Genomic DNA, 112,234 nt, shown 5'->3' on the forward strand with positions numbered 1-112,234 from the left:
ACCGGCACGCGGCCCACGCCGGCCACTGGGACGACCACTGACCCGCCGTCCCGGCCGGAAGGCACCCTCCGACAGCTCCCCGTCGCCCTGCGCGGGGAGCTGTCGGCCTATCGTGGCTCCGATCACTTTGGGCTCACCCCCTGGACGACATACCGACCGGTCGGCATCATTGGTCGGGACTCGTTCACCTGCCCGTAGGAGCCCCGATGAGCCCCGACCACCCGCCCGGACTCGATCTCGACCGGCTGCGCGCCCTGCTGGAGCGCGAGCGCCCCGGCCTGGTGCACGGCCCGCTGACCGGCCGGCTGATCGAGGGTGGACGGTCGAACCTCACCTACGCCGTCTCGGACGGCACCGCCCGCTGGGTGGTACGGCGGCCTCCGCTCGGCCATGTCCTCGCCACCGCGCACGACATGAAGCGCGAGCACCGGGTGATCAGCGCGCTGCACCCGACGAACGTCCCCGTGCCGGAGCCGGTGCTGCTGTGCGAGGACGAGGACGTACTCGGGGCGTCCTTCTACGTCATGGAGTTCGTCGAGGGCACCCCGTACCGCACCGCGGGCCAACTGGCCCCGCTGGGTGCCGAACGCACGCGGCAGGCGGTGCTCGGGCTGGTGGACACGCTCGTCGACCTGCACGCGGTGGACCCCGCCGAGGTGGGCCTCGCGGACTTCGGCCGCCCGGAGGGCTATCTCGACCGCCAACTGCGCCGCTGGGGCAAGCAGTTGGACGCCTCCCGCAACCGTGACCTGGCCGGCATCGACGAGTTGCACGCCACCCTCGGCCGGCAACTGCCCGGCTCCCCCGCGCCGACGGTGATCCACGGCGACTACCGCCTGGACAACGTCCTGATCGGCAGCGACGACCGGATCAAGGCGATCCTCGACTGGGAGATGTCCACCCTCGGCGATCCGCTCACCGACCTGGGCCTGCTGGTGATGTACAGCCTGCCGCTGGACATGCCCGACTCCCCCGTCTCCACCACCGCCGAGGCCCCGGGGCACCCGGATCCGGCCGAGCTGATCGAGCGGTACGCCGCGCGCTCGGGGCGCGATGTCTCCGCGGTCTCCTGGTACACGGCGTTCGCCTGGTTCAAGCTCGCCGTGATCCTGGAGGGCATCCACTACCGCTACACCCTGGGCCAGACGGTCGGACGCGGCTTCGACCGCATCGGCGACCTGGTCCCGGTCTTCATCGAGCACGGTCTGACCACCCTTCAGGAAGGCTGACGGCACATGGACTTCGCGTTCGACGCACGCACCGAGGAGCTGCGCGGCAAGCTGCTCGCCTTCATGGACGAGTACGTGTATCCGGCCGAGGCGGTGGCGGAGGAGCAGCGCGCCGCGCTGGCCTCGCCCTGGGACACCCCGGCCGTGGTCGAGGATTTGAAGGCCGAGGCGCGCCGGCAGGGCCTGTGGAACCTCTTCCTCCCGGACACCGAGTACGGCGCCGGACTGACCAACCTGCAGTACGCCCCGCTCGCCGAGATCACCGGCCGTTCCCCGCACTTGGCGCCGACCGCGCTGAACTGCGCGGCGCCGGACACCGGCAACATGGAGGTGCTGTACCAGTTCGGCGACGAGCAGCAGAAGAAGCAGTGGCTGGAGCCGCTGCTGGCGGGTGAGATCCGCTCGGCGTTCGCGATGACCGAGCCCGAGGTGGCCTCCTCCGACGCCACCAACATCACCACCCACATCGAGCGGGACGGAGACGAGTACGTCATCACCGGCCGCAAGTGGTACATCTCCGGGGCGATGAACCCGGACTGCAAGATCTTCATCGTGATGGGCAAGACGGACCCGGACGGCGAGGACCCCCGCCGCCAGCAGTCGATGGTCCTCGTCCCGCGCGACACCCCGGGCGTGACCGTCCGGCGCGCCATGCAGGTCTTCGGCTACGAGGACCACTCGCACGGCGGCCACGCCGAGGTGGACTTCGACCACGCGCGGGTGCCGGTGGCCAACCTCATCGGCCAGGAGGGCGGCGGCTTCGCCATCGCGCAGGCCCGCCTCGGGCCCGGCCGTATCCACCACTGCATGCGGCTGATCGGCATGGCCGAGCGGGCGATCGAGCTGATGTGCCGCAGGGCGGTGGACCGTACGGCGTTCGGCAAGGCGCTGGCCCAGCAGGGCGTGGTGCACAACTGGATCGCGGACGCGCGGGTCACCGTGGAGCAGCTGCGCCTGCTGGTCCTGAAGACGGCCTGGATGATGGACACCGTCGGCAACCGGGGCGCCCACACCGAGATCCAGGCCATCAAGATCGCCACCCCGCGCGCGGTCGTCGACATCATCGACCGCGCGATCCAGCTGTACGGCGCGGGCGGGGTGAGCCAGGACTTCCCGCTGGCCGAGCTGTACGCGAGCGCCCGCACGCTGATGATCGCGGACGGGCCGGACGAGGTGCACCAGCGGTCGCTGGCGCGCCGGGAGCTGAAGAAGTACCGGTGAGGACCCTTACGGCCTGAGTGCCCTCAGGAGCAGGTCGGCCAGATGGTCGGCCAGCTCCTGGGGGCTCATCGGCCCGTCGGGGCGGTACCACGTCGACAGGTGGTGGACGGAGCCGAAGTGGTAGTCCACCACCAGGTCGGCCGGGGTCGCGGTGGAGAAGACCCCGGCCTGCTGGCCCTCCTCGACGAGCGCGCGGAAGCGCTCGTGGTAGCGCCGCCGCTCGGCGCGCACCTGCTTGTTCTTCTCGGGGCTCAGATGGTGCATCGAGCGGAAGAAGATCGACGCGTCGTCGAGGTTGTCGATCGTGGTGACGACGACGTCGGCCGCCGCGGCCCGCAGCCGCTTCTCCACCGGCTCGTCGGCGCCCGCGAGGGCGTCCAGACGCTCCTGCTGGACGCGCAGCACGCGCGCGTACACCTCGTGCAGCAGGTCGTCCTTGGAGCCGAAGTAGTGGTACAGCGCCCCCTTGGTGACGCCTGCCGCCTCCACGATCTCCTGCACCGAGGTCCGGTCGTAGCCCTGCTCGGCGAAGAGCCGGGTGGCGGCGGCCAGCAGCCGCTGCGGGACGGGGGTGCCGTCCGCGTCCGTCGTCCTGGGCACTGTGCCGCCACCTGCCTTTCGAGTTCTCACTGGCTGTCGTGCGCGCGGGAGCGCAGCTCCCGCCGGAGGATCTTCCCACTCGCCGTCTTCGGCAGGTCGGGCAGGATCTCCACCTGGCGCGGGTATTTGTAGGCGGCCAGTCTCTCCTTGCAGTACACCGCCAGTTCATCCGGGTCCGGCTCGGCGCCCGGCCGCAGGCTGATGTACGCCTTCACGGTCTCCCCGCGGTACCCGTCGGGCACCCCGACCACGGCCGCCTCGCGTACCGCCGGATGGGTGTACAGCACGTCCTCGACCTCGCGCGGCCACACCTTGAACCCGGACGCGTTGATCATGTCCTTCTTGCGGTCGACGACGTACAACCAGCCCTCGCGGTCCATGAACCCGATGTCACCGGTGCGCAGCTCACCGCCCGGGAAGGTCTCCGCGGTGGCCTCGGGCCGCCGCCAGTACCCGGGGACCACCTGCGGCCCGCTGACCACGATCTCGCCCTGCTCCCCGATGGGCACCTCGGCGCCCTCGTCGTCGACGATCCGCACGAGCGTGTCGGGGCCGGGCACGCCCACCGCGAGCGTCCCGGAGGCCGGGTCGACCGGCGCCTCCCGGGCGGGCGGCACGGCGGCGCAGGGCGCGGTGCACTCGGTGAGGCCGTAGCCGTTGCGGATGTACGGCCCGAAGCCGGCCCGGAACTTCTCCACCAGCGCGGGCGGCAGCGGCGCGCCGCCCGAGGAGATGATCCGGAAGGATGCGAAGTGCTCCCGGGTCACGGCCGGGTGGGCGGCCAGCGCCATGAAGGCGGTCGACGGGCCGACGGTGTAGTGCGGGTGGTGCTCGGCGAACGCGTCCAGCACGACACCGGCCTCGAAGCGGTACGCCAGCACCAGGGTGCCCGCGCTGTTGAGGCAGGCGCCGAACTGGCAGACCATGCCGGTGATGTGGAACAGCGGGGCCAGCGCGAAGTACACCGGCGCCTCGGGCAGCGGCAGCCCGGTCCGCTGCCGCTCGGCGTTGTGCATGATGTTGCCGTGCGTGTTGGTGGCGCCCTTGGGGGCGCCGCTGGTGCCGGAGGTGTAGCTGATCAGGGCGAGGTCGGAGGGCAGCGGATCGCGCCCCTCGGGAGCGGGGTGCCCGGCGCGGGCGACGGCCGTCAGGTCGTCGGCGTCGGCGGCCTGCGGCAGCCGCTCGAAGTTCAGCACCCGCTCGTCGCCCCGGGTCTGGAAGTCCAGCTCGCAGCCCGTGAGCACGATCCGCACCGGCGAGTCGGCGGCGGTCTCGCGCAGATACGTCTGCCAGGCGCGGTCCGAGCAGATCAGCGCGGCCACCTCGCCGTCCCGCAGGACGTGTGCCATCTCCCCCGACTTGTACATGGGGTTGACCGGCACGACGGTCGCGCCCGCCTTCCAGGCGCCGAGCACGGCGAGCACGAAGAGCGGGGAGTTCTGCAGCAGGACGGCCACCCGCTCGCCGCGCTCCAGCCCGCGCGCGGCCAGGTGCCCGGCGACGGAGTCGCTCAGCGCGTCGGCCTCGCGGTAGGAGAGCCGGCCGTCGAAGTAGGCGAGGAAGTCGCGGTCCGGATGCTCGGCGGTGGCCCGGCGCAGGGCGTGCACCAGGGAGTCGTCGGGGTCGATCGGGGCGCGCTGGGCGTCGTCGAGGAGGGCGAGCCAGGGCTTGTCGGCGTAGGAGGCGCTCATCGCGTGGCCTCCCACTTGCGCTGGATGTGGTTCATGGTGCCGAGCCAGCGCTCGGGGTCCGCGGCCCGCCCCTGGTAGTACCCGGCGACCTCGGGGTGCGGGAGGATCAGGAACCGGTCCTCGGCCATGCCCTTGAAGAGCGCGTCGGCCACGTCGTCCGGCTCGATGGCGGTCGGCTGGAGGACCAGGTCGCCCGCGCTGCCGCTGGCGGTGAGCATGTCGGTGCGCACTCCTTGCGGGCAGATGGCGTGCACCTTGATCCCGCGGTGCCGGTAGGTCAGCTCCAGCCACTCGGCGAAGGCGTACGCGCCGTGCTTGGTGACGCTGTAGGGCGCGGCCCCGATCATGGTGAGCAGGCCGGCGGCGGACACGGTGGAGACGAACCGCCCGCTTCCCCGCTCCAGCCAGCCCGGGAGGAGTTCCTGGGCGGCCCGGACATGAGCCATGACGTTCACGTCCCAGGCGAGCGCCCAGACGTCCTCGTCGGCGGCCTCGGACCCGCCGGAGCCGACGCCGGCGTTGGCGCAGTACACGTCGACGACCCCGTCCAGGGCGTCCCGGGCCGCCCCGATCACCGCGGAGGCGTCACCGGGTACGGCGATGCCGCCGATCTCCTGCGCGACGGCTTCGGCCTTGCCGGCGTCCAGGTCGTTCACGACGACCCGGGCCCCGGCCCCCGCGAACCGCCGGGCGAGAGCGGCCCCGATGCCTCCGCCCGCTCCCGTGACAACGACTCCGGCATCCTGCAAGGCTTCCACCATCGGTCTCCTTCGACTGCGGCTCGGTCGGCACGGACAGACTAACCAGTCGGTATGTAACAAAGGAAGGGTGCGGCTGCGTCCGGGCAGGGGGCGCGGGGCGGGACGGATTTGCGGCTCCGCCGCAGCTTACGAACAGCCGCGCCAACCCCTACGGTGCCGTCCATGCGCTTCACGAGACGAACTCTCCTAGCCGCAACCCCGGCCCTGGCGGCCACCGCCACCACCACGACCACCGCGGCCGCCGCAGAGACCGGCGGCCGCAGGCTGCACACCGGCTTCGAACGCCTGGTGGCCGACGGATACGCCGTCCTGGACGGCCAACGCGTCGGCATCGTCACCAACCCGACCGGCATCACCCGGGAGGCCCGCCACATCGTCGACGTCATGCACGCCGACGAAAGGGTGAACCTGAGCGCCGTCTTCGGGCCCGAGCACGGCTTCCGCGGCACCGCCCAGGCAGGCGGCTCGGAAGGCCGCTACGACGACCCGGCCACCGGCCTGCCCGTCTACGACACGTACCTCAAGAGCGGCCGGCCCCTCGCCGACATCTTCACCGCGTCCGGCGTCGACACGGTCGTCTTCGACATCCAGGACGTGGGCGCCCGCTTCTACACGTACATCTGGACGCTCTACGACTGCATGGAGGCGGCGCAGCTGGCGGGCAAGCGCTTCGTCGTGCTGGACCGCCCCAATCCGGTCACCGGCCGCTCCGCACAGGGCCCGGTCCTGCACAAGGAGTTCGCCACCTTCATCGGCCGGCAGCCGATCGCGCAGGCGCACGGCATGACGGTCGCCGAGCTGGCCCTGCTGTTCAACGCCGAGTTCCTCGCCACCCCGGTCCCCCTGGAGACCGTGCCGATGACGGGCTGGCGGCGCTCGGAGTTCTTCGACGCCGCGCGACTGCCCTGGGTCCCCCCGAGCCCGAACATGCCGACGCCCGACACCGCCCTCGTCTACTCGGGCACCTGTCTCTTCGAGGGCACGAACCTCTCGGAGGGCCGGGGCACCACCCGCCCCTTCGAACTCCTCGGCGCGGAGGGCATCGACCGCCGCTGGGCCGCCGCGGCCAACGAACTCGGGCTGCCCGGCGTGCACTTCAGGGAGGCGTACTTCACGCCGACCTTCTCCAAGTTCCAGGGCAAGACCGTCGGCGGGGTGCAGGTCCACGTCCACGACCGGGCCGCCTACGACCCCGTCCGCACCGGGATCGGTCTCCTGGTGACCGCCAGGCGGACCTTCCCGGGCTTCGCCTGGCGCCCCGACAACTGGATCGACAGGCTCACCGGCTCCACCCAGGTCCGCACCGCGATCGACGCGGGCGCGAGCACCGACGAGGTGGTGGCGGGCTGGCAGGAGGAACTGGCCGCGTTCCGGAGGATGCGAAAGGAATACCTCCTCTACCGGTGACCCGTGCCGTATGGCCAACTCCGCCCCGTGGCGGGACGATACGCCCACATCGCACCGCCACGGGGGACGGAGGAGTCCGTCATGGCACGACCGGCAGTGAGCGTATCCCCCTACTGGGAACTGGTCTTCGACGCGGACGGGGATCCGGACGCCCGCGCCCGGGACCGGCTGCTCGCCGGAGCCGCCCGGCACGGGGTGCGGGATCTGCTGGTCTTCGCGCACGGCTGGAACAACGACCGCCCGGGGGCGACGCGGCTCTACGACCGCTTCTTCGCACCGGTCCCCAGCCTCGCGCCGGGTGCCCGCGTCGGCTACGTGGGCGTGGTGTGGCCGGCGATGCGGTTCGCGGACGAGCCGATCCCCGACTTCCCGCGCGCCGTGGCGGCCGAACTCGCTCCGCGCCCGGCCCTCGACAAGGACACCCGGCACGCGCTGCTGGAGACGTTCCCCGGGCGGGCGACCGTGATCGACCGGCTCGCCCGGCTGCTGGAGCGGCGGTCGCGCGAGGAGGCCGAACTGGAGGAGTTCGGGCGGCTGGTGCGGCTGCTGGTCGACCTGGTCCCGCCGGGCCCGCAGACGCTGTTCGCGGCGGACACGCTGGCGCAGGGCGCGCCGCAGGACGCGCCGGTGATGTTCGACGGGACCGCGGCCGGGCGGTGCGAGGAGTTCGCGCGGGCGCTCGCGTGGCTGGAGTCGCCGGACGCCGCCCCGGACGCCTCCTTCACCTTGCCCGGCCCCTGGGAGGGGGCGCATGAACTGCTGCGGCAGGCCACGTACTTCGCGATGAAGCGGCGGGCGGGCACGGTGGGCGAGCGGGGCCTGGGCAGGGTGATCGGACAGCTCGCCGCGCGGTCGCCCGGGGTGCGGGTGCATCTGGTCGGGCACAGCTTCGGCGGGCGGCTGGTGTCGTTCGCGCTGCGCGGGCTGCCCCAGGGGGTGCGGACGGTGAAGTCCGTGACGCTGCTCCAAGGGGCCTTCTCGCACTACGCCTTCTCGGCCAGGCTGCCGCACGACGCGCGCGGGGGCGGAGTGCTCCAGGGGCAGCACCACCGTATCGACGGGCCTCTGGTGTGCTGCTTCTCCCGGCACGACGACGCCCTGGGCACGATGTATCCGCTGGCCTCGCGCATGGCGGGCCACGACCGGGAGTTCCACGGATTCGACGTCGGCCGGGCGCTGGGCGCCAAGTGGGGCGCGCTGGGCTTCGACGGGGTGCAGGCGGTGCCCGGCACCCGGCATCTCAAGCTCGCCGAGGCGCTGCGCGGGCCGTTGCCCACGGCGGGGTGCGTGAACGTCGACGCCGCCGCGGTGGTCCGGCGCGGGGGTCCGCCGGCCGGGGCGCACAGCGACATCGTGCACCCGGAGCTGGCCCGGCTGGTGCTGGCGGCGGGCCGCGTGCGCTGATCCGCCGCCCGGGAAAGCGGCGGAAAAGGACCGGTGGCGGCAAAAGACCGGAATGAGTATGCATACGGATGCCGTCTCCTGGAACCCGTGCAATCCGCCGGGAGTTCTCAGTGTGTCGAGTGCGGTGCGGGGGAAGCACGCGGACCGGCTGTTGGGGACCATCGCACAACGGATGGAGCCGAATCGCGTGTCGATACGTCTATTCGTCAACGTCGCACGAAGTCCGTGCGGCGCGACGCCGAAGTGACCGAAGTACAGGTGCACGTGTGACGGAGGTGCAGGGCGATGGCCGGTTTCCGGAGTCTGGCGAGACAGGTACGAGACCCGCGCTGTGATCTGGCGCTACGCCGCTATTCGCTGCGCAAGTGCCTTGAACGGTTCGCCCCTTACGGGCACAGGGCGACCTGGGACCACTTGTGCTCGCGGGCCGGGTTCGGTCCGGAGGACCGGTCCCCCGATCCGGCGCGGCTCGTGGCCGCGTTGGAGGAGTTGGAGGAGGCGCGTTCGGTCTGGCTCGCCTACGAGGTCGAATTCGCCCACCGGCGCAAGAAGGAGAAGCACGACGGACTGCGCAGGCCGGGGAGTGTCGACGACTGGCACCGGCTGACCTGGGGCGGTTTCGGAGTGGCGTGGTGCGACGACCCGCGGGTGCACCCCCGTGAGCCGCTGGCCGAGGTGCTGCGCCGGCTGATCTCCGCCTTGGAGCGCGACCCGGGGGAAGAGTGCCCGGTGTGCGGCGGGGAGCGGCTGACCTGGAAGTACGACCTGGCCCATGAACCCTCCTCGGGCCCGGTCTGCGCGAGCTGCGGGATCGTGGTCCCGCGTCCCGTGCTGACGCCGGAGGCCCTGGCGGCCGCCCGGCGCGAACGTCGGCTGCTGATGACGGCCTAGTACGACGGGGGTGCGACGGGGATGCCGCACCCCCACCCGAGGGATGATTCCGGCATGGTGCAGGTCTGTCTGAACGGAGCCCGGTCGGCGGCCGACGGCGCGTCGGTGCCGCTGTCACCGGAGGCGATGGCCGAGTCCGCGGCCGAGGCCGTGGCCGCCGGTGCCACGGATGTGCATGTCCATCCCAAGACGCCCTGCGGCCGGGACAGCCTGTCCCCGCGCATCGTGGCGGCGACGCTGGAGGCGATCAGGGCGCGGGTGCCGGTGCCCGTCGGGGTGACGACGGGTGCGTGGGCGGAGCCGGATCCCGCGGTACGGGTGTCCCGGGTCCGGTCCTGGACGGTGCTGCCGGATCACGCCTCGGTCAACTGGCACGAGCCGGGGGCGGAGGAGGTCGCGTCGGCCCTGATCGACCGGGGGGTCGGGGTGGAGGCCGGTGTCTGGTCGGGGACCGACGGGGCCGCCCGGTTCGCTCGTTCGCCGCTCGGGCCGAAGGTGCTGCGGGTGCTGGCGGAGGTGACGGACACCTCCCCGGAGACGGCCGAGGCCAGTGCGCGGAGTCTGCTGGCGGAGCTGGGGTCCGCTTTCGGCCGACCGGTGCTGCTGCACGGTGAGGACGGCGGTGCGTGGCCGGTCCTGCGACTCGCGGCGCGGCTGGGGCTGTCGACCCGGGTGGGCCTGGAGGACACGCTGCTGCTCCCGTCCGGCGAACGGGCCTCATCCAACGCCCAGTTGGTCACCCAGAGCCTGATCGAGTACCCCCCGGGACGTTAACAGGTCCTAATTGAGTGGCTCCACACCTTTCCCCTCCGGACAGTTGGAGGCGATGAGACCCAACTGACCGCAAGAACCCGGGAGTCACCGATGTCGACGCTGCGCGTCACCGCCGAAGTGCTGACCGTCCATGAGCATCCGAACGCCGACGCCCTCGAACTGGCCCAGGTGGGCCTGTACCGGGCGGTGGTGGCGAAGGGCGCCTATCGCAGCGGCGAGGCGGCCGTGTACATCCCCGAGCAGTCGGTGCTGCCGGCCGCGCTGATCGAGGAACTGGGGCTGACGGGGCGGCTGGCGGGCGGCACCGCGGACCGGGTGAAGGCGGTTCGGCTGCGCGGGGAGCTGTCGCAGGGGATCGTGTGCCGGCCCTCGGCGCTGGCGGACGTGGACCTGGTGCGGGCGGCGGCGGACGGTACCGACTTCGCGGAACGGCTGGGGATCACCAAGTGGGTGCCGCCGATACCGCCGTCGATGTCCGGGGACGTGGAGTCGGCGCCGGAGCTGCTGCCGTGGGTGGACATCGAGAACATCCAGCGGTACCCGGAGATCTTCGCCACGGGTGAGCCGGTGGTGCTGACGGAGAAGCTGCACGGGTCGGCGTGCCTGGTGACGTATGTGGCGGAGGAGTCCCGGGTGTACGTGTCCTCCAAGGGCTTCGGTGCCAAGTCGCTGGCGCTGAAGGAGGATCCGCGCAATCTGTACTGGCGGGCCGTGCACGGGCACCGGGTCGCCGAGGCGGCGGCCCGGGTCGCGGAGCGGCTGGGGGCGCGGCGGGTCGGGATCTTCGGTGAGGTGTACGGGGCGGGGGTCCAGGACCTGACGTACGGGGCCGACGGCCGGCGGGAGTCCCTGGGGTACGCCGTGTTCGACGTGTCGGCGGAGATCGACGGTTCGGTGCGGTGGCTGGACGCCGCGGAACTGGTCGGTGACGCGCTGCCGTTGGTACCCCGGCTGCACGAGGGGCCGTACGACAGCGCGCGGGTGCTGGAAATCGCGAGCGGCCGGGAGACCGTGTCCGGGCGTGAGCTGCATCTGCGGGAGGGCGTGGTGATACGGCCCGCCGTGGAGCGGTACAGCCCGGTGACCGGCGGCCGGGCCATCGCGAAGGCGGTCAGCCCGGCGTACCTGACCCGGAAGGGCGGCACGGAGTACGAGTGACCCGCGACGCCGGGGTGATCCGTACGAGAGGGCCTAGTCCTTCTTGGCCCCGGCCCGGCGTTCCGCCAGGAGTCGGGAACCGGTGAGGCGTTCGCCGATGGCGTCGTCCGGGTTGGACAGGACGCAGGTGTCCAGCGAGAGGCAGCCGCAGCCGATGCAGTCGGTCAGGTGGTCGCGCAGGCGGTTCAGGCGGGTGATGCGTTCGTCGAGTTCGGCGCGCCAGGACTCCGAGAGGCGGGCCCAGTCCTCGTGGGTCGGGGTGCGTCCCTCGGGGAGTTCGGCGAGCGCGTCGCGGATGGTGGCCAGCGGGATGCCCACCCGCTGGGCGGCCCTGATGAAGGCGACCCGGCGCAGCGTGTCCCGGCCGTAGCGGCGTTGGTTGCCCGTTGTGCGGCGGCTGGTGATCAGGCCCTTGGCCTCGTAGAAGTGCAGGGCGGAGACGGCGGCGCCGCTGCGCGCGGCGAGCTGGCCGACCGTGAGCTCGTGGATCTTCTCGGGAATCTGGGGCACCCCTCGGAGCCTACCCACCCCGGCGGACGGCAGGTCCGTTGACAGGGAGCCCGCACCCGAGCATGCTAAGCAGTCGCTTAGACTTTTGGGAGGCCAGGGACATGGCAGAACCGAGGAGCTTCACCTCCGTCGACGACCTGAAGGCGGCGGTCGGCGAGCAGTTGGGGTACACCGACTGGCTGGAGGTCGACCAGAAGCGGATCGACCTGTTCGCCGAGGCGACCGGTGACCACCAGTGGATCCACGTCGACCCCGAGAAGGCCGCCGCCGGCCCGTTCGGGACGACCATCGCCCACGGATACCTCACCCTGTCGCTGCTGCCCCTGTTCGGTCCGCAGCTGCTGAAGGTCGAGGGCGTGCAGATGGGCGTCAACTACGGCACCAACAAGGTCCGTTTCCCGGCCCCCGTCCCGGTCGGTTCCCGGCTGCGCGCCACCGCGAGGATCGCCGGGGTCGACGACGTCACCGGCGGTGTCCAGGTGACCGTCGCCTTCACCGTGGAGCGCGAGGGCGGCGACAAGCCGGTCTGCGTCGCCGAGTCCGTCGCGCGCTACTACCTGTAGGCGCCGGGGCCTACTTCGCGCCCACCATCCGCAGTACGAGGTCGGCGTACAGCTCGCCGACCTCGTCGGGGGTCCGGGACCCCTGCACGTTGAACCAGCGCGCCACGTCGATGCTCAGCGACAGGATGGCGAGGGTGGTGCCCTTGACGTCCGGCACGTCGAACTCCCCGGACGCCACCCCGTCCTCGATGATGCCCCGCACCTCGGCGTCGACCTGCCGGCGCAGCGCGAGGATCTCGGCGCGGGCCTCGGGGCCGAGCGAGTCCAGCTCGTACTGCACCACCCGGGCGGTCGTCCTGCCGCCGGCATGCCAGCGGACGAAGGAGCTCACCGCGTTCGCGAGCCGCTCGGTCGCGCTGCCCTCGCCCGCCGCCGCCGTGCGCAGGATCTCCAGCGCCTTCTCGTGCCCGATCCGGCTGATCCGGTGCAGCAGCTCTTCCTTGGTCTTGTAGTGGATGTAGAGCGCCGCCGGGCTCATCCCGGCCCGGCCCGCGATGTCCCGGGTCGTCGTGGCGTGGTAGCCACGCTCGGCGAAGGCCTCCACCGCGGCGATCAGCAGTCGCCGGGCCGCGTCGGGCGTGACCTCGCCCCACGCCGACCCCTCGCCGCCGGCCGTCTCCTCCGCCGTACTCATCGCTCGCTCGCCCCTCTCGATGACAGAGGGACCACCATACCGCCGACGGTGAGCGGGCGCTTAGAGCAGCCGTTCAGAGCTTTTCGAACGGGCTGTAGGAATGAGCCGTCGACGCGTCCTGCCGGTCGCGGATGACCTTGGCGAGGGTGAAGGCGGAGGTCACCAGGTAGAGGACGGCTATGCCGAGGAAGGCGCGGACCCAGGGGTCGGCCTCCAGCTGGTAGATGCCGATGGCGGTGGCCGCCATGGCGACGGCGAACGAGGCGACGGACTGGCCGTAGAAGGCGGCCGTGTTCTGCTTGACCGGTGTGTCACTCATGGGGACAAGCTTCGGCGGACGTGGGCCGCGCCACATCCGCCGAAGTACTCAGCCGACGTACTCAGTCATCGCCCTCAGCCGTCGTCCTCAGAAGGCGGAGACACCCGTCAGCGCGCGGCCGATGACCAGCTTCTGGATCTGGCTGGTGCCCTCGTAGAGGGTCATCACCCGGGCGTCGCGCAGCAGCTTGCCCGCCGGGTACTCGTCGATGTAGCCGTAGCCGCCGAAGACCTGGAGGGCGTTGTTGGCGGCGCGGACCGCGGCCTCCGAGGCGAAGAGCTTGGCCTTGGAGGACTCGGTGGCGAAGGGCTGCCCCCGGTCGATGAGGTCGGCGACCCGCCAGGTCAGCAGGCGGGCGGCGTCGACGTCCACGGCGATGTCGCTGATCAGCTCCTGGACGAGCTGGTGATGGGCGATCGTCTTGCCGAACTGCTCCCGCTCCCCCGCGTACCGCACCGCCACGTCCAGCGCGGCCTGGGCCAGGCCCACGCACCCGGCGGCCACCGACATCCGCCCCTTGGCCAGCGCCGACATGGCGACCGAGAAGCCCTTGCCCTCCTCGCCGAGCCGGGCGGAGACGGGCACCCGCACGCCCTCCAGGACGAGTTCGGCGGTGGCCTGGCCGCGCAGGCCGAGCTTGCCGTGGATGGTGCGGCGGGACAGTCCGGGGGTGTCCGTCGGCACCAGGAAGGCGGAGACGCCCTTGTGGCCGGGGGCGTCGGTGGAGCGGGCGAAGAGCAGGACGACGTCGGCCCAGGTGCCGTTGGTGATGAACATCTTGGTGCCGTTGATGACGTAGTCACCGCCGTCCCGGACCGCCCGGGTGGTGAGATTGCCGGCGTCGGAGCCGGTGCCCGGTTCGGTGAGGCCGAAGCAGCCGACCTGCTCGCCGGAGGTCAGGCCCGGCAGCCACTGCCGCTTCTGCTCCTCGCTCCCCCAGGCGGCGATCGTCTTGGCGACCAGCCCGAGGGAGACCGAGACGATGCCGCGCACCGAGGAGTCGCCCCGCCCCAGCTCCTCGGTGACCAGGCAGTACGCGAGATGGTCGCCGCCGGAGCCGCCGTACTCCTCGTCGACGGTCAGGCCCAGGAAGCCGACCTCGCCGAGCTTCTTGACGATGCCCCGGTCGACCTCCTCGGCCCGGTCCCAGGCGACGACGTGCGGGGCGATCTCGCGGGCCACGAAGTCCCGGGCGAGCTGCCGTACGGCGGTCTGCTCCTCGCTGAGCTCCAGGTTCATACCGAGTCACCCCAATGGAAAGCCGTACATTTAAATTAGCACTGCTAGTTTCTGTGCAGCCCTACTATGTGCGCCATGGCCCGACCGCGCAAGCCCCTGCTGAGCACCGACCGGATCGTCGAGACGGCGCGGGTGCTCGTGGACACCGAGGGCCTCGCGGCCGTCTCCACCCGGCGGCTCGCCGCGGAGCTTGGCGTGAGCGGGCCGTCCCTGTACAACCACTTCCGCACGAAGGACCAGATCCTGGAGGCGGTCGCGGACTCGGTGAGCGCGCAGGTCGATCTGTCGATGTTCGAAGACGGGCGGGACTGGCGGACCGCGCTGCACGACTGGGCGGTCTCCTACCGGGCGGCCCTGCGGGACCATCCGAACATCGTGCCCGTCCTGGCCCGCGGGCCCGGGCGGCGGCCGGCCGCGCTGCGGCTCGCGGACGCGGTGTACGGGGCGATGGTGGCGGCGGGGTGGCCGCCGGCACAGGCCACGTCGATCGGGGCGCTGATGCGGTACTTCATCATGGGGTCCGCGCTGGGGTCGTTCGCCGGCGGATTCGTCGACGACGTCAGTGCGTACGACCCCGCGGACTATCCGCATCTGGGGCAGGCGCATCTTCTTGCCGAGCGGCAGGAGAAGATCGACGAGCGGGCGTTCGAGACGGGGTTGGCTGCGCTGCTGGAAGGGCTGGAGCGGCAGTACGAAGGGGTTGTCCGGTCGTCTTGATCTGCGGGGCGGTGGGGGCTGGTCGCGCCCACGCGGCGGAGCCGCATGTCGACACAGCCCCGCGCCCCTTGAGGAGTTCCAGTGCCCCCGGTTCGGTCGTGACCGAAGTGTTCGGGCCCCATCCTGGTTGTCATGACCGACCGTGATCCCCGCGCGCCTCATCTGGCTCGGCTGGCCTCTCTCATCGCCGATGAGACCCGGGCCGTCTGTCTGCTCGCGCTGCTCGACGGGCGGGCCTGGACCGCCGGGGAGCTGGCCCGGCATGCGGGGGTGGCCGCGTCCACGCTCAGTGAGCATCTGGGCAAGCTCGTCGCCGGTGGGCTGCTCGTCGAGGAGCGGCAAGGGCGGCACCGGTATGTGCGTCTCGCCGATGCCCGGGCCGCGCAGCTGGTGGAGGACCTGGCCGCGCAGGTGGCGCCCCAGGCGGTCGTACGGCCGCGGACCCTGCGGCAGTCCGGTGCCGGGTCGGCGATGGCTCGCGGGCGGACCTGTTACGACCATCTGGCCGGGCGGCTCGGGATCGCGGTCACCGACGCGTTCACCGCGCGCGGGCTGCTGCGGCAGGACACCGGGTTCGCGCTCACGGACGCGGGGGTGGCGTGGTTCGACTCCGCCGGGATCCGGCTGGACCGGGCGAGCCGACGGCCGCTGGCGCGGGCCTGCCTCGACTGGACCGAGCGGCGTCCGCATCTGGCGGGGGTCGCGGGCGCGGCGGTGTGCCGGCATGCGCTGGAGGCGGGGTGGTGCGTGCGGATCGGGTCCGAGCGGGCGGTGAAGGTGACGGCGGCCGGGGAGCGGGCGCTGGCCGAACTGCTGGGGATGGACGCGACGATGTTGCGCTGAGCGCCCCGGCAGGGCACCGCACCCCCCGTCCGAAATCCGCGAGCCCTCGGAGAACGGCCCGCCTAGCCTCTGGAGCATGATGAACGCCGCCCACCGCCGTACCGACCTGCTCGCCGCCGGTGCCGCCACCGTCACCGTCGTCCTGTGGGCCTCGGCCTTCGTCTCGATCCGCAGCGCGGGTGCCGCGTATTCGCCGGGCGCGCTGGCGCTGGGGCGGCTGCTGGCGGGGGTGCTGGTGCTCGGCGCGATCTGCCTCGTCCGGCGCGCGGGATGGCCGCCCCGGCCGGCGTGGCGGGGGATCGGGATATCCGGGCTGCTGTGGTTCGGCTTCTACATGGTGGCCCTGAACTGGGGCGAGCAGCAGGTGGACGCCGGTACGGCGGCGCTGGTGGTGAACATCGGGCCGATCCTCATCGCGCTGCTCGGGGCCCGGCTGCTCGGGGACGTCATGCCGCCGCGGCTGCTGGCCGGGATGGCGGTGTCCTTCGCGGGGGCGGTGACCGTGGGGCTGTCGATGTCAGGCGGGGGCGGCTCGTCGCTGCTCGGTGTGGTGCTGTGCCTGCTGGCGGCGGTGGGGTACGCCGGGGGCGTCGTCGCGCAGAAGCCGGCCCTGACGCATGCGAGCCCCTTGCAGGTGACGACGTTCGGATGCCTGGTGGGCGCGGTGCTGTGCCTGCCGTTCGCCGGTCAGCTGGTCACGGAAGCGGCCGAGGCGCCGGTGTCGGCCACGCTCAACATGGTCTACCTGGGCGTCTTTCCGACCGCGCTCGCCTTCACGACGTGGGCGTACGCCCTGGCGCGGACGACCGCCGGCCGGATGGGGGCGACGACGTACGCGGTGCCCGCGCTGGTCGTGCTGATGTCGTGGCTGGCGCTGGGCGAGGTGCCGGGGGCGCTGACGCTGGTGGGCGGGGCGCTGTGCCTGCTGGGGGTGGCGGTGTCGCGGTCGCGGCCGTCTTCGGGCGCGGAGGACGCCGGGAGCACGGAGGACGCCGGGAGCGCCGAGGGTGTCGTCCCCGGGCTCCCGGTCGGTTCTGAACCGGCCTCGTCGCCCGCCGCCGGACGGGCCGGGACCGACTGAACCGGCGCCCCCCAGGCCCTCAGAACATGACCAGCGCCCGGCCGCCCTTGCCCGCCAGCATGTTGTCGAACGCCGCCGGGATGCCCTCCAGGCCGATCCGTTCGGTCACCAGCATTCCGAGGTCCAGGCGACCCTCGCGGACGAGTTCGGCCAGCACCGGGACGTCCCGCGCAGGGTCCGCGTTGCCGTAGACGCAGCCGGAGAGGGTGCGGCCCCAGTGGAAGATCTCCAGGGCGTTGAAGGTGACCACCTGGTCCTTGCCGCCGATGCCGACCACGGTCGTACGGCCGCCGCGCCGGGTGGAGTCCCAGGCGGTGCGGATGGTGGACGCGCGGCCCACGCACTCGATCGCCACGTCCACCCCCTGCTTGCCGGTCAGGCCCCGGATCTCGCGGGCGGTGTTCTCCGAGGCGATCACGAACTCGGTGGCCCCGGCCGCCCGGGCCAGTTCCTCCTTGGCCGCGGAGACGTCCACCGCCACGATCCGCGAGGCGCCGGCGACCCGGGCCGACTGGAGCGCGGCGAGGCCCACTCCGCCGACGCCGTACACGGCCACCGTCTCCCCCTCGCGCACCTGCGCGGCGTGGTGGACGGCGCCGTAGCCGGTGAGCACCGCGCAGCCCAGCAGGGCCGCCTCGGTGAGCGGGACGCCGTCGGGGGCGGGCAGGACGCAGGACTCCGCGACGACCGTCTCCTCGGCGAACGCGGCGACGTTCAGGCCCGGGTGGAGGTCGGTGCCGTCGGAGGCACGGTGGGCGTAGACAGCGGCGGCGCCGCTCAGGGCGTTGGCGCACAGCCAGACCTCGCCCAGGCCGCAGGCGTGGCAACTGCCGCAGGCGGGCGCCCAGTTGAGGACGACCGAGTCGCCCGGCGCCACCCGGGTGACGCCCTCGCCGACCGCGACCACCGTGCCCGCGCCCTCGTGACCGAGGACGGCGGGAACGGGCAGGCGCATCGTGCCGTTGGACAGGGAGAGGTCGGAGTGGCAGACGCCCGCGGCGGTGAGCCGGACGCGGACCTGGCCGGGGCCCGGGTCCGGCAGGTCGATCTCGGCGATCTCCAGCGGAGCGCCCACGGCGGGCAGGACAGCGGCGCGAACCATGGCGGTGAACTCCTCTAGAACTGGAGGGACTTGGTCTGCAGGTACTCGGCGAGACCGTGCGTGCCGAGTTCCCGGCCGACGCCCGACTGCTTGTAACCGCCGAAGGGGGCGAGGGGGTTGAAGCGGCCGCCGTTGATGTCGACCTGGCCGGTCTCCATCCGGCGGGCGAAGGCCACCGCCTCCGTCTCGTCGCCCCACACCGCGCCCGCGAGGCCGTAGACGGTGCCGTTGGCGATACGCAGGGCGTCGTCCTCGTCCTCGTAGCGCAGGATGGACAGGACCGGCCCGAAGATCTCCTCCTGCGCGATCGTCATCTCGGGGGTGACGTCGGCGAAGACCGTCGGGCTGACGAAGTAGCCCTGCTCGCGCGGGGATTCGGTGCCGCCCGCGACGACCCGGGCGCCCTCGGCGACTCCCTGGTCGATGTAGCCGCACACCCGCTCGCGCTGCCGCGCGTTCACCACCGGGCCGATGCGCTCGCCGTACTTCGCGGCGGCGGCGGAGGCGAGGGCGACCGCCTCGTCGTACTGGGAGGTGTGCACGAGCATGCGGGTCCAGGCGCTGCACGTCTGGCCGGAGTTGGACATGACGTTGGCGACGCCGACGTTGACCGCCTTGGCGAGGTCGGCGCTCGGCAGGATGACGTTGGCGGACTTGCCGCCGAGTTCGAGGGCCACCTTCTTGACCGCGGCGCCGGCCGTCGCGGCGATCTGCCGGCCGACGGCGGTGGAGCCGGTGAAGGAGACCAGGTCGACGCCCGGGTGCTCGACGAGGGCCTGGCCCGCGACCCCGCCGAGACCGGTGACCAGGTTGAAGACGCCCGCCGGCACCCCGGCCTCGTGCACCGCCTCGGCGAAGAGCTGGGCGGTCAGCGGGGTGTCCTCGGCCGGCTTCAGGACGACCGTGCAGCCCGCGGCGAGCGCGGGGGCGACCTTGGCGACGATCTGGTGGAGCGGGTAGTTCCAGGGGGTGATCGCGCCGACCACGCCGATCGGCTCGTGCAGGACGGTGGAGTTGCCGACCTTCTCCTCGAAGGCGTACGTCGCCGCGAGGTCGGCGTACGAGCCCGCGACCGCGATCGGTACGGAGGCGTGGACCGCCTGGGAGAAGGCGAGCGGCGAGCCGAGCTCCGCGGTGACCGTCTCGGCGATCTCGTCCTTGCGGGCGGTGAGGACGTCCCGCAGCGCGGCGAGGCGCTCCGCGCGTTCGGCGGGCGGGGTGGCGGCCCAGCCCGTGAGTGCGCTGCGCGCGGCGCGTACGGCGGCGTCCACGTCCTCCGCGGTTCCCGCGGGGACGAGGCCGATGACCTGCTCGTCGGCCGGGTTCACGACGTCGATCGTGTCCCGGCCGGGGGCGGGGTGCCAGGCTCCGTCGATGTAGAAGCCGTCGTGTGCCTTCATCGGGTTCCTTCCGGGCGTTGTGCGGCTGCGGGTGCGTGGGGGCCGGTCGCGCAGTTCCCCGCGCCCCTTACCGGCGTCAGCGAACCGCCCCTAAACTAGCGCCGATAGTTTTACGGCACCAGGGCTGCCGCCGTGGCACGGCTCACCCTGCCCCGAAGGAGCTCAGAAGTCGACCCGTGCCCGGTCGTCCACCCTGGCCACCGACTCCTGCCCGAACTCCTTCTCGTAGGCCCGGCGGATCTCCTCGATCTTGCGGTCACTGGTCCGCGCCGCCTCGACCGGATACAGCAGGATCAGCTCGTACGACCGCTCCTTCTCGATCGTGCCGCTCGCGTCCCGCCACTGGCCGCGGCCGGTCTGGACGGTGAGGCCGTCCGGGAAGTCGGGGGTGACCTCCTCGTCGACGAAGTTCATGAACTGTTCGTCGGTGACGGCCGGGCCGCCGCCCGGGCGCTCGGTGCCGAACAGGAGCCTGCTCTCCACGTAGGGCTCGCCCCGCTGCGGGACGGCGGTGGTCTCGCCGTCGTCGAGGGTGGCGTACGCGGTGGGGGCGGCCAAGGCGAGCAGGAGGCCGGCGGTCACCAGGACGGCGCGGCCGCGGGTCACGGCGGTCTTCGGGGTGGGCTTCGCGGCGGGCTGCGGGGTGGGTGTCATGGGGAGTTTCATGCCCCATCCCTTACGGCCGCTACTCCTCCAGGTCCGGCAGCCGCGCCGGTGCCGGGCAGATCCGTTCGCCGTGCTGGTCGAAGACGAACAGGTGGGCGATGTCGACCAGCAGCGGCACCTGCATGCCGTGCCGGAGGTCGATGTCGGGGGTGGTGCGGACGATCAGGTCGCCGGGCAGCCGGCCCTCGGGCGGGACGGGCTCGGACGGGCGTTCGGGGCGGGTGTCACGCGGGTCCTCCAGCACCACCACCGGCCCGGCCCGCAGCGCGCCCGCCCGCTCCCGGAGCCGGTTCAGCACCGTGCCGCCGTCCCGCCTGCGCCGCCGTACGCGTCCCAGCGGTCGCGGGGCCTCCAGCTCGGGCACGACGGCCGGGCGGGACCCGGTGTTGAAGTGCACGAGCACCTCGTGTCCCTGGAACTCGACATGCTCCACCAGCCCGGTGATCAGCACCTCCCCCGGCCGGGCCTCCGCCGGCTTGGCGATCCGTACGGACTCCGAGCGCAGGCCCACGATGACCTCGCGGCCCTGCTGGACCCGGAGCAACTGGTGGTCCTGGGAGAGGGGTTCGGGCAACCGCAGAAACTGCTTGCCGAGGCTGATGGTCATCGCCCCGTCGAGCGGGGCGCGGACGACTCCGCGCAGCAGGTTGATGCGCGGGATGCCGATGAAGGCGGCCACGAAGACATTGCGGGGCAGGGCGTAGACCTCGCGCGGGGTGCCGATCTGCTGGAGCACCCCGCCGCGCAGGACGGCGACCCGGTCGCCGAGCGACATGGCCTCGCCCTGGTCATGGGTGACGTAGACCGTGGTGACGCCCAGCTCACGGGTGAGCTTGGTGATCTCGGCGCGCAGATGGTTGCGGAGCTTGGCGTCCAGATTGGACAAGGGCTCGTCCATCAGGAAGGCGGAGGGGTGGCGGGCGATGGCGCGGCCCATGGCGACGCGCTGGCGTTCGCCGCCCGAGAGCTGGGCGGGCAGCCGGTCGAGCAGGTCCTCGATGCCGAGCATGCGGGCGGTGGCGTCCACCCGGGGGCGGGGGTCCTCGCCGGGGGTCTCGATGCGCAGCGGGAAGCCGATGTTGTCGCGGCTGGTCATGCTGGGGTAGAGGGCGAAGTTCTGGAAGACCATCGCCATGTCCCGGCCGGACGGGGGCAGGTCGTTGGCCCATTCGCCGTCGAGCCGCAGCTCGCCCTCGTCGATCTCCTCGAGTCCGGCGATCATTCGTAGCACCGTCGACTTGCCGCAGCCGGAGGGGCCGAGCAGGACGAGGAACTCGCCGGGCTCGATGTCCAACGTGAGCCGGTCCACCACGCGGACGCCCTTGGTGTAACTCTTGCTCACGTCGTGCAGAGAGATGGCGCGTGTCATGAGGGGTGCCCCCGGGGGCTACGTGCGGCCCTGGTACTCCGCGGCTTGACACCCCGTGCGGGTCGTACGGGGCCTGTGGGTCACGGAAGTTAACGGAATGTAGGCGGCCGGGGGAAGAGAATGGGCGGGATCGGACGTGGCCGTCCAGCAAGTGAGAAAGCGGACGGCCGAATTCAGCGCCGGGCGGGGGCGGCCGGGGCCTCGCGGACCTTCACCAGGTGGGCGAAGACGACCACGTTGCCCGAATAGCCGGTCTTGCGGTCGTAGTTCCCGCCGCAGGTGATCAGCCGCAGCTCGGGGCGGCTGCGGGCGCCGTACACCTCGCTGCTGGGGAAGCGGTCCTTCTCGTACGACTTGATCGCGTCGACGGCGTAGACGGCGGTCCGTCCGTCGGCGCGCCGGATCTCGACCGTGCGTCCGCGGCGCAGTTCGGTGAGGCCGGAGAAGACGGCGGGGCCGGTGTCGGTGTCGAGGTGCCCCACGGCGACGGCGGTGCCCTGCTCGCCGGGCGACGGCCCGTCGGCGTACCAGCCGACCAGGTTGGGGTCGTCGTCGGGGGGTGCGGGCAGCCGGTGCTGACGGTCCAGGCGCAGGTCCATGACCGGGGCGTCGATGTCGAGGTAGCCGATGGACAGGCGGGTCGCCCGGGAGCGCGGGAGCGGCCGGACCGCGGGCCGGGGGCGGGGGGCGGCCTTCGCCTTGGGCCCCGGCGAGGCCGGCGCGGCCGAGCGACGCGGATCGACCGACGGCCGGGACGCCCCACTCCGCGGGACGCTCCCCGCCGGGGGGCGGGCCGTGTTGCGGGGGGTGGTCCCTGCTGGGGGGCGGCTTGTGTCACGCGGGTTGGCCCCTGCCGGGGGGCGGGCTGCATCACGTGGGTTGGCTCCTGACGGGAGGCGGCCCGTGTCACGCGGGTTCGCTCCTGATGGATGCGGCGCCGTCCCGCGCGGGTCGCTTCCCGCGGGGTGCCGGGAGGCCGCGCCACGCGGATCGGCCCCTCCCGGGTGTGGGGCGGTCCCACGCGGGTCGCTTCCCGCGGGGTGCCGAGGGGTGGTCCCACGCGGGTCGGCTCCTGCCGGGGGGCGGGCCGCCCCACGCGGGTCGGCCCCCTCCGGCTGCCCGGCGCCTGCCCCGCCCCCGTGGGTCCCCTCCGGGCGCCGCGCCACCCCGTTGGGGTCGGTCCCCAGCGGGTGCTGCAAGGGCGCCCCCTGCTGACCGGCCCCCTGGGGTCGCTGCTGCGGTGCACCCCGCGCGTCGGTCCGATCCCCGGCGCCCGGCCGCGCACCGGAGCCCGCTGCCGCACCGGCACCCGCCTGCGCACCAGAGCCCGGTACCGCACCGGCACCCGCCCGCGCCCCGAGACCCGACGACGAACCAGAGCCCGACTGCGTACCAGAATCCGGGTGCGCACCAGAGCCCGACCACGAGCCGGACCCCGACGACGAACCGGAGACCGCCGACGAACCGGATACCAGCGCCGCGCCGGAGCCCGGCAAGGAACCCGGCCGGGCGGCCTCGGCCGCGCCGCCCGCCACCGTCCCGCCGGGCCCCTCGCCCTGGCCCCACCAGGCGACGCCCGCCACCAGCGAGACGGCCAACGCGACCGTTCTCGTCAGGCGGTAGGCGCGCGTCCGGAACCAGGGCCTGCGCCCGCGCCCGCGTCCCGGCGGACGCGGCGCGGTGGCCCGCGGCCCGGCGCCCGCGAGGGGCGCGGGGCCGCGCCGGGGTGCCGCTCCGCGGTGGGATGCGGCCGACCGCGACGGCCGCGCCGCACCCGACCGCCCACCGGTCCCGGCACCCCCGGCCCCGGTACCCCCGCCCCCGGCTCTCCCAGCCCCGGTACCGGCACCCCCAGCCCCGAATCTCCCTTCCCCAGCCCCGGCTCTCCCGGCCCCGGTACCGCCACTCCTGGCCCCGGCACCCCTGGCCCCGGTACCGGCATTCCTACCCCCGGCCCGGCCTCCGGCTCTCCCAGCGGAGCGCTTACGCTCCATGCGGGCGGCGACGGAGTCGGAACCACACCACCCCGCTCACCGCGGCCAGGCCCACGGCGGCGGCGCCGGCGACCGGGGCGAAGGCGTCGTCGCGCGCCATGCCGCCGCCACCGGCCGGCGGACCGCCGTTCGGCACGGGGGGCGCCGTAGGCTTGGACACGGGGCAGTTGACGTTGAACAGCTTCTCCTTGCCCACACCGTGACCGAGGTTGGTCTTCCAGGTGAGCTTGTACTGCCCGTTGGGCAGAGCGAGCGGGATGGTCTGCGCGCTGCGGGTCTGCCCGACGGTGACCGTGTTATCGGGGTACGACGCGTTGGGCAGCTGGCCGCCGCCCGTAATCGGAGGCTGGGTTTTGACGGTCCAGGTGACCACCTCGCCGGGGGCGAAGTTCAACGCGGCGAGGTAGAAGTCGCAGACCTGGGGTTCGTCGCGCTGGTCGTCGAGGGGGGTGCCCACCTTGTGGATCTTGATGTCCCCGATGTCCGGCTGGGCAAGGGCGGCGGGGGCTCCTACGGCCGTCCCGGCGAGGGTCAGGGCCGCGAGGGCGGCGGCGCGCGCTCCGGCGCGGCGTGGCAGAGACGTGGTGGGCATGCGCAGTCCTCCGAGTCAGATGATTGTCGTACAAGTCACGCTGCACCTGACTCTTTGTCACATCTCGCGCATCAAGGGACGAAGCCGCGCCCTACGACCCGTCAGTCATCCCTCTTACGGCTCACAGCCGCCCGGGACCGGCGGGGCGAGGCGCCCTCCCCGCGCTCGCCCTCCCCGCGCTCACCCTTCCCGTCCCCCCGCGACCGCGCGGCAACCCCCGCCGACGCCAGCAGCAGCGCGCCCAGCATCACGAACGGCGCCGCCACTCCGGCGACGCCCGCGACCAGGCCCGCCGTGGCGGGCGCGGCGACCTGGCCGAGGCGGTTGCCGGTGAGCCGCAGGGCGAGGGCGGTGGAGCGGGCGCCGTCGGGGGCGGCCTGGACGACCGTCGTCATGGAGAGCGGCTGGCCGACACCGAGGCAGAACCCGAGCGCGGTGAGGATCAGGGCCAGCGCCCACACCGGCACCGGCAGCGCGACACCCGCGCACAGGACGGCCGCCAGCAGACAGGTGACCGTCAGCAGGGCGGCGCGGCCGAGCAGCCGGAGCAGCGGCGTCAGCACCAGCCGGCAGGCGATGGTGGCCGCGGCGCGCAGGCTCAGCAGCAGCCCGATCACCGAGGGGGCGATGCCCCGGTGTTCGCCGACCACCGGCAGGTAGGCGGTGAGGACGTCGGTCGCGGACAGCACCGACAGGCTGATCAGGATGCCGGCGGGCACGCCCCGGCTGCGCAGGATGCGGTGGACGGGAACCCGGTCGCCTTGCCGCGTACGGGACTTGGGCGTCGTACGGCGCTCCTCGATGCGCCACAGGGAGGTGAGCGCGACCGCCGCCCCCGCGCCCGCGACGAGCAGCGCGAGCGCGCTGGTGCCCGCCATGTCCCGGCCGCCGATCAGCGCACCCGCCGCGATCGGGCCGACGAGCTGGCCGAGGGAGGCGCCGATGGTGAAGTGCCCGAAGTTGCGGTCCTGTTCGTGCGGGGCGGACTGGCGGGCGACCAGGGACTGGGCGCCGATCACGAAGGAGAGGTGCCCGAGGCCCATCACCCCGCTCCACAGGGCCATCGTCCCCAGCGAGTCGGCCAGTCCGCTCAGCGCGCAGCCGCCCGCGATCAGGACCACGCCGGCCGGCAGCAGGGGCGCGCAGCGGCCGTGGTCGGTACGGCGGCCGAGGGGGACGGCGGCGAACAGCGGGAGCAGCGCGTACACCCCGGCGATGACGCCGACGGCCCGCTCGTCGGCGCCCAGCGCCAGGGCCCGGTAGGAGACGGCGGGCCGGGCCATCGACACCGCCCCTTGCGCGAAGCTGAAGGCGATGACGAGGCGGAGCAGCCAGCCGCGGTTCCCACCGGGCGCCATGATTGAAGTCTCCTTGGCCGTAGGTCAGATGATGCCGAAGAGGATGCCCGCGCCGAGGATGACGAGGCAGGTGGCCGCGGCCCACTTGACCACGAACCTCGTGTGGTCGCCGAACTCGACCTTGGCCATGCCGACCAGGACGTACACGGCCGGGACGAGCGGGCTCGACATGTGCAGCGGCTGGCCGACCAGCGAGGCGCGGGCCATCTCCAGCGGCGAGACGCCGTGCGCGGCACCGGCCTCGGCGAGGACGGGCAGGACGCCGAAGTAGAAGCCGTCGTTCGACATGAAGTAGGTCAGCGGGAGGCTCAGCAGGCCGGTCACCAGGGCCATGTGCGGGCCCATGCCCTCGGGGATGACGTCCACCATCCAGGTGGCCATGCTGTCGACCATGCCGGTGCCCTGGAGGACGCCGGTGAAGACGGCGGCGGCGAAGACCATGCCGGAGACGTTGAGGACGTTGTCGGCGTGGGCGGCGAGCCGGGCCCGCTGGTCGGGGATGCGGGGGAAGTTGACGGTGAGGGCCAGCGCGGCGCCGAGCAGGAACAGTACCGGGATGGGCAGCCACTCCAGGATCATGGCGGTCAGGAGCACGACCGTGAGCAGCGCGTTGAACCAGTAGAGCCTCGGGCGCAGGGTGGCCCGGTTCGGGTCGAGGCCCTGGAAGCCGTCGTCCTCGGCGTCCGCGCCGGTGCCGGGGCCGGGGGCGCCGGTGGGCAGCGTGCCCTGGCCGGAGCCCGCGCCGACCAGCACGATCTCGGTCTCCTTCTCCTCGACCAGCACCTCGTCCAGCGTGAGCACTCCGAGCCGCTTGCGCTCGCGCAGACCGAGCACGTACGAGAGGACGAACACGAAGAGCAGGCCGACCAGGAGCGCCGGGATCATGGGCACGAAGATGTCGCTGGCGTCCAGCTTCAGCGCGGTGGCGGCGCGGGCGGTGGGGCCGCCCCAGGGCAGGGTGTTCATCACGCCGTTGGCCATGGCGGCGACACCGGTCAGCACCACCAGGCTCATCTTCAGGCGCTTGTACAGCGGGTACATCGCCGAGACCGTGATCATGAAGGTGGTCGAGCCGTCGCCGTCGAGGGAGACGATCGCCGCGAGGACGGCCGTACCGACGACGATCCGCATCGGGTCGGCCTTCGCGAACTTCAGGATCCCGCGCACGATCGGGTCGAAGAGGCCGACGTCGATCATCAGCCCGAAGTAGACGATCGCGAACATGAGCATCGCCGCGGTGGGGGCGAGGCTGGTGACGCCGTCGATGACGTAGTCACCGAGGTGGGCGCCCTTCCCGACGAAGACGCAGAACAGTGCCGGGATCAGCACGAGCGCCGCGATCGGCGACATCTTCTTCATCATGATCAGGACCAGGAAGGTCGCGATCATGGCGAAGCCGAGGATGGTCAGCATGAAATGGATACCTAACGTTCGCCCTTGAACATCCCACCAGGGCCGGCGGTGCGACGACGTTAGGTCTCTGCAAACCGCGTTAACAAGACGTTGACGTGCGAGCAATAAGCGCAAAACTCCAGGTCAGGGCTTTGCTCAGGTCACCGGGGTGAGCTGGACGGGGAATCCGTTGAGGACGGCGTTGCCCGACAGCGGGTCGAGCAGGCTGCCGTCGAGGAGCTGGTTGACGTTGGCTCCGGGCTCCTTGCGCGCGTGGCTCAGCCGGGTCCCGGGCCGGTCGTGCCCCCAGCCGTGCGGCAGGCTGACCACGCCGGGACGCACAGCCTCGGTGACCTCGGCGGGCGCGGTGACCTCTCCCCCGGTCCCCTTCAGCCGTACGTCCGCCCCGTCCCGCACGCCGAGCCGTTCGGCGTCGTCGGGATGGATGTGCAGGGTGCAGCGGTTGCTGCCGCCGGTGAGGGCGGGCACGTTGTGCATCCAGCTGTTGTTGGAGCGCAGATGGCGGCGGCCGACGAGGACGAGGCCGTCGTCGGGGCGGCGCCGCAGGGCCTGCCTGAGCCGGGGCAGGTCGTCGGCGATCGGCCGGGGCAGCAGCTCGACCTTCCCGCTCCTGGTCTTCAGCGGCTGCGGCAGCCGGGGCCGGAGCGGGCCGAGGTCGATGCCGTGCGGATGCGCCAGCAGCTTGTCGAGGCTCATCCCGTCGGGCCGGGCGCCGAAGCCGTCGCCGTAGGGGCCGAGGCGGAGCATCATGTCGAGCCGCCGCTCGGGTCCCGAGTCACCGCTGAGCTGGGTTTGCAGCTCGCGCGGATCGCGGCCGTGGACCGGCGAGTGCGGCTCCTTGACCGCCTTGCCGAGCGTCTGGTCGAGGACCAGCTGGTCGACGGCGGCCGGGTCGGCGCCGTGCATCCCGCTCGCGGCGAGGACCAGCCGGGCCATGATCTCCGTCTCGGCCATGCGGCCGGGCTCCAGCGGGACGGCGGCCCGGGTGTAGCGGACCTGGTTGCGCACGGCGAGGGTGTTGAACGCGAAGTCATGGTGCGGGCTCTGGGAGGGCGGGGGCGGCGGCAGCACGACCGTGGCGTGGCGCGAGGTCTCGTTGAGGTACGGGTCGACGCTGACCATGAAGTCCAGGGAGTCCAGCGCCTTGTCGAGCCGGTCGCCGTCGGGGGTGGAGAGCACCGGGTTCGCGGCGATGGCGACGAGCGCCCGGACGGGCTCGCCCTGCTCGGTCGGGGTGTCGATCTCCTCGGCGAGGGCGGAGATCGGCAACTCCCCCTTGGCCTCCGGGTACTGGCTCACCCGGGAGTGCCAGCGGGCGAGCTGGAAGCCGTGGCCGGGGCCGGCGGGGCGGGGCGTGCGGTCGGTGGCCGCCTGCGGGAAGAGGGCGCCGCCGGGACGGTCGAGGTTGCCGGTGAGGATGTTGAGGACGTCCACGAGCCAGCTGGCCAGCGTGCCGTGGGCGACCGTACAGCTGCCGATGCGGCCGTAGACGGCGGCGGTCGGCGCGGCGGCGAGTTCGCGGGCGAGCGTGCGGATCGTGTCGGCGTCGACGTCACAGGCGTCCGCGACGGCGTCGGGAGTGAAGTCCCTTACCGCCTCCTGGAGTTCGCCAACCCCCTCAAGATGGGGAGTCAACTCCCCCGTACGCACGAGCCCTTCCTCGAACAGCACGGACGCCATGGCGGCGAGGAGCAGCGCGTCGGTGCCGGGGCGGACGGCGATGTGCCGGTCGGCGAGCCTGGCCGTACGGGTGCGGCGCGGGTCGATGACGGTGAGGGTGCCGCCGCGGGCCTTGAGGGCCTTGAGCCGGCCGGGGAAGTCGGGGGCGGTGCACAGACTCCCGTTGGACTCCAGGGGGTTGGCGCCGATGAGGAGGAGATGGTCGGTGCGGTCGAGGTCGGGCACGGGGATGGCGTTGGCGTCGCCGAAGAGCAGGCCGCTCGACACGTGCTTGGGCATCTGGTCGACGGTGGACGCGGTGAACAGGCTGTGGGTGCCGAGGGCGCCGATCAGGAGGGGCGGGTAGAGGCCGCCGGCCATGGTGTGGACGTTGGGGTTGCCGAGGACGATCCCGACGGAGTGCGGCCCGTACCGCTCCACGACGGACCGGATCCCCGCGGCTACGGCGTCGAAGGCCTCCTCCCAGGTGGCCTCGCGCAGGACGCCGTCCTTGCGCACGAGGGGCCCGGTGAGGCGGTCCGGGTCCCCGTCGACGGCCCCGAAGGAGGCCCCCTTCGGGCAGATGAACCCCTGGCTGAACACATCGTCCCGGTCCCCCCGGGCCCCGGTGACCCGGCTTCCCTCGACGGTGAGCGTCAGGCCACAGGTGGCCTCGCACAGCGGACAGATGCGCAGAGCGGTGCGGGACACGGGTCCTCCTGGGGCGGCGACGGCGGCGCGCGGACGTGAGAGCGAGCATACCGACCGGTAGGGATGCTGGGGAGGGGCTGGTGGAGGTCAGTCGAGCAGACCCCGCCCGGGGAAGCCCCGGCAGCGGCACGCCCCCCGATCAGTCCAGAACCCTCGCCAGATACGCCCGCAGCAGCTCCCTCGCCTCGCCGATGATCCGTTCGTCCCCCTCGGGGGCGACCCGGAAGGCGAGGTGGACCAGGGTGTCGGCCGTTTCCACGGCGACCAGGAAGACGCGGCGCAGGTCCTCGTCGGGGGTGCGGTCGAGGTAGTCGGACAGCAGGTCGGTGAGGCGGTCGGCGACTCGGTGGTTGGGTTCCGCGCGGCGGGCGCCGACCGGTATCTGGTTGCCGAAGTCGACCAGGGCGAAGCCGGGGGCGGTGCGTTTCATCAGCAGGTACTCGTCGAGTACGACGTCCATGGCCGTCCGCCAGTCGCGGACGCCGACGCCCGCCAGGCGCTCGGTGACGCGGTCGGCGTAGCGGTCGAGGTTGCGCTGGGCGAGGGCGTCGGCCATCTGGCGCTTGTTGCCGAAGAAGCGGTAGACCGAGCCGATGGGGACGCCGGCGCGCTGGGCGACCGCGCGGGTGCTCAGGCCGTCGTAGCCGACCTCGTCGAGGAGTCCGGCGCAGGCGTCGAGGATTCTGGTGAGCCGTTCGGCACTGCGTCGCTGGACGGGCGCGCGGCGGAGCGAGGTCGCGTGGGGCACGGGCTTCATGATGCCTTTCCGGCTCGGTCCGGTGAACCTTGCCCTCCTGTACGGACCCCGGTGGCCCCTGCACTCAGTCCCGGCTCCGCTCCGGAGGCCGTGATGTCGGCCGTGCTCTCGATCGGCTCCCCGTCCACCGCCCACACCGTGCCGTCGTCCGCGTAGAGCCGGGCGGTGACGTGGTGCGTGCCGCGCGGGACGAGGTGGGCCGGGAGGCGGTACTCGGGGGTGCGCACCTTGGCGATCAGGCGGCCGTCGAGATAGAGGTGCGCCAGGCCCTGTCCGGCGACCGGCACCTCCTTGGTGCCGGCGGGCGAGAAGCGGAAGTCGCGGACGGTCAGCCGCACGTCCCAGCTCTCGTCGGCGTTGGGCTGCACCTCGACGCCGACCTCGGGCGCCTGGTCCCCGTCCACCTCGCGGTAGAGCCGGCCCTCCTCGTCGGCGTCGTCGAGCAGCTCACCGACCGGCGAGGGCGACTCGCCGTTCTTCTGCTCCTGTGTGCCACTGGAGCCGCAGCCCACGGATCCGGTCAGCAGCAGGACACAGACCGCGAGCGCGGCGAGCAGCGCCCGCGTCCACGACATGCCCGGAGCGTAGAACACCGGTCCGACAACCCGGATCCCCCTGAGGTCTGGTTCCGGTCGTCCCTGATGAGGAGAACCCGGGTACCACCCGTCCCCCTCTTGCGTCCGCCGAGCCACAATCCTACGGTGATGCATAGGATTACTGAGGGCGAGGGAGCGATCATGAGCGGGGACGCGCGGAAGACCGCGGAGGGGCTGTCGTATCTCCAGGGATTCGGCAATGAACACGGCTCCGAGGCGGTGCCCGGCGCCCTGCCCGAGGGCCGCAACTCACCGCAGCGCGCGCCACTCGGGCTGTACGCGGAGCAGCTGAGCGGTTCGGCGTTCACCGAGCCGCGGGCCCACAACCGCCGCTCGTGGCTGTACCGGATCCGCCCCTCGGCGGCCCACCCGGCGTTCACCCGCATGGACAACGGCCCGGTGCGCACCGCGCCCTTCACGGAGTCGGTGCCCGATCCGAACCGGCTGCGCTGGAACCCGCTGCCGGAGCCCGCTCCCGGGACCGACTTCCTGGCCGGCCTGTGGACCCTCGGCGGCAACGGCGACGCGACCCAGCGCACCGGCATGGCCGTGCACCTCTACAGCGCCGACGCCTCGATGGACCGCGTCCTCAGCGACTCCGACGGCGAGCTGCTGATCGTCCCGGAGCGTGGCGGGCTGCTGCTGCGCACCGAGTTCGGGCTGCTGCACGCCGAGCCGGGGCATGTGGCGCTGATCCCGCGCGGGGTGCGCTTCCGGGTCGAGCTGCTGGACGGCACCGCGCGCGGCTACGTCTGCGAGAACTACGGCGCCCCCTTCCAGCTCCCCGACCTCGGCCCGATCGGCGCCAACGGCCTCGCCAACGCCCGCGATTTCCGGGCGCCCGTCGCCGCGTACGAGGACGTCGAGGGCCCGGTGGAGGTCGTGAACAAGTTCTGCGGCAACCTCTGGCGGGCGACGTACCACCACTCCCCGCTCGACGTGGTCGCCTGGCACGGCAACCACGTGCCCTACGTGTACGACCTGCGCCGCTTCAACGTCATCGGGACGATCTCGTACGACCACCCGGACCCGTCGATCTTCACGGTGCTGACGTCGCCGAGCGACACCCCCGGTCTCGCCGGCGTCGACTTCGTGGTGTTCGCGCCGCGCTGGTTGGTGGGCGAGGACACCTTCCGGCCGCCGTACTTCCACCGGAACGTGATGAGCGAGTACATGGGCCTGATCGAGGGCGCCTACGACGCCAAGGCGGAGGGCTTCGTGCCGGGCGGGGGGTCGCTGCACAACATGATGTCGGCGCACGGCCCGGACCGGGAGACCTTCGACCGGGCGAGCGCCGCCGAGCTGACGCCGCAGAAGATCGACGACGGGCTCGCGTTCATGTTCGAGACCCGGTGGCCGGTGACCCTGACCGCGCATGCGGCCGAGGCGGAGCACCTGCAGCGGCGCTACGACGACGTGTGGCAGGGTCTCGAACGCCACTTCCGCCCCTTGCACTGATCAACTCATGCCGGTACGGATGGCCACGTGACCTCCTTCGCCCCGGACTCCATCGTCCTGAACCGCAAGCTGCCGCTGTGGTACCAGGTGTCGCAGTCGCTGCGCGCCTCGATCCTCGGCCGCCGACCCCAGGACCCGCTGCGCCTGCCCACCGAGGAGCAATTGGCGGGGCACTACGGCGTGAGCGTGCTGACCATGCGGCAGGCGCTGAAGGAGCTGGAGGACGAGGGGCTGATCTTCCGGCACCGGCGCCGGGGCACGTTCATCGAACCGCATGTGCAGCGGGGCGCGCCGGTGCGGCTGCTGGGGTCGGTGGACGCGATCGTGGCCCAGCAGTCGGGGATGACGACCCGGATGCTGGACCACGGCAAGGGGCCGGTCCCCGCCGAACTCGCCGAGTACTTCCCGGATCCGGGCGAGGTCGGGACGTACCACCGGCTGCGCAGCGACGAGAAGACGGGCGAGCCGACCAATCACGCCCGCAACTACGTCCGCCCCGAACTCGCCGCCCGTATCGATCCGGCGGACCTGGCGCGCTGGCCGATGACGAAGGTGCTGCGGGATGTGGTCGGGGCGGACATCAGCCGTATCACGGACACGGTGGAGGCGCGGCTGGCGGAGCCGGAGACGGCCCGGCTGCTGGAAGTGCCGTTGCTGAGCCCGATCTTGCACTACACGGGCATTACGTACGATTCGGGCGGCCGGGTGCTGGATGTGGCGGTCATCAACTACCGGGGTGACCGTTTCTCGTTCACGGTGACCCTCGACGCGACGTAGTCGGCCACGTCGTACGATGCCCAGCGTGACGCACGACGACGCGCCGCCGCTGGCGGACCTCATGCCGTGGTCCGTCGCACCGCTGCGGCTGGGGCGGGGGTGGCCGACGGGCCCCGACGCGGCCTGTCTGAAGGCCCGCTGGGACGCCTTCGTCAAGGCCGAGGGCCCCGACCGGGAAGCGCTGCTGGAGCCGACGCGCTCCCGCACCCTGCACTCGGCGGTGGCTCAACTGCCGGGCCACCCGGGCGGTACGGAGAAGCTGCTCCGTGCCTCGGGGCCGTGCCCGGAGCCGGTGCGGGTGCTGTGCGCGCCCTTCGACGAGCAGTGGCTGATCCCGGACCACCGGCTGATCGACGCGGCCCGGCCGGAGTTGTGGCGGGTGGCGGACGACCACCAGACGTTCCTGGTCGAGACCCCCGGCCGGCTCCTCGCCACCGCCCTCCTCCCCCTGCTGCGCCCGGGCCGGATCCGCCCCCTGTACCGCCGCCCCGGCGGCACGGAACCCAACCTGGCCCCGGGCCTGCTGGACCACCTGGCGACCCGCCTGGGCCTGTCCCCGACCCCCGCCGACCTCCTGGCCTGGACCCTCACGGCGGCCCGCCCGGACCTCACGGTCCCCCTCCCCGACGACCCCGGGCTCTGGGCGCGGGGCGTGGAGTCGGGCCACCGCCTCCTGTGGCTGATGCGCCGCGACGGCGACCGCCCCAGACTCCCCGGCGGGCGCCGCCCGTACGTCCGCGCCCCGCTGCCCTCCCGCCCGCTGACCCTCGTCTACGACCGCGAGGAGGAGGCCCTGCACCTGGACGAGGGCCGCATCTCCCCGGTGCCGCCGGAGGCCTGGGACTACGAGGCGGACGGCGTCCGCGTGCTGGAACGGTGGTTCACGGTCCGTACGGCCGAGGCGGCGCAGCCGGGCACCCTGGCGGCGATCCGCCCGCCGACCTGGCCGCAAGTGTGGACGTCAGAGCTGCTGGAGCTGATCACCATCCTCGCGCTGCTGGCCGAACTCCGGCCTTTCGAGGAGGAGTTGGCGTCCCGGATCACCGCGACCGAGCTGCGCGAGGCGGGCGTGTTCCCGGTACCGGACGCAGCACGCCGCCCGGCCTCGGTACTGGACGGCCCCGAAGAGGGCCCCGAGGGGCAGCTCGCGCTGATCTAGCGGCCCATGGCGCCGACCAGCCCCCACCGGGCATGATCGCCCGCATGGAACCGCAGCCGCTGCCCCTCGCCGGGATCACCGTCGTCGCCGTCGAACAGGCCGTCTCGGCCCCCTTCGCCACCCGGCAGCTCGCCGATCTCGGCGCTCGGGTGATCAAGGTCGAGCGGATCGACGGCGGCGACTTCGCGCGCGGCTACGACACCGCGGCCCGCGGGCTCGCCTCGCACTTCGTGTGGTGCAACCGCGGCAAGGAGTCCCTCGCCGTGGACCTGAAGGACCCCCGCGGCCTGGACGTCGTACGGCGCCTCGTGCGCGACGCGGACGTCTTCGTGCAGAACCTCGCCCAGGGCGCCGCCGCCCGGCTCGGCCTGGACGCGGCCACGCTGTGCGCCGCGCATCCGCGGCTGATCGCCGTGGACATCTCGGGGTACGGCGCCGACGGCCCGTACGCGGACAAGCGGGCCTACGACATGCTCGTGCAGTGCGAGGCGGGCCTGGTGTCGGTGACCGGGACGCCGGGGCAGCCGGTGAAGGCGGGGATCCCGGCGGCGGACATCGCGGCGGCCATGTACGCCTTCTCCGGGGTGCTCGCGGCGCTGGTGCGCAGGGGCGTGACCGGGCGGGGCGGCCCGGTGGAGGTGTCGATGCTGGAGTCGCTGGCGGAGTGGATGGGGCATCCGCTGCACCACGCGCTGCACGGCGGCACGGCACCGGCGCGCACCGGCCTGGCGCACGCCGTCATCGCGCCCTACGACGCCTATCCGACGGCGGACGGGGGCCGGGTGCTGCTGTCGGTGCAGAACGACCGGGAGTGGCGGCGACTGGCTGAACAGGTGTTGGAGCGCCCGGAGTTGGCCACCGACCCGGCCTTCGCCACGAACGCGGCGCGGGTGGCGCACCGGGAGCGCACGGACGAGCTGGTCGGGCAGGCGCTGGGCGCGCTCGGCACGGACGAGGCGCTGGCGCGCCTGGAGGGGGCGGGTCTGGCGTGTGCGCGGTTGAGGGATCTGCACGAGGTGGCGGACCATCCGCAGCTGGCGGCCCGGGAGCGGTGGCGGGAGGTGGGCTCGCCGGTGGGACCGCTCCGGGCACTGCTGCCGCCCATCACGCTGCCGGGCGGGGACGCGGCACGCATGGGGGACGTGCCCGCGCTCGGGGAGCACACCGAGGAGCTGCTGCGCGCCGTGGGAATGACGGACGACGAGATCGCAGCGCTGCGCCGGGACGGTGTGGCCGCCTGAGCGCGGGGCGCGAACGCCTAGTGGCCGCCGAACAGCGAGCGGCGCAGTCGGCGCAGCGGCGCGAAGAGCGAGACGCGACGGACCCGCGCCCGCCGGTCGCTCTGCTGACGCACGGGCTCACGGGCGGTCAGCTCACGCATCAGCAGGGTCGCCTCGGCCGCCTCCCGCTGCGGTACGGCAGGGCCACCCAGCACCGAGAGATGGCGGTCGAGGCGCGAACTGGTCGCGCTGCTCCCGCAGGTGATCGCAGGGACCCTGGCCCTGCTGCGCACTGTTATCTGATCCATGTCACTCCCCACCCGTACGAGTCCACCCGGCCCGGGCAGGGTAACCCTATCGCCCCCTCGGGGCACTCGTGTATCGCGGTCACAGGATTCACCTTCCCCGTAAGGGTGTTGACGACTCGTCCGTGATTACTCTCCGAATCCAACCGATTTCAGGGCGAGTTGGACAACCGGCTGTGTAGTGGGCTGCGGCGATCCCCCGTCCGGCTCGACGGTCACAGCCAGTGACGTGGCGGAGGTGTCGAGGCCGGACGCGACCAAGGGCGTGTTGCCGTCGAAGAGCCCGAGGGAGCGCGGTTGCGCGCCCGGGCGCATGAGCCACAGTTGGCGCACCCGGTCGCCCGGAAGGTCGGCGTAGCCGCCGAGGGTGACGACCGCGCTCCCCTCCGACACGGAAGCGATCACCCCGATGCTCCGGCCCTCGGCGTCCCGCCCGGTGCTCGCGCGCGCGTCGGGGGCGGCGAGAACGTGGGCGATCTCACGCGCCTGCGCCCGCTCGGCGTCCAGCTGCTCCTGCTGCCGGTTCGCCTGCACGGCGAACAAGGAGGCGACGACGAGGGCAGCGGCGGCCGTGGCGGTGGCGAACGGCACGAACAGCGGCCGCCGCTCCCGCACCCGGCCCGGCGGCGGCCGCGTCCCCCACACATGCGGCGGCAACTGCGGCTCCCGCGCCCGCACGGGCTCCTGAGCGGTCGTCCGTACGGCGGCCAGGACCCGTTCGCGCAGCGCGGCCGGCGGCGGCGCGGACGTCGACCAGGCCAGCCGTACCGCGTCCTCGGTCAGGGTCCGTACCTCGGCGGCGCAGCGCGCGCACGTGGCCAGGTGCTTCTCGAAGCGCACGCGCTCCCCCGGTTCCAGGGCGTCGAGGGCGTAGGGGGCGGCGAGGGAGTGGAGGTGCTCACGGCCGAAGAGGCTCATGCGGCACCTCCGAGGCACTCGCGCAGCCGGGTCAGGCCGTCCCGCATCCGGGTCTTGACCGTGCCCAGCGGCAGGGAGAGCCGTTCTGCGACCTCCCGGTAGGTGTAGCCGTCGTAGTAGGCGAGGGTGACGGACTGCCGTTGCAGGGCGGTGAGCCGGTCGAGGCAGCGGCGCACCCATTCGCGCTCCAGGCCGGCCTCGACCTCCTCGGACACCTGGTCGAAGGCGGGGTGATGGGACCGCCGTGCCTCGCGCTGCTCGCGTTCGCCGGCCGCGCGGGCGCTGCGCACCCGGTCCACGGCCCGGCGATGGGCGAGGGTGAGGATCCACGCCAGGGCGCTGCCCCGGCCGGGGTCGAACCGTCCCGCGGACCGCCACGTCTCCAGCAGCACCTCCTGCGCCACCTCCTCCGACTGCGCCGGGTCCCGCACGACCCGCCGCACCAGACCGAACACCGGCCCCGACACGATCCCGTACAGCTCCTCGAAAGCCCGCTGGTCGCCGCGGGCCACCAGCATCAGCAGCTCGTCCGCCTCCAACTCGCCTCCCCCTCCCGCGAGACCGCATCTCGGCCGTCCCGTCCCACGAGGTATTCGCAACGCACCCACCTCCGGATGGGGTTACGGATCGGAGGGCCGAAAACGCGGGTCGGCGGGGCGCCGGATCAGTTTCGGCGCGGACCAATCCGCCCGGCACCCCGCTCCGAATCCCGGTGCGTCAGAGAAGCTGAACCGAGGACGGACGGCATGACACCAATCTCCAGGAGCGGCGCGGGACGCGCGAGTGCCGCGACCCTCAACTTGGAGGCGGGCGAGTGACCCTCCGTCGAACGGTCGCCTCCGGCGCGGCCCTGCTCACGGCCGTCGGCGCGCTGGTGCTGGCCGGTTCCCCGTCCGCGAGCGCGCACCCCCTCGGCAACTTCACGGTGAACCGCTACGACGGACTCGTGGCCGCCCCCGGCACCTTGCGCGTGGACCATGTCGAGGACCTCGCCGAGATCCCGGCGACGCAGGCGAAGCCGGACGTCGAACGGCTGGGCCTCGACGCCTGGGCCGGGCGGCGGTGCGCCACCGCAGCCCGGGACAGCGCCCTCACCGTCGACGGCCGGAGCGTCGCCCTCACCGTGGAGACCGGTCACGCCTGTCGGGGGCCCGGACAGGCCGGGCTCGACACGCTCCGGGTCGAGTGCGTGCTGTCGGCTCCGCTGCCCGATGCCGACAGCCTCGCGCTGGACTTCCGGGCCGCCGGTGCCGGGTCGGGGCCCGGCTGGCGGGAGGTCACCGCGCGCGGCGACCGGATGACGCTCACCGCCTCCGACGTACCCGAGGAGTCGCTGTCCCGCGAACTCCGCGACTATCCGGAGGAGTTGCTGTCCTCCCCCGCCGACACCCGGGCCGCCTCCCTGAGCGTGCGGCCGGGTGGTCCCGCGCCGGCCGGGGAGGAGCGGGACGCGCCCGCCGCCTCGGTGCTGCCGCGCGGCGCCGACCGCTGGACGCGGGCCCTGGACTCCCTGGTGGCCCGCCACGACCTCACTGTCGGCTTCGCCGCCCTCGCCCTGTGCGTCGCGGTCGGTCTCGGCGCCCTGCACGCCCTCGCTCCGGGCCACGGCAAGACGCTCATGGCGGCGGTGGCCGCGGCCCGCGGTGGACGCGCCCGGCTGAAGGACGTCCTGCCGCTCGCCGCCTCGGTGACGGTCACCCACACGCTGGGCGTGGTCGCTCTGGGGCTGCTGATCACCGCGGGGCCCACCGCGGCACCGGGCGTGATCACCTGGCTGGGCATCGCCGGCGGCGCCCTGGTCACCGCCGCGGGCGCGACGCTCGTACGGCGGGCCTGGCGCGGCCGGAGCCACCGGCACCCGCACACCCCGGCGCACGTGCCCGCGCGCACGCCCGTCCTGGTCGGCGCGCACACCCACCAGCACGCCCACCCGGGCACCCACACCCACGTCCACAGCCACGGGGGTCATACGCACACCCACGCCACCGCCCCGACCGTGCGCGGCACGATCCTCCTCGGGTTCGCCGGAGGGCTCGTGCCCAGTCCCTCGGCCGTCGTGATCCTGGTCGGGGCCGCGGCGCTCGGGCACGCCTGGTTCGGGCTGCTGCTCGTGGTGGCGTACGGCGTCGGGCTCGCGCTCACCCTCGGCGCCGCGGGGTTCGCCGTGGTGCGCCTGGGAGCCGGGGCGAGCGGGACGCTGGAGCGGCGCCCGCGCTGGGCCGCCCGTCCGTCGGCGGCCCTGGTCCGCCGTACCGCACCGCTGGTATCCGCGGTGGTCGTCGTAGCTCTTGGGGTCGGATTGGTGTGCAAGGGGGCGGCATCCGCACTCGGTTGAGCTACTTTGTGAGGAAAAGGTGATTTCGCGCGCATGCGAATGGGGGCGCCCGTGTCCGACGCACCGGGCAGTGAACGAGTGATCGCGGGCCGCTACCGTCTCCTGTCCCCCCTCGGCGAGGGCGGCATGGGGACGGTCTGGCGCGCCCGGGACGAGGTGCTGCACCGCGAAGTCGCCGTCAAGGAGGTGCGGGCCCCGCACGGTCTGCCGACCGCCGATGTGGAGCGGCTGTACGCCCGTCTGGAGCGCGAGGCGTGGGCGGCGGCCCGGGTCGCGAACCGGAATGTGGTGACGGTGTACGACGTGGCCGTGCAGGACGGCCGGCCGTGGATCGTGATGGAGCTGGTCCGCGGCATCTCGCTGGCCGAACTCCTGGACGCCGAAGGCCCGTTGGCCCCGCAGCGCGCGGCGCACATCGGGGCCGAGGTGCTGGCGGCGCTGCGGGCCGCGCACGAGGCCGGGGTGCTGCACCGGGACGTGAAGCCGGCCAACGTCCTGCTGTCGAACGACGGCCGCGTGGTGCTCACCGACTTCGGGATCGCCACGGTGGAGGGCAGTTCCGCGCTGACGATGACCGGTGAGGTGATCGGCTCGCCCGAGTTCCTCGCCCCGGAGCGGGCGCTGGGGCGCAGGCCGGGACCGGAGTCCGACCTGTGGTCGCTCGGCGTGCTGCTGTACGCGGCCGTCGAGGGCAACTCCCCGTTCCGCCAGGACACCCCGCTCTCCACCCTGCGCGCGATCGTCGACGAGGAGTTGCCGGCGCCACGCCGGGCCGGTCCGCTCGCGCCCGTGATCGAAGGGCTGCTGCGCAAGGACCCCGCCGAGCGGCTGCCGGCGGAGCGGGCGGAGCAGGAACTGCGGATCGTCGGCGCGGGCGGGACCCCGCGGGCGGGGACGGTCCGGGCGTCGCCGTACGCCCCGACCCCCGCCGGGCAGCGGCCGCCGTCGCCGACCCCGCCCCTGCCCTACTCCGCGGCGGCCACCGCTCCCGCCCACCCCACCGCCGAGGAGCGCCCCGGCCGCAGCCGCCGTGCCGCCGCCGTCCTGGTCGCCGGTCTCGCGGCGCTCGCGCTGGCGCTGGCCGGTCTGATGTACGCGCTGCTGAACGGCGAGAAGGACGGCGACCGCGCCGGGAGCGGCACCACCAGCCAGGCGGAGACGGAGCCGGAGCCGACACCGTCCGAGACGGAGGACGACAGCACCCCGGAGCCGACGCCGAGCGAGACGCGGACGGAGTCGAGCCCGCCGCCGCAGTCGGTGGAGGTCTCCCTGGCCGGGTCGCACACGGAGTACGAGGGTGCCTGCCCGCCGCCGGAGGCCGAGGCCCCGGCCTTCACGGCGACGTTCACGGTGGGCCGGCTGCCCGCGGAGGTCAGCTATCGCTGGGTGTCGCGGGACGGCGAGGTGATGGACCAGGGCTGGAAGACGCTGTCGTTCCCCGAGGGCGGCTCCCGCACCAAGGAGGACCGCGCGTTCGTGACGACATCCGCCGAAGACTCGGACAGCGGTACGTTCGAGAACGAGATCAGTGTCGAGGTGCGGGACCCGGTGGAGACGACGTCGGAATCGGTGCCCTTCTCGGTGACCTGTGTGACGGAGACCCCGACGGACGGGGTCTCCCCTGCACCCTCACCGAGCGACTGAAGGATCAGGCCGTGCGGTTGAGGACCGGCAGATAGCCGCCGGACTGGCCGGCCGCGGTCGGGTGGTACGAGTCGCCGATGTTGAGCCAGTTGACACTGTGCAGCCAGGAGCTGCCGGAGCAGATCTCATGGCCGGTGAAGGTGGGGCGGACGTCGCCGAACGTGAAGGAGTACGCGGCGGCGCGGCGGGCGACGGCGGCGTCCAGGTAGTCGGCCGCGTCGTTGATGGCCTTGCGCTTGGTCTCCGACAGGCCGAGGCAGGCCTGGCCGAGCTGGTAGAAGCGGGGGTAGCCGAGCACGACCACCCGGGCGGACGGGGCCTTGGCGCGGATCGCCGAGTAGACGCTGTCGAGCTTGCCGGGGAGCGTGGAGTCGACGTACGCCTTGGCGGTGTTGATGCGGGAGATGCAGGCACTGTCGGACTGGAGCACACAGGTCGTCATGACGTCGGCGAACCCGGCGTCGTTGCCGCCCACGCTGATGGAGACCAGGGCGGTGCTGGAGCTGAGCGGGCCCAGCTGGTTGGCCAGAACATCACCCGTTCGAGCGCCCGCGCAGGCGGTGAAGGCGAACGACGAGGGTGAGTTGGCGGCCGCCCAGAGGTAGGGGTGGGCCTTCGTGCTGCGCTTGCAGTCACCGCTGGAGCTGATGTAGCTCCCGGCGCCTACGCCCGAGGCGTAGGAGTCGCCGAGGGCCACGTACGGGCCGGGGGCTGCCTGGGCCGGGCCGGCGCCGGTGAGCACGGCGCCGACGGCGAGGAGGAGTGAGCTGACGTAAGCGGCGATTCGGGAACGTCTCATGGAACCTCCCTTTAGCAGGATCTCTGCCATAACTGTGGTAGCAGCTACGCGTGTTGACGGGAAGTGTGCATGTCAACAATTCAGTTGTGCGCCCCCCTCGCCGTCTTGACGCCGTCGCGGGCCTGCGCCACATTGAAGTCCGGCATCCGGCGCTTCGGGGGGCAAAGTCGCCAATGCAGACGTTCAGGCTGAAGACATCTTCATCGGACGGCGTTCAGCGTGTGCGACCGGGACCTGAGGACCTGGCGCCGCTGCTGGCGGGCGCCGCGACGGCCGTGGGGGCGGCCGGAGCGCTGCTCGCGCTGGCCAACAGCGATTCCCCGCTGCGCGGCCCGCTCACGCTGTTCTTCCTGCTCGCGGCACCGGCCGCGGCCATCGCCGCCGCCCTGCGCGGGCTCGACCCCTTCGGCCGGACGCTCGCCTCCCTGGCGGGCGCGGTCGTCGTCAACATGCTGGTGGCCCAGGGGATGCTGGCCCTGCACCAGTGGTCGGCCACCGGCGGCATCGTGACCGTGACCGCGCTGAGCTCCCTGCTCTTCCTGCTGGTTCTGGCGCGGCGGCTGCGCGGCCGTACGGAAAGAAGGCGGAATCCCTGACGTGGACATCAGCGTGTACCGTCCCGGCGAGCTGACGGCCGCTGACCGGACGGCGTGGACGGCGATGCAGTCCAAGGCCCATCTGCACGGCTCGCCCGAGCTGGCGAACCCGTTCCTGTCACCCGAGTTCGCGCTGGCCGTCGGCCGCTGCCGCTCCGGCGTGCGGATCGCCGTCGTACGGGAGTCCGGCGAGCCCGCCGCGTACTTCGCCTACCAGCGCACGGCCGGCGGAGTGGGCCGGGCCATCGGGCTCGGGGTCTCCGACGCCCAGGGCGTGGTGCACCGGCCCGGGTTCACCTGGGACGCCAGGGAACTGTTGCGCGCCTGCGGGCTCGCGGTATGGGAGTTCGACCACCTCGTCGAGGGCCAGCCGGCGTTCCGCGCCGGGGCCACCGGATCCTTCCCATCACCGGTCATGGACGTGGAGCAGGGGTACGAGGCGTATCTCCGCGAACTCCGCGAGCGGGCACCGAAGTTCACCCGGACCACGCTCGCCAAGGAGCGCAGGCTGGGGCGCGACCACCCGGGCGTGCGGTATGTGCACGACGAGCGGGACCCGGCCGCGCTGCGCACCCTGATGGGCTGGAAGTCGGCGCAGTACCGCAGGACCGGGCGCAGCGACCGGTTCGCCCAGGACTGGATCACCCGCCTGGTGGAGCAGCTGTTCCACACCCGCACCGAGTCGTTCGCCGGGGTCCTGTCGGTGCTGTACGCCGGGGACAAGCCGATCGCGGCGCACTTCGGGCTGCGCAGCGAGCGGGTGCTGGCCTGCTGGTTCCCGGCGTACGACCCGGCGTTCTCGAAGTACTCCCCCGGTCTGGTGCTGCACCTGCGGATGGCCGAGGCGGCCGCCGCGGACGGCATCGCCCAGCTGGACCTCGGCCGGGGCCGGAAGGAATACAAGGACTCCCTGAAGTCGCGTGAACTGAGCGTGGCCGAGGGATGGGTGACGCGACGTCATCCGGTGGCGTTCGGACACCGGGCACGACGTGCCCCGGTACGGGCCCTGCGCAATGTCGTGGTGTCCCGGCCGGAGCTGTTCGAGCCCGCCGACCGGCTGCTCAAGAAGGTGGGAAAGATCAGGTCAGGTCGGTTGTAACGGATAAACCGTCAAAAACGTGAGGCCTCGTTCCAGGTCTTGCCATACAGGCGCAATCGTCAATATCGTCGTACATCTCACCCGCATCGGACCACCATTCAGCGGACCAGGGGAGGGCTCAGGGCCGCGGTGGCAGCCGGCGCGGGGCGCGGTAGGGGGGTGCCGCACTCGGTCGGCGTACTTCGAGTACGGGTGACCGAGGCGTGCCGCGCAATCGGCTGCCGCTTCGCGGGAGCCGATGAGCTATGCCAGTAATAACCCCCCTTTCGAACCGGACACACAACCGGGCCGCCCCAGGGGCGGGCGGTCCACCGGACGAGAGGGACCAGACTCATGAGCTCAGTTCTGCGCCCGGCGCTTACGGGTGACGCGTACGAATACCGCACGGCCCGGACCTACCGGCCCGTCTCCTCGCATCTGGCGATAGCGCCGCCGGTGAGCGTGGTGATCCCGGCCATGAACGAGGCGGAGAACCTTCCGTACGTCTTCAAGACCCTGCCGGACTGGATCCACGAAGTGGTGATGGTCGACGGCAACTCCACCGACGGCACCGTCGAGGTGGCCCGCGCGCTGTGGCCGGACGTGAAGGTCGTGGAGCAGCGGGGCAAGGGCAAGGGGGATGCCCTGATCACCGGGTTCGAGGCGTGCTCCGGCGACATCATCGTGATGGTCGACGCGGACGGCTCCGCCGACGGGCAGGAGATCGTCAGCTATGTCTCGGCGCTGGTCTCGGGCGCCGACTTCGCCAAGGGCTCCCGCTTCGCCAACGGCGGCGGCACCGACGACATGACCTTCGTCCGCAAGCTCGGCAACTGGGCGCTGTGCACGATCGTCAACCGCAAGTTCGGCGCCCGCTACACCGACCTGTGCTACGGCTACAACGCCTTCTGGCGGCACTGCCTGGACAAGATCGACCTCGACTGCACCGGCTTCGAGGTGGAGACCCTGATGAACATCCGGGTGGTCAAGGCGGGCCTGAAGGTGCAGGAGATACCCAGCCACGAGTACCTGCGCATCCACGGCACCAGCAATCTGCGCGCCGTGCGGGACGGGTTCCGGGTGCTCAACGTGATCCTCAGAGAACGCTCCAACCGGCGGGCCCTGCGCCGCCGCACCGAGCGCTCCGTGCTGCTCGACTCGGTCCGGGGAGAGGTGTCTTGAGCGGTCCCGGCATCTCCGTGGTGATCTGCGTCTACACCGAGGACCGCTGGGAGGACATCCTCGCGGCGGTCGCCTCGGTGCGGGCGCAGTCCCGCCCGGCGCTGGAGACGCTGCTGGTCGTCGACCACAACGACCCGCTGCGGGAGCGCCTGGCCCAGGAGTACAAGGAAGCCACCGACGTGCGGGTGCTCGCCAACGCGGGTCCCCGCGGCCTGTCCGCCGGCCGCAACACCGGTATCGCCGCCTCCCGCGGCGAGGTGATCGCCTTCCTCGACGACGACGCCGTGGCCGAGCGGGACTGGCTCCGGCACTTCGCCGCCGCCTACGCCGACCCGCGGGTCATGGCGGTCGGCGGACGCACCGAACCGATCTGGGCCTCGGGCCGCCGGCCGGCCTGGTTCCCCGAGGAGTTCGACTGGGTGGTCGGCTGCACCTATCGCGGCCTGCCGGTGGGGCGGGTCCGGGTCCGCAACGTCCTCGGCGGCAACGCCTCCTTCCGGCGTACGGCGTTCGACGCGGCGGGCGGCTTCGCCACCGGTATCGGGCGCGACGGCGACAAACGGCCGCTGGGCTGCGAGGAGACGGAGCTGTGCATCCGGCTCAGCCGGGCCAGGCCCGACGCCGTGCTGCTGATCGACGACCGCGCGGTGATCCACCACCGGGTGCCCGAGGCGCGTGCGCACTTCGGGTACTTCCGCACCCGCGCCTACGCCGAGGGCCTGTCGAAGGCGCTGGTGGCCCGCAGTGTCGGCGCGGACAAGGGACTGGAGTCCGAGCGCCGGTACACCACCCGGGTGCTGCCGGCCGGGGTGGTGCGCGGGCTGCGGGACGCGGTGCTGGCCCGGCCGGGGGGTGCGGGCCGGGCGGGCGCGATCGTCGCCGGGGTGCTCACCGCGGCCGGTGGGTATGTCGTCGGGAGCGTGCGGGCGCGCCGGGGTGCGGTGACGTACTCGGTGGCGCCGATCGGCGACGACCGAGGGGGCGGGGATGGGTGAGCCAGGTGTTCCGGTCCTCATGTACCACGCCGTGTCGGCGGAGCCGAGCGAGGCCACCCGCACGCTGTCGGTGACGCCCAGGGCGTTCGCCGAGCAGATGGCGGCCGTCGCGGACCTCGGCCTCACCCCGCTCGACACGGCCCAGCTGGCCGCCTGCTGGCGCACGGGACGCCCGCTGCCCGCCCGGCCCGTGCTGATCACCTTCGACGACGGCTACGAGGGCGTGCACCGGCACGCCCTGCCCGTGCTCGCCCAGCACGGCTTCCCGGCCACCGTGTTCGTCTCGACCGGCTGGCTGCGCGGCCCGTACGGCACCGGCGGCGCCCCGGACACCATGCTCGACTGGGACCAGGTCCGGGAACTGTCCGCCGCCGGGGTCGAGATAGGCGGCCACAGCCACACCCACCCGCAACTCGACCAGCTCCCGGACGAGGCGCTGCGCCGGGAGCTGATCCTGTGCAAGGAGATCGTCTCGGACCTCCTCGGCGCGGCCCCGGCCTCGTTCGCCTACCCGTACGGCTACTCCAGCCGCCGGGTGCGCGAGGCGGTGCGCGAGACGGGGTACGCCCAGGCGCTCGCCGTCGGCAACACCCTCGCCCGGCGCCGGCAGGGACCGTACGCGCTGCGCCGGGTCACCGTGCGGCGCGGTACGGGCGCCGAGGAGTTCCTGCGGCTGCTCGAAGGCCGCGCGCTCACCCGTACGTTCGCCCGGGACCGCGCCCTCACCAAGGGCTACGCCATGGTCCGCAGAGCCCGACAGGTCCGCCGGAAGGCCATCCGTTCCCGTGTCTGACACGACGACCACGACCGAGACCCCACCGTCCGAGACCGAGCCGCCCGAGCACTCGGGGCGCGGCAACCAGCTGTTCCGCAACGCCTACGCCCTGATGCTCAACACCGGCATCTCCGCGGTGCTCGGTCTCGGTTTCTGGCTGGCCGCGGCCCGCTACTACTCGGAGTCGGCGGTCGGCCAGGGGTCGGCCGCGATCGCCGCGATGAAGTTCCTCGCGGGCCTGACCGCGGTGACCCTGACCGGGGCGCTGGCCCGGTTCATCCCGGTCGCGGGCCGGGCCACCGGACGGCTGATCTTCCGTACGTATGCGGGCAGTTCGGTGATCGTGGCGCTGGCGGCGGGCGTCTTCCTGGTCACGCTGGACCTGTGGGGGCCGTCGTACCGGTTCCTGGACGGGCCGGTCAACGGGCTCGGGTTCATCGTGGCCGTCGTCGCGTGGAATCTGCTGACCCTCCAGGACGGGGTGCTGACCGGGCTGCGCAGCGCGCTGTGGGTGCCGGTGGGCAACACCGCGTTCTCGGCGGTGAAGCTGGGCCTGCTGGTCGCCTTCGCGGCGGCTGTCCCGACGACCGGGGTGTTCGTCTCCTGGGTCGCGGCCATCGCGATCTCGGTGCTGCCGCTGGGCTGGCTGGTGTTCCGGCGGCTGGTGCCCCGGCATGTGAAGTCGACCGAGGGGCACGCCAAGCAGCCGTCGCTGCCGGAGATCGGCAGGTTCCTCGCGGGCGACTACACCGGCTCGCTGTTCTCGCTGGCCGTGGTCTATCTGATCCCCGTGATCGTGGCCGCGCAGGTCAGCTCCGAGAACAACGCCTACTTCTACATCACCGCCACCATCGGCGGCACGGTCAACCTGCTCGCCATCAACATGGGCGCCTCCCTCACCGTCGAGGGCTCGCACGATCCGGCCCGGCTCGCCGCCAACACCCGGGCCGCGCTCAAGCGCATGGCGAAGATCATGATCCCGGTGGCGGCGGTCCTGTTCTTCGGGGCGCCGTGGCTCCTTGGTGTGTTCGGCCCCGGGTACGCGGACGCGGCGACCCCGCTGCTGCGCTGGTTCGCCCTCGGCGGGCTGCTGCGGGTCGTGATGGAGACGTACTTCGCGGTGCTGCGCGCGCAGAGCCGCACCACGGGACTGGCCTGGCTCCAGGGCCTGTTGTGCGCGCTGGTGCTCGGGCTGACCCTGCTGCTGCTCCCCCGGATGGGGCTGACCGGTGCGGGGGTCGCCGAGATCTGCGCGCTGGCGGTGATCGTGGCCATCGCCGCGCCCAAGCTGTACCGGACGGTGCGGACCACCCAGGACGAGGTGCCCGAGGGCCCGGCGGCCCACGGCGGCGCGCGGGCACATGAGTCCGCCGGTCGAGGCACCGCCCGGGTGCTGGACAGCGACACCCTCGCGCTCGGCATCCACGTCGACTTCGACCACCTGGACCGCCGCCCCGACGTCCGGCCGGGGCCCGGCACCCCGCCCACCGGGCTGCCCGCGGTACGGCGGCCCACCTGGGCGGCCGGGCTCCCGGCGGAAAGACGCGAGCCGGAGGTGGACGCGCCGTTCGAGACGGAGGAGAGAGCGGTCGTACCGCAGGTGCCGGAGCCCGTACGGGAGGAGCCCCCGGCCACGGCGGGCCCGACCGCGCTGCCCACCCGGCCCGGGGTCGTCCTCGGCTGCCTGCTGACCGCCGCCCTGTTGCTGTACTGGGTGCCCGCGCTGCGGCTCGGCGAGGCCGACCTGGACGAGATGGGCGGCCTCGGCCTGGTCTCCGTGCTGCCCCTGCCGACGCTGGTCGGTGCCGGGCTGCTGGTCACGGTCTTCGCCTCGCTGCTCTGGCTCGGCCGTGAGCACCGGGCCCTGCTGCTGGTCACCCTGCTGGCGACCGTCGTCTCGCTGCACGCCCTGCCCGCGCTCATCGAGACCGAGCCGCGGTTCGCCACGGCCTGGCAGCATCTGGGCTTCCTCGACCACATCGACCGCACCGGGTCCGCCGTACCGGACCTGGACGCGCGCTGGAGCTGGCCCGGCTTCTTCGCGGTCGCCGCGTTCGTGGCGCGGTCCTGCGGGGTCTCGGATCTCACCGAGGTCATCCGCTGGTGGCCGCTGACCATGCAACTGCTGTACCTGGCCCCGGTGTTCCTGCTGACCCGCTCCCTGCGGGCGAGCTGGCGGGCGCGCTGGACCGGCGTCTGGGTGTTCGTGCTGAGCGGCTGGGTGGGCCAGGACTACTTCTCGCCGCAGGGCTTCACCTATCTCCTCTATCTGGTGTTCGCGGCGATCCTGCTGGTGTGGTTCCGGGCGCCGCGGGTGATCTGGACGACGGTGCGGCCGGGCGAGCTGGAGGTCGAGCCGACGGACCGGCGGCAGCGGGCGGTGCTGCTGCTGGTGGTCATCGGGCTGTTCGCGGTGAGTGTGCCCGCCCACCAGCTGACCCCGTTCGTGATGCTCGGCGTGCTGGCGGTGCTGGTGCTGGTCGGCCGCAGCGAACTGCGCGGCCTGCCCGTGCTGTTCGGGGTGATGGTGGTGTCCTGGATCGGCTTCATGGCCGAGCCGTACTGGTCGGGACACTTCGACGAACTCTTCGGCGGCGTCGGGGGCGTCGGCTCCAATGTGTCCTCGTCGGTCTCCGGCCGGATCGAGGGCGGCAGCTCCACCCACACCCTGGTGCTGTACACGCGCGTGCTGCTGGCCGGCTCGGTGATGGCCATGGCGTGCTGGGGCTGGTGGCGCCGCCGCGACCACAAGTACCGCGAGCGTTCCCTGCTGGTCCTCACCTTCGTCCCGTTCCTCGGCTTCGGCATGCAGAGTTACGGCGGCGAGATGGCGCTGCGCGTCTTCATGTTCGCGCTGCCCGGCGCGGCCCTGCTGGCCGGGCTCGCCCTGTTCCCGCGCACCGGCGTCACCGCCAAGGAGCGCGACAAGGACCGGGTGAGCCTCGCTCCGCTGGCCGCGTTCCTGGCGGGCCTGGTGCTCATGGGCGGCTTCCTGGTGGCCCGTTGGGGCAATGAGCCGTTCGAGCGGGTCCGGCCGGGCGAGGTCGCGGCCATGGAGTACGTGTACGCCCATGACGATCCGAGCGTGCGGCTGCTGTGGCTGAGCAACGACCCAATCAACGTCGTGACGCCGTCGATGCCGTGGGGCGCGCGGGACATGGAGAAGGTCGAGTACCTGCCGACGCTCGCGCCGGTCGACCCGGTGCTGGTGTCGGGCCTGGTCAAGGCGCTGAAGGACGCGGGCCCGAACTCGTATCTGATGATCAACCGCGGTCAGGTCACCTACCTGCGGATGGACGTCGGCTACTCGGAGAGCTGGGAGCCGCGGCTCCTGCGGAACCTGGACCGGCGCCAGGAGCTGAAAAAGGTCTTCGTCAACGAGGACGTGACCATGTACGCGCTGCGCAAGCAGCCCGCGGGCGAGGTCCCCGAGGCCGATCCCGGGCCGATCGGACCCCGGGTGACCTGGACGCCCTGGTCGGTGGTCGGGGCGCTGGCGGCGCTCGCGCTGATCGTGCTGCTGGCGGCGCGCGAGGTGGTCCGGGTGGCGGTGCGGCCGAGCGTGCGCCAACTGCGGTGGCTGCAGGGCAGCTTCTGGTTCTCGCTGCCGCTGCTGGCGGTGCTGCTGGCGTCGCTGGTGCAGCGGTTCCTGACGATCAAGTAGGGGTCAGGTGGCCCGGTCGAGCCACCTGACCTCGTAGGCCTGCAGCTTCAGACGCCTGCCGTCCACCGTGGCGGTCGTGGACCGGTCGAGGGTGTTGACGACCAGGGCCGTCCGGTAGGTGGCCAGGATCTTGATCTGCGGCGAGCCGGAGAGCGTCCGGTACTCGGTGCCCGGCGGGAACTCCTCGGCGAACCGGACCAGCAGGCCGTACAGCGGCAGTGTCCGCCCGCCGTCCGCGCCGCTGGTGGGCGTCCACAGGCAGCCGGGGCAGTCGGTGCCCTCCTCGGCCTGCGGGTTCCAGTAGAAGCCGGAGGTGGCACCGCCCTTGGCCATGGCGATCAGTCCGGTGGCGTGGACGGCGGCGCGCCGGGCCTCGGACCAGTCGTGGCGGTTGTCGTCGCCGTCGGCGGGCTCGACGTAGTACTCGGCCCACCACAGCGGCAGTTCACCGCCGGTCTGCCGGCGCACCCACTCCCCGACGGCCGTGAACTTGTCGGTGGCCGCGAACTCGTCGGGCAGCAGCTCGTCGTCCCGGGTGTAGCTGGAGCCGTCCACGACGACGAAGTCCGCGCCCGCCTTGTGCTCGTTCCAGTAGGAGAAGGCGTCGAGGACCCGTCGGTCCAGCGCGCCCCAACTGCCCCTGAAGCTCGGGGAGGCGTGCTCCTCGCGGGGATCGAGGCTGTCCATCACCAGATACGGTCCGCCGACCATGATGTCCGGGTCGACCTTCTTCAGCGCCCGGTGGACCAGGTTGTACAGCTCGGTGTAGCCCTCGTGGTCCCAGCGGCCCTCGGCGTCGTTCCAGAAGCCCTTGAACTCGTTCCAGACGATGAAGTGCCGGACGTCCGGATAGCGTCGGGCGACGGTCGCCGCGAGCGCGGCGAAGTCGTCGAAGTGCTCGGGCTCGGGCGCGGTCTCCAGGGCGGCCTGGCTCCAGTCGGTGCTGTCGACGCCCGCCTCACCGCCCTTCATCCAGTCCGGGGCGCAGCACAGGGTGACGACGGGGGTGCCGCCGGAGGCGCGGACGAAGTCGATCCGGCGGTCCATCGCCTCGAAGTCGTAACGGCCCCGCACGGGCTCGGGGTTGTCGGCGCCCCAGCCCATGATGTGCTGGATCTGCGGCATCCCGTCGGGCAGCCGCTGCTCGACCCGCCGCACGGCCGCCGCGTCGCCCTCGTCGGCGCTGAACTGGGTGTGGGTGAACCCCCAGCCCACCTCCGGGTCCGTGGCGTCCGGCGGGGTGGTCGGGGTGCCGTGCACCTTGTCGCCGTCGCGTGTGGTGCCCTCGGTGCTCGCGCCGCCTCCGGGCAGCGAGTTGAGCAGGGTCACCACCAGGGCCAGCGCGGCCACCCCCACACCGAGCAGTGCGGTGAGCCGCCACCGCCGTGCCCCCGAATTCCACCCATGTCGTCCCATCGAGGGCAACGGTACGGGGGTGACGGGCGCGAGGGCAGGCTTCTGCGGAGAACAGTTCCGCGGCCCTGCCCGGGGACGGCGTCCGGGGCAATTCCGGTGCGCGAGGAGCGTTCGTGCCGGATCATGACGGCATGTCTGCGAACCCACACGACGCTCTGCCGATCCGGCTCAACGTCGACGACAGCGACTCGCCGTCCGACGTCGTCGACGCGCTGTTCCTCGGCCGCTTCGCGACGGGCGAGCAGCCTTACTCGCACGCGGCGAACATCGACCGCGTACGGTCCGGCGCGACCTTGATGCCGCCCGGCGCCCGGGTGCTGCGGATGGCCCGCGACGACGACCGCAGCGCGACCCTCGCCGAGGGCGACGGCTGGACCGTGCTGGTCTCCCGCTGGAACCGCGGTGCCGACGTCACGGTCACCGCGACCAGCGCGGAGCTGGCCGAGAAGATCCTCGACCAGGCCACGGACGGCGCGGCGGACGAACCCGAACCGCAGCCGGAGAACGTGACCATGGGCTTCTGGTACGTCTCCCCCAGGCGCGGCCCGCACCGCACGACCCGCCAGATCTCCGCCGGCACCTGGGACGAGGTCCGCGTCAACTACACGGCACCGGTGGCGGACGCGATGGACCGCCTGATGAAGACCACCCCGGAGGACATCGCGGGCCGGCTGCTCCTGCTGCACGGCCCGCCGGGCACCGGCAAGACGTCCGCGCTGCGCACGCTCGCCCGGTCCTGGCGGGACTGGTGCCAGGTGGACTGCGTCTTGGACCCCGAGCGGCTGTTCAGCGACGTCGGCTATCTGATGGACATCGCGATCGGCGAGGAGGACGGCACCGGCAAGGGACGCTGGCGGCTGCTGCTCCTGGAGGACTGCGACGAACTGATCCGCGGCGAGGCCAAGCACACCGCGGGCCAGGCGCTGTCCCGGCTGCTGAACCTCACCGACGGACTGCTCGGGCAGGGCCGCAACGTCCTGGTCGGCGTCACCACGAACGAGGACCTGGAGCGCCTGCACCCGGCCGTGGTCCGCCCCGGCCGCTGTCTGGCCCGGATCGAGGTCGGCCCGCTGACCCGCACCGAGGCGGTGGGCTGGCTGGGCACCGAGGAGGGCGTGGGCCGCGAGGGCGCCACCCTCGCGGAGCTGTTCGCGCTGCGTCGGGGCACCTCCCCGACGTCCCTGCCGGAGCCGCGGCCGGGGGCGGACGCGGGCCTGTACCTGTAGTGCTTTCATGAAGGTATGACCGTCTACGTCGGCACCTCGGGGTGGCAGTACAAGGACTGGCGGGACGTGCTGTACCCGCCGGGCTGTCCGATGCGGCTCTGGCTGGAGGAGTACACGGCCCACTTCACGACGGTCGAGCTCAACAACGCGTTCTACCGGCTGCCGTCGCGGGAGAACTTCGAGTCGTGGCGGGAGAGGGTGCCCGGGGACTTCGTGGTGGCGGTGAAGGCGAGCCGCTACCTGACGCACATCAAGCGGCTGCGGGAGCCGGAGGAGCCGGTGGACCGCCTGATGACGCACGCGCGGGGACTGGGCGACCGGCTGGGCCCGGTGCTGCTCCAGCTCCCCCCGACCCTGCGCGGGGACCCGGGCCTGCTGGACGCGTGCCTCGCCTGCTTCCCGTCCGGCACCCGGGTGGCGGTGGAACCGCGGCACGACTCGTGGTGGACGCGGTCGGTGCGCGAGGTCCTGCGGACGCGGGGCGCGGCCCTGTGCTGGGCGGACATCCAGGCCCGCCCGGTCACCCCGCTGTGGCGCACCACCGACTGGGGCTACGTCCGCTTCCACCAGGGCCGGGCCCAGCCGTGGCCCCGCTACGGCCGGCAGTCGCTGGCGACGTGGGCGGCCCGGATCGCGGACACCTGGCCGGACGGCCGGGACGTGTACGCGTACTTCAACAACGACCCCACAGGGGCGGCGGTGCGGGACGCGGCGGTGTTCGCCCGGCTGGCGGCGAAGGCGGGGCTGACGGTGACCCGGACGCCCGACCGGGTGCCCGCTTCCTAGATCACTCCTCGTAGGCCGCCCGCAGCGCGTCCCGTACGGCGTCCAGGGCGTCCCCCTCGGCCAGCCCCAGCCGCCGCACCCGCTCCGCGTACGCCTGGGCGGCCGCCGCGGCTTCCCGTTCCGCGGCGGAGCCGGCCGCGGCCACGAAGGTTCCGTTGCGACCCCGGGTCTCGATCACGCCGTCCGTCTCCAGCGCCCGGTACGCCTTGGCGACCGTGTTCGCGGCGAGCCCCAGCGACTCCGCGAGGCCCCGCACCGTGGGCAGCCGGTACCCCACCGGCAGCACTCCGGTCCGCGCCTGCTCGGAGATCTGGGCCCGCACCTGCTCGTACGGCGGCGCGCTGTCATCGATGTGGATCTTCAAGGTCACGGCACCGATTGTCCCGTACCGGCGGGAAAATGAGAGGCACACGGGTGCGGACCGCCCGTAACGTGCGCCCCATGACCGTCATCGTGCGCGAGATCAGCCCCGGAGTCCGTGCTGACCTGGAGGGTTTCGCCGCTGTCCGGCGCAGCGCGCTGCCCTTCTACCTCATCACCCCGGACTCCCTGGCCCACGACCTCGCCCACTTGCATCCCGACGCCCGCTACCGGCCGCTCGTCGCGGAGGAGGACGGCGAGATCATCGGCTCCGCGCAGGTCGGCCTGCTGCACGAGAACCCCGGTCCGGTCCAGGGCTTCGTCAACGTGTACGTGCGCCCGGATCGCACCCGCCGCGGTGCGGGCGCGCTCCTGGTCCGCGCCGCCGAGGAGTATCTGGCCGGTCTCGGCGCGACCCGGCTGCTCGCCTGGGTCCTGGACGAGCCCGGCAACCGGGCCTTCGCCGAGGCCCGCGGCTACCGGGTGGGCCGTTCCGCCCACTTCCTGCGGCTCGACCTGGCGCACGGCACGCTTCCGCCGCTCCAGGGCCCCCCGCCCGGCGTCGAACTGCGCCCCGCCTCCGATTTCGCGGGCGATCCGCGCCCGGTGTACGCGCTGGACGCGGAGACGACGGCCGACGAACCCAGCGAGGCCGGCGCCGCCGAGCTCACGGACTACGAGTCGTGGCTGGAGGAGACCTGGCACCACCCGCTCACCAGCCTGGAGCTGACCACGATCGCCCTGGTGGACTCCGTGCCCGCCGCCTTCACCGCCGCCCGCACGGACGGCGGCACCCGGTACCACACCGGCATGACCGGCACGGCCCGCGCCTTCCGCGGCCGGGGCCTGGCCAAGCTCGCCAAGAACGACTCCCTGCACCGGGCGCGCGCGGCCGGGTACACGGAGGCTTTCACCGGCAACGACACCGGCAACGAGCCGATGCTCGCGATCAACCGGTGGTTCGGATACGAGGTCTGCGCGACGGAGGTGCGCTATGTCCGTGAACTCGGCTGAGCCGGGAACCACGGTGGACGTCGTCCTGCTCAAGGGCGGCCGGCAGAAGATCCGCTACCCCGCCGAGCTGCTCCAGGACGACGGCACCCGGATCGTCGTGCGGGCGGACTTCGCGGGCACCAAGGTCCGCGACTTCGGGTTCGTGCGCTTCGAGCCGGGTGACGTCTTCACCGAGTACTACTGGCGGGACCGCTGGTACGCGGTGATGGAGGTACGCGGCCCGCACGGCACCCTCAAGGGCTGGTACTGCGACATCGCCCGCCCGGCGACGCTCGTCGGCACGGAGCTGACCGTGGAGGACCTCGACCTGGACCTGTGGCGCTCGGCGGACGGGACGGACGTGCGACGGCTGGACGAGGACGAGTTCGAAGAGAGCGGTCTGCGGGAATCGGACCCCAAGGCGGCGGCCGCGGCACTGGCCGCCCTCGACACTCTGGAGAAGCTGGCCGTGGAGGGGGGTTTCGAGGCACTGCTGGCCTGACCGGGCCGGCGTGATTCGCGCAGCGTCATCAGTGAGTCACTTTGGGTCACAATTCCGGGATGCGTGCCCAGGATTGACGCGCGCCACTCACGGTCGAATCGTGAGAACGGCCACTGACAGAACGCCGCCGATGAGGAACCCTCGGCACAAGGGTCTACCTCCGTGACAACGCGGAACACGGTAGGCACTGAAGGAGGCAGCCATGCGCCGCATGACCGTGCAGAAGCCCCTGAAGAAGACGGACTCGCGCCGGATGGCGGGCGAGGAGGCCGACGATCGTCCCGCGGGACGACCCGAGGTCCGCAAGGACATCGCGCGCACATGGTGGCCGGACGGCTGACCGGCCCTTCACCCCAGCAGCCACGAACTCCAGCAGCCGTCCTCCCGCGCCCGCCCCCGGGCGTCGGGGGGACGGCTTCGCTGTCGGCGCACAGGCGGTCCGCGCGCCTACCTGAGCGCAGTCTGAGCACTCCCTTAAAGGGACCATAAGGATCTCCTCCACCCGCCTCCAGCAGGCGATTTCACGGTTTTCTCGGGCTAGCTTGCTGATCACCCCACGGGTTTCCGCCAAGCAACCGACGACCGTTCCCCAGGAGTTCCTCATGCCCGCACGCCGCAGGGTCGCCACCGCCGCCTCCGTCGCCGTGGTCGGCGTCGCGCCGCTCGCACTGACCGCGCTGGCCGCCGCGCCCGCCGCCGCGCACGGTTCGATGGGCGACCCGGTCAGCCGGGTGTCGCAGTGCTACGCGGAGGGCCCGGAGAGTCCGGCGTCCGCGGCGTGCAAGGCGGCCGTCGCGGCCGGGGGGAGCCAGGCGCTCTACGACTGGAACGGCGTCCGGATCGGCGACGCCGGCGGCCGGCACCAGGAGCTGATCGCCGACGGCGAGCTGTGCAGCGCGGGCAACGACGCGTTCAAGGGCCTGGACCTGGCCCGGGCCGACTGGCCGGCCACCGGCGTGCGCAGCGGGTCGTACACCTTCAAGTACCGCGTGACCGCCCCGCACACGGGCACCTTCAACGTGTACATCACCAAGGAGGGCTACGACCCCGCCCAGCCGCTGGCCTGGGACGACCTGGACCTGCAGAACCCGGTGGCGACGGTCACCGACCCGGCCGCGTCCGGCGGCTTCTACACCTTCTCCGGCACCCTGCCGAACCGTTCCGGCAAGCAGGTCCTGTACGCGGTGTGGCAGCGCTCGGACAGCCCGGAGGCGTTCTACTCCTGCTCGGACGTCACCTTCGGCGCCACGAGCGGCGGCGGTACGACGGAGGAGGGCGCGGAGGAGGAGGCGGAAGAGGCGGCCCCCGCCGCGCCCATCGCCTCCGCGCCCTCCGAGGAGCAGATCGAGGACGGCGCCGACGAGTCGACGATCGAGCACAACGGCCACGGCGACCAGGACGCCGAGACCACGGCCGAGCCGGTCGCGGAGACCACGGCGGCGCCCACCGAGGCGGCCCCGGAGGCCGTCGCCAACCAGCCGAAGGCGGCCGGTGCCACCGAGAACCTCGCCGAGACCGGCGGCGACAGCAGCACCTCCTACCTCGCGATGGGCGGCGCCGGGGCGCTGGCCGTCGGCGCGGCGGCCCTGTTCCTGTCGGTCCGGCGGCGCGCGGTCGGCGGTGCCCGGCACGGCCGCTGACTCCTTGACTCCGGGGGCCTGACCGGCGGCTCAGGCCGGTCAGGCCCCCGGCGGGCTCAACTGAACGCCGACGCGCAGGTGGTGGGCCGGGCCCGCGCCGGATCGAGGGCGTTGGCCACCTCGTGGAAGGCGATCCGGTCGAAGAGACCGATCGCCAGATGCTCGGACAGGTCCACCGGGCACAGCTCCTGGAGCAGGACGTTGCGTACGTTCGCCCCGTCGAGGAACTGGCTGCGGTACGGCGTGACCACCTGGTCGTACTTGGTGGCGATCACCGTGTAGCGGACGCCGGGGACGGTGTCGCCGCCCTCGTTCAGCTTGGTGAGGAACGCGGAGCCGGCGATCTGGTCGGCGAGGGCGGGGGTGGCGGTGGAGAGCAGGTCCTCGGCGCCGGGGAAGTACGGCACCAGGTTCGTCAGGCCGGACAGGTCGGTGCCGTGGTTGTCCGGCGCGATGCCGACGAGGGCGTTCACCTCGGCCGCTCCGCCGAGGAACCGCAGGTAGTAGCGGGGCATCATGCCGCCCTGCGAATGGCCGACGAGGTCGGCCTCGGCGGCGCCGGTCGCGGCGAGCACCTTGTCGACGAAGGCGTCCAGTTGCTCCGCCGACTTGTCGATCGGGCCGAGGCCGTGGAAGAACGGCACGCCCGGCAGCCGGCCGTAGTCGAGCGAGAAGACGCAGTAGCCGCGCTGGGTCAGATAGGGCGCGAGGCCCAGCCAGTTGTCGACGGAGTTGCCGAAGGTGCCGTGCACCAGGACGACGGGCCGGGGGTGGGCGGCGGACGGCTTGCAGGAGTAGTCGTTCCATCCGCTGCTCGGCGCCTCGGCGGCCTGCGCGGTGGTGGCGGGGACGACGGCGACCGCGGCGGTCAGCAGCAGCGCGGTCAGGGGTCTGAGCAGTCTCTTCCAGGGCAGCATCGGGTGATCTCCTTGCGGCTCAAGGGAGGTGCGATGGCCTTACGCCCTGTGATCCGGATCACGGGATGCTGGTTCACTTGTCAAGTTACGAGTGAGTAGTTCAAGGGGGAAGTTACGCGTCAGTAAAAACTTCCAGTGGTAGTTGATGGGCCCTCACCAGGAGGGGCGCACCGGCCCCTTGGGGGCGATGTGCAGCAACCGCTCCCCCAGCGCGCGTACTTCCGCCTCCCCCAGCGCCGCGCTCCACTCCCGCACGACGTCCGCCGCCGCCTCCTCCGCGGCCCGTGTATGGGCCCACCCGCGCTCGGTCAGGACCAGCAGCCGGGCGCGCGCGTCCCGCGGGTGGGGCCGCCGCTCGACGTACCCCTTGCGCACGAGCTCGTCCACCAGCTGGCTCGCGGCCTGCTTGGTGACCCCGAGATGCCCGGCGAGGTCGGTGACGGTGGCCCCGCCCGCCGCGATCCGGGTGAACGCGAACCCGTAGGCGGACCTCCCCTCGAAACCGCGTGCGACCACCCCGTCGTTGATCCGTCGCACCAGCTCACCCGCGGTGGCGAGCAGCGCGAAGGACAGGGAGAGGGCCTCGGAGTTCTGCAGGGGAGCATCGGAGTTCTGCACGCAAGCATTGAAACACCCTTGACGAAAAGGTCAAGCAGCTTGACTATAGGTGCTGCACAACCAGTCAACCCACTTGACCATTCGCTTTCCCAGGGGGAGATCCATGCCCGTCATCCGCTCGACCGACGCCGTCACCCACGAGATCCACGGCGCCCGTTTCGTCTCGTACGCCACACCCCGCACCGGCAGCAAGGAGCTGTGCGCCTGGCGCGGCGAGATCCCGCCGGGCACGAAGGCACCGGCGCACACCGTGAACCGGGAGGAGATCCTGCACGTCCTGATCGGCAACCTGCGGATCACGCTGGACGGCACCACGACCGACATCACGGCGGGCGACACCCTGATCATCAACCCGGGCGCGACCCTGGCCGTCGAGAACCCGACCGAGCAGACCGCCCTGACGTGGGTCACCACCTCCATCGGCCTGACGGCGGACCTGCCCGACGGCACCCGCCTCACGCCCCCGTGGGCCAACTAGCCCCGAGCCGACAACAGTTCGGAGCGCACCCTGGCCGCTCACGCCGCCAGCGTCCCCGGCATGATCGCCCGGGGGCCGAACTTCGCCCGGGCCCGGTCCGCGACCTCCTCGATCCTGCGGACCTTCTCGTCGACAGGGTCGAAGCTGAGCTGATGGGAGGCCTGCTCGGCGGGGTCGAGCCCCTCCGCCCGCAGCGCCAGCACCCGCACCCGGGCGCGCTGCAGCCCCAGCCCCTCGTACATCCCGTACGCCACCCGGGTCAGCGCGGCGGAGTGCGCGGTCGGCTCCTTCAGCGACCGGCTGCGCGTCGTCGCCGACCGGTCCGCGTACCGCACGGTCAGCGTCAGCGTCCCGCACACCTTGTCCAGCGCCCGCAGCCGGGCCCCCAGCTCCTCCGCCGCCGAGAGCAGCGCGCGACGGTGCCGGTCGGCATCCAACTCGTCGCGTTCGAAGGGCCGTTCGGTGACGAGGGAGCGCGCCGCCCCGTTCGGCACCACCCGCCCGCGGTCCACCCCGTTCGCCTTCTCGTGCAGCTCGCGCCCCGCCTTCGCGCCGACCAGCCGCTGAAGCGTGGAGAGTGGCGCGGCGGCGACCCGGCCGAGGCTGTCCAGGCCGTACTCGCACAGCGTGCGGGCCGTGGCCGTCCCGACCCCCGGCAGCGCGGTGACGGGCTTGTCCGCGAGGAACTCCACCACGCCGTCCCGCTCCTCGGGGACGGCACAGGTCACCCCGGGCCGGGCCTCCCGCAGCGCCATCCGCGCCAGCATCGTCCCCGGCCCCGCCCCGATCACACAGTCCACGCCGTACCGGGCGAGCGCCCGTACCCGGATCACCGAGGCCAGCTCCACCGCGCTGCGCCCGAAGTACCGCTCGGCACCCCGCAGATCGGCCAGCGCCCCGTCCGGCGGCAACGCCTCGACGACGGGCGTGAACTCCTCCAGCAACCCGAGCAGGCCGGGCAGCGCCGCCTCGTACATCGGCGGCAGGTGGAAACGTACGCAGAGGATGGTCATCCCGCACTCCCCGGACTCTGGTGCCACAACTTCCTTGTCTGCGAGGGCTCCTGACCCGCGGGACGCAGATCGGCCCACGGATGCATCTCGTATCCGGTCGGCAGCTGGATGCGCCGGCCGCCGGTGGCGTCGCCCCTTCCCTCGGGCACGGGCTCCGCGAGCCGCGCCGCGACCACGTCGAGGCCGCCCTGCGCCCGCAGTTCGGCCAGCTCGGCGAGGTTCCACGCGGCGGCGCCCACCACGCTGAGGCTGCGCGGCCCGCGCCGCTGGACGACCCCGCGCACCAGCAGCAGCCAGGAGTGGAAGACGGTGTGCGCGCAGGCGTCGTGGGAGTCGTCGAAGAAGGCGAGGTCGACCAGGCCCGTGCCGTCGTCGAGAGTGGAGAAGATGACCCGCTTGCCGGACCGGATCGGCGGCGTCTGGGTGGCCGCCTTGGCGCCCGCCACCAGCACCGTCTCCCCGTGCCGCGCCTCGCGCAGCCGGCGCGCGCTGACCACGCCCAACTCCTCCAGGAACTCCCGGTGGTCGTCCATCAGATTGCGCGAGGCGTCCATGGACAGCACACCCAGCTCGGCGCTGAGCTTCTCGGCGGAGGACAGATCGGGCAGCCCGGCGGGCGCGGTCTTCCGCCCGCCCGCCAGCGGGAGCTGGCCACCGCCCGCCCCGCGCGCTCCCCGGTGCAGCTCGGTCAAGTGCAGTTGCAGATCACGCCGGTTGGCGCCGAAGGCGTCCAGCGCGCCGACCCGCGCGAGCCGTCCGGCCAGGGGCCGGCTCGGCCGCGCCCGCTCCCAGAAGTCCAGCAGGGAGGCGTAGGGCTGCCCGGCCGCGATCCGCGCCGCCTCGGCCTCGCTGATGCCGTGCACGTCGGAGAGGGCGAGCCGCAGCCCCCACACCGCCGGGGATTCAGACACCAGTTCGATACGGTGGGCGACCGCGGACCGGTTCACGTCCAACGGCAGGATCGGCACCCCCCGCCGCCGCGCGTCCGCCAGCAGCAGCCGCTTCGGGTACATCCCGGGGTCGTGGGTGAGCAGCCCGGCGTAGAAGGCGGCCGGGTGGTGCGCCTTCAGCCAGGCCGACTGGTACGTCGGTACGGCGAAGGCGACCGCGTGCGCCTTGCAGAAGCCGTACGACCCGAAGGCCTCGACGATCTCCCAGGTCCGCTGGATCGTCTCGGCGTCGTACCCCTTGGCCGCCGCGTGCTGCGCGAACCAGAACCGGATCCGCCCCTGCGACTCCGGGTCGGAGAGCCCGCGCCGCACCCGGTCCGCCTCGGCGCGTCCGCAGCCGGTCATGATGTCGACGATGTCGATGATCTGCTCATGGAAGACGACGACTCCGTACGTCCCCTTCAGCGGCTCCTCCAGATCCGGGTGCGGACAGCGGACCGGCGCCCGCCCGTGCCGGGCCTCGATGAACGGCCGCACCATGTCGGCGGCGACCGGCCCCGGCCGGAAGAGCGAGATGTCGACGACGAGATCGTGGAAGGTGGCCGGCTGAAGCCGCCCGACCAGATCCCGTTGCCCCGGCGACTCGATCTGGAAGCAGCCGAGCGTCTCGGTGGAGCGGATGAGTTCGTACGTCGCCGGATCGCCCGGCGCCACTCCGTCCAGGTCGATCCGCTCCCCCGTCGCCCGCTCCACCTCCGCGACCGCGTGCGCCATCGCCGACTGCATCCGCACCCCGAGCACGTCCAGCTTGAGCAGCCCGAGGTCCTCCACGTCGTCCTTGTCGAACTGCGCCATGGGAAAGCCCTCGCCACTGGTCGGCATGACCGGCGTACGGGCGGGCAGGGAGGCGTCGGAGAGGAGCACGCCGCAGGGGTGCATGGCGACTCCGCGCGGCAGGGCGTCCAGGGCCTCGGTCAGCTCCCACAGCCGCCCGTACTTCTCCTTCTCCCCCGCCAGCGCGCGCAGTTCGGGCAGTTCCGCCAGCGCGGCCCGGGCGTCGCGGGCCCGGATGTGCGGGAAGGACTTGGCGATGCGGTCGATGTCGGCGGGGTCCATCGACAGGGCCGCGCCCACGTCCCGGATGGCGTGGCGCACCCGGTAGGTCTCCGGCATCGCGACCGTCGCCACCCGCTCGGTGCCGAACCGGCCGATGATCGCGCGGTAGACCTCCAGACGGCGGGCGGACTCCACGTCGATGTCGATGTCGGGCAGGACGAGCCGGCGCTTGGACAGGAAGCGCTCCATCAGCAGCCCGTGCTCGACGGGGTCGGCCTGCGCGATGCCGAGGAGATGGTTGACGAGCGAGCCCGCGCCGGAGCCGCGCGCGGCGACTCGGATGCCCATGTCCCGTACGTCGTCCACCACTTGAGCGACCGTCAGGAAGTAGGTGGCGAAGCCGTGATGGGCGATGATGTCCAGCTCCCGGTGCATCCGCTCCCAGTAGGCGCGCCGGCCGGCATACCCCTTGCGCACCATGCCCGCCGCCGCCCGGGAGGCGAGCACCCGCTGGGCGGTACGGTGCCCCGCGCCGACGAGGTGCGGTTCGGGGAAGTGGACGGTGCCGATGCCGAGGTCGTCCTCGGGGTCGACCAGGCACTCGGCGGCCGTCGCCCGCGTCTGCTCCAGCAGCCGGTGGGCGGTGTCGCGCCGGAAGCCCGCGGCCTCCACGATCCGCTCGGCGGCGTGCAGCATGGCCCCGGGGTCCTTGAGCCAGGCCTCACCGGAGTCCAGTTCCTTGGTGGGGTCGATGGGGACGAGCCGGCGGGCGGCGTCCAGGACGTCGGCGACCGGGCCCTGGCCGGGGTCGGCGTAGCGGACGGCGTTGCTGAGCACCGGCCGGATCCCCTGCTCGGCGGCGAAGCCGACGGTACGCGCGGCAAGGCGCAGGGAGCCGGGTCCGGTGCCGTTGCGGCCGTGCCAGACGGTTTCCAGGCGCAGCGCGTCGCCGTAGACCTCCCGCCAGGGGGCCAGCAGCCGGGCCGCGCGGTCGGGGCGGCCGGCGGCGAGGGCGCGGCCGACGTCGGAGTCGGGACCGAGCAGAACGGTCAGGCCGTCGCCCCGGTTGGCGGCCCGGGGCAGCAGCGGTGAGCCGTCGCCGGCGTGCGATGCGGTGACGATTCTGCAGAGGTCGGCCCAGCCGCGGGCGCCGTCCCGGGCGAGGAAGGCGACCCGGGGTGTCGACTCGTCGACGAAGGCGCCCCCGCGCACCGGGGCGCGGCGCTTCTCCTCCCGCAGGGGCTCGACGGGCTCCACCGCCAGCTCCGTGCCGAACAGGGGGCGCACCCCCGCCTTCGCGCAGGCCTTGGCGAAGCGGACCGTGCCCGCGAGGGTGTCGCGGTCGGTGAGGGCGAGGGCGTCCATGCCCCGTTCGGCGGCACGCTCGGCCAGCCGCTCCGGATGCGAGGCGCCGTAGCGCAGGGAGAACCCGGAGACGGTGTGCAGATGCGTGAACCCGGGCATCCACACCTCCGATATCGAACATCAGTTCCCGACTGCCTCATCTCCACCATAGACCAAAACTCGAACGCTTGTACGACAACCGTTCGGCCCTCCCCCACCTGCGGAAACGCCCTCCCCCTCGGACTGTGGGGACATGACACAGAACGGCTTTCTCGGTGAGGTGAAGGACGCGGTCACCCCGCGTGCCACGCTGCTCGTCCTCGGCGTGATCGCCCTCCAGCTGCTGTTCATCGCGTCCTATGTGGGAGCCCTCCATGATCCGAAGGCGAAGGACGTGCCGTTCGGTGTGGTCGCGCCGGGGGCCGCGGCCGAGCAGGCGGTGACCCGGCTGGACCGGCTGCCCGGCTCACCGCTGGACCCGCGCACGGTCGCCGACGAGGCGACGGCCCGGGAGCAGATCATGAACCGGGACATCGACGGGGCGCTGATCGTCGACCCGGCCCGGACCACCGACACCCTCCTGGTCGCGAGCGGCGGCGGCGCCGTCCTCGCCACCACCCTGGAGCGGTACCTCACCACCCTGGAGTCCTCCCAGCAGCGGACCCTCCGGACGGTGGACGTGGCCCCGGCCTCACCGGACGACTTCGACGGGCTGTCGTCCTTCTACGTGGTCGTCGGCTGGTGCGTCGGGGGCTATCTGTGCGCCTCGATCCTGGCCATCAGTACCGGCGCCCGGCCCGCCAACCCGCGCCGTGCGGTGATCCGGCTGGTCGTGATGGCGCTGGTGGCGATCGCCGGCGGGCTGGGCGGTGCGGTGATCGTGGGGCCGATCCTGGACGCGCTGCCCGGCAGCGTCGTGGCGCTGTGGGGGCTCGGCGCCCTGGTCACCTTCGCGGTGGGGGCGGCCACGCTCGCCCTCCAGGGAGTCTTCGGCATCGTCGGCATCGGCCTGGCGATCCTGCTCGTGGTGATCGCGGGCAACCCGAGCGCGGGCGGCGCCCTGCCGCTGCCGCTCCTGCCACCGTTCTGGCAGGCGATCGGCCCGGCGCTCCCCCCGGGCGCCGGCACCTGGGTGGCCCGCTCGATCGCCTACTTCGACGGCAACGCCACGACGGCCGCCCTGCTGGTCCTGTCGGCCTGGGCGGCGGCAGGCATCGCGATCACCCTGCTGGCGGCAACGCGGCGCAAGAAGCGGAAGGACGAACGACTACCGACGGAGGCAAGGTAGCCCCGCCAGAAAGGGACACACACCCGCCACGAACGACAGACACCCGCCGCACGCAAAAGCCCCGCCCCTCGCGCAAGGGGCGGGACTTCACGAAGCGGAAAGAACCGTCAGCCGATCTGCGTACCCGTCGCGGACAGCGCCTCCGTCACCGCCTGGAAGAACGTCTCCCCGCCGGAGGTGCAGTCACCGCTCCCCCCGGACGTGAGACCGATCGCCTTGTCACCGGAGAACAGCGAGCCGCCACTGTCCCCGGGCTCGGCACAGACATCGGTCTGGATCAGCCCGTTGACGATGTCCCCGTTGCCGTAGTTCACCGTGGCGTCGAGCCCGGTCACCCTCCCCGAGTGCACCTGCGTGGTCGAGCCGCTCCGGGTGACCTCCATGCCGACCGTGGCCTCGGCCGCACCGGAGATCGCCTGCGTGGAACCGTTGTAGAGGTTGACCTCGCTCGGGTGCTCGACCTCACCCGCGTACTTGACCAGGCCGTAGTCGTTGTCCGGGAAGCTGGACACCTCGTTGGCCCCGAGCGCGTTCCCCTGCGCGTCCCGCCAGTTGGTGATGCCCTCGGTGCAGTGCCCCGCGGTCAGGAAGTACGGCTCACCGCCCTTGACCACGTTGAAGCCGAGGGAGCACCGGCCGCTGCCGTCGGTGATGGCGTCACCGCCCGCGATGAAGGGCTTGAACTCCCCCTTGGTGCGCTGGAGTTCCGCCACCGATCCGAGCCCGTCGACGACCTCGCCGAGCTTGCGCCACTCGGCGTCGGAGACCGTGCGGTCGGCCGTGACGACGATTCTGTTGGTGGTCGGGTCGGTCACCCAGGAGGTGCCCGGAATGGTCGCGTCCTGCTTGAGCGTGCCGCGCGCGCTCCTGAGCTCCGCCAGGGAGTTCGCCACGACCCGCGCCTCGGCGCCGGCCGCCTCGACGGTTTCGGCCGCGGCCTTGTCCAGCACGTTCACGACGAGGTTCTTGTCCTGCGCGTCGTAGTAGGTGCCGGCCGCGGCGGTCCCGAGATCCTCGACCAGCGTCGAGGCGAGCTTTCCGGCCGCCGTGACCGACAGGGTCTCGGGCGTGGCGTCCGGCGAGGGCTCACTGGCGTTCGCAGTCTGGAAGGTGACACCCGCGGCCACCAGTGCGGCGATGCCCGCACCTGCCGCGGCGGCCCGCCGCTTGGGTATGCGTCGGTGCTTCAACTCACGTCCTCCTGTGGGGGGTCGGTCCGGAGGCTGTGGGGGCCCCGCGAACCGGAAGGCGTACGGACACGGAGGCGGCGTACAGCAAAAAGCCGCGTCCGTGCCGGTTGATCGGCGCCTACTATTCCGAGGCGCACAGGCCGCACACAAGGTCGACTTCCGGACGTGCACACGGCCACCACACCGCACCCCCGCCGCCTTGACCGTGCACGGTCACCCCAGGCGGCTTCGCACTGCAAACACTACGAGCGAGTAACTCGTATGCGGCGCGTGAGGTCTGCTCCTGTCCTGAAATCGCCCTTCGCGCCTCGGACATGGGTGAGCCCCCGCACGGCACTGCGTGCGGGGGCTCGGTTGCTGCCGGCTGCGGAGCGGAGAGCGGGGTGTCTCTAGTGGACGCTCATCCCGTAGGCGTTCAGGGCCTCCACGACGGGCTGGAAGAAGGTCGTGCCGCCGGAGGAGCAGTTGCCGCTGCCGCCGGAGGTCAGACCGTACGCGGTGCCGTTGCTGCCGTAGAGCGGGCCACCGGAGTCGCCGGGCTCGGCGCAGACGTTGGTCTGGATCATGCCGTAGACGACGTCACCGCCACCGTAGTTGACGGTCGCGTTGAGAGCGGTGACCCGGCCGGTGCGGATACCGGTGGTGGAGCCGTCACGGATGACGCTGGTGCCCACGCTCGGGTTGGCCGCCCGGACGATGTCCGTGTTGCCGGCGGTGCCCGACTTGGCGATCGAGGTGTTGGTGTAGCGCACCAGACCGTAGTCGTTCGTCGGGAAGCTGGAACCGGCGGTCGGTCCGAGGACCGTCGTACGGCCCGAGTTGGCGTACCAGGTGCCCGCGCCGTCGGTGCAGTGACCGGCGGTCAGGAAGTAGTCGGCGCCCGCGCTGTTGCGGACGTTGAAGCCGAGGGAGCAGCGGCCGGTGCCCGAATAGATGGCGTCGCCGCCCGCGATGTACTTCTGGAACTTGCCCGGGGTGTGCTTGATGGTCAGGGCGTCGGCGTCGCCGCCCGCCTGCTGGCGGATCTTGGCGATCTCGGCCTTGGAGACCGTGCTGTCGACGGTGACGACGACCCGGTTGGTCTTGCTGTCGACGGCCCAGGCGGTGCCCGGCACGTCGGCCTTGAGCACGGAGCTGCTCGCGCTCTTCAGCTCGGCGGAGCTGAAGGTGGCGGGGGCGTCGGCCGCGGTCGCGCTGGGGATCGCGACGGCTGCTGCGGCTACGAGGCCGGTCGATACGGCGATCAGCCGGGTCCGTCTCGTCATGCCACTGCGGGGGGTGGTGCGCTTGATCCTCACTTTTCGTTCCTCCACATGGGAAGTCGGGGGCCCTCGTGGGGTTTCGGGCCCGTGAGGCGCAGCCAGGAGCCGGGGTGTCCGGATTCCGAACACGCCGTGCCCCTGACAAGCGCTGTGGGGGAGTATTCGGCGGCACGCCCGGCCCGCGCAAGAGCGCCTTTCGGCCGTCAATTTTTGAACGACCTGCGCTGCCGCCCTGGTTGCGGGCGTTCGACGGCGGCTCCGCTCAGCAGTTGCACCCACAATCGCAGCCGTCGCAGCCGCAGCTGTCACAGCAGTTCCCGCAACAATCGCAGCAGCTGCAGCAGTCGCCGCACCCGCTGCAATCGCAACTGTTGCAGAGCCCTTCCCGGCGCTGCCGCGACCAGGGGTCCTCGAATTCCCCGCAACACATCTGACAGGTACAAGCCAATCCGGCCCATACGGCGCACCCCGCGAGCAGTCCCCGGCGATCCCGCCGAGGCGGCTCCGGGGGCAGCGGCGGGCCACCCGGACCCCCGGGCGGCGCGTACGGCCCCGCCATGTGCGAGCACGACGGGCCGCCGAACGCCCGGTCCACCGACCGACGCAGCTCGTGCACCAGCAGCAGATGCGCCAGCTTCGGATCGGTGAAGGACACCTCGCGCAGCGCCAGCCGGATCCCGTGCAGCGCGTCATCGGCCAGCCGCCGGGCCTCCGCCAGGGACGTCCCCGTAGCGGTCAGCGGATTCCACGCCCCCGACGCCGCGTCGGCCTCCCTGTCCTCCACGGCGTCCAGCAGATGCGCCAGCCGCCCGAACAGCCGCCCCGCCTCGGCGAGCGGCTCGGCGTTGAGCGGACGCCCCGCCAGCACCGCCGTATGCGCGAAGGCCGCCGCCGTCGCCGTCTCGGTCGGCTCGGTCACCACCAGCAGCGAGGTCTCCGGCCCGGCCAGCGCCTCGATCCCGACCTGCCGGTCCACCGCGTCGACCAGCAGCCCGGTGTCGAACCCCACGGCAAGGCCACCGCGCGCCCCCGCGGCGCCCCAGCTGGAAGCGACCCGGCGCGCGGCCACCGCCACCGGCTTGCGCGCCAGCAGGCCGTCCCCGTCGGCGAGATGGTCACGTACCTTCGCGGAGGCCAGCACCAGCGACACCGCCGCCGCCAGCCGTGCCCCCTCCCCGCGCGCGACGGACGCGGTCCGCATCCCGCGCAGCGGACACGGCCCGGCCGTACGCCGCAGCCCTTCGTCCGCACCGGCCTGAGCCTCCGTCAGAACGGAGATCAGCAGCCCGTCGTAGTTCGTCACCACCCGTGCGAACTGCCCGTGGTCCCCGCGCAACGCCAGGCAGAGACCGCACAGATGAGCCATCCACTGACCGGCGAGACGCTCCCCGAGCCGATGGCGGCAGGGCCTGACTATTCCGAACACGACGCTCCCCCGTGGTTCGTACGACATTGAGCCGCCGCATCGTATCGGCCACCTCCGTGGCCGCTTTCACACCCTCCCGCTTCACCCGTACGCCCCGCGCCTCACCCATACGCCGCGAAGAATCATATTTCACTCACAGTCAGCAGCCATGCGTGGCAGGCCCCTTGGCGCGCTTGGGCTCTCGACGTATGCGCTGTGCACCAGTACCGTCACAAACCCCCCGCGCGGCGTCTATTCACTTGGCGCGCCGTCCGCATCATGGATGACCATAGGGATGCGGAAAGCAAGCAAGACCGCTGTGAGAGGAGGCGTCCATGGGATCGGTGCGCAAGGCGAGTGCCTGGCTGGGCCTCGTTGACGACAACGATGACGAGCGTTACTACGACGACGACTACTCCGAGGGGACCGATTCCGGGGATGCCTGGGTCACCGACCCGAGGGTCAAGGTGGCGGCCGACGTCGCCGAGGAGAAGGGCCGCCGGATCGGCACGGTCACCCCGGACAGCTTCCGGGACGCCCGGGCCATCGGCGAGCTGTTCCGGGACGGTGTCCCGGTCATCATGAACCTCACGGCCATGGAGGCCGGCGACGCCAAGCGCGTCGTGGACTTCGCGGCCGGCCTGATCTTCGGTCTGCGCGGTTCCATCGAGCGCGTCTCCACCCGGGTGTTCCTGCTGACCCCGGCCGACACGGAGATCATCAACGGTGAGCCGGCCGCCCACCGGACGGACGGTTTCTTCAATCAGAGCTGAGGCAGGGCCGATCGCCGGCCCTGCCCCCTCGGGGTTCACCGGAAGGCATCGAGTCCGGTGAGCGCCTTGCCCAGCACGAGCTGGTGCATCTCGACGGTGCCCTCGTAGGTGAGCACCGATTCGAGGTTCGTCGCGTGCCGCATGATCGGGTACTCCAGCGAGATCCCGTTGGCACCGAGGATCGTCCGCGCCGTACGGCAGATGTCGATGGCCTCCCGGACGTTGTTGAGCTTGCCGAAGCTGACCTGCTCGGGACGCAGGCGGCCGGCGTCCATGCGCCGCCCCAGATGGTGGGCGAGCAGAATCCCCTTGTGCAGTTCGACCGCCATGTCGGCGAGTTTGGCCTGGGTGAGCTGGAAGCCACCGATGGGCCGCCCGAACTGCTCCCGTGACTTCGCGTACTCGACCGCGGTCTCGAAACAGGAGCGAGCCGCGCCCATGGAACCCCAGACGATGCCGTAGCGCGCGTGCGAGAGGCAACTGAGCGGTCCGCGCAGGCCGGTGACCTCGGGCAGGACCGCGTCGGCGGGCAGCCGCACCTCGTCCAGCACCAGCTCGCTCGTCACCGAGGCGCGCAGGGACAGCTTGTGCTTGATCACGGGGGCCGAGAAGCCGGGGCTGTCCGTCGGCACGACGAAACCGCGGATGCCGTCCTCGGTCTGCGCCCAGACGACGGCGACCCCGGCGACGGATCCGTTGGTGATCCACATCTTGCGGCCCGTCAGGACCCAGTCGCCGCCGTCGCGTTTGGCGTACGTCCGCATGGAGGCGGGGTCGGAGCCGTGGTCCGGCTCGGTGAGCCCGAAGCAGCCGATGACCTCGCCGGAGGCCATCCGGGGCAGCCAGTTCTGCTTCTGCTCCTCGCTGCCGTAGCGGTGGATGGCGTACATGGCGAGGGAGCCCTGCACCGAGACCAGGGACCGGATGCCGGAGTCGGCGGCCTCCAGCTCCAGACAGGCGAGCCCGTACTGGACGGCGGAGGCGCCCGCGCAGCCGTAGCCGCTCAGCGACATCCCGAGGGCGCCGATGGAGCCGAGCTCACGGGCCAGTTCACGGATGCCGGGCACTTCCCCGGTCTCGTACCACTCGGCCACGTACGGCAGGACGCGGTCGGCGGCCCAGCGGCGTACGGTGTCGCGGACCGCGAGGTCCTCGGGCTGAAGGAGGTCGTCGATCCCCAGCGGATCGGCGGGATCGAACGGGGGCAACGGCATGGGAGACCCTCCGGCAGCTCAAAACTAGCAGCGCTAGTCACGGGTTGAAGGCCGACGTTACGACGCAGTCTTCCACCCCGTCCAGGGGGTCAGGCCGTGACCCGGGACTCCGCGACCTCGCGCGGCGCCGGGACCTCCACCGCGGCCGTCGGCTCGCAGCTCATGGCGCGCGGCAGCCTCAGCGCCATCACCGCGCCGAGCAGCAGCAGCCCGGCACTGACCAGCAGCGTCACATGCAGCCCGTGGACGAAGCAGTTGCGCGCCGCCTCGCGCAGGGTCTCCCCGGCGGCGCCGCCCAGCTGCCCGGCCACCTCGTAGGCCTCGCCCAGCGAATGACTCGCGGACGCGGACGCGGAGGCGGGCACGCCGGGCACGGAGGACAGACCGGGCGCGTACGCCGCGTTCATCACGGTGCCCAGCAGCGCGATGCCGATGCCCGCGCCCAGCTGGTAGGAGGTCTCGCCGATCGCCGCCGCGCCGCCCGCCTGCTCCGGCGGTGCCTCGCTCAGCATCGACTCGTACGCCCCGAACAGCGTGGTCTCCAGACCGAAGCCCAGCAGGACGAACCCGGACAGCATCAGCGCGGGATCGTCCGTGCCGCCCATCGCCGTCAGCAGCACCACCGCGAACGCCGTCAGACAGAACCCCGAGCACACCATCCGCCGCGGCCCGAACCGGCGCAGCATCCGCGCTCCGGCGAGCCCCGCACCCATCGCCGCGAAGGTCAGCGGCAGCAGCCGCAGCCCGGTCTCCAGCGGCGACAGGCCGAGCACCAGTTGCAGATACTGCGCCGCGATCAACTCCAGGCCGACCAGCGCGAGCATCGCCAGCACGATGCAGCCCACCGAGGTGCTGAACGCGGGGCGGGCGAACATCCGCAGGTCCACCAGGGGATGCGCGCGGCGCCGCTGGCGTCGGACGAACAGGACCAGCAGGGCGGCGCCCACCAGCAGGGGCAGCACGCCGGCGCCGTCGAAGTCGCCGCCGCCGAGCCGCTTGACACCGAGCACGGCCCCGAAGAGGCCGGCCGCCGCCATCAGCGCGCCGACCACGTCCCAGGGACCGCGGCCGTCGCCCTTGGACTCGGGCAGCAGCAGCCGGCCCACCGGCAGGCTGACCAGCATCAGGGGGATGTTGACGAGGAAGACCGAGCCCCACCAGAAGTGCTCCAGCAGGAAGCCGCCGAGCAGCGGTCCGACGGCCGCGCCGACCGCGGCGACCGCGCTCCAGATGCCGATGGCGAGCGCGCGCTCACGCCGGTCGGGGAAGACCTGGCGGAGGATCGAGAGGGTGGCCGGCATGATCATCGCGCCGCCGACCCCGAGCAGCGCCCGCGCCGCGATCAGCACCTGGGCGGTGTCGGCGAGGGCGGCCAGCGCGGAGGCGACGCCGAACAGGGCGTATCCGAGGAGCAGGATCCGTCTGCGGCCCACGCGGTCGCCCAGCGTGCCGAAGAGGATCAGCAGCGAGGCGCAGACGAGGGGGTAGACGTCGACGATCCAGAGCAGTTCTATACCGCCGGGCCTGAGGTCCTCGGTGACGGCGGGCACCGCCACGTGCAGCACGGTGGCGTCGACGGCGACCAGCAGCAGGCTGGCGCAGAGGACCACGAGGACGACCCAGCGGTTGGCACCGGCCCCGGCCGCCCGACGGCGCAGCGCAGCGGCCGTGGTCGTCCCGGACATGTACGTACCTCCCAGATGTTCCCTCGCGTTCGGCGGGCTCACGGGGTGGGGACTCCCCGTGACTCGGCCGGAGAGGAGCGGTGGTCTCCGGCCCGCGCAACGAAGCGAGTGACTCGTCAGAGTACGCGAGTCCGTGCCGGTGCCTAGTGGTGGAGCTCTCAGACTCCGGACGGAACACGTGTGGCGTACGCCACTTCCCCTCACCCGCCGAGCAGGCCCGTCGGCACGCCCCGGCGGGCCGCCCCGTGTGGCCTCCCCCAGATAATCGAGCCCGTGACCGATCTTTCCGCGCGCGTGCGACGCGCGGCGCCAACCCTCCTGGGGTACGCCGCCGTGCGTGCCCTGGGCCTGCTCGTCCTGGCCCTGTGGAGCGCGGCGCGCGACAAGAGCGCGTACACGCTGCTGACCGCCCGCTGGGACTCGCTCTGGTACACCAGGGTCGCCGAGCTGGGATACGGCTACGAGGTGCGGCTGCCCAACGGCGATGTGCACTCGAACCTGGCGTTCTTTCCGCTGCTGCCCTGGCTGGAGCGGCTGTTCGCGGCGGTCGCACCCCTGTCGTACGCGGACGCCGGGTTCCTGGTCACGGCGCTCGCCTCGCTCGCCGCGGCCTGGGGGATCTTCGCGGTCGCCGACCGCCTGTACGGGCGCCGCGCGGGGGTCTGCGCGGTGCTGCTGTGGGCGGTGCTGCCGGTCGGGATCGTGCAGTCGATGGCGTACAGCGAGTCACTGTTCACCGCGCTGGCGGCCTGGTCGCTGTACGCGGTGCTGACGGGCCGCTGGGTGACCGCCGGCACCCTGGCCCTGCTGGCCGGCCTGACCCGTCCGGTCGGGCTCGCCGTCGTGGCGGCGGTGTGGGCGGCCGGTATTGCCTCGTTCGTGCGAGAGCGAAGCGCGGCGCCCGCCGACCGCGCGCACGGCTCCGGGCACGCCCCCTCCTCCACCGGCGGCCCTCCCCCACTGGGCGCGTCCGTCACCCGGCGCGCCCTGGGCATGCTCCTCGCGCCCCTGGGAGCCGCCGGCTACGTGCTGTGGGTCGGCCACCACACCGGCAAGGGCCCGCTCGGCTATCTCGAGGTCCAGGCCGGCTGGCGCAACGGCTTCGACGGCGGCTACGCCTTCGCCCGTTTCGTCGCCGCCAAGTTCACCTCGTTTCCGCAGGCCCTCGCCGGGCTGGCCCTGCTCGTCGGGGTCGGCCTCGTGGTGTGGCTGTACGTCGTCTGCGTCCGGCAGCGCCAGCCGCTGCCCCTGCTGGTGTACGCGGGTGCCGTCCTGGCGCTCGCCCTGTGCGCGTCGAGCTACTTCGGCTCGAAGCCGCGTCTGCTGCTGCCCGCCTTCCCGCTGCTCCTGCCCCTCGCCGTGGCCCTGGCCCGGCTGCGCATACGCCGGTCGGCCACGATCCTGGCGCTGATCGCGCTGGCCTCGGCGGGCTACGGGGCGTTCTGGCTGAACGGCTCGGGTCCGCCGTGATGATCGGCGGGAGAATTCCGGGCCGGCTTCCGGTGAACGAATTCGTAAGCCCCATAAAACGGTGCTCTGGAATGATCAAAGGAATTGAAGGGCGCGGCGCCCGCTGATTGCGAAGTCGTAGGAAATAAGGCCCTCCTTGAGATGAATCCCACATCACATCGTCATCACAAACCGGCGGTATCGACGGGGTTGAGAGCTCACTCGCTGTAACGTCGATTGGGTGCGTACCGAACGAAACCTCACCCGTCTGGACCGGGTGTTCGCGAGGCTGGACCGCGAGCCGGAACGGCCGGCCCACATCGATGTGCCGAGGATGAGCCGGCACAGGGTCGCCCTTTTCGCGGCGACCCTGGCCTTCTACGGGGCCATCGTGTGGGCCGTGGTGATCACCTCGTGGCTGGTCCGGCTCGACTGGCAGGTCATGTTCTTCCGGCCCTACCAGCAGTGGTCGGAGATCCACGCATTCGTCGACTACTACGTGGTCCTCGGCCAGCGCGGCCCCACCGCCGTGATGATCGCGGCCTGGCTGGGCTGGCGCTCCTGGCGGCAGCACACCCTGCGGCCGCTGCTCGCGCTCGCCACCTCGCTGCTGCTGCTGAACGTCACGGTCGGCGCCGCCAAGCTCGGCATGGGCCGTCTCGGACCGCACTACGCGACCACCGTGGGCTCCAACGAGATGTGGCTGGGCGGCGATATATTCCCCAGCGGCCACACCGCCAACGCCGTGGTGACCTGGGGAATCCTGGCGTATCTGGCCTCCACCCCGGCGGCCCGCCGGTGGCTGTCCGCCCTGTCGGCGGTGACCTCGCTGGGCGTGGGCCTGTCCACGGTGTATCTCGGTACGCACTGGCTGAGCGATGTGCTCCTCGGCTGGGCCGCCGGCCTGCTGATCCTGCTGGCGCTGCCCTGGTTCGAGCCGCTGATCGCCCGCGCCGAGTCGGTGATCTTCGATCTGCGCGACCGGCTGCGGGCCCGCCGCGCCGGTACGGCAGCCGTGCCGGCCGCTCCGGTCGAGGTCCCGGTGCGGGTCAAGCCGCGCGACTCGGCGCAGGACGTCTCCCCCACGGCCCGTTCGCCGCGGGCGCCGGTCCATCTGGCGCCGGGGCCGCACACGGCCCGCTCGGAGCGCACTCCGGTCACCCCGGCCGGCAGCCGCCGACCACCGCAGACCGACCGCGTCACGCGCGGTACGACGTCGGCGGCCCGCCCCCTCACGGGCGGCTAGCCACCGCAGGACAGCGGGGCCCGGTACGCACAGCCACCCCGCGGCGACGGCCCCGGTTCCTCTGCGCGAGGAGCCGGGGCCGTCGCGCTGCGTCAGCCCTTCCAGGCCCGGGTCACCAGGCCGTCCCGCACCTCGAAGTTCAGCCGTCCCACGCGGTACTCCATGGTGATGATCGCGCCCGGCGGCAGCGACCGTACGGTCGTCCAGCCCCGTTCGCGGGCGAGTTGCTCGGCTCGGTCGGCGTCCAGGCCGAGGTAGCCGTCCGGCTGGTCCTGGGGTTCGGCGGGGGGTGTCGGTATCGGTGCCATGCCGCCACGCTAGGCCCTGGGCGGCGGCCGGGGCCAGCGCAGCGCCCACGCCCTGTCACTCATCCCTGGCCGGTCACGCTTCTGTCACAGGATCACGACACGCGTTTCGACCCGGCTCACTCACACGTACGAGCGGTCGCCCACGTCTTTCACAGGAATTCGAACGCAATTCCCGCGTGTCCCGGAGGCGTCCCCTATACCGGTCGGAAAGCGCCGAGAAAATTCCCCCGGACTCCTTTCTCCGCGCACCGGTTCACCACTCCGCGCCGGATCCGCTCGGCGTCCCCGGCGTTCGATCCGCCCCCTCCCAGGTACGCGGCACTCGCTCCAGAGCCCGGGAAAGCCGGTCCCGGGCGGTCCTGATCGCGTCCGTGAGCTCGACGGGCTCCAGCACCTCGAACTCGAAGCCCAGCAGCATCACATGGATCACCATCACATCCAGGCTCGCCGCTCCGGTGCGCAGCAGACAGCTGCGCGGGCCCTCGGGTTCCAGCACACCGGCGGAGGGCGAGATGTGCTCGGCGGCCTCCCGCAGGGGCACCAGCAGCCGGACCAGGGCGTGGGTGGCGTACGCGCGCGTGGAGACGCCCTGGGAGACATAGGCGGGGAGGTCGTCGGCGGGCGGGCGGCGCGGGGTGAAGCGGGGGCCGTGCGGGGGCTTGGGCGTGATGCGGTCGGCGCGGAAGATGCGCCAGTCGTCCCGGTCGAGGTCCCAGGCCACCAGGTACCAGCGGCGCTCGGTGCAGACCAGGCGGTGCGGTTCGGCTCTGCGGCGGGTGAGCGTGCCGTCGTGGCCCCGGTACTCGAAGCGCAGCCGCTCGGCGTCCCGGCACAGATGGGCCAGTTCGGTGAGAAGGCCGGGGTCGACGGGGGAGGGCTGTCCGCGCAGCATCGGCACGGTGAAGGCGTTGAGGGCGCTGATCCTGTGGCGCAGCCGGTTCGGCAGGACCTGCTCCAGCTTGGTGAGGGCCCGCACCGAGGTCTCCCCGATGCCCTCGATGCCCTGGCCCGCGGCCGTGCGCAGCCCTACCACGACGGCGACCGCCTCGTCGTCGTCCAGGAGCAGCGGCGGCAACTCGGCGCCCGCGCCCAGCTGGTACCCGCCGCCGGTGCCCGGGCTGGCGTTGACCGGGTAGCCGAGCTCGCGCAGCCGCTCCACGTCCCGCCGGACCGTGCGGGGGGTCACCCCGAGACGGTCGGCGAGTTGCGCGCCGGACCAGTCCCGGTGGGCCTGGAGGAGCGAGAGCAGGCGCAGCAGTCGTGCCGAGGTGTCCAACATGGCGCAGAGTCTGCCAGCGCAACCGGACAGTAACGGTCCGCAATGCTCAACTCGCGGATATAACCAGGCAACTGACTGTCACACCGGCCCCGGGCGCCCCTCGCTCAGGGCGCGTAGGACAACTGCGGAACCTCGAAGCACGTGCGGTCCATGTCCCCCTGGGAGACCCAGCCCCGGTCGTCCGTCCAGCGCGCCACCGACAGACACGTCCGGCGGGTCGCGGGCGGCTCGGCCAGCCGCTCGAAGCGGACGGGGAGCAGCAGACCGCCGGCGGTCCAGCCCTGGCTGCGGCTCATCCAGCCGTCGACGCACGCGCGCGTGACGCCCGTCCTCGCGCAGGACCGTGCGGCTTCCGTGAACCACCGTGCGGCCGCCCACCCCTCCAGCTGCCACTGCGCATGCGTCTTCAGCCCCTCGGTGGCCTCCCGGAACTCCCGTACGGCCTGGTGGCCGGTGTCCTCGAAGTTGCGGCTGGACCCGGTCGCCCAGAGGGCGTTGCGGCAGCGCGGGGCGTCCTTGTAGTCGTCCGCCACGGTGGAGGTCCAGTTCTGTACGTTCGTCACCTTGGCGGTCAGCTCGACGCCGGCGTCGTCCAGGGCCGCGCACAGCCGGGCGTTGCCGTGGCTGTCGATGGCGTCGAAGACGAGGTCGGCGCCCCGCTCCTTCAGATCGGCCGCGACGGCGCGGAAGTTGGGCAGCGCGAAGTCGACCTGCTCGGTGACCACCTCGTAGCCCTCGGCCCGCAGACCCCGCTCGACGAGCCGGGCCCAGGAGGCGGACGCGGCCTGGTTGTAGGAGACGACGGCGGCGGTACGGGCGCCGTGCTCGCGCTTGAAGTAGCGGTAGACCTCGGTGCCGCCGTAGAGCTTGCCGTCCCAGCCGGCCGTGCCGTCGCGGGGCGCCAGGCTGCCGTAGATGCCGTACAGGTGCGGCCAGGTGTCGTAGGCGGCGCCGATGGGCTGGCCGCCGATGTCGGGCACGCGCGCGCGGGAGACGCGGGAGGCGCCCGCGTAGTCGAGGACCGTGGTGGCGACCAGGGCGACCACCCGGTCCTCGTCGATCAGCCGGTGCACGCACTCGTTGTTGCCGACGCCGCTGCCCCCGTCGTCGCACAGCCGCACCTCGACCGGGCGGCCGTCGATGCCCCCGCGCGCGTTGAGCCGCTCGAAGTAGGCCTTCGCCCCGTCGCGCGGGCCGGTGAAGGCGTCGCCGCCGACCGGGCTGGTGGCGCTGGTGATCACACCGACCCGGATCGGGGCGGTGTCCCGCGCGGGAGCCCGACTCCCGCGGTCCTCGAAGTCGCTCTCCGGAAGCCGGCTGCCGCAGGCCGCGCTCAGGACGAGCAGCAGCACCGCGACAACGGCCTCAGCAGCCCGGGACCGGCGAGGCCGAGCCATTGCCGCTCAGTTGCACCAGCGCGCACAGCGTCTTGGCGGACACCTTCCAGGTGCCGTCCTGCTCCACGGCCGTCCCCGCGGCGTCCGGCAGGGCGGTGGCGCCGTTCAGGGTGAGCGTGTACGTCACGTCCGCCTCGGTCGGCGAGGTGAAGGCGACCTCGCTGACCCGCGCCCCGACCTGTCCGCCCCGCTCGTCGCCGCTGAACGCCCGGAGCACCGGGGCCATCCGGTCGCCGTTCTCCAGGACGGTCTCCTTGTCCTCCAGGGAGGTGTCGGGGTCGAAGAACTTCTGCCAGTTCCGCTCGATCTCCTGCTCGGCCGCCCCGGCGTCGGCGGGCGCGGTCGCCGCGGGGGCGCTCGTCGTCCGCTCGGCCGAAGGGGCGGGCGGAGTGGCGTCCGAGCCGCCTCCCTCGTCGTCGCCGCAGGCCGCGAGGGCCGGGGCGAGGAAGAGAAGCAGGGCGGCCGCCAGTGCCGTACCGCGTCCTGTGTTCCGCCGACTGAGGTCGCTCCCGAGAACCATCTGGCTCACCACCGGGTGTCGGTCCGGGCCGTGCACGCCCGGTTCTTTCAGGGTCAGCTGACAGAAGGCATAGTGCAAGCCATCGGCTGGCATGGACAGACACATGACGTGTGAAGCCTGAGGAGCCACAGATGCGGACAGCCCGACTGCGGACCGTGCATCCCGTCCTGTGGGCCGGCTGGGCCGCTCTCGCCGCGGGCGCGGTGCTCTGCGTACTCGGCTGGTACGGCGTCTCGGGCGAGCGGTTCGCCGAGCGGCAACTGCCCTATCTCGCCTCCTGCACGGTCCCCGGCGCCGCGCTGATCGTCGCCGCGGCGGTGCTGCTCACCCAGGGCCGCAACGCGCTCGCCGCCGCACGCGTGGAGGAGCTGTACGGCTTGCTCGTGGCCGCCGAAGCGCCGGACGCCGAGGCGTCGGGGTCCTCGCCGGCCGCGCCCCTCGCGGTCAGCGGGGACCAGCTGATGGTGCCGGGCGGCACGCTCTTCCACCGCGCGGACTGCCCTCTGGTGAGCGGGAAGGCGGAGGCGGTGCCGGTGGACGCCAAGCTGGTCGGCAGCGGCGACCTGGGACCCTGCCCGATCTGTGAGCCCGCCACGGCGGACGACTGATGTCGTCCCTGACGTACGACCTCACCCTGGCCGGCCTGTCGGTCGGCAGCGCCGCCGCCCTCACCGGGATCGGTCTGGTCGTCACCTATCGCGCGACGGGGGTGCTCAACTTCGCGCACGGGGCCGTCGCCATGGTGTGCGCCTATGCGCTGCGGCAGCTCGTGGTGGAGTGGGGCTGGCCCCTGTGGGCGGGGGCCGCGATGACCCTGCTCGTGCTGGCGCCCGCGATCGGGATGGCGCTGGAACGGTTCGTCTTCCGTCCGCTGTCCGTCCTCGGCGGTGACCCGGCGCAGACGCTGGTGGCGTCGATCGGGGTGTTCGTGCTGCTGGTGGGCGGGGCGGCGCTGCTGTGGGGGCAGGGGGCGCGGGACGACGCGCCGGAGCTGCTGGTGGCGGCGGACCCCTGGGGACAGCTGGCGGTGGTCCTGGTGCTGGCGGCGGCGGTCGGTGCGGTCATCCGGTGGACCCGGTTCGGGCGGGAGCTTCGCGCGGTCGTGGACGACCGGCAGCTCGCCGTGCTGGGCGGGATCGACGCGGACCGGGTGGCCGCGGCGGGCTGGGCGTTCGGCTCGTTCACCGCGGGCCTGACCGGCGTGCTGCTGGCCCCTTACGTCCGTCTGGACCCGTACGGACTGCCGCTGCTGGTGATGGAGGTCGTGGCGGTGGCGGTGGCCGCCCGGATGCGGAGCCTGCCGGTCGCGGTGGTGACGGCGCTCGGCATCGGCGTGGCGCAGAGCCAGGTGACGCGGCTGCATCCGCGGGGCTGGGGCGAGCCGCTGCTGCAGGCGGTGGGCGCGAACCTGTTCGTGGTGGCGCTGCTGATCGCGGCGCTGGCCCTCCCCCGCGTCGGCACCCGCGACGCCCTGCCCCGCACGGCCACCGCGCGCGTGCCGACGCCGCTGGGCGCCTGGATCGTGGCGTGGGTGCTGTTCCTGCTTCCGCTGGGGTTCGCGGGCGCGGACCTGCACACCTCGGTCCAGGTACCGGCGCTGGCCGTGGTGCTGCTCTCCCTGGTGGTGGTCACCGGCCGCGGCGGCCAGATCTCCCTCGGTCAGGCGGCCTACGCGGGCCTGGGCGCCCTCTTCACTGCCCTGCTGGCGGCGGGCCGGTTCCCGGGCCTGCCCCGCCTGCCCGAACTGGCGGCGCTGGCGCTGGCGGTGCTGCTGGTGGCCCCCCTGGGGCTGCTGACCGGCTGGCCCGCGATCAGCCGCAAAGGCCTGGCGCTGGCGCTGGCGACGTTCGCGGTGGGTGTCGGGGTGAGCCGCTTCGTCTTCGCGCAGCCGTACGCGACCTCGGGCCTGGCGCTCGGCCGCCCGGCGGGCTTCGACGACGACCGCGCCTACTACGTCCTGGAGTTGGCCCTGCTGGGCGCGGCCCTCCTGGCGGCCCGCGCGCTGCGCACGGGCCGTACCGGGCGGGCCCTCGCGGCCCTGCGCGACCACGAGTCGGGCGCGTCGGCCTCCGGAGTGCGTGTCCCGGCCCTGAAACTCGCGGCCTTCGTCTCGGGCGCGGCGCTGGCCGCCCTGGGCGGCGGCATGCTCGGCATGGGGCTGCGGGCCTTCGACCCCGCCGCCTTCGACCCGGTCCGGGGCCTGCTCTGGTTCGCCGCGGTGGTGGTCCTCGGCGCCGACAGCACCCTGGGCGCGCTGGCCGCGGCGGCCCTGCTGGTGGGCCTGGACGCCGGGGCGCGGGGCGGGGTGGCGGCGGCCCTGATCGGCGTCCTGGCGGTCCTGGTGGGCCGCTTCCCGGGCGGCCCGTACGAGGCCCTGCGGAGCGCGGCGACCCGGCTGCGGCCGGCGGGACGGGCGAGGCTGACGGAGCGGGGAGAGGCGGTACGCCGGTACCTGCGGAGGACCGCCACCGGCCCCGCGCCGGTCGCACCCGCACCGTCGGCCGTGGCCGCCCACTCCCCCAGACCCTCCCGGCAGCCACCCACATCCGACAGGCCGATCCTCAGCGCCCACGCCCTCCGGGCCGGCTACGGCGGCTTCCGGGCCCTCGACGGCGTGGACCTCCAGGTGGCCCCCGCACGGATCACCGCGATCGTCGGCCCGAACGGCGCCGGAAAGAGCACCCTCTTCCACTGCCTAGCGGGCACTCTCCGCCCCGCCCACGGCCGGATCCGCTACGGCGACCGGGACATCACCCGGCTCCCCGCCCACACCCGCGCCCGCCTCGGCATCGCCCGCACCTTCCAGCAACTGGCCGTCTTCCCTGCCCTCACCGTGGCCGAGAACATCCGCGTCGGCGCGGAGCAGGGCCGCGTCGGCGACCCGGCGGCCGTGGACCGAGCCCTGCGCCTGCTGGGCCTCGACTCCGTGTGGGACGCCCCCGCCGCCGGCCTGCCCACCGGCACCCTCCGCCGGGTCGAGCTCGCACGGGTCCTGGCCGGGAGCCCTCGCGTCCTGCTCCTGGACGAACCCGCGGCGGGCCTGGACACCGGGGAGGTCGCCGCCCTGGCCCGCCTCCTCAAGGCGCTCGCCGCCGACGGCACCGCCCTGCTCGTCGTGGAGCACGACCTGGACCTGGTGGCCGACCTCGCGGACGTCGTGCACGTCATGACGGCCGGCCGCATCGTCGCCTCGGGCCCCCCGGCCCACGTCCTCGACGCACTGGACGCCCGGGAGACCCCCGTATGACCCTCTCCCTGCGCCACGCGCGCGTGCGTTACGGCCCCCTGGAAGCCCTGCACGGCATCACCCTCGCCGCGCCTGCCCCGGGCCTGACCGTGCTCCTCGGCCGCAACGGATCGGGTCGTACGACCGCCCTGCGCGCCCTGGCCGGGACCGTCTCGCTGTCCGGGGGCGCGGTGGTGTGGAACGGCGTGGACGTGACCCGCGTACCGGCGTACGAGCGGGCCCGCCGGGGCCTGTGCCTGGTCCCGGACCGGCAGGCGGTCTTCGGCTCGCTCACCGTCCGCGAGAACCTCGAACTGACCGCCCAAGCCCTCGATGCGGCCCTGGCCGCCTACCCGCCCCTGGAGGCGCTGCTCCCCCGCCGGGCGGGCACCCTCTCCGGCGGCGAGCAGCGCATGCTGGCCCTCTCCCGGGCCCTGCTGGCCCGCCCGCGCGTGCTGCTCGTGGACGAACCGGCGCAGGGCATGGCGCCCGCGGTGGCGGCCCGGACGTACGGACTGCTCGCCGGGCTGGACGCGTGCGTGGTCCTCGCCGAGCAGCGGCTGCCGCCCGTGCCGCGCGACCGGCCGACGCTGGTGTACGAACTGCGCCGCGGCGCGGTGGTGTTCAGCGGTGAGGCCACTGAGCCGCGGGATCCGCCCGGGGCGGGCCTCAGAGCGCGGCGGAGCGGGTCGCGCTCTTCGGAATGACCAGCAGCATGTCCGGCCGCAGCCGGTCCGGGGAGGGGCCGACGGTCTTCTTGTTGGCCTTGTAGAGGGCCGGCCAGCCGCCCTTGATGCCGTACGTGCGGGCGACCGACGAGAGCGTGTCGCCGGGTTTCACCGTGTGCATCCGGCCCTTGAGCCCGTACCGCTTCGAACAGACGGGCCAGGCCTTCCAGCCCTGGACGGCGAGCACCTTCTGGGCGACCGTGATCTGCTGCTGCCGCGTGGCGAGATCCGCGCGCGGGGCGTACTTCAGGCCGCCGAACGCCTTCCACGTGGGCTGCCAGAACTGCAGTCCGCCGTAGAAGCCGTTGCCGGTGTTGATGTGCCAGCGTCCGCTGCTCTCGCACTCGGCGATACAGCCCCAGGGCCACTGGTCCTTGGCGCAGGCGTAGGGCGGGAGCGGGGCCGCCGGTGCGGAGGCCGTCGGAGGCGGTGCCGCGTGGGCGGCGCCGGGGGCGAGGAGGGGCAGCAGGGCGGCCGCGAGGGCGAGCGTGATCGGCGTGCGGATCATCGGCCCACGCTAAGCAGCGCCACGCGCGGCGCCGCCCCGGCGCGTCGGTGCGCGCGGGGGCCCCACCCGGTCGGCGGACCGACGGGGCCGGAGGGTGCCGTTCTTCGACGTCCCATTTCATTCGCCGATTTCACGATTTGTCGACCCATCACCTCGTCGACCTGTCGCTCACCCAGCGGAACCAACTGCCGTGACCTAGAGCGGACTTGACCACGAATGCCCGATTCCGCCCCCAGGTGACCGAGCCCCTTGCCTGGTTCGATTCCGTTCGCCCTGAGGCGTGACTCCCGCCGCAGCTCACCCGTTGTCTTCTTCATGAGCCCGGGGCCCACCCGGTTCACGGGCCGGGAGCCACCCGGCCGCGCCACGCACCACATCCCGAGGGAGCCACCCGTGCCGCGCATGCTCGACGTCAGCGACGAGGTACGCGCCGAGATCGGCGACGAAGAAGCCGACCGGCTGCTCGCCGGAGAGAACGCCCCCGGCAGTTACGACTGCACGTCCTGCCGCACCCCGGGCGACTCCGAACAGGAGCGCACCAGCACCGTCCTGTTCATCGGGGACGAGACCGCCGTCCTCGCCTTCGCCCACGCCGGCTGCCTGCCCTCGCAGGTCGTCCAGGTCACCGAGGAGCAGCTCAAGGGGGCCGTGCGGTCCATCACCGGCGACCAGGTCGACCTGGAGCCGGAGAAGGTCGTACCCGAGCAGGCGGTGCTCGGCGTGACCAGCGGACTCATCCTGATCGCCGGGGAGTTGCACCCGGCGCTGGTCGTGGAGCCGACCGGGCCCATCGTCCGGCCCGGGTCCACCGCCCTCGGCGACGACTTCCTGCCGCTGCTCATCGAGCAGGGGTTCATGCCGGTGACGGCCATCGACTCGGTGCCGCCGGTGCTGCACGGCTGGTCGGTGCTGCTCGCCATGGGGCAGCTGCACGCGGTGCTCCAGCCGGGCACCAACGGCGGCCAGCCGGTGGCCTGGTGGCAGGCGCACCAGCCGCTCCAGGTCACCGAGGGATGGCGGACCGCGGCCAACAAGCACCAGCAGGTGCTGATGTTCGCGGCCCCGGTGGGGACCATCGGACGGCAGCCGCGGGAGGACCTGCTGCGGGACGCGCTGGACAAGGCCGCGGCCAACGGCAAGTTGGTCGCTTCCGCACTGCCTCTCGCCGGGACCTGAGCGCCCCCGAAGGCCCGCGCCCCGGCCGCATCCCTTGCTGTGCCCGGTCGTTTGGACATACGTGCACGCATACGATGTTTCGCCATCGGCCACGCCGATCTACGACGCGCTCTACGCCGAGTACGTCAAGTCCTTCCGGACGCTGCCGGGTGACCGCAGCGGCGAGGAGGAGCTGGGGTTCACCGCCTTCGGGAGCATCCCGCACAGTTCGGGCTCGTACGGCGGTCACCGGTCGGGGTCCTTCTCCAGTTCGTACAGCGCCTACAGCGCGGGCGCCCACAGTGCCCGGCAGTCGCAGTGGCAGCGGGTCGGACACATCGGGCCGCAGGGGACGGGAACGCATCCGGCGCTGGAGCCCGTTCCCCGCAGAGGCATCTGAACGACGAAGAGGGCGGTCCCTTCCGGGGCCGCCCTCTTCGTCGTACGCCTACTTCTTCTTGCCGCGCTTCTCGCGGACCCGGACCGAGATGTGGATCGGGGTGCCCTCGAAGCTGAACTCCTCGCGCAGCCGGCGCTCGATGAAGCGCCGGTAGCCCGCCTCGATGAAGCCGGAGGCGAAGAGCACGAACCGCGGCGGCTTGGTGCCGGCCTGGGTGCCGAAGAGGATGCGCGGCTGCTTGCCGCCCCGGATCGGGTGCGGGTGGGCGGCGACCAGCTCACCGAGGAAGGCGTTGAGGCGGCCGGTCGGGACCCGGGTCTCCCAGCCCGCGAGGGCCGTCTCGATCGCCGGGACCAGCTTCTCCATGTGCCGGCCGGTGCGCGCGGAGACGTTCACCCGCGGCGCCCACACCACCTGGCCGAGCTCGGTCTCGATCTCCCGCTCCAGGTAGTAGCGGCGCTCCTCGTCGAGGGTGTCCCACTTGTTGAAGGCCAGGACCACCGCGCGTCCGGCCTCGACGGCCATCGTCACGATGCGCTGGTCCTGCACCGAGATGTTCTCGGAGGCGTCGATCAGAATGACCGCCACCTCGGCCTTCTCGACCGCGGCGGCGGTGCGCAGCGAGGCGTAGTAGTCGGCACCCTGCTGGAGGTGGACGCGCTTGCGGATACCGGCCGTGTCGACGAACTTCCAGGTGACACCGCCGAGTTCGATCAGCTCGTCGACCGGGTCCCGGGTGGTGCCCGCGATCTCGTTGACGACGACGCGCTCCTCGCCCGCCACCTTGTTCAGCAGCGAGGACTTGCCGACGTTCGGGCGGCCGATCAGGGCGATGCGGCGGGGGCCGCCGACCGCGGTGCCGAAGGTCTGCTCCGGGGCGTCCGGCAGCACCTCCAGCACGGCGTCCAGCATGTCGCCGGTGCCGCGGCCGTGCAGCGCCGAGACCGGGTGCGGCTCGCCGAGCCCGAGGGCCCACAGGTACGAGGCGTCCGCCTCGCCGCTCGGGCCGTCCACCTTGTTGGCGCACAGCACCACGGGCTTGCCGGCCTTGCGCAGCAGACGTACGACCGCCTCGTCGGTGTCGGTGGCGCCGACCTTGGCGTCGACGACGAAGACGACGGCGTCGGCGGCCTCGATGGCGTACTCGGCCTGGGCGGCGACGGAGGCGTCGATGCCGAGGACGTCCTGCTCCCAGCCGCCGGTGTCGACGACCTTGAAGCGGCGGCCCGCCCATTCGGCCTCGTAGGTGACCCGGTCACGGGTGACGCCGGGCTTGTCCTCGACGACGGCCTCGCGGCGCCCGATGATGCGGTTGACGAGGGTCGACTTGCCGACATTCGGACGGCCGACGACGGCGAGCACGGGCAGCGGGCCGTGACCCGCCGCTTCGAGGGCGCCCTCGACGTCCTCCGGGTCGAAGCCCTCTTCCGCGGCGAGCTCCATGAACTCCGCGTACTCGGCGTCGCCAAGTGCTCCGTGGTCGTGCGCCTCGCCCGAGCCCTCGGAGGGGATCTGGTCGTTCATGAAGTCCGTACCTCGTTCAGTGTGGTGATCGGTGGAACCCCCCGTTTCGGGTGATCCACTACTCAAGTGTCGCCTAGCGACCGGTGAGCCGCCTGGCGTTTTCCAGGTGCTCGGTCAGCTGCTTCTGGATGCGCACGGTCGCCTCGTCCAGCGCCGTGCGGGTGCGCCGTCCGCTGCCGTCGCCCGCCTCGAAGGGGTCGCCGAAGACGACGTCGACGCGGGAGCGCAGCGCGGGCAGCGCCTTTATCAACCGTCCGGGCCGCTCGGTGCTTCCCAGTACGGCGACCGGGACGATCGGGGCGCCGCTGCGCACCGCGAAGTACGCGAGCCCGGCCCGCAGAGCGGCGAAGTCGCCCTCGCCGCGAGTGCCCTCGGGGAAGATCCCGAGCACGCCGCCGGACGCCAGCACGTCCAGCGCCTGGGTGATGGCCGTACGGTCGGCGGTCGAGCGGTCCACCTTCAGCTGGCCGACGGCCCGCATGAAGGGATCGAGCGGGCCGACGAACGCTTCCTTCTTGACCAGGAAGTGCGACGGCCGGGGCGCCACGCCGATGACCATCGGGCCGTCGATGACGTGCGAATGGTTGACGGCGAGGATCACCGGGCCGGTCGCGGGGACCTTCCAGGCACCCAGGACCCGCGGCTTCCACAGCCCGTACATCAGGCCGACGCCGATGCGCCGCCCTACCTCCGCACCCCGCTCCGACGGTGCCGTCACTTCCCGGCCCGCTTCTCCTCGACGAGGGTCACGACGCACTCGATGACCTGCGCGAGGGTGAGCTCGGTGGTGTCCACCTCGACCGCGTCGTCGGCCTTGGCCAGCGGCGAGGTCTTGCGGCTGGAGTCGGCCGCGTCCCGCTTGATCAGGGCCTCGCGGGTGGCGTGCACGTCGGCGCCCTTGAGCTCACCGCTGCGGCGGGCGGCGCGCGCCTCCGGGGAGGCGGTGAGGAAGATCTTCAGATCGGCGTCCGGCAGCACCGTGGTGCCGATGTCCCGGCCCTCGACGACGATGCCGCCCTCCGCGGACGCCGCGATCGAGCGCTGCAGCTCGGTGATCCGCGCCCGCACCTCGGGCACCGCGCTGACCGCGCTGACCTGGGAGGTGACCTCCTGGGTGCGGATCGGGGCGGCGACGTCGATGCCGTCGACGGTGATCGTCGGCTTCTCCGGGTCGGTGCCGGAGACGAGGTCAGGCTTCCCGGCCACGGCGGCGATGGCGTGCGGATCGTCGATGTCGATGCCGTTGGTCACCATCCACCAGGTGATCGCCCGGTACTGGGCGCCGGTGTCGAGGTAGCTCAGGCCGAGCTGGGCGGCGACGGCCTTGGAGGTGCTCGACTTACCCGTGCCGGAGGGGCCGTCGATGGCGACAATCACGGGCTGGGCGGCGCCGTTTTCCACGGGAGGACACCTTCCTGGTGCGGTGCGGAGGGGTGTAGGGGCGCGAGGGTGCCCCGCACAAGGTTACTGGGTGCGGGTCACTCGTCCGGACGCGCGCGCCTCACTGGCGGATCGCCCAGCCCCGCTCCCGCAGCGCCGCCGTCAGCACCGGCACCGCGTTCGGCTCCACCATCAGCTGGACCAGACCGGCCTGCTGACCCGTCGCGTGCTCGATGCGGACGTCCTCGATGTTGACCCCGGCCCGGCCTGCGTCGGCGAAGATGCGGGCCAGCTGGCCCGGCTGGTCGTCGATCAGGACCGCCACGGTGTCGTACACCCGCGGCGCGGACCCGTGCTTGCCCGGCACCCGGACCTGCCCGGCGTTCCCGCGGCGCAGGACGTCCTCGATACCGGCCGTGCCCTCGCGGCGCTTGGCCTCGTCGGAGGACTGCAGCGCCCGCAGTGCCTGCACCGTCTCGTCGAGGTCCGCGGAGACGTCCGCGAGGAGGTCGGCGACCGGCCCCGGGTTCGCGGAGAGGATGTCGATCCACATCCGGGGGTCGGAGGCCGCGATCCGCGTCACGTCCCGGATGCCCTGGCCGCACAGCCGTACGGCCGCTTCCTCGGCGTTCTCCAGCCGCGCGGCGACCATGCTGGAGACCAGGTGCGGCATGTGGGAGACCAGCGCCACGGCCCGGTCGTGGGCGTCGGCGTCCATGACGACCGGCACCGCCCGGCAGTGCGAGACCAGCTCCAGGGCGAGGTTCAGGACCTCGGTGTCGGTGTCCCGGGTCGGGGTGAGCACCCAGGGGCGGCCCTCGAACAGGTCGCCGGAGGCGGCCAGCGGGCCGGACTTCTCACGGCCCGACATCGGGTGGGTGCCGATGTACGCCGCGAGGTCGAGCCCCAGTGCCTGGAGCTCGCGGCGCGGACCGCCCTTGACGCTCGCCACGTCCAGGTAGCCCCGGGCCACCCCGCGCCGCATGGCGTCGGCCAGCACCCCGGCCACATGGGCGGGCGGCGCGGCGACGATCGCGAGGTCCACCGGGCCCTCGGGCGCCTCGGCCGTGCCGGCGCCGAGGGCGGCGGCCGTGCGGGCCTGCTCGGGGTCGTGGTCGGCGAGGTGGACGACGACGCCACGGCTCACCAGGGCGAGCGCGGCGGACGTGCCGATGAGGCCGGTGCCGATGACGAGTGCGGTTCTCACTGGGCGATGTCCTTGCGCAGGGCGGCCGCGGCGCCGAGGTAGACATGGGCGACCTCGGCCCGGGGCAGGTCGGACTCGATGTGCGCGAGGACACGGACCACGCGGGGCATGGCGCCCTCGATGTCCAGCTCCTGCGCGCAGATCAGGGGCACGTCGACGATGCCGAGCTTGCGGGCGGCGGCCGCGGGGAAGTCGCTGTGCAGATCGGGGGTGGCCGTGAACCAGATGCTGATCAGGTCGTCCGTGGTCAGGCCGTTGCGTTCGAGGACGGCGGTGAGCAGGGCTCCGACCCGCTCGTCCATGTGGCCAGCCTCGTCCACGTCGAGTTGGACGGCACCCCGGACCGCTCGTACCGCCACGGCTTGGCTCCCTTGCTGCTGTACGGATCGCTCTGTGCGCGTCCAGCCTAGTCAGCGCCCGGCGGACCGGGGCGCGACGCCCGCCCGCTGAGATGCGGTGCGGGTCCGCCGGGCTTGCGCGATTTATGGCATTGCCTCCCGGGTTGCTTCTTCTTCGGTGCTTTCAGTGCCAAGATGCTGGTCCGACCGGCCCCGCGCCCCCTGGTTCCGCCCCACACTCGGAGTGACGACATGACCATCCGTCCGAACCGGCGCACCATCCTCCTCGCCACGGGCGCGGCGGCACTCGTCGCGGGCTGCGGCGACTCAGGCGACGACGACAGCGGCTCCGCCACCACCGACCGGACCACCGGGACCACCGAGACCTCGGGCGCGCCCGAGGCCGGGGGCGAGGAGCTGACCACGACGGACGCCATCCCGGTCGGCGGCGGCAAGGTCTTCAAGGACCAGGAGGTCGTGGTGGTCCAGCCGGAGGACGGCGAGTTCAAGGGCTTCTCCGCCATCTGCACCCATCAGCGGTGCACGGTCGCCGACGTCTCGGACGGCACGATCAACTGCTCCTGCCACGGCAGCCGGTTCAGCATCACCGACGGCGCGGTGGCCAACCCGCCGGCGACGCGGCCGCTGCCGGAGAAGAAGATCACGGTGGAGGGAAATTCGATCCGCCTGGCGTGAGGCGCCGCGTACGCTCCGGGCCATGCACCCCGAGGCCCTGGTACGCGACCACACGATCTACGCCTGCGTGATGGGTTCGCGCGCCTTCGGTCTGGCGACGGACGGCAGCGACACCGACCGGCGGGGCGTCTTCCTCGCCCCCACTCCCCTGTTCTGGCGCTTCGACAAGCCGCCGACGCACGTCGAGGGCCCCGGCGAGGAGCGGTTCAGCTGGGAGCTGGAGCGCTTCTGCGAGCTGGCGCTGCGCGCGAACCCCAACATCCTGGAGTGTCTGCACTCCCCGCTCGTGGAGCACGCCGACGACACCGGCCGCGAACTGCTCGGCCTGCGCGCGGCGTTCCTGTCCCGCCAGGCCCACACCACCTTCGCGCGGTACGCCGTCGGCCAGCGCAAGAAGCTGGAGGCGGACGTCCGCAACCACGGCGCCCCGCGCTGGAAGCACGCGATGCACCTGCTGCGGCTGCTGATGAGCGCCCGCGATCTGCTGCGCACCGGCGAACTGCGGATCGACGTCGGTGATCAGCGCGAACCGCTGCTCGCGGTCAAGCGCGGCGAGCTTTCCTGGCCGGAGGTGGAGGCGTGGATGACCCGGCTGGCGCAGGAGGCGGAGGCCGCTTCCCGGCGCAGTCCGCTGCCGGCCGAGCCGGACCGGCGGCGCGTGGAGGACTTCCTGGTGCGCGTCCGCCGTGCCTCAGCGCTCCAGCCGGATCCGTACGACGAGGTCGTGCAGGGCGTCGTGGACGGTCGCCGCCTCGGGCAGGGCTGAGGCGGCCTGCGCCTCGTCCAGCAGGAGGTGCAGCCGCTCCACGTCGGCCGCCACGCGCGCGTGGTCCACCTCGGCCGGCCCGTGTTCCCGCTCCGCCTTGGCCGCGATCAGCTCGGGCAGATACCCGGGCGCCTCGCTCACCTCGCCGAGCAGGGTCGGCAGATGGGCCTGCACCTCACCGGTACGCATCAGATGGATGCCGGTGAGCAGGACCCGGAAGGTGTAGAGCAGCGGCTTGAGCTCCCCGGTCTTGGAGTGGAGCCGCCACTGGGTGTTCGCGAAGCCCCGGTAGTGGTGGGCGTGGTGGCGGGTGACGGTTCCGGGGGCGAGCGCGACCAGCTCGCGGTGCGCGTCGGTGGTGTGCACGACGAGCGGGGAGAGCAGCTGTTCCAGGACATAGCCGTTGCGGCGGAGCATCAGCCGGACGAACTTGCGCAGGTCATGGGTGACCAGGTCCATCTCCACGCCGTCCCGGTCCCACATCCTGGACCGGGTCTCGTGCGGTTCACGCAGCCCGAGCAGCTCGGCGGCGGACAGCAGGTGCACCCCGCGCAGGTCCACGTCCGAGTCGCGGGACGGGAAGCCGTACAGATGGGCGCCGGAGACGGTCGCGAAGAGCACCGGGTCGGGCTGCTCCGCGACGACGGGCGCGAGGTCGATGTCCAGGGCGTCGATCATCCGCTAAGCGTCCCAGAGCGCGCCGAGGGCGAGCAGGTCGCCCCGGTACTCGATCCGGTCCGCCCACGCGCGGGGCCATGCGTCGGCCCCGAGGTAGGCCCCCGCGAAGGCGCCCGTCAGGCAGGCGATGGAGTCCGAGTCCCCGGAGGAACAGGCGGCGCGCCGGAGGGCGGTCACCGGTTCGTCGACGAAGAGCAGGAAGCACAGCAGCCCGGTCGCCAGCGCCTCCTCGGCGATCCATCCGGCGCCGGTGGCGAGGCACGGGTCGGTCTCGGCCGACCCCGCGCGCACGGCCCCCTGGAGCCGCTCCAGCACGCCCAGGCACTCGTCCCACCCGCGCGCGATGAAGTGCTCGGGCGTCGGGTCCTGGCTGCGGGTCCACAGGTCACCGAGCCAGGTGTGGTGGTAGCGGGAGCGGTTCTCGTAGGCGTACGACCGCAGCAGGCCGACCAGTCCGGTCGGCTCGGCGCCCTGGGCGAGCAGCCGTACGGCGTGCGCGGTGAGGTCGGAGGCGGCGAGCGCCGTGGGGTGGCCGTGGGTGAGCGCGGACTGCAACTGGGCCGCGCCCGCGCGCTGTTCGTCGCTCAGCCCGGGGGCGAGGCCGATCGGCGCGACGCGCATGTTGGCGCCGCAGCCCTTGGAGTGGATCTGGCTGGCGTCCTGCCAGAGGCGTCCCTCGGCCTTCAGGAGATCGCAGGCGACGAGGCAGGTCCGGCCCGGCGCGCGGTTGTTCTCGGGCGACTGGTACCAGTCGACGAACTCCTCCCGCACCGGCCGCTCCAGCCGCTTGGGCGCGAGCACACCCCGGTCCATGGCCACCCGCAGCCCCTTGCCCAGCGCCAGCGTCATCTGGGTGTCGTCGGTGACGATCGCCGGGGTCGGCAGCTCCATCTCCCGCCACGGCCCGCACTTGGCCAGGATCGACGGCACGTCGTTGAACTCGGTCGGGAAGCCCATCGCGTCCCCGAGGGCGAGGCCCAGCAGGGATCCAGTGGCGGCACGCTTCGTCATGCGGAAGGTCCTTCCGGGGTCGGCCGCAGCAGCGGTGGGTGGAGTGCGGTGGCAGCACCCGCGCGGTACAACGCGGCCGGCTTGCCGCGGCCGCCGGTGAGGCGGGAGGCGCCGGGAACCGGCTCGACGAAGCCGGGTGTGGCCAGCACCTTGCGCCGGAAGTTCGGCCGGTCCAGGCCCGTGCCCCACACGGCCTCGTAGACCTGCTGGAGCTCGCCGAGGGTGAATTCGGGCGGGCAGAAGGCGGTGGCCAGGCAGGTGTACTCCAGCTTGGCGCCGACGCGGTCATGGGCGTCGGCCAGGATCCGGTCGTGGTCGAAGGCGAGCGCCCCGGCCTCGTCGTACGGCATCCAGCGGGCCTGCGCCGCGTCGCTGCCGCCCTGCACCTCGGGCGCGTGGGGCAGCAGGGCGGCGAAGGCGACCGAGACGACCCGCATCCGGGGGTCGCGGTCCGGCTCGCTGTAGGTCCGCAGCTGTTCCAGGTGCAATCCGGAGACGTCGGACAGGCCGGTCTCCTCGGCGAGTTCCCGCCGGGCCGCCGTCTCCGCGGACTCGTCCGGCTGCACGAAGCCGCCGGGCAGCGCCCATCGTCCGGCGTACGGCTCCTGGCCGCGCTCGACGAGCAGCACATGCAGGGCACCGGCCCGGAGCGTGAGGACGGCCAGGTCGACGGTGACGGCGAACGGTTCGTAGGCGTGCTTGTCGTACTCCACGACCGCCTCCTTAATGGTCAGTACGACTATAAAGAGGCGGGCGTGAGGTGACAACCCCCGGCTAGGACCGGCGTGCGGGCGCGAACACCGATACCGCCGCCCCCGCCGCGGCGACGCCCGCCGACACCCACAGCGCAGGCGCGGCCCCGTCCAGGAAGTCGGCCGGGGAGGCATAGCCGCCGTAGACCGTGAAGACCGCCGCGGCGGCCGCCACGCCGAAGACACCGCCGAGTTGACGCAGCGCGTTGTGGACGCCGGCCGCGATGCCCGCCTCGGTCAGCGGCACCGAGGAGGTCACGGCGTTGGCGACGCTCGGGAACACCAGGGAGATGCCGACGCCCGCGATGATCAGCGGGACGACGAGGCTGCCGTAGCCCACGCCCGGCTCCACCTGCCAGGCCAGCAGGCCGAGGCCGAGGCCCTGGAGGGCGAGGCCGCCGAGCATGAACGGCCGGGTGCCGTACCGGTCAGCGAGCGCGCCCGCGACCGGCGCGACCAGCAGCGGCATGGCGTTCCAGACGAGGATCCGCACCCCCGCCTCCAGCGGCGAGTAGCCGAGCCCGAACTGGAACAGCTGGGTGATCGTGAACAGCGAGCCCAGCAGCGAGGCGAAGAGCAGGAACCCCGCCGCGTTGGCGGTGGAGAAGCCGCGCCTGCGGAAGTGGCCGAGCGGGAGCATCGGATGCCGGGCGCCCCGCCTCTCCCAGTCCAGGAAGGCGGCCGTGAACACGATTCCGACGGCCAGCGCGGTCAGCACCTCGGCGCTCCCCCAGCCCGCCTCCGGCGCCCGCACCGGCGCCCAGGCCAGTCCGGTCAGCCCGACGGCCACCAGGACCAGGCCGATGATGTCCAGTTGGGGCCGCGTCCCGTAGCTCTCCTGGAGCTTGCGGGCGGCCAGGGGCAGCATCGCGAGCCCGACCGGCACGTTCAGCCAGAAGATCCACTGCCAGGACAGGCCCTCGGTCACGGCCCCGCCCAGCACCGGCCCGGCCGCCACTCCGAGGCCGGTCACCCCGCCCCACACCCCGATCGCCACGCCCCGCTTCTCCGCCGGGAACGCCTCGCTGATGAGGGTCAGCGTGAGCGGCAGCAGTACGGCGGCCCCGGCGCCCTGCAGCAGACGCGCCCCGATGAGCTGGTCCGAGCTGCCCGCGAGGGCCGCGGCGGCGGAGGCGAGGGTGAACACGGCGAGGCCGACGACGTACATGCGCCGCCGTCCGAACCGGTCGCCGAGCGCGGCGCCGGTCAGGGTGAGACAGGCGAAGGCCAGGTTGTAGGCGCTGATCGTCCATTCCAGCTCGGACAGGCTCGCCCCGAAGTCGGCGCGCAGGGCGGGCAGCGCGGTGGCGACGACCACCACGTCGAGCGAGCACAGCAGCGCGCCGACCCCGGCGAGGGCCACCGTCCAGCCGCGTGGTGGTGACGCCCGGTCGGGGCGCGAGGTACTGAGGGGAGCCTTGACCGTCTCGGTCATGTCTGTGCCTTCCGTGAGGTCTTGAGGTCACTCACGGAAGGCAGACCCGCCTCACCCCGGAAAGGAATCGCGCCGCCCCAGGAAGGCCAGCAGCCGGATATCCGGCCGCGCGTCCTCCGGCACGACGAGCGGCGCGGCGAACCGCACCCCCCGGTCCTCCCCCGCCACCACGCACCGCGCCACGGGCAGCAGATCGGCCGCGAGGACGACCGGCAGGGGCCGGGGCCGCCCACCGGCCTGCGCCACGTCCCAGCCGTGCACGGCGATCTCCACGGCGCCCACCGCGGCCAGCACCCCCGCCTCCAGCGGCCGTTCGCCGATCCGTACCCGGTCCGGCGGCCCCGCGGCCCAGGCACCCAGCACCGCGCACGCGCGCGTGCGGAAGCGGCACGCCCGGTCGTCCCGCGGGACCAGTCCGATCCGTCCGCCGGTCAGCCCCTCGTACAGCGCGTCCATGGAGTCGTCCAGATGCCCGAGCAGTTCCGCCAGGTCCCACCGCGCGCACGGCGTGCCCCGCGCGAGGCTCCCGGCCCGGACCTCGGCCACGCTCCCGAGGGCGTAGGCGAGCGAACGCTCCAGCAGCTCCCCGGGGTTCATCGCAGTTCCCCGGGCAGCCCGAACCGGCCGAAGACGTCGCCGTCCAGGAAGGCGGTGACCCGGCCGACCGCGCCCTCCTCGACGGTGAGCACCTGCAAGGAGTGCGGGCGCAGGACGCCGTCCGCCCCGCGCACGTACATGGCCGCCGCCGGCTGCCCGTTCGCGCGTGTGGGCAGCATCCGCAGGGTGCCCTTGTCGTGCAGCCGGGCCACCAGGAAGCGGTGCACCTCCTTGGCGCCGCGGAACCACTCCCGGAAGGGCGGCATCTCCAGCTCCACGCCGTCCCGCAACAGGGCGAGCAGGGCGTCCATGTCGGCGTTCTCGAAGGCGGCCACGTACCGGTCGAGCACCTCGCGGTCGGCGGCGCCGGACGGCTCCGTCACGAGGTCCTCCTCGGGCGCCACCTCCTCCAGCCGGGCACGCGCGCGCTGCAGGGTGCTCTTGACGGCCCCCGTCGACGTCCCGAGCAGGGAGGCGACCTCCGGCGCCCGCCAGGCCAGCACGTCCCGCAGGATGAGCACCGCGCGCTGACGCGCGGGCAGATGCTGGAGCGCGGCGACCAGGGCGAGCCGCAGACTGCCCCGGGCGGCCACCACCGAGGCGGGGTCGACGAGCGCGTCGGGCAGCGGCTGGAGCCAGGGAACGTCCGTCACAGGGCCGCTCAGCGGCTCCTCGGGCGCCTGGGAGGGCTCACCGAGCCCGGTGGGCAGCGGACGCCGCGCACGGCCCTCCAGCGCCGTCAGACACGTGTTGGTGGCGATCCGGTGCAGCCAGGTCCGCAGGGACGCACGGCCCGCGTAGCCGTCGTAGGACCGCCAGGCCCGCAGATAGGTCTCCTGCACCAGGTCCTCGGCCTCGTCGACCGAGCCCAGCATCCGGTAGCAGTGCGCGAGCAGCTCCCGCCGGTAGGGGTCCGTCAGCCGTACGAATTCCTCGCGGTCCGTCGTCGCCACGATGGCCCTCCCTCTCGCCGGTCATGAGCCCGGTCATGAATCCGGTCATGAACCCGGTCAGGGGTACAGACCGGCGAGAGGGCGAAAAGGCATCGCCTAAAGGTCGACTTCCTTCAGCAGCATGCCGACCTCGGTGTTCGACAAGCGGCGCAGCCAGCCCGACTTCTGGTCGCCCAGCGTGATCGGCCCGAAGGAGGTGCGCACCAGCTTCTCGACGGGGAAGCCGGCCTCGGCCAGCATCCGGCGCACGATGTGCTTGCGGCCCTCGTGCAGGGTGACCTCGACGAGGTAGTTCTTGCCGGTCTGCTCCACGACGCGGAAGTGGTCCGCCTTGGCGTACCCGTCCTCCAGCTGGATGCCGTCCTTGAGCCGCTTGCCCAGGTCGCGCGGGATGGGGCCGACGATGGCGGCGAGGTAGGTCTTCTTCACACCGTACTTGGGGTGGGTCAGCCGGTGCGCCAGCTCGCCGTGGTTGGTGAGCAGGATGACGCCCTCGGTCTCGGTGTCGAGCCGCCCGACGTGGAAGAGCCGCGTCTCCCGGTTGGTGACGTAGTCGCCGAGGCACTGGCGCCCGTCGGGGTCCTCCATGGTGGAGACGACACCGGCGGGCTTGTTCAGCGAGAAGAACTGGTACGACTGCGTCGCCACGGTCAGGCCGTCGACCTTGACCTCGTCCTTCTCCGGGTCGACCCGCTTGCCCTGCTCCAGCACGATCTCGCCGTTGACCTCGACCCGTGCCTGCTCGATCAGCTCCTCGCAGGCCCGGCGGGAGCCGTAGCCCGCGCGCGCGAGGACCTTCTGCAGCCGCTCGCCCTCCTGCTCGGCGCCGGGGAAGGTCTTGGGGAGCTTGATCTCCGGCTTGCCGGCGTACCGGTCGCGGTTGCGCTCCTCCGCGCGCGTCTCGTACTCGCGGGAGCGCGCCGGAGCCGTCCGGCCGCCGGAGCGCTGGCCCTGCTTGGGGCCGCCCTTGGCGCCACCGCGGGCCGAGGGGCCGCGGCCCGACTTCGGGCCGTCGTGCGTGGCGCTGGGGCCGACGTCGTAGCGCCGCTCCTCCGGGCGCGGCTTGTTCGGACGGCCGCTGCCCTGCTTGTCGTCGCGGTTGTTGCCGGCACCGCGGAAGTTACCGCGGCCACCGCCACTCCCGCCGCGGCCGCCGCTGTTGCCACCACGGCTCCCGCCGTTGTTTCCGCTGCTGTTCCTGCCGCTGCTGCTTCGCATCAAAATTCCGTCTGGTCGTCTGCGTCGTCGGAACCCGGCACATCGGGTGCGTCCGGATCGAACGACGGAACCCCTTCCAGGGTCTCGGCCTCGATCGCCTCCGCCTCGGGGAGGAAGGGCGCGAGCTCCGGAAGCTCGTCCAGGCCGCGCAGGCCCATCCGCTCCAGGAAGTAGTTCGTCGTCCTGTACAGGATCGCACCTGTTTCGGGTTCCGTGCCCGCCTCCTCGACCAGACCCCGCTGCAGGAGGGTGCGCATGACGCCGTCGCAGTTGACTCCGCGCACCGCCGAGACCCGGCTGCGGCTGACCGGCTGCCGGTACGCCACCACCGCCAGTGTCTCCAGCGCGGCCTGGGTGAGCCGGGCCTGCTGGCCGTCCAGGACGAAGCCCTCGACGGCCGCCGCGTACTCGGGACGCGAGTAGAAGCGCCAGCCGCCGGCGATCAGCCGGAGCTCGAACCCGCGGCCCTGGACGGTGTACTCGTCGGCCAGCTCGCGCAACGCGTCCGCGATCTGCCGCCGGGGCCGCTGGAGGATCTTGGCGAGGTGCTCCTCGGTCGCGGGCTCGTCGACGACCATGAGGACAGCCTCCAGGGCCGGCTTGAGCTCGAGGTCGGCCGTGGCCCGCTGCCCGGCGGGCGGCTCGCTGATCTCCTCGCTCACGTCTTCTCCTCCTTGGGCGGCTCGGGCGGCCGGTCGAACTCGTCGGTCACCATCGGGCGGCCGTCGCCCTCCGCGCCGGTCCACCGCACGATCAGGTCGCCGAGGGCGGTCTCCTGGTCGAGGGCGACGGCCTTCTCCCGGTACAGCTCCAGCAGCGCCAGGAACCGCGCCACGACGGTCAGGGTGTCGTCGGTGTCCGCGACGAGCGCGCGGAAGCTGGCCTCGCCGAGCTCCTTCAGCCGCGCGACGACGATCCCGGCCTGCTCCTGGACGCTGACCAGCGGGGCGTGGATGTGGTCGACGTACACCTGCGGCTTGGGCTTGGGCTGCATCGCCTTCACAGCGAGCTTCGCGAACCCTTCCGGGCCGATGCTGATGACCACCTCGGGCAGCAGCTCGGCGTGGTGCGGTTCGAGGCCGACGGTACGGGGGTAGCGCCGGGCCTCCTCGTCGAGCCGGCGGTTGAAGATGTCGGCGATCTGCTTGTACGCGCGGTACTGCAGCAGCCGCGCGAAGAGCAGGTCCCGCGCTTCGAGGAGGGCGAGATCGGCCTCGTCCTCGACCTCGGCGGCGGGCAGCAGCCGGGCCGCCTTGAGGTCCAGCAGGGTGGCGGCGACCACGAGGAACTCGGTCGTCTCGTCCAGGTCCCAGTCCGGCCCGAGGGCCCGGATGTACGCCATGAACTCGTCGGTCACCTTGGACAGGGCGACCTCGGTGACGTCCAGCTTGTGCTTGGAGATCAGCTGGAGGAGCAGGTCGAAGGGGCCCTCGAAGTTGGCGAGCCGGACCTTGAAGACACCGTCATCGGCCGCCGCCGGCTCGGACTCGGGCCCGGCGACCGCGGACTCAGCGGCAACGGCCTCGGGCACCGGCTCAGGCTCGACCAGCGGCACCTCGGGCTCCGGCTCGGCGGCATCCGCCTCGGCCTCTCGCTCACCTTCGCCCGGCAGCGCCTCCGGCTCCGGCTCGGCCGGCCGGACGGCTCCCGGCCCCCGGCCGAGCGCACGCCGCCGGCCGCCGGAGGCACCGGTGCCGGGGACGGGGACGTCGTTCGAGGTCATAGCCCTCGCAGGCTACCGCTACCGCCCGCGAAGCCGTCGTACGAGGATGCTGGCGTCCCCGCGGCTCTCCAGATCCGCGAGCACCACGGCCACCGCCTCGCGGACGATCCGCCCGCGGTCCACGGCGAGGCCGTGCTCGCCCCGGAGCACCAGACGCGCGTGCTCCAGATCCATCAGCTCCTCGGCCGAGACGTACACGGTGATCTTCTCGTCGTGCCGTTCACGCCCGCTCGGCCGCCGCGAGGCGGCCCGTCCGCGCTTGGTGCGCGGCGCCGAGGCGTCGCCAGAACCTTCCTGCACCGCCGGCCGCCGTCCGGACCGCTCCGCGGCGGCGCCCCGGCTCCGGGACTCGCCGGACTCCGCCGGCTCCGCGTCCGCCGCGACATGCTCCGCGCCCTCGCCGCCCTGTGCGGGAACCGACTGCGGGGCGTCCTCCGCGGCGGCGCTGTCGCTCTCCCCCGCGGGAGCGGGCACCCGGGCCTCGCCGTTGGCCCCCCGGCGGGGAGTGGACGCCTGGAGCGCCATCCCCCCTGTCGTACGGAACAGTTCGTCGGCCCCCGGCAGACTCACTCGGCGTGACACCGGGCGAGCACCTCCCTGGCGAGCTGGCGGTAGGCGGCGGCGCCGACGGAGTTGGAGGCGTAGGTGGTGATCGGCTCACCGGCGACCGTGGTCTCCGGGAAGCGGACCGTGCGCCCGATGACCGTGTGGTAGACGTGGTCGTCGAACGCCTCGACGACGCGCGCGAGCACCTCACGGCTGTGCACGGTGCGCGAGTCGTACATCGTGGCGAGGATCCCGTCGAGCTCCAGCTCCGGGTTGAGCCGCTCCTGGACCTTCTCGATGGTCTCCGTCAGCAGCGCCACACCACGGAGGGCGAAGAACTCGCACTCCAGCGGGACAATCACCTTGTGCGCGGCCGTCAGGGCGTTGACCGTGAGCAGGCCGAGCGAGGGCTGACAGTCGATCACGATGTAGTCGTAGTCGGCCATGAGCGGCTTCAGCGCGCGCTGGAGCGTCGACTCGCGCGCGACCTCGGAGACCAGCTGGACCTCCGCCGCCGACAAGTCGATATTGCTCGGCAGCAGGTCCATGTTGGGGACCGCGGTCTTCAGCAGGACCTCGTCGGCCGCCATGCCCCGCTCCATGAGCAGGTTGTAGACGGTGAGGTCGAGCTCCATCGGGTTGACACCGAGTCCGACCGACAGCGCGCCCTGCGGGTCGAAGTCCACGAGCAGGACCCGGCGTCCGTACTCCGCGAGCGCGGCACCCAGGTTGATGGTCGACGTCGTCTTGCCGACGCCGCCCTTCTGGTTGCACATCGCGATGATCTTCGCCGGGCCGTGATCGGTCAGCGGCCCCGGGATCGGGAAGTACGGCAGCGGCCGGCCCGTCGGGCCGATGCGCTCGCGACGCTGACGGGCAGCGTCGGGCGCGAGCGTGGCCGCGTACTCGGGGTCGGGCTCGTACTCCGCGTCGGGATCGTAGAAGTGCCCCTCGGGCAGTTCGTCGTAGTCGGCGAAGTGGTTGTGGGGCGCGCCACTTCCGTCGCCGGCCATGGCGTTCACGTGATGGCCATCCATGCTCTGGTGTGCTGACAGAGTCGTCCCTGTCATCTGGTGACTCTGGTGGGCTGCGAAGGTGCGCACCGCCACGGAGCCGACAGCCTCGTACTCCGCAGGAGCCTGGCCCCGCGCAGGGCTTCCTGGTTGACCACCCCCGGGAGAAAATGTCGACTCATTCACAAGTCGTCTTACCTCCTTGGGGACCAGGAAACTTCTAGACAAGGTCAGCGTGGCACCATGCCGACGGTTGGCGACTCTATGGCGTGTCGGCGGTCCGCAGCAACACAATCCGCCGGACCCGGCAGGATGTGTCGGCAATGAAACATCCCTCTGTCAAGGGCGTACGGCCGTCGCACGGTAGGTTTCACCGGTGTGCGAATCGGTCGAAGGGTTACGTTCGAGGCGAGTTGACCGAGCCTCGCAAAGTGACCATACACACATCCGGCCGGACCTTGTCGGCAAGGTCCGGCCGGGTGTGCGACGTTGACGACGCGTGTTGACGTATCGCCTTTACGAAAAGGTGACTTAGCAGTTCACCGGCGTCGGCGGGCTCAGCCGAGCAGCGTCGCCAGCTCCACGTGCTCCAGGTCGTGCGCCTCGGCGACCTCGCGGTAAACGACCTTGCCGTCATGGGTGTTGAGGCCCTTGGCGAGCGCCGGGTCACGGCGCAGCGCCTCCACCCAGCCCCGGTTGGCCAGCTCCACGATGTACGGCAGCGTGGCGTTGGTCAGCGCGTAGGTGGAGGTGTTGGGCACCGCGCCGGGCATGTTGGCGACGCAGTAGAAGACCGAGTCGTGGACCTGGAAGGTCGGCTCGGCGTGCGTGGTCGGGTGCGAGTCCTCGAAGCAGCCGCCCTGGTCGATCGCGATGTCGACAAGGACACTTCCCGGCTTCATGCGCGAGACGAGCTCGTTGGTGACCAGCTTCGGGGCCTTGGCACCCGGGATCAGCACGGCGCCGATGACGAGGTCGGCGTCGAGGACGGCCTTCTCCAGCTCGAAGGAGTTGGACATGATCGCCCGCACCTTGGTGCCGAAGACCTTGTCGGCCTCGCGCAGCTTGTTGATGTCACGGTCGAGCAGCGTGACGTGGAAGCCCATGCCGACGGCGATCTGGGTGGCGTTCCAGCCGGAGACGCCGCCGCCGATGACCACGGCCTTGGCGGGCTGGGTGCCGGGGACGCCACCGGGCAGCACACCGCGGCCGCCGGCCGAGCGCATCAGGTGGTAGGCGCCGACCTGCGGGGCGAGCCGGCCCGCGACCTCGGACATCGGGGCGAGCAGCGGCAGCGCGCGGGAGGGCAGCTCGACCGTCTCGTAGGCGATGGCGGTGGTACCGGACTCGATCAGGGCGTCCGTGCACTCCTTGGAGGCGGCCAGGTGCAGGTAGGTGAAGAGCGTCTGGTCCTTGCGGAGGCGGTGGTACTCCTCGGCAATGGGCTCCTTGACCTTCAGCAGCAGGTCAGCGGTGGCCCACACCTCGTCGGCGGTGTCCAGGATCCGGGCACCCGCGGCCACGTACTCGGCGTCGGGGATCGAGGAGCCGACGCCGGCGCCACGCTCGATGACGACCTGGTGGCCGTTGCGCACCAGCTCGTGCACACCGGCGGGGGTGATGGCCACCCGGAACTCGTTGTTCTTGACCTCGCGGGGGATGCCGACCTTCACGTCGATCACGGTCCTTGGCTCAGGGGGTGTGGGGCATTGCAAGACATACCCAGGCATGCAAGGGCACACCGGGAGACACCGCAGGAGAAGGTGCGGCAGAGCCAGTCTAATGAAGGTGTTCCCGCTGTCTAGCCTTTCATTGCATTAATCTTCAGCGGGTGTACTACGGATTTCGCAGGCGTTAGCTGCTTGTAGCGCCTCTTTCCGGCTCTGGCTCCCCCTCCGGGAGCTCTTCACCCAGCATGCGCTCGGCCGCCCCGCGGTGCAGTCGAGCGGCGGCGGAGTCCCCGAGGCGGTCCAAGGTGTCGGCGAGCCGCACATGCAGCGCCGCCTGGAGCCGTACGTCCTCGGCACGGCGCGCCCAGTCCACCGCCTCCTGGCAGGTGCGCAGCGACTCCGCGGGCCGGCCCGCGTACTCCTGGACCCGGGCCAGCTCGCTCAACGCCCGCGCCTGGGCGGCGACATCGCCGCTCTTGCGGTACCCGGCGACCGCGGCCCGCCAGCTGCGCTGCGCCTCGCCGTAACGCCCCGCGAAGGTGTGCGCGGCGCCGATCCGGCCGTACACCCGGGCCGCCTCCGCGCGCTCGTCCCGGGCCAGCCGCTGGGCGAGCGCGCGGCCGAACCAGTCGGCGGCCCGGTCGTAGTCCCCGAGCTCCAGATGAGCGCCGCCTACGGATTCCATCGCGCGGGCGGTCGCATACGGATCGTTCGCCTCGCGTCCGGCGTCCAGCGCGGCCCGGTACCGCACCAGCGCCTCCCGGGTCCGTCCGGTCCGCGCGTCCAGGTCTCCGAGGTTCAGCAGGGCGGCGGCCCGCTCACGGGGCAGGTTCCGGCGTCCGGCCACGTCCAGCACCAATCCGTGGATGCCGTAGAGGTCACCGGCCGCGGCCTGGGTGCCGAAGTGGGCGACCATGGCGCGCACCAGCTGGGACATCAGCCGCCGGGCCAGGGTGTCCAGCTCCCCGTCGGCGACGGCGAGCCGGGCTGCGGCCAGCAGGGCGGGCCGGCGGATGCGCAGCCAGTCGGCCGCCGCCCGGGGGCTGGGAAAGCGCAGGGAGCGCGGCATGCCGAGCAGCTTCTCCCGCGCCTGCGGGCTGTCGGTCTCGGTGATCGCCCGGCACGACTGGAGCAGCCGCACGGTCCGCTCCAGCATGCGGGCGCGGGCCAGCTGCAGCTCGGCGGCCCGGTCCTGGGTCTCGGTGAGCGCCCTGAGCAGGGGGTGCAGACAGCCGGGGACCTCGTACTGCGGCAGCGGGGAGTCGACGGCGCGCAGCAGGCCGAGGGCGACGAAGTCGTCCAGGGTGGTGCGGGCGCCGCTGACCGAGCAGCCGGCCAGCGCGGAGGCGGTGTGCGGGTCGACCAGTCCGGCCGGGGCGAGGCTGAGCAGTCGCAGTATCCGGGCGGCGGTGGCGGGCAGGGTGGCGTAGGAGAGCCGGAAGATACGGGCGAGGGGGCTGCCGGCGGTGTCCTCGTCGGGCTCGGCGTGCAACTGCTTGGCGAGGTCGGCGACGGCGGACTTGGGGCGGGCGGCGAGCCAGCCGCCGGCCAGCATCAGCGCGGCCGGGTGCGCCTGGCACTCCTCGACCAGTCCCTCGGCGGCCCGGGGGTCGACGGTGATCCGCACCGATCCCGCGTGCCGGGACAGCAGTTCCACGGCCGACTTGGTGTCGAGCCCGCCGAGGGTGCAGGGGCGGACGTCGGCGATCCCGGTCAGCGGCCCCGCGGAGACGGCGACGGCCAGGCAGTCCGGGGTGTCCGGGAGCAGGGCGTCGACCTGTTCGGCGGTGGCCGCGTCATCGAGCACTAGCAGGACCTTGCGATCGGCGAGGGCTTCCCGCAGCGCCGCGGTGAGGTCGTCCTCGGCGGCACCGGCCGGGCTCGGCAGATCCAGGGCGGTGAGCAGATCGCGGGCGACGGCGTCGACCGGGACGGGGGTGCCGTCGGGCTCGCTGAGCCGGGCGCGCAGCACACCGTCGCCGTACCGGTCGGCGACCTGCCGCACCAGCTCCTCGGCGAGCGCGGTGCGGCCGGAGCCGGGGCGACCGGCGATCAGCAGCACGCGCGCGCGGGGGGCCTTCTTCCCAGAGAGGGTGTCCAGGCCCGCCCGCTCGATGTCGACGAGGAGTTCCTTCAACTCCCGCGTCCGGCCCAGGAATTGACCGGTCGACAGCTCGACGCCGCCGGTGTCCACCGCCTGATCCGTCACGGGCCACACTCCCGTCCCACACCGCACGCGCAAGCCCGCCGGGATTCCGGTACGGGCGTGTTTCAGAGCCTAGTTCACGCTCTGCTACGGGCTGTGTGGAGCGCGGCGGGTGGGAGCCAAGACTCCCCCGATCGGATCAACAGATCGTAGGACCAAGGGCTCGGCAGGGGCGCGCGATGCCCTCCGCCTACGCCACGAACGGCCGCGCCGGCCACTCCGCGTCCGCCGGCCGCAACGCGTCCAGGCCGCCGGAGGCCCGCGCGGCGACCAGGGACAGCACGCCGACCACGAGACAGTTGTTGTGCAGCTCCCCCGCGAGCACCCCCCGGACCAGCTCCGCGAGCAGTACGCGCGCGTGCTCCAGGTCGGCCTCCTCGTCCTCGACCTCGAAGCGCTCCCCGTCGGCCTCCGACAGATCGCGGGCCAGGAAGATCCGTACGGCCTCGTCGCAGCCGCCCGCCGTGGTGTAGACGTCGGTCAGCACCCGCCAGTCCTCGGCCTTGACGTGCGCCTCCTCGTACAGCTCGCGCTGGGCGGCGTGCAGCGGGTTCTCGCCGGGGACGTCGAGCAGCCCGGCCGGGATCTCCCACAGCTTGTGCCGTACGGGGTGCCGGTACTGCTTGATGAGCAGCACCCGGTCCTCGTCGTCGACGGCGAGGACGGCGACCGAGCCCGGGTGCACCTGGTAGTCGCGGCGGACCACACTGCCGTCGGGCATGACCACGTCGTCGGTGCGGACGGAGGTCTTGTTGCCCACGAAGGGGGTGTCCGTGGCCCGGATCTCCCACTCCTGCGGGGTGTCCTTGATCGTCATGCCTGCCCTTCCACGTGCCCGAAGAAAAACCGGGGTGCCCACCTGGGAAAGGTGTGCACCCCGGCCACCGTACAACTCTCGGCTACTGGGAGATCTTCCGCTCGACAGCCGCCTTCACCAGGCCCGCGAAGAGCGGGTGCGGGCGGGTCGGGCGCGAGCGCAGCTCGGGGTGCGCCTGCGTCGCCACCAGGTAGGGGTGGACGTCCCGCGGGTACTCGACGTACTCCACGAGCTTGCCGTCGGGGGACGTGCCGGAGAACAGGATGCCCGCCCTCTTCTCCAGCTCCGCGCGGTAGGCGTTGTTCACCTCGTAGCGGTGGCGGTGCCGCTCCTCGACGTACTCCTTGCCGTCGTAGACCTCGCGCACGATGGAGCCCTCGGCCAGCTTCGCCGGGTACATGCCCAGGCGCATCGTTCCGCCCATGTCGCCCTCGCCGGCCACGATGTCCAGCTGCTCGGCCATCGTGGAGATGACCGGGTGGCCGGTGGCGGGGTCGAACTCGGTGGAATTGGCGTCGGAGATGTCGGCGAGGTTGCGGGCCGCCTCGATCACGATGCACTGCAGGCCCAGGCAGAGGCCGAGCAGCGGGATCTTGTTCTCGCGGGCGAACTTGATCGCGCCGACCTTGCCGAGCACACCGCGGTCGCCGAAGCCGCCGGGGATGCAGATGGCGTCGACGTCGCCGAGCTGCGCCTTGGCGCCGGCCGGGGTCTTGCAGTCGTCGGAGGTGACCCACTTGATCTTCACGCGGGCCTTGTTCGCGAAGCCGCCCGCGCGCAGCGCCTCGGTGACCGAGAGGTAGGCGTCGGGCAGGTCGATGTACTTGCCGACCAGGGCGAGGGTGATCTCGTGGTCGGGGTTGTGGACGCGGTCCAGCAGGTCGTCCCAGGTCGTCCAGTCCACGTCGCGGAACGGCAGGTCCAGCTTGCGGACGACGTAGGCGTCCAGGCCCTCGCCGTGCACGGTCTTGGGGATGTCGTAGATCGAGCGGGCGTCGGGGCAGGCGACCACGGCGGCCTCGTCGACGTCGCACATCAGCGAGATCTTGCGCTTGATCGCGGTCGGCACCTCGCGGTCGCAGCGCAGCACGATGGCGTCCGGCTGGATACCGATGTTCCGAAGGGCCGCGACCGAGTGCTGGGTCGGCTTCGTCTTCAGCTCGCCCGACGGGCCGATGTACGGCAGGAGCGAGATGTGGACGACGAAGACGTTGTCGCGGCCGACCTCGTGCCGGACCTGGCGGACGGTCTCCAGGAACGGCAGCGACTCGATGTCACCGACCGTGCCGCCGACCTCCGTGATGACGACGTCGACCTCGTCGGTCGCCATGCGGCGGATGCGGTGCTTGATCTCGTTGGTGATGTGCGGGATGACCTGCACGGTGTCGCCCAGGTACTCGCCACGCCGCTCCTTGGCGATCACCGTCGAGTAGATCTGTCCTGTAGTGACATTGGCGGAGCCGTCCAAGTCACGGTCGAGGAAGCGCTCGTAGTGTCCAATGTCCAGGTCCGTCTCGGCGCCGTCGTTGGTGACGAAAACCTCACCGTGCTGGAAGGGGTTCATCGTCCCGGGGTCGACGTTCAGATACGGGTCGAGCTTCTGCATGACGACGCGCAGGCCCCGCGCCTTGAGCAGCATGCCCAGGCTGGAGGCGGTGAGGCCCTTGCCGAGCGAGGAGGCGACACCCCCGGTGACGAAGATGTGCTTGGTCGTCGTGGAATTGGGCGTCATGGCCAAGGCGGGGCTCCCGTGGTCGCGGTCTGGGGTGCGGTCCGGCGTTCTCACCGGGGATTCCGGAGTCGCCGTCGCTGCGGTTCGGGGGTTTTTCTCCCACCGGTCCACGGGCTACCAGGGTATCAGCGCCTCGGGGCGATGGCTTCCGGCCACGCTCCGCGCACGTACCGACACGGGGCCATGCGGGTGCACCGGTTTCTCACCCGTTGCTCACCCGTTCGGCCCACCCGCGTTGTCCGGAGCGGCACGCAGATCATCTACGTGCGTCGTATCCTGCTCGGACACTCACTGCCGAGCCGGACCGGACCAGACGGCACCACCCCCGCCCGTACCACCGGAACATCACGGACTCGTCAGTTCGTTGAGCAACAGATGGCGTTTTGCCTCACGGCGGAGCGGCTGCTTTGCTTCACCGCTCAACGACGCATTACAACGACCCCTTGACCGCATCAGCGACCGCCCCCTTTTTCCCAGGGGGTGACGTGGCCGTTCGACTGGAGTTGCACGTGGCCGGGCGCATCGAAGACTACGCACTCATCGGAGACATGCAGACCGCGGCACTGGTCTGCCGGGACGGCACAGTGGACTGGCTGTGCCTGCCCCGCTTCGACTCGCACGCCATCTTCGCCGGTCTGCTGGGCACCGAGGAGCACGGTTTCTGGCGGCTCGGGCCGGCCCACGCGGCGGACGCCGAGCCGCCGACCGCGGCCCGGCGCAGCTACCGCGGGGACTCGCTGGTGCTGGAATCCGAGTGGGACACCCCGCGCGGCACGGTCCGGGTGACCGATTTCATGCCCCCGCGCGACGGCGCCCCGCAGCTGATCCGGATCGTGGAGGGCGTCTCCGGCCGGGTCCGGATGCGCTCGGCCCTGCGGATGCGGTTCTCCTACGGCCGGGTCGTGCCCTGGGTCCACAAGCACGAGGGCCGTACGGTGGCCGTCGCGGGCCCGGACTCGGTGTGGTTCGACACCGAGTGCGAGACCTACGGCAAGGCGCTGACGACGTACTCCGACTTCACCGTCGCCCCGGGCGACCGGATCGCCTTCACCATCTCCTGGCAGCCCTCGCACCACCAGCCGCCGCCGCTGCCGGAGCCGGAGCAGTCCCTGGCGGCCACCGAGGACTTCTGGCGCGACTGGGTCGAGCACTGCACGTACCACGGCCCCTACCGCGAGGCCGTGATCCGCTCGCTGATCACGCTGAAGGCGCTGACGTACGCCCCGACCGGCGGCATCGTCGCCGCGCCCACCACCTCGCTGCCCGAGGAGATCGGCGGCGTCCGCAACTGGGACTACCGCTACACCTGGCTGCGGGACGCGGCGATCACCCTGTCCTCGCTGCTGCGCACCGGCTACCGCGAGGAGGCCCGCGCCTGGCGCGAGTGGCTCCTGCGCGCGGTCGCGGGCGACCCGGAGAACCTGCAGATCATGTACGGCATCGCCGGCGAGCGCGAGCTCGGCGAGGCGGAGCTGGACTGGCTGCCCGGCTACGAGAACTCCGCGCCGGTCCGGGTCGGCAACGGCGCCGCCCACCAGCTGCAGCTGGATGTGTACGGCGAGGTCACCGAGGCCCTGCACCTGGGCCATATGACGGGGCTCGCCCGCAACGACTACGCCTCCCTCCTCCAGCTCAAGCTGATCCGCTACCTGGAGGACCACTGGGACGAGCCGGACGAGGGCATCTGGGAGGTGCGCGGCCCGCGCCGCCACTTCGTGCACTCCAAGGTGATGGCCTGGGTCGCCGTCGACCGCACCATCAAGCTCATCGAGTCCGGTGACGCGGACGGCCCGCTGGAGCGCTGGCGCGAACTGCGCGACGACATCCACCGGGACGTGTGCGAGAAGGGTTACGACAAGGAGCGCAACACCTTCACGCAGTCGTACGGTTCCAAGGAGCTGGACGCCTCGCTGCTGCTGATCCCGCAGATGGGCTTCCTGCCGCCGGACGACAAGCGGGTCATCGGGACCATCGAGGCGATCCAGCGCGAGCTGTCCACGCCGGACGGCTTCATCCTGCGCTATCCGACGCAGGGCGAGGCCGAGGGCGTCGACGGGCTGCCGGGCGACGAGGGCGCCTTCCTCGCCTGCTCGTTCTGGATGGCGGACGACCTGGCGATGATCGGCCGCGTGGACGAGGCCCGCAGGCTCTTCGAGAAGCTGCTGTCGCTCCGCAACGACCTGGGCCTGCTGGCCGAGGAGTGGGACCCGCGCCTCCAGCGCCAGGTGGGCAACTTCCCGCAGGCATTCAGCCACGTCCCGCTGATCGACACCGCTCTGCGTCTGACGGCTTCGGGGGCTTACGGCGGCTGAAACCCCGTTGCGACAGATCCCGCGAGGCCGACCGTCCCGGCCTCGCATCCATGGGGGAATCACCCTCTCGTACGGCGCCGACGAGCTGGACGGTGGCCGCCGGGGAGCTCCCACTTCGTCGAGGCGACCGGGGCGCCCCTGTTCCTCACCAGGGCCTGCGCGCTGAGGCACGCGCCGAGGTGCGTGTCCCCGAGTGGGCCTGCTGGACGAGCAAGGGCGCGTGCATGGGTGCGATAGAGGCGCTGGAGAAGCTGGTACCGGTGGTGCTGGCCTTCGGATGCGGGGTCGTCCTCGCGCGGCGGAAGGTGGTGCCGGCCGAGAGCTCGAAGGCCTTCGCGGACTACGCCTTCCTCTTCGCGGTGCCCTGCTTCCTGTTCGGGAACATCTACCGCAGCGATCTGGGCGCGCTGTTCGACTGGCGGGCCCTGACCGGGTACGCGACCGCGGCGGGCGTCGCGGCCGTGCTCACCGGGGTATTGGCCCGGGCCACCGGGGTGCGCGATCCGCGGGGTGTGGCGCTGCGCATCATGGCGGCCGTCCAGGTGAACACCGCCTACTTCGCCGTGCCGGTGTTCATCATGCTGTTCGGGAACGCGGCACCGATCTTCCCGGTGCTGCTGTTCCAGGTCTGCGTGCTGTCGCTGGTGATCCTCTCGATCATGGAGCTGGGGCGCCCGGACCGGGTGGGCAGCCCGGCCCGGCGGCTCGGCTCGGCCGTCACCGCCTCGCTGATGACCCCGGTGGTCATCGCCTGCAACGCCGGCATCCTGCTCAACCTGCTGCCCGTGACGGTGCCGGGGGTGGTGCTCGACAGCTTCGCGTTCGTCGGCGACAGCGCCTCTCCCGTGGCGTTGTTCGCCCTCGGGCTGTACCTCGGCGGCAGCGGTCTGTCGGTGCGCGGCACCACCCGGGAGGAGATGTGGCTCATCGCCTTCAAGTGCGTCGCCCTTCCGCTGATCACCTACGGGGTGTGCCGCCACCTCTTCGGTGTCGAGGGCGAGTGGCTCGGCTATCTCGTCCTGATCGCGGCCATGCCCGCGCCGCAGAACCTGTTCATCTTCGCCCAGCGCTACGACGTCGGGGTCGACCTGTCCGCCGCCCTCGTCGTCAAGAGCTCCCTCGTCGCCCTGCTGCTGCTCCCGCTGTGGACGCAGTGGGCGGCGCGGGTGACCTGAGCGCACCTCCCGTCGAACCGTTCGAGGAAGGCAGTTCCGTGACCCGGGCCGCCCAGCTCACCCGGATCACCGTCCAGCAGGTCGCCGGCCGCATCGGCGCCGAGATATCGGGCGTGGACCTCCGTGCCGAGCTCGACGAGGCCACGGTGGCGGAGATCCGCCGGGCCGTGCTGACGCACCGCGTCGTGTTCTTCCGCGACCAGGACATCACCCACGCCCAGCACATCGCCTTCGGCCGCCGCTTCGGCCCGCTGACCCGGCGCCCCGGCAAGCAGCACGGCGTCCACCCCGAGGGACACCCGGAGATCCTCACCGTCGACCCCCGGCGCGACACCGAGCGTTACGGCGCCGACTTCGAGGAGCACTACCGCCGCAAGTGGACCTCCCCGCTGGCCGGCTGGCACAGCGATCTCACCCAGGCCGTCAACCCGCCGAGCCTGTCCGTCCTGCGCGCCGAGAAGACCCCGGCCTTCGGCGGCGACACCCAGTGGATGAACACCGTCGCCGCCTACGAGGGCCTGTCGGCGCCACTGCGGGAGTTCGTGGACGGGCTGACGGCCGAGCACGCCTTCTTCACCGCCGTCCACCTGCGCCACTCCGACGAACGGGACCGCGAGATCCTGCGGATGTACTGCGCGGACCCGCAGGCCGCCGTCCACCCGGTGGTGCGGGTCCACCCCGAGACCGGCGAGAAGGCGCTGTTCGTCAGCCCGGGCTCGACCACCCGCGTCACCGGGTTCTCCGAGCTGGAGAGCCGTCATCTGCTGGAGCTGCTCTTCCAGCATCTGACCAGCGCCGAGTACACCGTCCGCTTCCGCTGGGAGCCCGGCTCCCTCGCCCTGTGGGACAACCGCAGCACCTGCCACCTCGCGCCCACCGACTTCGCGCACCTCGACGTCGAGCGTGTCATGCACCGGGTCACCGTCCTCGGGGAGCCGGCGCAGGGGCCGAGCGGGTTCGTCTCACGACTGGTGGCGGGGGAACCGATGCGTGCCTGGTAGGCCGACGGGCAGCCGGGGCAGGGCCCGCCTAGGCTGGAAGCGAACGAATCCCCCACGCGGAACGGGGGCGGCCATGGCTCCCCTCTCGAAAGCGGGCGCGGCCCTCAGCGCGTTGCGCGAGGATCTCAGCGGCGATGTGTTCGCCCCGCAGGACGTGGGCTACGACGAGGCCCGCGTCGTCTTCAACGCGATGATCGACCGCCGTCCCGCGGTGATCGCGCAGTGCGTGAACGAGGACGACGTCGTACGTTCGGTGCGCTTCGCCCGGGATCTGGACCTCAACATCGCGGTGCGCGGCGGCGGCCACAGCGTGGCGGGCATGGCGCTGAACGACGGGGGCCTGGTCATCGACCTGCGCCATCTGCGCGCGGTCGGCGTCGATCCCGCGTCCGAGGCGGTACGGGTCGCTGGCGGCGCCACGATGAGCGACCTGGACCACGCGACCCAGGCGTACGGGCTGGCCACCACCGGCGGCCGGGTCTCCACCACCGGCGTCGGCGGCTTCGTCCTCGGCGGCGGCACCGGCTGGCTGGACCGCTGGAGCGGACTGGCCGTCGACAATCTGCTCGCCGTCGAGCTGGTCACCGCCGACGCCCGCCGGATCCGGGCCAGCGCCGACGAGAACCCCGAGCTGTTCTGGGCGCTGCACGGCGGCGGCGGCAACTTCGGCGTGGCGACCTCCCTCACCCTGAAGCTGCACGAGCTGCCCGAGTTCGCCATGGCCTTCCTGCTGTACCTCCCCGAGCACGGCCGCGAAGTCGTCCGCGCCTTCCGCGACCTGTTTGCCGTGGCCCCGAACGAGGCGGGCGGCGGCGTCCTGTATCTCACCGGCCCGCCCGGCGAGTTCTGCCCGCCGCACCTTCAGGGCACCCTGCTGTGCGCGGCGCTGCTGACCTGGGCCGGCGGCGAGGCGGACCTGCGCAAGGCGGCGGAGCCGCTGCTGGCGCTGCCGCACGAGGCGGCGCTGGTCGGGGCGATTCCGTACGTCGACGCGCAGTGCATGATCGACGACCCGCCGGGGTTCCGGAACTACTGGTCGGCGGAGTACCTCTCGGGGCTGCCCGACGACTACGTGGAGGTGTTCTGCGCCGGCGCCGAGGCGATGCCCGTGCCGACCGGGACCATCCACGCGCTGATGCCGCAGGGCGGCGCCGTCGCCGACGGGCCGAGCCGGTACCCGGTGCCCTACCGGGACGCCGCCTGGGTCACCCACCCGTTCGGCATGTGGGAGGACCCGGCGGACGACGAGCGGGGCATCAAGTGGGTCCACGACGCCCGCGACGGCGCGCGGCCGTGGAGCACCGGGGCGGTCTACCTGAACTTCATCGGCGCGGAGGGGCCGGAACGCGTGATCGCCGGCGTGGGTGCGACGAACTACCGGCATCTGGAGGAGATCAAGCGGACGTACGACCCCGACAACGTGTTCCGCTTCAACCACAACATCCGGCCCCGGTGAGCGTCTTGGACGCCCCGGCCCCTCGCCGGCCTACCGCACGGCGGCGATCACCTCCTCGGCCGCCCGCTCGCCCTCGGTCGCCCCGCCCTCCATGAAGCCCTGGAAGTCGTACGAGCAGTGCTCGCCGCCGATGTGGACGTTGCCCTGGGCCACACCCTCGTAGCCCGCGTACCGGTGGACATAGCCCACCGG

The 112,234-nt window shown here is 72.4% G+C and carries 104 protein-coding genes and 1 pseudogene (2 of these 105 only partly in view); 46 read left to right on the top strand and 59 right to left on the bottom strand.

Annotated elements, in window-relative coordinates; genetic code table 11:
• From ACFYW5_RS25620 to ACFYW5_RS25630, 3 genes are all read left to right on the top strand, one after another.
• Positions 1-41: the 3' portion of a hypothetical protein gene (locus tag ACFYW5_RS25620; RefSeq protein WP_389419412.1), read on the top strand. The gene continues 256 nt to the left of window position 1, outside the view; 41 of the gene's 297 nt are visible here — the last part of the coding sequence; the start codon falls outside the window, past its left edge; its stop codon occupies positions 39-41.
• A gap of 165 nt (positions 42-206) precedes the next feature.
• Positions 207-1,229: a phosphotransferase family protein gene (locus ACFYW5_RS25625; RefSeq protein WP_389419413.1), complete on the top strand. Its 1,023-nt coding sequence runs from the start codon at positions 207-209 to the stop codon at positions 1,227-1,229.
• A gap of 6 nt (positions 1,230-1,235) precedes the next feature.
• Positions 1,236-2,450, top strand: coding sequence for an acyl-CoA dehydrogenase (locus ACFYW5_RS25630; RefSeq protein ID WP_389419414.1), 1,215 nt, complete (start codon positions 1,236-1,238; stop codon positions 2,448-2,450).
• A 6-nt stretch (positions 2,451-2,456) separates the two neighbouring features.
• On the opposite strand, the gene ACFYW5_RS25635 is transcribed toward ACFYW5_RS25630, so the two are convergent.
• The 3 genes from ACFYW5_RS25635 to ACFYW5_RS25645 are packed head-to-tail and all read right to left on the bottom strand — an operon-like array spanning position 2,457 to position 5,502.
• Entirely contained in the window at positions 2,457-3,050 is a 594-nt protein-coding gene (locus ACFYW5_RS25635) for a TetR/AcrR family transcriptional regulator (RefSeq protein WP_389419415.1), read from the bottom strand.
• Positions 3,051-3,076: 26 nt separating this feature from the next.
• Positions 3,077-4,741 carry a class I adenylate-forming enzyme family protein gene (locus ACFYW5_RS25640; protein WP_389419416.1) on the bottom strand — a complete coding sequence of 555 codons (1,665 nt, stop codon included), beginning with the start codon at positions 4,739-4,741 and terminating at the stop codon, positions 3,077-3,079.
• Positions 4,738-5,502: an SDR family oxidoreductase gene (locus ACFYW5_RS25645; RefSeq protein ID WP_389419417.1), complete on the bottom strand. Its 765-nt coding sequence runs from the start codon at positions 5,500-5,502 to the stop codon at positions 4,738-4,740. Before ACFYW5_RS25645 ends, ACFYW5_RS25640 begins: the two co-directional genes overlap by 4 nt.
• Before the next feature lie 162 nt (positions 5,503-5,664).
• On the opposite strand from ACFYW5_RS25645, the gene ACFYW5_RS25650 reads away from it, so the two are divergent.
• The 5 genes from ACFYW5_RS25650 (at position 5,665) to ACFYW5_RS25670 (ending at position 11,136) form a co-directional block, all read left to right on the top strand.
• Positions 5,665-6,909, top strand: a complete 1,245-nt coding sequence (locus ACFYW5_RS25650; RefSeq protein ID WP_389419418.1) for an exo-beta-N-acetylmuramidase NamZ domain-containing protein — start codon at positions 5,665-5,667, stop codon at positions 6,907-6,909.
• Positions 6,910-6,990: 81 nt separating this feature from the next.
• Entirely contained in the window at positions 6,991-8,313 is a 1,323-nt protein-coding gene (locus ACFYW5_RS25655) for a serine-threonine protein kinase (RefSeq protein ID WP_389419419.1), read from the top strand.
• A gap of 285 nt (positions 8,314-8,598) precedes the next feature.
• Entirely contained in the window at positions 8,599-9,204 is a 606-nt protein-coding gene (locus tag ACFYW5_RS25660; protein WP_389419420.1) for a hypothetical protein, read from the top strand.
• A 54-nt stretch (positions 9,205-9,258) separates the two neighbouring features.
• On the top strand, positions 9,259-9,978 hold the full coding sequence (locus tag ACFYW5_RS25665; RefSeq protein ID WP_389419421.1) for a 3-keto-5-aminohexanoate cleavage protein: 720 nt from the start codon (positions 9,259-9,261) through the stop codon (positions 9,976-9,978).
• Positions 9,979-10,068: 90 nt separating this feature from the next.
• The gene (locus tag ACFYW5_RS25670) at positions 10,069-11,136 is read left to right on the top strand and encodes an RNA ligase (ATP) (protein WP_389419422.1); all 1,068 of its coding nucleotides are present in this window, start codon (positions 10,069-10,071) and stop codon (positions 11,134-11,136) included.
• A gap of 33 nt (positions 11,137-11,169) precedes the next feature.
• Here the strand turns inward: ACFYW5_RS25670 and soxR are convergent, their stop codons facing one another.
• Positions 11,170-11,646, bottom strand: a complete 477-nt coding sequence (soxR, locus tag ACFYW5_RS25675; protein ID WP_389419423.1) for a redox-sensitive transcriptional activator SoxR — start codon at positions 11,644-11,646, stop codon at positions 11,170-11,172.
• Positions 11,647-11,747: 101 nt separating this feature from the next.
• On the opposite strand from soxR, the gene ACFYW5_RS25680 reads away from it, so the two are divergent.
• Positions 11,748-12,209, top strand: a complete 462-nt coding sequence (locus ACFYW5_RS25680; protein ID WP_389419424.1) for a MaoC family dehydratase — start codon at positions 11,748-11,750, stop codon at positions 12,207-12,209.
• A gap of 10 nt (positions 12,210-12,219) precedes the next feature.
• Here ACFYW5_RS25680 and ACFYW5_RS25685 read toward each other — a convergent pair whose 3' ends face one another.
• The 3 genes from ACFYW5_RS25685 to ACFYW5_RS25695 all read right to left on the bottom strand — a co-directional run bounded on the left by ACFYW5_RS25685 (position 12,220) and on the right by ACFYW5_RS25695 (position 14,401).
• On the bottom strand, positions 12,220-12,843 hold the full coding sequence (locus ACFYW5_RS25685; protein WP_389419425.1) for a TetR family transcriptional regulator: 624 nt from the start codon (positions 12,841-12,843) through the stop codon (positions 12,220-12,222).
• A gap of 73 nt (positions 12,844-12,916) precedes the next feature.
• Positions 12,917-13,162, bottom strand: a complete 246-nt coding sequence (locus ACFYW5_RS25690; RefSeq protein WP_389419426.1) for a YiaA/YiaB family inner membrane protein — start codon at positions 13,160-13,162, stop codon at positions 12,917-12,919.
• A gap of 87 nt (positions 13,163-13,249) precedes the next feature.
• Complete coding sequence (locus tag ACFYW5_RS25695; RefSeq protein ID WP_250077693.1) at positions 13,250-14,401, bottom strand: acyl-CoA dehydrogenase family protein; 1,152 nt, start codon at positions 14,399-14,401, stop codon at positions 13,250-13,252.
• Positions 14,402-14,476: 75 nt separating this feature from the next.
• Here ACFYW5_RS25695 and ACFYW5_RS25700 point away from each other — a divergent pair, with 75 nt between their 5' ends.
• The 3 genes from ACFYW5_RS25700 (at position 14,477) to ACFYW5_RS25710 (ending at position 17,042) form a co-directional block, all read left to right on the top strand.
• Positions 14,477-15,118: a TetR/AcrR family transcriptional regulator gene (locus ACFYW5_RS25700; RefSeq protein ID WP_389419427.1), complete on the top strand. Its 642-nt coding sequence runs from the start codon at positions 14,477-14,479 to the stop codon at positions 15,116-15,118.
• A gap of 132 nt (positions 15,119-15,250) precedes the next feature.
• Positions 15,251-15,961, top strand: a complete 711-nt coding sequence (locus ACFYW5_RS25705) for an ArsR/SmtB family transcription factor (RefSeq protein ID WP_389419428.1) — start codon at positions 15,251-15,253, stop codon at positions 15,959-15,961.
• A 76-nt stretch (positions 15,962-16,037) separates the two neighbouring features.
• On the top strand, positions 16,038-17,042 hold the full coding sequence (locus ACFYW5_RS25710) for a DMT family transporter (RefSeq protein WP_389419429.1): 1,005 nt from the start codon (positions 16,038-16,040) through the stop codon (positions 17,040-17,042).
• A 19-nt stretch (positions 17,043-17,061) separates the two neighbouring features.
• Here ACFYW5_RS25710 and ACFYW5_RS25715 read toward each other — a convergent pair whose 3' ends face one another.
• From ACFYW5_RS25715 to ACFYW5_RS25765, 11 genes are all read right to left on the bottom strand, one after another.
• Positions 17,062-18,144 carry a Zn-dependent alcohol dehydrogenase gene (locus tag ACFYW5_RS25715; RefSeq protein ID WP_389419430.1) on the bottom strand — a complete coding sequence of 361 codons (1,083 nt, stop codon included), beginning with the start codon at positions 18,142-18,144 and terminating at the stop codon, positions 17,062-17,064.
• A 14-nt stretch (positions 18,145-18,158) separates the two neighbouring features.
• Positions 18,159-19,544, bottom strand: coding sequence for an aldehyde dehydrogenase family protein (locus ACFYW5_RS25720; protein WP_389419431.1), 1,386 nt, complete (start codon positions 19,542-19,544; stop codon positions 18,159-18,161).
• Between the two features lie 162 nt (positions 19,545-19,706).
• A complete protein-coding gene (locus tag ACFYW5_RS25725) occupies positions 19,707-20,210 on the bottom strand; it encodes a DUF3574 domain-containing protein (protein ID WP_389419432.1) in 504 nt (167 codons plus the stop codon).
• A 19-nt stretch (positions 20,211-20,229) separates the two neighbouring features.
• Positions 20,230-21,579: an ABC transporter ATP-binding protein gene (locus ACFYW5_RS25730; RefSeq protein WP_389419433.1), complete on the bottom strand. Its 1,350-nt coding sequence runs from the start codon at positions 21,577-21,579 to the stop codon at positions 20,230-20,232.
• Positions 21,580-21,752: 173 nt separating this feature from the next.
• A complete protein-coding gene (locus ACFYW5_RS25735; protein ID WP_389419434.1) occupies positions 21,753-23,573 on the bottom strand; it encodes a class F sortase in 1,821 nt (606 codons plus the stop codon).
• The gene (locus ACFYW5_RS25740; protein ID WP_389419435.1) at positions 23,563-24,165 is read right to left on the bottom strand and encodes a hypothetical protein; all 603 of its coding nucleotides are present in this window, start codon (positions 24,163-24,165) and stop codon (positions 23,563-23,565) included. Before ACFYW5_RS25740 ends, ACFYW5_RS25735 begins: the two co-directional genes overlap by 11 nt.
• Positions 24,166-24,266: 101 nt before the next feature.
• Positions 24,267-25,523, bottom strand: coding sequence for an MFS transporter (locus tag ACFYW5_RS25745; RefSeq protein ID WP_389419436.1), 1,257 nt, complete (start codon positions 25,521-25,523; stop codon positions 24,267-24,269).
• A gap of 24 nt (positions 25,524-25,547) precedes the next feature.
• The gene (locus ACFYW5_RS25750; protein WP_389419437.1) at positions 25,548-26,936 is read right to left on the bottom strand and encodes a CitMHS family transporter; all 1,389 of its coding nucleotides are present in this window, start codon (positions 26,934-26,936) and stop codon (positions 25,548-25,550) included.
• Between the two features lie 135 nt (positions 26,937-27,071).
• Positions 27,072-29,306: a molybdopterin oxidoreductase family protein gene (locus tag ACFYW5_RS25755; protein WP_389419438.1), complete on the bottom strand. Its 2,235-nt coding sequence runs from the start codon at positions 29,304-29,306 to the stop codon at positions 27,072-27,074.
• A gap of 139 nt (positions 29,307-29,445) precedes the next feature.
• A complete protein-coding gene (locus ACFYW5_RS25760) occupies positions 29,446-30,063 on the bottom strand; it encodes a TetR family transcriptional regulator (RefSeq protein ID WP_389419439.1) in 618 nt (205 codons plus the stop codon).
• A complete protein-coding gene (locus tag ACFYW5_RS25765; protein ID WP_389419440.1) occupies positions 30,060-30,638 on the bottom strand; it encodes a hypothetical protein in 579 nt (192 codons plus the stop codon). Before ACFYW5_RS25765 ends, ACFYW5_RS25760 begins: the two co-directional genes overlap by 4 nt.
• 162 nt (positions 30,639-30,800) lie before the next feature.
• Here ACFYW5_RS25765 and hmgA point away from each other — a divergent pair, with 162 nt between their 5' ends.
• From hmgA to ACFYW5_RS25785, 4 genes are read left to right on the top strand one after another with little or no spacing between them, the layout of a single operon-like run.
• The gene (gene hmgA, locus ACFYW5_RS25770) at positions 30,801-32,117 is read left to right on the top strand and encodes a homogentisate 1,2-dioxygenase (RefSeq protein WP_389419441.1); all 1,317 of its coding nucleotides are present in this window, start codon (positions 30,801-30,803) and stop codon (positions 32,115-32,117) included.
• 27 nt (positions 32,118-32,144) lie between these two features.
• On the top strand, positions 32,145-32,894 hold the full coding sequence (locus ACFYW5_RS25775; RefSeq protein ID WP_389419442.1) for a GntR family transcriptional regulator: 750 nt from the start codon (positions 32,145-32,147) through the stop codon (positions 32,892-32,894).
• A 16-nt stretch (positions 32,895-32,910) separates the two neighbouring features.
• Positions 32,911-34,053, top strand: a complete 1,143-nt coding sequence (locus ACFYW5_RS25780; RefSeq protein ID WP_389419443.1) for a type ISP restriction/modification enzyme — start codon at positions 32,911-32,913, stop codon at positions 34,051-34,053.
• Positions 34,054-34,097: 44 nt separating this feature from the next.
• The gene (locus ACFYW5_RS25785; RefSeq protein WP_389419444.1) at positions 34,098-35,294 is read left to right on the top strand and encodes a CaiB/BaiF CoA transferase family protein; all 1,197 of its coding nucleotides are present in this window, start codon (positions 34,098-34,100) and stop codon (positions 35,292-35,294) included.
• A 17-nt stretch (positions 35,295-35,311) separates the two neighbouring features.
• Here ACFYW5_RS25785 and ACFYW5_RS25790 read toward each other — a convergent pair whose 3' ends face one another.
• The 3 genes from ACFYW5_RS25790 to ACFYW5_RS25800 form a co-directional block, all read right to left on the bottom strand.
• Positions 35,312-35,581 carry a hypothetical protein gene (locus ACFYW5_RS25790; protein ID WP_389419445.1) on the bottom strand — a complete coding sequence of 90 codons (270 nt, stop codon included), beginning with the start codon at positions 35,579-35,581 and terminating at the stop codon, positions 35,312-35,314.
• A 126-nt stretch (positions 35,582-35,707) separates the two neighbouring features.
• On the bottom strand, positions 35,708-36,496 hold the full coding sequence (locus ACFYW5_RS25795; protein ID WP_389419446.1) for an anti-sigma factor domain-containing protein: 789 nt from the start codon (positions 36,494-36,496) through the stop codon (positions 35,708-35,710).
• Entirely contained in the window at positions 36,493-37,035 is a 543-nt protein-coding gene (locus ACFYW5_RS25800; protein ID WP_389419447.1) for a sigma-70 family RNA polymerase sigma factor, read from the bottom strand. The genes ACFYW5_RS25795 and ACFYW5_RS25800 overlap by 4 nt, the downstream gene beginning before the upstream one ends.
• A 275-nt stretch (positions 37,036-37,310) precedes the next feature.
• Between ACFYW5_RS25800 and ACFYW5_RS25805 the strand changes: the two genes are divergently transcribed.
• Together ACFYW5_RS25805 and ACFYW5_RS25810 are read left to right on the top strand one after the other, a co-directional pair.
• Positions 37,311-38,831 carry a nickel/cobalt transporter gene (locus ACFYW5_RS25805; RefSeq protein ID WP_389419448.1) on the top strand — a complete coding sequence of 507 codons (1,521 nt, stop codon included), beginning with the start codon at positions 37,311-37,313 and terminating at the stop codon, positions 38,829-38,831.
• Positions 38,832-38,864: 33 nt separating this feature from the next.
• Entirely contained in the window at positions 38,865-40,475 is a 1,611-nt protein-coding gene (locus tag ACFYW5_RS25810) for a serine/threonine-protein kinase (protein ID WP_389419449.1), read from the top strand.
• 4 nt (positions 40,476-40,479) lie between these two features.
• Here the strand turns inward: ACFYW5_RS25810 and ACFYW5_RS25815 are convergent, their stop codons facing one another.
• Positions 40,480-41,274, bottom strand: a complete 795-nt coding sequence (locus ACFYW5_RS25815) for an SGNH/GDSL hydrolase family protein (RefSeq protein WP_389419450.1) — start codon at positions 41,272-41,274, stop codon at positions 40,480-40,482.
• Positions 41,275-41,495: 221 nt separating this feature from the next.
• Between ACFYW5_RS25815 and ACFYW5_RS25820 the strand changes: the two genes are divergently transcribed.
• The 6 genes from ACFYW5_RS25820 (at position 41,496) to ACFYW5_RS25845 (ending at position 49,564) form a co-directional block, all read left to right on the top strand.
• On the top strand, positions 41,496-41,870 hold the full coding sequence (locus ACFYW5_RS25820) for a hypothetical protein (RefSeq protein ID WP_389419451.1): 375 nt from the start codon (positions 41,496-41,498) through the stop codon (positions 41,868-41,870).
• Position 41,871: 1 nt separating this feature from the next.
• The gene (locus tag ACFYW5_RS25825) at positions 41,872-42,969 is read left to right on the top strand and encodes a GNAT family N-acetyltransferase (RefSeq protein WP_389419452.1); all 1,098 of its coding nucleotides are present in this window, start codon (positions 41,872-41,874) and stop codon (positions 42,967-42,969) included.
• 333 nt (positions 42,970-43,302) lie between these two features.
• Positions 43,303-44,130, top strand: coding sequence for a glycosyltransferase family 2 protein (locus ACFYW5_RS25830; protein ID WP_389419453.1), 828 nt, complete (start codon positions 43,303-43,305; stop codon positions 44,128-44,130).
• Positions 44,127-45,125: a glycosyltransferase gene (locus ACFYW5_RS25835; protein ID WP_389419454.1), complete on the top strand. Its 999-nt coding sequence runs from the start codon at positions 44,127-44,129 to the stop codon at positions 45,123-45,125. The genes ACFYW5_RS25830 and ACFYW5_RS25835 overlap by 4 nt, the downstream gene beginning before the upstream one ends.
• A gap of 19 nt (positions 45,126-45,144) precedes the next feature.
• Positions 45,145-45,918 carry a polysaccharide deacetylase family protein gene (locus tag ACFYW5_RS25840; RefSeq protein ID WP_389419455.1) on the top strand — a complete coding sequence of 258 codons (774 nt, stop codon included), beginning with the start codon at positions 45,145-45,147 and terminating at the stop codon, positions 45,916-45,918.
• Positions 45,911-49,564 (top strand): lipopolysaccharide biosynthesis protein, encoded by a 3,654-nt coding sequence (locus ACFYW5_RS25845; RefSeq protein WP_389419456.1) that lies wholly within the window; start codon positions 45,911-45,913, stop codon positions 49,562-49,564. The genes ACFYW5_RS25840 and ACFYW5_RS25845 overlap by 8 nt, the downstream gene beginning before the upstream one ends.
• Positions 49,565-49,567: 3 nt before the next feature.
• On the opposite strand, the gene ACFYW5_RS25850 is transcribed toward ACFYW5_RS25845, so the two are convergent.
• Positions 49,568-50,980 (bottom strand): xylan 1,4-beta-xylosidase, encoded by a 1,413-nt coding sequence (locus ACFYW5_RS25850; RefSeq protein WP_389419457.1) that lies wholly within the window; start codon positions 50,978-50,980, stop codon positions 49,568-49,570.
• Positions 50,981-51,111: 131 nt separating this feature from the next.
• Between ACFYW5_RS25850 and ACFYW5_RS25855 the strand changes: the two genes are divergently transcribed.
• A complete protein-coding gene (locus tag ACFYW5_RS25855; RefSeq protein WP_389419458.1) occupies positions 51,112-52,206 on the top strand; it encodes a DUF5925 domain-containing protein in 1,095 nt (364 codons plus the stop codon).
• A gap of 15 nt (positions 52,207-52,221) precedes the next feature.
• Positions 52,222-52,992 carry a DUF72 domain-containing protein gene (locus tag ACFYW5_RS25860; RefSeq protein WP_389419459.1) on the top strand — a complete coding sequence of 257 codons (771 nt, stop codon included), beginning with the start codon at positions 52,222-52,224 and terminating at the stop codon, positions 52,990-52,992.
• A gap of 1 nt (position 52,993) precedes the next feature.
• Here the strand turns inward: ACFYW5_RS25860 and ACFYW5_RS25865 are convergent, their stop codons facing one another.
• Entirely contained in the window at positions 52,994-53,362 is a 369-nt protein-coding gene (locus tag ACFYW5_RS25865; RefSeq protein ID WP_389419460.1) for a GntR family transcriptional regulator, read from the bottom strand.
• A gap of 71 nt (positions 53,363-53,433) precedes the next feature.
• Between ACFYW5_RS25865 and ACFYW5_RS25870 the strand changes: the two genes are divergently transcribed.
• From ACFYW5_RS25870 to ACFYW5_RS25885, 4 genes are all read left to right on the top strand, one after another.
• On the top strand, positions 53,434-54,366 hold the full coding sequence (locus ACFYW5_RS25870) for a GNAT family N-acetyltransferase (protein ID WP_389419461.1): 933 nt from the start codon (positions 53,434-53,436) through the stop codon (positions 54,364-54,366).
• The gene (locus ACFYW5_RS25875) at positions 54,347-54,847 is read left to right on the top strand and encodes a DUF402 domain-containing protein (RefSeq protein WP_389419462.1); all 501 of its coding nucleotides are present in this window, start codon (positions 54,347-54,349) and stop codon (positions 54,845-54,847) included. The genes ACFYW5_RS25870 and ACFYW5_RS25875 overlap by 20 nt, the downstream gene beginning before the upstream one ends.
• A gap of 202 nt (positions 54,848-55,049) precedes the next feature.
• Positions 55,050-55,187 carry a hypothetical protein gene (locus ACFYW5_RS25880; RefSeq protein WP_389419463.1) on the top strand — a complete coding sequence of 46 codons (138 nt, stop codon included), beginning with the start codon at positions 55,050-55,052 and terminating at the stop codon, positions 55,185-55,187.
• Positions 55,188-55,449: 262 nt separating this feature from the next.
• On the top strand, positions 55,450-56,487 hold the full coding sequence (locus ACFYW5_RS25885; protein ID WP_389419464.1) for a lytic polysaccharide monooxygenase: 1,038 nt from the start codon (positions 55,450-55,452) through the stop codon (positions 56,485-56,487).
• 56 nt (positions 56,488-56,543) lie between these two features.
• Here the strand turns inward: ACFYW5_RS25885 and ACFYW5_RS25890 are convergent, their stop codons facing one another.
• Together ACFYW5_RS25890 and ACFYW5_RS25895 are read right to left on the bottom strand one after the other, a co-directional pair.
• Positions 56,544-57,404: an esterase/lipase family protein gene (locus ACFYW5_RS25890; RefSeq protein ID WP_389419465.1), complete on the bottom strand. Its 861-nt coding sequence runs from the start codon at positions 57,402-57,404 to the stop codon at positions 56,544-56,546.
• 153 nt (positions 57,405-57,557) lie between these two features.
• Entirely contained in the window at positions 57,558-58,001 is a 444-nt protein-coding gene (locus ACFYW5_RS25895) for a MarR family winged helix-turn-helix transcriptional regulator (RefSeq protein ID WP_389419531.1), read from the bottom strand.
• A gap of 124 nt (positions 58,002-58,125) precedes the next feature.
• On the opposite strand from ACFYW5_RS25895, the gene ACFYW5_RS25900 reads away from it, so the two are divergent.
• Positions 58,126-58,500, top strand: coding sequence for a cupin domain-containing protein (locus ACFYW5_RS25900; protein WP_389419466.1), 375 nt, complete (start codon positions 58,126-58,128; stop codon positions 58,498-58,500).
• A 38-nt stretch (positions 58,501-58,538) separates the two neighbouring features.
• Here ACFYW5_RS25900 and ACFYW5_RS25905 read toward each other — a convergent pair whose 3' ends face one another.
• Both ACFYW5_RS25905 and ACFYW5_RS25910 read right to left on the bottom strand, forming a co-directional pair.
• Positions 58,539-59,513, bottom strand: coding sequence for a hypothetical protein (locus tag ACFYW5_RS25905; RefSeq protein WP_389419467.1), 975 nt, complete (start codon positions 59,511-59,513; stop codon positions 58,539-58,541).
• Complete coding sequence (locus ACFYW5_RS25910; protein WP_389419468.1) at positions 59,510-62,923, bottom strand: DNA polymerase III subunit alpha; 3,414 nt, start codon at positions 62,921-62,923, stop codon at positions 59,510-59,512. The genes ACFYW5_RS25905 and ACFYW5_RS25910 overlap by 4 nt, the downstream gene beginning before the upstream one ends.
• Before the next feature lie 133 nt (positions 62,924-63,056).
• Here ACFYW5_RS25910 and ACFYW5_RS25915 point away from each other — a divergent pair, with 133 nt between their 5' ends.
• Positions 63,057-64,091 carry a DUF3533 domain-containing protein gene (locus tag ACFYW5_RS25915; protein WP_389419469.1) on the top strand — a complete coding sequence of 345 codons (1,035 nt, stop codon included), beginning with the start codon at positions 63,057-63,059 and terminating at the stop codon, positions 64,089-64,091.
• Positions 64,092-64,198: 107 nt separating this feature from the next.
• On the opposite strand, the gene ACFYW5_RS25920 is transcribed toward ACFYW5_RS25915, so the two are convergent.
• The 3 genes from ACFYW5_RS25920 to ACFYW5_RS25930 form a co-directional block, all read right to left on the bottom strand.
• Positions 64,199-65,281 (bottom strand): S1 family peptidase, encoded by a 1,083-nt coding sequence (locus ACFYW5_RS25920; protein ID WP_389419470.1) that lies wholly within the window; start codon positions 65,279-65,281, stop codon positions 64,199-64,201.
• Between the two features lie 389 nt (positions 65,282-65,670).
• Positions 65,671-66,579, bottom strand: coding sequence for a S1 family peptidase (locus ACFYW5_RS25925; protein ID WP_389419471.1), 909 nt, complete (start codon positions 66,577-66,579; stop codon positions 65,671-65,673).
• A 226-nt stretch (positions 66,580-66,805) separates the two neighbouring features.
• On the bottom strand, positions 66,806-67,969 hold the full coding sequence (locus tag ACFYW5_RS25930) for a DUF5685 family protein (RefSeq protein ID WP_389419472.1): 1,164 nt from the start codon (positions 67,967-67,969) through the stop codon (positions 66,806-66,808).
• A gap of 314 nt (positions 67,970-68,283) precedes the next feature.
• Here ACFYW5_RS25930 and ACFYW5_RS25935 point away from each other — a divergent pair, with 314 nt between their 5' ends.
• Positions 68,284-68,721, top strand: a complete 438-nt coding sequence (locus tag ACFYW5_RS25935) for a cell division protein SepF (protein WP_389419473.1) — start codon at positions 68,284-68,286, stop codon at positions 68,719-68,721.
• A gap of 35 nt (positions 68,722-68,756) precedes the next feature.
• Here the strand turns inward: ACFYW5_RS25935 and ACFYW5_RS25940 are convergent, their stop codons facing one another.
• Both ACFYW5_RS25940 and ACFYW5_RS25945 read right to left on the bottom strand, forming a co-directional pair.
• Positions 68,757-69,935: an acyl-CoA dehydrogenase family protein gene (locus ACFYW5_RS25940; protein WP_389419474.1), complete on the bottom strand. Its 1,179-nt coding sequence runs from the start codon at positions 69,933-69,935 to the stop codon at positions 68,757-68,759.
• An 89-nt stretch (positions 69,936-70,024) separates the two neighbouring features.
• Positions 70,025-71,620, bottom strand: coding sequence for an MFS transporter (locus ACFYW5_RS25945; RefSeq protein ID WP_389419475.1), 1,596 nt, complete (start codon positions 71,618-71,620; stop codon positions 70,025-70,027).
• A 273-nt stretch (positions 71,621-71,893) separates the two neighbouring features.
• On the opposite strand from ACFYW5_RS25945, the gene ACFYW5_RS25950 reads away from it, so the two are divergent.
• The gene (locus ACFYW5_RS25950; protein ID WP_389419476.1) at positions 71,894-73,090 is read left to right on the top strand and encodes a glycosyltransferase family 39 protein; all 1,197 of its coding nucleotides are present in this window, start codon (positions 71,894-71,896) and stop codon (positions 73,088-73,090) included.
• Positions 73,091-73,310: 220 nt separating this feature from the next.
• Positions 73,311-74,315 carry a phosphatase PAP2 family protein gene (locus ACFYW5_RS25955; protein WP_389419477.1) on the top strand — a complete coding sequence of 335 codons (1,005 nt, stop codon included), beginning with the start codon at positions 73,311-73,313 and terminating at the stop codon, positions 74,313-74,315.
• 92 nt (positions 74,316-74,407) lie between these two features.
• Here the strand turns inward: ACFYW5_RS25955 and ACFYW5_RS25960 are convergent, their stop codons facing one another.
• The 4 genes from ACFYW5_RS25960 to ACFYW5_RS25975 form a co-directional block, all read right to left on the bottom strand.
• On the bottom strand, positions 74,408-74,623 hold the full coding sequence (locus tag ACFYW5_RS25960; RefSeq protein WP_389419478.1) for an I78 family peptidase inhibitor: 216 nt from the start codon (positions 74,621-74,623) through the stop codon (positions 74,408-74,410).
• Between the two features lie 253 nt (positions 74,624-74,876).
• Positions 74,877-75,902: a helix-turn-helix transcriptional regulator gene (locus ACFYW5_RS25965; protein WP_389419479.1), complete on the bottom strand. Its 1,026-nt coding sequence runs from the start codon at positions 75,900-75,902 to the stop codon at positions 74,877-74,879.
• 104 nt (positions 75,903-76,006) lie between these two features.
• Entirely contained in the window at positions 76,007-77,299 is a 1,293-nt protein-coding gene (locus ACFYW5_RS25970) for an ABC transporter substrate-binding protein (protein WP_389419480.1), read from the bottom strand.
• A complete protein-coding gene (locus tag ACFYW5_RS25975; RefSeq protein WP_389419481.1) occupies positions 77,268-77,819 on the bottom strand; it encodes a hypothetical protein in 552 nt (183 codons plus the stop codon). Before ACFYW5_RS25975 ends, ACFYW5_RS25970 begins: the two co-directional genes overlap by 32 nt.
• Before the next feature lie 131 nt (positions 77,820-77,950).
• Between ACFYW5_RS25975 and ACFYW5_RS25980 the strand changes: the two genes are divergently transcribed.
• The 3 genes from ACFYW5_RS25980 to ACFYW5_RS25990 are packed head-to-tail and all read left to right on the top strand — an operon-like array spanning position 77,951 to position 81,752.
• Positions 77,951-78,427 carry a hypothetical protein gene (locus ACFYW5_RS25980; protein WP_389419482.1) on the top strand — a complete coding sequence of 159 codons (477 nt, stop codon included), beginning with the start codon at positions 77,951-77,953 and terminating at the stop codon, positions 78,425-78,427.
• Positions 78,427-81,066 carry an ATP-binding cassette domain-containing protein gene (locus tag ACFYW5_RS25985; RefSeq protein WP_389419483.1) on the top strand — a complete coding sequence of 880 codons (2,640 nt, stop codon included), beginning with the start codon at positions 78,427-78,429 and terminating at the stop codon, positions 81,064-81,066. Before ACFYW5_RS25980 ends, ACFYW5_RS25985 begins: the two co-directional genes overlap by 1 nt.
• Positions 81,063-81,752 (top strand): ATP-binding cassette domain-containing protein, encoded by a 690-nt coding sequence (locus ACFYW5_RS25990; protein ID WP_389419484.1) that lies wholly within the window; start codon positions 81,063-81,065, stop codon positions 81,750-81,752. The genes ACFYW5_RS25985 and ACFYW5_RS25990 overlap by 4 nt, the downstream gene beginning before the upstream one ends.
• Here the strand turns inward: ACFYW5_RS25990 and ACFYW5_RS25995 are convergent.
• Complete coding sequence (locus tag ACFYW5_RS25995) at positions 81,715-82,281, bottom strand: transglycosylase family protein (RefSeq protein ID WP_389419485.1); 567 nt, start codon at positions 82,279-82,281, stop codon at positions 81,715-81,717. The two genes, ACFYW5_RS25990 and ACFYW5_RS25995, sit on opposite strands and share 38 nt — an antisense overlap.
• Positions 82,282-82,674: 393 nt before the next feature.
• On the opposite strand from ACFYW5_RS25995, the gene ACFYW5_RS26000 reads away from it, so the two are divergent.
• The gene (locus ACFYW5_RS26000; protein WP_389419486.1) at positions 82,675-83,457 is read left to right on the top strand and encodes a hypothetical protein; all 783 of its coding nucleotides are present in this window, start codon (positions 82,675-82,677) and stop codon (positions 83,455-83,457) included.
• Between the two features lie 61 nt (positions 83,458-83,518).
• Positions 83,519-83,836 (top strand): hypothetical protein, encoded by a 318-nt coding sequence (locus ACFYW5_RS26005; RefSeq protein WP_389419487.1) that lies wholly within the window; start codon positions 83,519-83,521, stop codon positions 83,834-83,836.
• A 48-nt stretch (positions 83,837-83,884) separates the two neighbouring features.
• On the opposite strand, the gene der is transcribed toward ACFYW5_RS26005, so the two are convergent.
• The 5 genes from der to aroH form a co-directional block, all read right to left on the bottom strand.
• Positions 83,885-85,360 carry a ribosome biogenesis GTPase Der gene (gene der / locus ACFYW5_RS26010; protein WP_389419488.1) on the bottom strand — a complete coding sequence of 492 codons (1,476 nt, stop codon included), beginning with the start codon at positions 85,358-85,360 and terminating at the stop codon, positions 83,885-83,887.
• 73 nt (positions 85,361-85,433) lie between these two features.
• Positions 85,434-86,021, bottom strand: coding sequence for a lysophospholipid acyltransferase family protein (locus ACFYW5_RS26015; protein ID WP_389419532.1), 588 nt, complete (start codon positions 86,019-86,021; stop codon positions 85,434-85,436).
• A gap of 53 nt (positions 86,022-86,074) precedes the next feature.
• Positions 86,075-86,761, bottom strand: coding sequence for a (d)CMP kinase (cmk, locus tag ACFYW5_RS26020; protein WP_389419489.1), 687 nt, complete (start codon positions 86,759-86,761; stop codon positions 86,075-86,077).
• A 100-nt stretch (positions 86,762-86,861) separates the two neighbouring features.
• Positions 86,862-87,947 carry a prephenate dehydrogenase gene (locus ACFYW5_RS26025; protein ID WP_389419490.1) on the bottom strand — a complete coding sequence of 362 codons (1,086 nt, stop codon included), beginning with the start codon at positions 87,945-87,947 and terminating at the stop codon, positions 86,862-86,864.
• Complete coding sequence (gene aroH, locus ACFYW5_RS26030) at positions 87,944-88,306, bottom strand: chorismate mutase (RefSeq protein ID WP_186283164.1); 363 nt, start codon at positions 88,304-88,306, stop codon at positions 87,944-87,946. Before aroH ends, ACFYW5_RS26025 begins: the two co-directional genes overlap by 4 nt.
• Before the next feature lie 231 nt (positions 88,307-88,537).
• Between aroH and ACFYW5_RS26035 the strand changes: the two genes are divergently transcribed.
• Positions 88,538-88,981 (top strand): Rieske (2Fe-2S) protein, encoded by a 444-nt coding sequence (locus ACFYW5_RS26035; RefSeq protein WP_389419491.1) that lies wholly within the window; start codon positions 88,538-88,540, stop codon positions 88,979-88,981.
• A 22-nt stretch (positions 88,982-89,003) separates the two neighbouring features.
• On the top strand, positions 89,004-89,747 hold the full coding sequence (locus tag ACFYW5_RS26040; RefSeq protein ID WP_389419492.1) for a DNA polymerase beta superfamily protein: 744 nt from the start codon (positions 89,004-89,006) through the stop codon (positions 89,745-89,747).
• On the opposite strand, the gene ACFYW5_RS26045 is transcribed toward ACFYW5_RS26040, so the two are convergent.
• The 15 genes and pseudogenes from ACFYW5_RS26045 to ACFYW5_RS26115 form a co-directional block, all read right to left on the bottom strand.
• Positions 89,673-90,425: a DNA polymerase beta superfamily protein gene (locus tag ACFYW5_RS26045; protein WP_389419493.1), complete on the bottom strand. Its 753-nt coding sequence runs from the start codon at positions 90,423-90,425 to the stop codon at positions 89,673-89,675. The two genes, ACFYW5_RS26040 and ACFYW5_RS26045, sit on opposite strands and share 75 nt — an antisense overlap.
• Positions 90,426-90,428: 3 nt before the next feature.
• Positions 90,429-91,436 (bottom strand): ADP-ribosylglycohydrolase family protein, encoded by a 1,008-nt coding sequence (locus ACFYW5_RS26050; protein WP_389419494.1) that lies wholly within the window; start codon positions 91,434-91,436, stop codon positions 90,429-90,431.
• Positions 91,433-92,149 (bottom strand): NUDIX domain-containing protein, encoded by a 717-nt coding sequence (locus ACFYW5_RS26055; protein WP_389419495.1) that lies wholly within the window; start codon positions 92,147-92,149, stop codon positions 91,433-91,435. The genes ACFYW5_RS26050 and ACFYW5_RS26055 overlap by 4 nt, the downstream gene beginning before the upstream one ends.
• A 61-nt stretch (positions 92,150-92,210) precedes the next feature.
• Positions 92,211-93,623 (bottom strand): MFS transporter, encoded by a 1,413-nt coding sequence (locus tag ACFYW5_RS26060; RefSeq protein WP_389419496.1) that lies wholly within the window; start codon positions 93,621-93,623, stop codon positions 92,211-92,213.
• Between the two features lie 51 nt (positions 93,624-93,674).
• The gene (locus ACFYW5_RS26065; protein ID WP_389419497.1) at positions 93,675-94,220 is read right to left on the bottom strand and encodes a TIGR03086 family metal-binding protein; all 546 of its coding nucleotides are present in this window, start codon (positions 94,218-94,220) and stop codon (positions 93,675-93,677) included.
• Positions 94,217-95,176: a sigma-70 family RNA polymerase sigma factor gene (locus ACFYW5_RS26070; RefSeq protein ID WP_389419533.1), complete on the bottom strand. Its 960-nt coding sequence runs from the start codon at positions 95,174-95,176 to the stop codon at positions 94,217-94,219. The genes ACFYW5_RS26065 and ACFYW5_RS26070 overlap by 4 nt, the downstream gene beginning before the upstream one ends.
• Positions 95,177-95,269: 93 nt before the next feature.
• Positions 95,270-96,391, bottom strand: a complete 1,122-nt coding sequence (locus tag ACFYW5_RS26075) for a pseudouridine synthase (protein WP_389419498.1) — start codon at positions 96,389-96,391, stop codon at positions 95,270-95,272.
• Entirely contained in the window at positions 96,391-97,053 is a 663-nt protein-coding gene (scpB, locus tag ACFYW5_RS26080) for an SMC-Scp complex subunit ScpB (RefSeq protein ID WP_389419499.1), read from the bottom strand. Before scpB ends, ACFYW5_RS26075 begins: the two co-directional genes overlap by 1 nt.
• The gene (locus ACFYW5_RS26085; protein ID WP_389419500.1) at positions 97,050-98,114 is read right to left on the bottom strand and encodes a segregation and condensation protein A; all 1,065 of its coding nucleotides are present in this window, start codon (positions 98,112-98,114) and stop codon (positions 97,050-97,052) included. The genes scpB and ACFYW5_RS26085 overlap by 4 nt, the downstream gene beginning before the upstream one ends.
• 18 nt (positions 98,115-98,132) lie before the next feature.
• On the bottom strand, positions 98,133-98,696 hold the full coding sequence (locus tag ACFYW5_RS26090) for a hypothetical protein (RefSeq protein ID WP_389419501.1): 564 nt from the start codon (positions 98,694-98,696) through the stop codon (positions 98,133-98,135).
• Positions 98,681-99,859, bottom strand: a complete 1,179-nt coding sequence (locus tag ACFYW5_RS26095; protein WP_250076661.1) for a ParA family protein — start codon at positions 99,857-99,859, stop codon at positions 98,681-98,683. Before ACFYW5_RS26095 ends, ACFYW5_RS26090 begins: the two co-directional genes overlap by 16 nt.
• Before the next feature lie 371 nt (positions 99,860-100,230).
• Complete coding sequence (gene ald / locus ACFYW5_RS26100) at positions 100,231-101,355, bottom strand: alanine dehydrogenase (protein ID WP_389419502.1); 1,125 nt, start codon at positions 101,353-101,355, stop codon at positions 100,231-100,233.
• 135 nt (positions 101,356-101,490) lie between these two features.
• Positions 101,491-103,552, bottom strand: a pseudogene (locus tag ACFYW5_RS26105) (tetratricopeptide repeat protein).
• A gap of 187 nt (positions 103,553-103,739) precedes the next feature.
• Positions 103,740-104,366, bottom strand: a complete 627-nt coding sequence (locus ACFYW5_RS26110) for an NUDIX domain-containing protein (protein WP_389419503.1) — start codon at positions 104,364-104,366, stop codon at positions 103,740-103,742.
• A gap of 82 nt (positions 104,367-104,448) precedes the next feature.
• A complete protein-coding gene (locus tag ACFYW5_RS26115) occupies positions 104,449-106,098 on the bottom strand; it encodes a CTP synthase (protein ID WP_389419504.1) in 1,650 nt (549 codons plus the stop codon).
• A gap of 509 nt (positions 106,099-106,607) precedes the next feature.
• On the opposite strand from ACFYW5_RS26115, the gene ACFYW5_RS26120 reads away from it, so the two are divergent.
• The 4 genes from ACFYW5_RS26120 (at position 106,608) to ACFYW5_RS26135 (ending at position 112,042) form a co-directional block, all read left to right on the top strand.
• Complete coding sequence (locus tag ACFYW5_RS26120) at positions 106,608-108,410, top strand: glycoside hydrolase family 15 protein (protein WP_389419534.1); 1,803 nt, start codon at positions 106,608-106,610, stop codon at positions 108,408-108,410.
• A 224-nt stretch (positions 108,411-108,634) separates the two neighbouring features.
• The gene (locus ACFYW5_RS26125) at positions 108,635-109,585 is read left to right on the top strand and encodes an AEC family transporter (protein WP_389419505.1); all 951 of its coding nucleotides are present in this window, start codon (positions 108,635-108,637) and stop codon (positions 109,583-109,585) included.
• 38 nt (positions 109,586-109,623) lie between these two features.
• Entirely contained in the window at positions 109,624-110,586 is a 963-nt protein-coding gene (locus ACFYW5_RS26130; RefSeq protein ID WP_389419506.1) for a TauD/TfdA dioxygenase family protein, read from the top strand.
• A 73-nt stretch (positions 110,587-110,659) separates the two neighbouring features.
• A complete protein-coding gene (locus ACFYW5_RS26135; RefSeq protein WP_389419507.1) occupies positions 110,660-112,042 on the top strand; it encodes an FAD-binding oxidoreductase in 1,383 nt (460 codons plus the stop codon).
• Positions 112,043-112,072: 30 nt separating this feature from the next.
• Here the strand turns inward: ACFYW5_RS26135 and ACFYW5_RS26140 are convergent, their stop codons facing one another.
• Positions 112,073-112,234, bottom strand: the final stretch of a protein-coding gene (locus tag ACFYW5_RS26140; RefSeq protein WP_389419508.1) for a flavin monoamine oxidase family protein. 1,428 nt of this gene lie beyond the right edge of the window; only the last 162 of its 1,590 coding nucleotides appear in the window; the start codon falls outside the window, past its right edge — the gene reads right to left on this strand; the stop codon is at positions 112,073-112,075.

It is taken from the genome of Streptomyces sp. NPDC002779, assembly GCF_042888685.1.
GTDB lineage: Bacteria > Actinomycetota > Actinomycetes > Streptomycetales > Streptomycetaceae > Streptomyces.

Coding starts and splice junctions, on each gene's coding strand:
- ACFYW5_RS25625 (WP_389419413.1), top strand. CDS start 207: ATGAGCCCCGACCACCCGCCCGGACTCGATCTCGACCGGCTGCGCGCC.
- ACFYW5_RS25630 (WP_389419414.1), top strand. CDS start 1,236: ATGGACTTCGCGTTCGACGCACGCACCGAGGAGCTGCGCGGCAAGCTG.
- ACFYW5_RS25640 (WP_389419416.1), bottom strand. CDS start 4,741: ATGAGCGCCTCCTACGCCGACAAGCCCTGGCTCGCCCTCCTCGACGAC.
- ACFYW5_RS25645 (WP_389419417.1), bottom strand. CDS start 5,502: ATGGTGGAAGCCTTGCAGGATGCCGGAGTCGTTGTCACGGGAGCGGGC.
- ACFYW5_RS25650 (WP_389419418.1), top strand. CDS start 5,665: ATGCGCTTCACGAGACGAACTCTCCTAGCCGCAACCCCGGCCCTGGCG.
- ACFYW5_RS25655 (WP_389419419.1), top strand. CDS start 6,991: ATGGCACGACCGGCAGTGAGCGTATCCCCCTACTGGGAACTGGTCTTC.
- ACFYW5_RS25660 (WP_389419420.1), top strand. CDS start 8,599: ATGGCCGGTTTCCGGAGTCTGGCGAGACAGGTACGAGACCCGCGCTGT.
- ACFYW5_RS25665 (WP_389419421.1), top strand. CDS start 9,259: ATGGTGCAGGTCTGTCTGAACGGAGCCCGGTCGGCGGCCGACGGCGCG.
- ACFYW5_RS25670 (WP_389419422.1), top strand. CDS start 10,069: ATGTCGACGCTGCGCGTCACCGCCGAAGTGCTGACCGTCCATGAGCAT.
- ACFYW5_RS25680 (WP_389419424.1), top strand. CDS start 11,748: ATGGCAGAACCGAGGAGCTTCACCTCCGTCGACGACCTGAAGGCGGCG.
- ACFYW5_RS25685 (WP_389419425.1), bottom strand. CDS start 12,843: ATGAGTACGGCGGAGGAGACGGCCGGCGGCGAGGGGTCGGCGTGGGGC.
- ACFYW5_RS25690 (WP_389419426.1), bottom strand. CDS start 13,162: ATGAGTGACACACCGGTCAAGCAGAACACGGCCGCCTTCTACGGCCAG.
- ACFYW5_RS25695 (WP_250077693.1), bottom strand. CDS start 14,401: ATGAACCTGGAGCTCAGCGAGGAGCAGACCGCCGTACGGCAGCTCGCC.
- ACFYW5_RS25700 (WP_389419427.1), top strand. CDS start 14,477: ATGGCCCGACCGCGCAAGCCCCTGCTGAGCACCGACCGGATCGTCGAG.
- ACFYW5_RS25705 (WP_389419428.1), top strand. CDS start 15,251: ATGACCGACCGTGATCCCCGCGCGCCTCATCTGGCTCGGCTGGCCTCT.
- ACFYW5_RS25710 (WP_389419429.1), top strand. CDS start 16,038: ATGATGAACGCCGCCCACCGCCGTACCGACCTGCTCGCCGCCGGTGCC.
- ACFYW5_RS25715 (WP_389419430.1), bottom strand. CDS start 18,144: ATGGTTCGCGCCGCTGTCCTGCCCGCCGTGGGCGCTCCGCTGGAGATC.
- ACFYW5_RS25720 (WP_389419431.1), bottom strand. CDS start 19,544: ATGAAGGCACACGACGGCTTCTACATCGACGGAGCCTGGCACCCCGCC.
- ACFYW5_RS25725 (WP_389419432.1), bottom strand. CDS start 20,210: ATGAAACTCCCCATGACACCCACCCCGCAGCCCGCCGCGAAGCCCACC.
- ACFYW5_RS25730 (WP_389419433.1), bottom strand. CDS start 21,579: ATGACACGCGCCATCTCTCTGCACGACGTGAGCAAGAGTTACACCAAG.
- ACFYW5_RS25735 (WP_389419434.1), bottom strand. CDS start 23,573: ATGGAGCGTAAGCGCTCCGCTGGGAGAGCCGGAGGCCGGGCCGGGGGT.
- ACFYW5_RS25740 (WP_389419435.1), bottom strand. CDS start 24,165: ATGCCCACCACGTCTCTGCCACGCCGCGCCGGAGCGCGCGCCGCCGCC.
- ACFYW5_RS25745 (WP_389419436.1), bottom strand. CDS start 25,523: ATGGCGCCCGGTGGGAACCGCGGCTGGCTGCTCCGCCTCGTCATCGCC.
- ACFYW5_RS25750 (WP_389419437.1), bottom strand. CDS start 26,936: ATGCTGACCATCCTCGGCTTCGCCATGATCGCGACCTTCCTGGTCCTG.
- ACFYW5_RS25760 (WP_389419439.1), bottom strand. CDS start 30,063: ATGAAGCCCGTGCCCCACGCGACCTCGCTCCGCCGCGCGCCCGTCCAG.
- ACFYW5_RS25765 (WP_389419440.1), bottom strand. CDS start 30,638: ATGTCGTGGACGCGGGCGCTGCTCGCCGCGCTCGCGGTCTGTGTCCTG.
- hmgA (WP_389419441.1), top strand. CDS start 30,801: ATGAGCGGGGACGCGCGGAAGACCGCGGAGGGGCTGTCGTATCTCCAG.
- ACFYW5_RS25780 (WP_389419443.1), top strand. CDS start 32,911: ATGCCCAGCGTGACGCACGACGACGCGCCGCCGCTGGCGGACCTCATG.
- ACFYW5_RS25785 (WP_389419444.1), top strand. CDS start 34,098: ATGGAACCGCAGCCGCTGCCCCTCGCCGGGATCACCGTCGTCGCCGTC.
- ACFYW5_RS25790 (WP_389419445.1), bottom strand. CDS start 35,581: ATGGATCAGATAACAGTGCGCAGCAGGGCCAGGGTCCCTGCGATCACC.
- ACFYW5_RS25795 (WP_389419446.1), bottom strand. CDS start 36,496: ATGAGCCTCTTCGGCCGTGAGCACCTCCACTCCCTCGCCGCCCCCTAC.
- ACFYW5_RS25810 (WP_389419449.1), top strand. CDS start 38,865: ATGCGAATGGGGGCGCCCGTGTCCGACGCACCGGGCAGTGAACGAGTG.
- ACFYW5_RS25815 (WP_389419450.1), bottom strand. CDS start 41,274: ATGAGACGTTCCCGAATCGCCGCTTACGTCAGCTCACTCCTCCTCGCC.
- ACFYW5_RS25830 (WP_389419453.1), top strand. CDS start 43,303: ATGAGCTCAGTTCTGCGCCCGGCGCTTACGGGTGACGCGTACGAATAC.
- ACFYW5_RS25840 (WP_389419455.1), top strand. CDS start 45,145: ATGTACCACGCCGTGTCGGCGGAGCCGAGCGAGGCCACCCGCACGCTG.
- ACFYW5_RS25850 (WP_389419457.1), bottom strand. CDS start 50,980: ATGGGACGACATGGGTGGAATTCGGGGGCACGGCGGTGGCGGCTCACC.
- ACFYW5_RS25855 (WP_389419458.1), top strand. CDS start 51,112: ATGTCTGCGAACCCACACGACGCTCTGCCGATCCGGCTCAACGTCGAC.
- ACFYW5_RS25860 (WP_389419459.1), top strand. CDS start 52,222: ATGACCGTCTACGTCGGCACCTCGGGGTGGCAGTACAAGGACTGGCGG.
- ACFYW5_RS25870 (WP_389419461.1), top strand. CDS start 53,434: ATGACCGTCATCGTGCGCGAGATCAGCCCCGGAGTCCGTGCTGACCTG.
- ACFYW5_RS25875 (WP_389419462.1), top strand. CDS start 54,347: ATGTCCGTGAACTCGGCTGAGCCGGGAACCACGGTGGACGTCGTCCTG.
- ACFYW5_RS25880 (WP_389419463.1), top strand. CDS start 55,050: ATGCGCCGCATGACCGTGCAGAAGCCCCTGAAGAAGACGGACTCGCGC.
- ACFYW5_RS25885 (WP_389419464.1), top strand. CDS start 55,450: ATGCCCGCACGCCGCAGGGTCGCCACCGCCGCCTCCGTCGCCGTGGTC.
- ACFYW5_RS25890 (WP_389419465.1), bottom strand. CDS start 57,404: ATGCTGCCCTGGAAGAGACTGCTCAGACCCCTGACCGCGCTGCTGCTG.
- ACFYW5_RS25900 (WP_389419466.1), top strand. CDS start 58,126: ATGCCCGTCATCCGCTCGACCGACGCCGTCACCCACGAGATCCACGGC.
- ACFYW5_RS25905 (WP_389419467.1), bottom strand. CDS start 59,513: ATGACCATCCTCTGCGTACGTTTCCACCTGCCGCCGATGTACGAGGCG.
- ACFYW5_RS25910 (WP_389419468.1), bottom strand. CDS start 62,923: ATGCCCGGGTTCACGCATCTGCACACCGTCTCCGGGTTCTCCCTGCGC.
- ACFYW5_RS25915 (WP_389419469.1), top strand. CDS start 63,057: ATGACACAGAACGGCTTTCTCGGTGAGGTGAAGGACGCGGTCACCCCG.
- ACFYW5_RS25935 (WP_389419473.1), top strand. CDS start 68,284: ATGGGATCGGTGCGCAAGGCGAGTGCCTGGCTGGGCCTCGTTGACGAC.
- ACFYW5_RS25940 (WP_389419474.1), bottom strand. CDS start 69,935: ATGCCGTTGCCCCCGTTCGATCCCGCCGATCCGCTGGGGATCGACGAC.
- ACFYW5_RS25945 (WP_389419475.1), bottom strand. CDS start 71,620: ATGTCCGGGACGACCACGGCCGCTGCGCTGCGCCGTCGGGCGGCCGGG.
- ACFYW5_RS25960 (WP_389419478.1), bottom strand. CDS start 74,623: ATGGCACCGATACCGACACCCCCCGCCGAACCCCAGGACCAGCCGGAC.
- ACFYW5_RS25965 (WP_389419479.1), bottom strand. CDS start 75,902: ATGTTGGACACCTCGGCACGACTGCTGCGCCTGCTCTCGCTCCTCCAG.
- ACFYW5_RS25970 (WP_389419480.1), bottom strand. CDS start 77,299: ATGGCTCGGCCTCGCCGGTCCCGGGCTGCTGAGGCCGTTGTCGCGGTG.
- ACFYW5_RS25975 (WP_389419481.1), bottom strand. CDS start 77,819: ATGGTTCTCGGGAGCGACCTCAGTCGGCGGAACACAGGACGCGGTACG.
- ACFYW5_RS25980 (WP_389419482.1), top strand. CDS start 77,951: ATGCGGACAGCCCGACTGCGGACCGTGCATCCCGTCCTGTGGGCCGGC.
- ACFYW5_RS25985 (WP_389419483.1), top strand. CDS start 78,427: ATGTCGTCCCTGACGTACGACCTCACCCTGGCCGGCCTGTCGGTCGGC.
- ACFYW5_RS25990 (WP_389419484.1), top strand. CDS start 81,063: ATGACCCTCTCCCTGCGCCACGCGCGCGTGCGTTACGGCCCCCTGGAA.
- ACFYW5_RS25995 (WP_389419485.1), bottom strand. CDS start 82,281: ATGATCCGCACGCCGATCACGCTCGCCCTCGCGGCCGCCCTGCTGCCC.
- der (WP_389419488.1), bottom strand. CDS start 85,360: ATGAACGACCAGATCCCCTCCGAGGGCTCGGGCGAGGCGCACGACCAC.
- ACFYW5_RS26015 (WP_389419532.1), bottom strand. CDS start 86,021: ATGTACGGGCTGTGGAAGCCGCGGGTCCTGGGTGCCTGGAAGGTCCCC.
- ACFYW5_RS26035 (WP_389419491.1), top strand. CDS start 88,538: ATGACCATCCGTCCGAACCGGCGCACCATCCTCCTCGCCACGGGCGCG.
- ACFYW5_RS26040 (WP_389419492.1), top strand. CDS start 89,004: ATGCACCCCGAGGCCCTGGTACGCGACCACACGATCTACGCCTGCGTG.
- ACFYW5_RS26045 (WP_389419493.1), bottom strand. CDS start 90,425: ATGATCGACGCCCTGGACATCGACCTCGCGCCCGTCGTCGCGGAGCAG.
- ACFYW5_RS26050 (WP_389419494.1), bottom strand. CDS start 91,436: ATGACGAAGCGTGCCGCCACTGGATCCCTGCTGGGCCTCGCCCTCGGG.
- ACFYW5_RS26060 (WP_389419496.1), bottom strand. CDS start 93,623: ATGACCGAGACGGTCAAGGCTCCCCTCAGTACCTCGCGCCCCGACCGG.
- ACFYW5_RS26065 (WP_389419497.1), bottom strand. CDS start 94,220: ATGAACCCCGGGGAGCTGCTGGAGCGTTCGCTCGCCTACGCCCTCGGG.
- ACFYW5_RS26075 (WP_389419498.1), bottom strand. CDS start 96,391: ATGCGAAGCAGCAGCGGCAGGAACAGCAGCGGAAACAACGGCGGGAGC.
- ACFYW5_RS26085 (WP_389419500.1), bottom strand. CDS start 98,114: ATGACCTCGAACGACGTCCCCGTCCCCGGCACCGGTGCCTCCGGCGGC.
- ACFYW5_RS26110 (WP_389419503.1), bottom strand. CDS start 104,366: ATGACGATCAAGGACACCCCGCAGGAGTGGGAGATCCGGGCCACGGAC.
- ACFYW5_RS26115 (WP_389419504.1), bottom strand. CDS start 106,098: ATGACGCCCAATTCCACGACGACCAAGCACATCTTCGTCACCGGGGGT.
- ACFYW5_RS26125 (WP_389419505.1), top strand. CDS start 108,635: ATGGGTGCGATAGAGGCGCTGGAGAAGCTGGTACCGGTGGTGCTGGCC.
- ACFYW5_RS26135 (WP_389419507.1), top strand. CDS start 110,660: ATGGCTCCCCTCTCGAAAGCGGGCGCGGCCCTCAGCGCGTTGCGCGAG.